Origin of the sequence: Novosphingobium sp., from assembly GCF_965228995.1 — a bacterium.
Taxonomy (GTDB): Bacteria; Pseudomonadota; Alphaproteobacteria; order Sphingomonadales; family Sphingomonadaceae; genus Novosphingobium.
This window is the reverse complement of sequence record NZ_OZ245852.1, coordinates 1,189,198-1,302,155: the sequence shown is the minus strand read 5'-3', so window position 1 is coordinate 1,302,155 and position 112,958 is coordinate 1,189,198. Positions and strand designations below refer to the sequence as shown.

The 112,958-nt window shown below is 63.8% G+C and carries 105 protein-coding genes, 2 tRNA genes and 2 pseudogenes (2 of these 109 only partly in view); 55 read left to right on the top strand and 54 right to left on the bottom strand.

The window, feature by feature from the left end; all coding sequences use genetic code 11:
• The 4 genes from ACO056_RS06055 to ACO056_RS06040 form a co-directional block, all read right to left on the bottom strand.
• Positions 1-300 carry the 5' portion of a hypothetical protein gene (locus ACO056_RS06055; RefSeq protein WP_421853306.1) on the bottom strand. Its footprint begins 87 nt before the window's first position, so only the first 300 of its 387 coding nucleotides appear in the window; the start codon lies at positions 298-300; the stop codon falls past the left edge of the window.
• A gap of 14 nt (positions 301-314) precedes the next feature.
• Complete coding sequence (gene fghA, locus ACO056_RS06050; protein ID WP_421853303.1) at positions 315-1,172, bottom strand: S-formylglutathione hydrolase; 858 nt, start codon at positions 1,170-1,172, stop codon at positions 315-317.
• A gap of 12 nt (positions 1,173-1,184) precedes the next feature.
• The gene (locus ACO056_RS06045; protein WP_421853300.1) at positions 1,185-1,559 is read right to left on the bottom strand and encodes a VOC family protein; all 375 of its coding nucleotides are present in this window, start codon (positions 1,557-1,559) and stop codon (positions 1,185-1,187) included.
• A 129-nt stretch (positions 1,560-1,688) separates the two neighbouring features.
• A complete protein-coding gene (locus tag ACO056_RS06040; protein ID WP_421853297.1) occupies positions 1,689-2,342 on the bottom strand; it encodes a TetR/AcrR family transcriptional regulator in 654 nt (217 codons plus the stop codon).
• 84 nt (positions 2,343-2,426) lie between these two features.
• Between ACO056_RS06040 and ACO056_RS06035 the strand changes: the two genes are divergently transcribed.
• The 13 genes from ACO056_RS06035 (at position 2,427) to ACO056_RS05975 (ending at position 16,546) form a co-directional block, all read left to right on the top strand.
• On the top strand, positions 2,427-3,878 hold the full coding sequence (locus tag ACO056_RS06035) for an efflux transporter outer membrane subunit (protein WP_421853294.1): 1,452 nt from the start codon (positions 2,427-2,429) through the stop codon (positions 3,876-3,878).
• Positions 3,879-3,892: 14 nt separating this feature from the next.
• Positions 3,893-5,065, top strand: coding sequence for an HlyD family efflux transporter periplasmic adaptor subunit (locus ACO056_RS06030; RefSeq protein ID WP_421853291.1), 1,173 nt, complete (start codon positions 3,893-3,895; stop codon positions 5,063-5,065).
• Position 5,066: 1 nt separating this feature from the next.
• Positions 5,067-6,590 carry a DHA2 family efflux MFS transporter permease subunit gene (locus tag ACO056_RS06025; protein ID WP_421853288.1) on the top strand — a complete coding sequence of 508 codons (1,524 nt, stop codon included), beginning with the start codon at positions 5,067-5,069 and terminating at the stop codon, positions 6,588-6,590.
• A 321-nt stretch (positions 6,591-6,911) separates the two neighbouring features.
• Positions 6,912-7,358: a hypothetical protein gene (locus tag ACO056_RS06020; RefSeq protein ID WP_421853285.1), complete on the top strand. Its 447-nt coding sequence runs from the start codon at positions 6,912-6,914 to the stop codon at positions 7,356-7,358.
• Between the two features lie 243 nt (positions 7,359-7,601).
• Positions 7,602-7,919, top strand: coding sequence for a UrcA family protein (locus tag ACO056_RS06015; protein WP_421853282.1), 318 nt, complete (start codon positions 7,602-7,604; stop codon positions 7,917-7,919).
• Between the two features lie 247 nt (positions 7,920-8,166).
• Positions 8,167-8,490 carry a UrcA family protein gene (locus ACO056_RS06010; RefSeq protein ID WP_421853279.1) on the top strand — a complete coding sequence of 108 codons (324 nt, stop codon included), beginning with the start codon at positions 8,167-8,169 and terminating at the stop codon, positions 8,488-8,490.
• A gap of 276 nt (positions 8,491-8,766) precedes the next feature.
• Positions 8,767-9,102 (top strand): UrcA family protein, encoded by a 336-nt coding sequence (locus ACO056_RS06005; RefSeq protein WP_421853276.1) that lies wholly within the window; start codon positions 8,767-8,769, stop codon positions 9,100-9,102.
• A gap of 196 nt (positions 9,103-9,298) precedes the next feature.
• Positions 9,299-11,452: an FAD-dependent oxidoreductase gene (locus ACO056_RS06000; RefSeq protein ID WP_421853273.1), complete on the top strand. Its 2,154-nt coding sequence runs from the start codon at positions 9,299-9,301 to the stop codon at positions 11,450-11,452.
• A complete protein-coding gene (locus tag ACO056_RS05995) occupies positions 11,439-12,254 on the top strand; it encodes a hypothetical protein (protein ID WP_421853270.1) in 816 nt (271 codons plus the stop codon). The genes ACO056_RS06000 and ACO056_RS05995 overlap by 14 nt, the downstream gene beginning before the upstream one ends.
• Positions 12,254-13,273, top strand: a complete 1,020-nt coding sequence (locus ACO056_RS05990; RefSeq protein WP_421853267.1) for a polyprenyl synthetase family protein — start codon at positions 12,254-12,256, stop codon at positions 13,271-13,273. Before ACO056_RS05995 ends, ACO056_RS05990 begins: the two co-directional genes overlap by 1 nt.
• Positions 13,270-14,334: a saccharopine dehydrogenase NADP-binding domain-containing protein gene (locus ACO056_RS05985; RefSeq protein ID WP_421853264.1), complete on the top strand. Its 1,065-nt coding sequence runs from the start codon at positions 13,270-13,272 to the stop codon at positions 14,332-14,334. Before ACO056_RS05990 ends, ACO056_RS05985 begins: the two co-directional genes overlap by 4 nt.
• Positions 14,331-15,482 carry a hypothetical protein gene (locus tag ACO056_RS05980; protein WP_421853261.1) on the top strand — a complete coding sequence of 384 codons (1,152 nt, stop codon included), beginning with the start codon at positions 14,331-14,333 and terminating at the stop codon, positions 15,480-15,482. Before ACO056_RS05985 ends, ACO056_RS05980 begins: the two co-directional genes overlap by 4 nt.
• Positions 15,479-16,546, top strand: a complete 1,068-nt coding sequence (locus ACO056_RS05975; RefSeq protein ID WP_421853258.1) for a hypothetical protein — start codon at positions 15,479-15,481, stop codon at positions 16,544-16,546. The genes ACO056_RS05980 and ACO056_RS05975 overlap by 4 nt, the downstream gene beginning before the upstream one ends.
• A gap of 7 nt (positions 16,547-16,553) precedes the next feature.
• On the opposite strand, the gene ACO056_RS05970 is transcribed toward ACO056_RS05975, so the two are convergent.
• The 3 genes from ACO056_RS05970 to ACO056_RS05960 all read right to left on the bottom strand — a co-directional run bounded on the left by ACO056_RS05970 (position 16,554) and on the right by ACO056_RS05960 (position 22,222).
• Entirely contained in the window at positions 16,554-18,914 is a 2,361-nt protein-coding gene (locus tag ACO056_RS05970) for a BTAD domain-containing putative transcriptional regulator (RefSeq protein WP_421853255.1), read from the bottom strand.
• Positions 18,915-19,046: 132 nt separating this feature from the next.
• On the bottom strand, positions 19,047-20,264 hold the full coding sequence (locus ACO056_RS05965) for a serine hydrolase domain-containing protein (protein ID WP_421853252.1): 1,218 nt from the start codon (positions 20,262-20,264) through the stop codon (positions 19,047-19,049).
• Positions 20,261-22,222: a flavin-containing monooxygenase gene (locus ACO056_RS05960; RefSeq protein ID WP_421853249.1), complete on the bottom strand. Its 1,962-nt coding sequence runs from the start codon at positions 22,220-22,222 to the stop codon at positions 20,261-20,263. Before ACO056_RS05960 ends, ACO056_RS05965 begins: the two co-directional genes overlap by 4 nt.
• Positions 22,223-22,333: 111 nt before the next feature.
• Here ACO056_RS05960 and ACO056_RS05955 point away from each other — a divergent pair, with 111 nt between their 5' ends.
• Positions 22,334-24,601, top strand: a complete 2,268-nt coding sequence (locus ACO056_RS05955; protein ID WP_421853246.1) for a TonB-dependent receptor — start codon at positions 22,334-22,336, stop codon at positions 24,599-24,601.
• A gap of 148 nt (positions 24,602-24,749) precedes the next feature.
• Here ACO056_RS05955 and ACO056_RS05950 read toward each other — a convergent pair whose 3' ends face one another.
• The 7 genes from ACO056_RS05950 to ACO056_RS05920 all read right to left on the bottom strand — a co-directional run bounded on the left by ACO056_RS05950 (position 24,750) and on the right by ACO056_RS05920 (position 31,959).
• Positions 24,750-26,366 (bottom strand): AMP-binding protein, encoded by a 1,617-nt coding sequence (locus ACO056_RS05950; protein WP_421853243.1) that lies wholly within the window; start codon positions 26,364-26,366, stop codon positions 24,750-24,752.
• Positions 26,359-27,033 (bottom strand): TetR/AcrR family transcriptional regulator, encoded by a 675-nt coding sequence (locus ACO056_RS05945; protein ID WP_421853240.1) that lies wholly within the window; start codon positions 27,031-27,033, stop codon positions 26,359-26,361. The genes ACO056_RS05950 and ACO056_RS05945 overlap by 8 nt, the downstream gene beginning before the upstream one ends.
• Positions 27,033-28,208 carry an iron-containing alcohol dehydrogenase gene (locus tag ACO056_RS05940; protein ID WP_421853237.1) on the bottom strand — a complete coding sequence of 392 codons (1,176 nt, stop codon included), beginning with the start codon at positions 28,206-28,208 and terminating at the stop codon, positions 27,033-27,035. Before ACO056_RS05940 ends, ACO056_RS05945 begins: the two co-directional genes overlap by 1 nt.
• Before the next feature lie 70 nt (positions 28,209-28,278).
• On the bottom strand, positions 28,279-28,866 hold the full coding sequence (gene bchJ, locus ACO056_RS05935; RefSeq protein ID WP_421853233.1) for a bacteriochlorophyll 4-vinyl reductase: 588 nt from the start codon (positions 28,864-28,866) through the stop codon (positions 28,279-28,281).
• Positions 28,863-30,545, bottom strand: coding sequence for a magnesium-protoporphyrin IX monomethyl ester anaerobic oxidative cyclase (gene bchE, locus ACO056_RS05930; RefSeq protein WP_421853230.1), 1,683 nt, complete (start codon positions 30,543-30,545; stop codon positions 28,863-28,865). Before bchE ends, bchJ begins: the two co-directional genes overlap by 4 nt.
• A gap of 77 nt (positions 30,546-30,622) precedes the next feature.
• The gene (locus tag ACO056_RS05925) at positions 30,623-31,249 is read right to left on the bottom strand and encodes a 2-hydroxychromene-2-carboxylate isomerase (protein WP_421853227.1); all 627 of its coding nucleotides are present in this window, start codon (positions 31,247-31,249) and stop codon (positions 30,623-30,625) included.
• Positions 31,246-31,959, bottom strand: a complete 714-nt coding sequence (locus ACO056_RS05920; protein ID WP_421855318.1) for a glutathione binding-like protein — start codon at positions 31,957-31,959, stop codon at positions 31,246-31,248. Before ACO056_RS05920 ends, ACO056_RS05925 begins: the two co-directional genes overlap by 4 nt.
• 235 nt (positions 31,960-32,194) lie before the next feature.
• Here ACO056_RS05920 and ACO056_RS05915 point away from each other — a divergent pair, with 235 nt between their 5' ends.
• Positions 32,195-32,677, top strand: coding sequence for a pyridoxamine 5'-phosphate oxidase family protein (locus tag ACO056_RS05915; RefSeq protein WP_421853224.1), 483 nt, complete (start codon positions 32,195-32,197; stop codon positions 32,675-32,677).
• Between the two features lie 99 nt (positions 32,678-32,776).
• On the opposite strand, the gene ACO056_RS05910 is transcribed toward ACO056_RS05915, so the two are convergent.
• Positions 32,777-33,319: a hemerythrin domain-containing protein gene (locus ACO056_RS05910; protein ID WP_421853221.1), complete on the bottom strand. Its 543-nt coding sequence runs from the start codon at positions 33,317-33,319 to the stop codon at positions 32,777-32,779.
• A gap of 227 nt (positions 33,320-33,546) precedes the next feature.
• Between ACO056_RS05910 and ACO056_RS05905 the strand changes: the two are divergent.
• A pseudogene (locus tag ACO056_RS05905) lies at positions 33,547-33,951 on the top strand (IS30 family transposase); the annotation flags it as partial.
• A 121-nt stretch (positions 33,952-34,072) separates the two neighbouring features.
• On the opposite strand, the gene ACO056_RS05900 reads toward ACO056_RS05905, so the two are convergent.
• Positions 34,073-34,774 (bottom strand): isochorismatase family protein, encoded by a 702-nt coding sequence (locus ACO056_RS05900; protein ID WP_421853218.1) that lies wholly within the window; start codon positions 34,772-34,774, stop codon positions 34,073-34,075.
• 119 nt (positions 34,775-34,893) lie between these two features.
• Between ACO056_RS05900 and ACO056_RS05895 the strand changes: the two genes are divergently transcribed.
• The 5 genes from ACO056_RS05895 (at position 34,894) to ACO056_RS05875 (ending at position 39,062) form a co-directional block, all read left to right on the top strand.
• Positions 34,894-35,811, top strand: a complete 918-nt coding sequence (locus ACO056_RS05895; RefSeq protein WP_421853215.1) for a LysR substrate-binding domain-containing protein — start codon at positions 34,894-34,896, stop codon at positions 35,809-35,811.
• 79 nt (positions 35,812-35,890) lie between these two features.
• Positions 35,891-36,769: a pirin family protein gene (locus ACO056_RS05890; RefSeq protein WP_421853212.1), complete on the top strand. Its 879-nt coding sequence runs from the start codon at positions 35,891-35,893 to the stop codon at positions 36,767-36,769.
• A 4-nt stretch (positions 36,770-36,773) separates the two neighbouring features.
• Positions 36,774-37,103, top strand: a complete 330-nt coding sequence (locus ACO056_RS05885) for an antibiotic biosynthesis monooxygenase family protein (RefSeq protein ID WP_421853209.1) — start codon at positions 36,774-36,776, stop codon at positions 37,101-37,103.
• 17 nt (positions 37,104-37,120) lie between these two features.
• Positions 37,121-38,461 carry an alginate export family protein gene (locus tag ACO056_RS05880; RefSeq protein WP_421853206.1) on the top strand — a complete coding sequence of 447 codons (1,341 nt, stop codon included), beginning with the start codon at positions 37,121-37,123 and terminating at the stop codon, positions 38,459-38,461.
• 19 nt (positions 38,462-38,480) lie between these two features.
• A complete protein-coding gene (locus ACO056_RS05875; RefSeq protein ID WP_421853203.1) occupies positions 38,481-39,062 on the top strand; it encodes a TMEM175 family protein in 582 nt (193 codons plus the stop codon).
• A gap of 402 nt (positions 39,063-39,464) precedes the next feature.
• Here ACO056_RS05875 and ACO056_RS05870 read toward each other — a convergent pair whose 3' ends face one another.
• Positions 39,465-40,451 carry an alpha/beta fold hydrolase gene (locus tag ACO056_RS05870; RefSeq protein ID WP_421853200.1) on the bottom strand — a complete coding sequence of 329 codons (987 nt, stop codon included), beginning with the start codon at positions 40,449-40,451 and terminating at the stop codon, positions 39,465-39,467.
• A 342-nt stretch (positions 40,452-40,793) separates the two neighbouring features.
• On the opposite strand from ACO056_RS05870, the gene ACO056_RS05865 reads away from it, so the two are divergent.
• Positions 40,794-42,017: a DUF3419 family protein gene (locus ACO056_RS05865; RefSeq protein ID WP_421853197.1), complete on the top strand. Its 1,224-nt coding sequence runs from the start codon at positions 40,794-40,796 to the stop codon at positions 42,015-42,017.
• Positions 42,014-42,667 (top strand): class I SAM-dependent methyltransferase, encoded by a 654-nt coding sequence (locus ACO056_RS05860; RefSeq protein ID WP_421853194.1) that lies wholly within the window; start codon positions 42,014-42,016, stop codon positions 42,665-42,667. Before ACO056_RS05865 ends, ACO056_RS05860 begins: the two co-directional genes overlap by 4 nt.
• 9 nt (positions 42,668-42,676) lie before the next feature.
• On the opposite strand, the gene ACO056_RS05855 is transcribed toward ACO056_RS05860, so the two are convergent.
• Positions 42,677-43,681, bottom strand: coding sequence for a S1/P1 nuclease (locus ACO056_RS05855; protein WP_421853191.1), 1,005 nt, complete (start codon positions 43,679-43,681; stop codon positions 42,677-42,679).
• A 535-nt stretch (positions 43,682-44,216) separates the two neighbouring features.
• On the opposite strand from ACO056_RS05855, the gene ACO056_RS05850 reads away from it, so the two are divergent.
• Positions 44,217-44,408 carry a hypothetical protein gene (locus ACO056_RS05850; RefSeq protein WP_421853188.1) on the top strand — a complete coding sequence of 64 codons (192 nt, stop codon included), beginning with the start codon at positions 44,217-44,219 and terminating at the stop codon, positions 44,406-44,408.
• Between the two features lie 40 nt (positions 44,409-44,448).
• Here the strand turns inward: ACO056_RS05850 and ACO056_RS05845 are convergent, their stop codons facing one another.
• The 7 genes from ACO056_RS05845 to ACO056_RS05815 all read right to left on the bottom strand — a co-directional run bounded on the left by ACO056_RS05845 (position 44,449) and on the right by ACO056_RS05815 (position 49,520).
• Complete coding sequence (locus ACO056_RS05845; protein WP_421853185.1) at positions 44,449-45,228, bottom strand: haloacid dehalogenase type II; 780 nt, start codon at positions 45,226-45,228, stop codon at positions 44,449-44,451.
• 116 nt (positions 45,229-45,344) lie between these two features.
• Entirely contained in the window at positions 45,345-46,226 is an 882-nt protein-coding gene (locus ACO056_RS05840) for an acetyltransferase (protein WP_421853182.1), read from the bottom strand.
• Positions 46,223-46,756, bottom strand: a complete 534-nt coding sequence (locus tag ACO056_RS05835) for a GNAT family N-acetyltransferase (protein ID WP_421853179.1) — start codon at positions 46,754-46,756, stop codon at positions 46,223-46,225. Before ACO056_RS05835 ends, ACO056_RS05840 begins: the two co-directional genes overlap by 4 nt.
• Positions 46,753-47,511 (bottom strand): anti-sigma factor family protein, encoded by a 759-nt coding sequence (locus tag ACO056_RS05830; protein WP_421853176.1) that lies wholly within the window; start codon positions 47,509-47,511, stop codon positions 46,753-46,755. The genes ACO056_RS05835 and ACO056_RS05830 overlap by 4 nt, the downstream gene beginning before the upstream one ends.
• Positions 47,508-48,089 carry a sigma-70 family RNA polymerase sigma factor gene (locus ACO056_RS05825; RefSeq protein WP_421853173.1) on the bottom strand — a complete coding sequence of 194 codons (582 nt, stop codon included), beginning with the start codon at positions 48,087-48,089 and terminating at the stop codon, positions 47,508-47,510. The genes ACO056_RS05830 and ACO056_RS05825 overlap by 4 nt, the downstream gene beginning before the upstream one ends.
• 15 nt (positions 48,090-48,104) lie before the next feature.
• Positions 48,105-48,554, bottom strand: coding sequence for a c-type cytochrome (locus tag ACO056_RS05820; protein ID WP_421853170.1), 450 nt, complete (start codon positions 48,552-48,554; stop codon positions 48,105-48,107).
• A gap of 15 nt (positions 48,555-48,569) precedes the next feature.
• A complete protein-coding gene (locus ACO056_RS05815) occupies positions 48,570-49,520 on the bottom strand; it encodes a metallophosphoesterase family protein (protein WP_421853167.1) in 951 nt (316 codons plus the stop codon).
• 520 nt (positions 49,521-50,040) lie between these two features.
• On the opposite strand from ACO056_RS05815, the gene ACO056_RS05810 reads away from it, so the two are divergent.
• On the top strand, positions 50,041-52,377 hold the full coding sequence (locus tag ACO056_RS05810; RefSeq protein ID WP_421853164.1) for a CHASE2 domain-containing protein: 2,337 nt from the start codon (positions 50,041-50,043) through the stop codon (positions 52,375-52,377).
• A gap of 21 nt (positions 52,378-52,398) precedes the next feature.
• Here the strand turns inward: ACO056_RS05810 and ACO056_RS05805 are convergent, their stop codons facing one another.
• Positions 52,399-53,244, bottom strand: coding sequence for a FecR family protein (locus ACO056_RS05805; RefSeq protein ID WP_421853161.1), 846 nt, complete (start codon positions 53,242-53,244; stop codon positions 52,399-52,401).
• Positions 53,245-53,290: 46 nt separating this feature from the next.
• Entirely contained in the window at positions 53,291-53,671 is a 381-nt protein-coding gene (locus tag ACO056_RS05800; protein ID WP_421853158.1) for a hypothetical protein, read from the bottom strand.
• Between the two features lie 268 nt (positions 53,672-53,939).
• Between ACO056_RS05800 and ACO056_RS05795 the strand changes: the two genes are divergently transcribed.
• Positions 53,940-54,365 (top strand): MarR family winged helix-turn-helix transcriptional regulator, encoded by a 426-nt coding sequence (locus tag ACO056_RS05795; protein ID WP_421853155.1) that lies wholly within the window; start codon positions 53,940-53,942, stop codon positions 54,363-54,365.
• 99 nt (positions 54,366-54,464) lie between these two features.
• On the top strand, positions 54,465-55,736 hold the full coding sequence (locus ACO056_RS05790; RefSeq protein WP_421853152.1) for an SMP-30/gluconolactonase/LRE family protein: 1,272 nt from the start codon (positions 54,465-54,467) through the stop codon (positions 55,734-55,736).
• 894 nt (positions 55,737-56,630) lie between these two features.
• Here ACO056_RS05790 and ACO056_RS05785 read toward each other — a convergent pair.
• The 5 genes and pseudogenes from ACO056_RS05785 to ACO056_RS05765 all read right to left on the bottom strand — a co-directional run bounded on the left by ACO056_RS05785 (position 56,631) and on the right by ACO056_RS05765 (position 58,856).
• Positions 56,631-56,819: an outer membrane protein gene (locus tag ACO056_RS05785; protein ID WP_421855315.1), complete on the bottom strand. Its 189-nt coding sequence runs from the start codon at positions 56,817-56,819 to the stop codon at positions 56,631-56,633.
• Between the two features lie 14 nt (positions 56,820-56,833).
• Positions 56,834-57,184 (bottom strand): annotated as a pseudogene (locus tag ACO056_RS05780) (type I restriction endonuclease); the annotation flags it as partial.
• Positions 57,185-57,737: 553 nt separating this feature from the next.
• On the bottom strand, positions 57,738-58,004 hold the full coding sequence (locus ACO056_RS05775) for a hypothetical protein (RefSeq protein WP_421853149.1): 267 nt from the start codon (positions 58,002-58,004) through the stop codon (positions 57,738-57,740).
• 65 nt (positions 58,005-58,069) lie between these two features.
• A complete protein-coding gene (locus ACO056_RS05770) occupies positions 58,070-58,267 on the bottom strand; it encodes a hypothetical protein (protein ID WP_421853146.1) in 198 nt (65 codons plus the stop codon).
• 4 nt (positions 58,268-58,271) lie between these two features.
• The gene (locus tag ACO056_RS05765; RefSeq protein ID WP_421853143.1) at positions 58,272-58,856 is read right to left on the bottom strand and encodes a recombinase family protein; all 585 of its coding nucleotides are present in this window, start codon (positions 58,854-58,856) and stop codon (positions 58,272-58,274) included.
• A gap of 194 nt (positions 58,857-59,050) precedes the next feature.
• Between ACO056_RS05765 and ACO056_RS05760 the strand changes: the two genes are divergently transcribed.
• On the top strand, positions 59,051-59,308 hold the full coding sequence (locus ACO056_RS05760; protein WP_421853140.1) for a hypothetical protein: 258 nt from the start codon (positions 59,051-59,053) through the stop codon (positions 59,306-59,308).
• Between the two features lie 81 nt (positions 59,309-59,389).
• Here ACO056_RS05760 and ACO056_RS05755 read toward each other — a convergent pair whose 3' ends face one another.
• Positions 59,390-59,713, bottom strand: coding sequence for a helix-turn-helix transcriptional regulator (locus ACO056_RS05755; RefSeq protein ID WP_421853137.1), 324 nt, complete (start codon positions 59,711-59,713; stop codon positions 59,390-59,392).
• Positions 59,714-59,872: 159 nt separating this feature from the next.
• A complete protein-coding gene (locus ACO056_RS05750) occupies positions 59,873-60,169 on the bottom strand; it encodes a hypothetical protein (RefSeq protein ID WP_421853134.1) in 297 nt (98 codons plus the stop codon).
• Positions 60,170-60,661: 492 nt separating this feature from the next.
• Between ACO056_RS05750 and ACO056_RS05745 the strand changes: the two genes are divergently transcribed.
• Complete coding sequence (locus tag ACO056_RS05745) at positions 60,662-61,549, top strand: DNA N-6-adenine-methyltransferase (protein WP_421853131.1); 888 nt, start codon at positions 60,662-60,664, stop codon at positions 61,547-61,549.
• A 103-nt stretch (positions 61,550-61,652) separates the two neighbouring features.
• On the opposite strand, the gene ACO056_RS05740 is transcribed toward ACO056_RS05745, so the two are convergent.
• The 3 genes from ACO056_RS05740 to ACO056_RS05730 all read right to left on the bottom strand — a co-directional run bounded on the left by ACO056_RS05740 (position 61,653) and on the right by ACO056_RS05730 (position 68,348).
• Positions 61,653-62,711 (bottom strand): ImmA/IrrE family metallo-endopeptidase, encoded by a 1,059-nt coding sequence (locus ACO056_RS05740; RefSeq protein WP_421853128.1) that lies wholly within the window; start codon positions 62,709-62,711, stop codon positions 61,653-61,655.
• A gap of 23 nt (positions 62,712-62,734) precedes the next feature.
• Entirely contained in the window at positions 62,735-63,355 is a 621-nt protein-coding gene (locus ACO056_RS05735) for a hypothetical protein (RefSeq protein ID WP_421853125.1), read from the bottom strand.
• A 73-nt stretch (positions 63,356-63,428) separates the two neighbouring features.
• Positions 63,429-68,348, bottom strand: a complete 4,920-nt coding sequence (locus ACO056_RS05730) for a DEAD/DEAH box helicase (protein WP_421853122.1) — start codon at positions 68,346-68,348, stop codon at positions 63,429-63,431.
• 981 nt (positions 68,349-69,329) lie between these two features.
• Here ACO056_RS05730 and ACO056_RS05725 point away from each other — a divergent pair.
• Entirely contained in the window at positions 69,330-69,680 is a 351-nt protein-coding gene (locus tag ACO056_RS05725) for a hypothetical protein (protein ID WP_421853119.1), read from the top strand.
• Positions 69,681-69,752: 72 nt separating this feature from the next.
• Here the strand turns inward: ACO056_RS05725 and ACO056_RS05720 are convergent, their stop codons facing one another.
• From ACO056_RS05720 to ACO056_RS05710, 3 genes are all read right to left on the bottom strand, one after another.
• Positions 69,753-69,905, bottom strand: coding sequence for a hypothetical protein (locus tag ACO056_RS05720; protein ID WP_421853116.1), 153 nt, complete (start codon positions 69,903-69,905; stop codon positions 69,753-69,755).
• Between the two features lie 443 nt (positions 69,906-70,348).
• On the bottom strand, positions 70,349-71,584 hold the full coding sequence (locus ACO056_RS05715) for a tyrosine-type recombinase/integrase (protein WP_421853113.1): 1,236 nt from the start codon (positions 71,582-71,584) through the stop codon (positions 70,349-70,351).
• 255 nt (positions 71,585-71,839) lie between these two features.
• Positions 71,840-71,915: transfer RNA gene (locus ACO056_RS05710), tRNA-Thr, on the bottom strand.
• A gap of 189 nt (positions 71,916-72,104) precedes the next feature.
• Between ACO056_RS05710 and ACO056_RS05705 the strand changes: the two genes are divergently transcribed.
• A tRNA-Gly gene (locus ACO056_RS05705) sits at positions 72,105-72,178 on the top strand.
• A 31-nt stretch (positions 72,179-72,209) separates the two neighbouring features.
• On the opposite strand, the gene ACO056_RS05700 is transcribed toward ACO056_RS05705, so the two are convergent.
• A complete protein-coding gene (locus ACO056_RS05700; RefSeq protein WP_421853110.1) occupies positions 72,210-75,470 on the bottom strand; it encodes a PAS domain S-box protein in 3,261 nt (1,086 codons plus the stop codon).
• Positions 75,467-76,894 carry a sigma-54-dependent transcriptional regulator gene (locus ACO056_RS05695; protein WP_421853108.1) on the bottom strand — a complete coding sequence of 476 codons (1,428 nt, stop codon included), beginning with the start codon at positions 76,892-76,894 and terminating at the stop codon, positions 75,467-75,469. Before ACO056_RS05695 ends, ACO056_RS05700 begins: the two co-directional genes overlap by 4 nt.
• A gap of 281 nt (positions 76,895-77,175) precedes the next feature.
• Here ACO056_RS05695 and ACO056_RS05690 point away from each other — a divergent pair, with 281 nt between their 5' ends.
• From ACO056_RS05690 to ACO056_RS05665, 6 genes are all read left to right on the top strand, one after another.
• Entirely contained in the window at positions 77,176-78,423 is a 1,248-nt protein-coding gene (locus tag ACO056_RS05690; RefSeq protein WP_421853105.1) for a polysaccharide biosynthesis/export family protein, read from the top strand.
• The gene (locus ACO056_RS05685) at positions 78,420-79,835 is read left to right on the top strand and encodes a hypothetical protein (protein WP_421853101.1); all 1,416 of its coding nucleotides are present in this window, start codon (positions 78,420-78,422) and stop codon (positions 79,833-79,835) included. Before ACO056_RS05690 ends, ACO056_RS05685 begins: the two co-directional genes overlap by 4 nt.
• A complete protein-coding gene (locus ACO056_RS05680; RefSeq protein ID WP_421853098.1) occupies positions 79,790-81,082 on the top strand; it encodes an O-antigen ligase domain-containing protein in 1,293 nt (430 codons plus the stop codon). The genes ACO056_RS05685 and ACO056_RS05680 overlap by 46 nt, the downstream gene beginning before the upstream one ends.
• Before the next feature lie 172 nt (positions 81,083-81,254).
• Complete coding sequence (locus ACO056_RS05675) at positions 81,255-81,809, top strand: heme NO-binding domain-containing protein (protein ID WP_421853095.1); 555 nt, start codon at positions 81,255-81,257, stop codon at positions 81,807-81,809.
• Positions 81,810-81,819: 10 nt separating this feature from the next.
• The gene (locus ACO056_RS05670) at positions 81,820-83,742 is read left to right on the top strand and encodes an ATP-binding protein (protein ID WP_421853092.1); all 1,923 of its coding nucleotides are present in this window, start codon (positions 81,820-81,822) and stop codon (positions 83,740-83,742) included.
• A gap of 59 nt (positions 83,743-83,801) precedes the next feature.
• The gene (locus ACO056_RS05665; RefSeq protein ID WP_421853089.1) at positions 83,802-84,128 is read left to right on the top strand and encodes an Hpt domain-containing protein; all 327 of its coding nucleotides are present in this window, start codon (positions 83,802-83,804) and stop codon (positions 84,126-84,128) included.
• Here ACO056_RS05665 and ACO056_RS05660 read toward each other — a convergent pair.
• Positions 84,122-85,570 (bottom strand): WecB/TagA/CpsF family glycosyltransferase, encoded by a 1,449-nt coding sequence (locus ACO056_RS05660; protein ID WP_421853086.1) that lies wholly within the window; start codon positions 85,568-85,570, stop codon positions 84,122-84,124. The two genes, ACO056_RS05665 and ACO056_RS05660, sit on opposite strands and share 7 nt — an antisense overlap.
• Positions 85,571-85,891: 321 nt before the next feature.
• Positions 85,892-87,061 (bottom strand): hypothetical protein, encoded by a 1,170-nt coding sequence (locus tag ACO056_RS05655; RefSeq protein ID WP_421853083.1) that lies wholly within the window; start codon positions 87,059-87,061, stop codon positions 85,892-85,894.
• Positions 87,062-87,359: 298 nt separating this feature from the next.
• Here ACO056_RS05655 and ACO056_RS05650 point away from each other — a divergent pair, with 298 nt between their 5' ends.
• The 5 genes from ACO056_RS05650 to ACO056_RS05630 all read left to right on the top strand — a co-directional run bounded on the left by ACO056_RS05650 (position 87,360) and on the right by ACO056_RS05630 (position 93,952).
• Positions 87,360-88,658 carry an oligosaccharide flippase family protein gene (locus ACO056_RS05650; RefSeq protein WP_421853080.1) on the top strand — a complete coding sequence of 433 codons (1,299 nt, stop codon included), beginning with the start codon at positions 87,360-87,362 and terminating at the stop codon, positions 88,656-88,658.
• Positions 88,655-89,635 (top strand): glycosyltransferase family 2 protein, encoded by a 981-nt coding sequence (locus tag ACO056_RS05645; RefSeq protein WP_421853077.1) that lies wholly within the window; start codon positions 88,655-88,657, stop codon positions 89,633-89,635. The genes ACO056_RS05650 and ACO056_RS05645 overlap by 4 nt, the downstream gene beginning before the upstream one ends.
• A gap of 31 nt (positions 89,636-89,666) precedes the next feature.
• Positions 89,667-90,683, top strand: a complete 1,017-nt coding sequence (locus ACO056_RS05640; RefSeq protein ID WP_421853074.1) for a glycosyltransferase family 2 protein — start codon at positions 89,667-89,669, stop codon at positions 90,681-90,683.
• Positions 90,680-91,738 carry a glycosyltransferase family 4 protein gene (locus ACO056_RS05635; RefSeq protein WP_421853071.1) on the top strand — a complete coding sequence of 353 codons (1,059 nt, stop codon included), beginning with the start codon at positions 90,680-90,682 and terminating at the stop codon, positions 91,736-91,738. Before ACO056_RS05640 ends, ACO056_RS05635 begins: the two co-directional genes overlap by 4 nt.
• 87 nt (positions 91,739-91,825) lie before the next feature.
• Positions 91,826-93,952, top strand: a complete 2,127-nt coding sequence (locus tag ACO056_RS05630; protein WP_421853068.1) for a TonB-dependent receptor — start codon at positions 91,826-91,828, stop codon at positions 93,950-93,952.
• Between the two features lie 121 nt (positions 93,953-94,073).
• On the opposite strand, the gene ACO056_RS05625 is transcribed toward ACO056_RS05630, so the two are convergent.
• The 3 genes from ACO056_RS05625 to ACO056_RS05615 form a co-directional block, all read right to left on the bottom strand.
• Positions 94,074-94,319, bottom strand: a complete 246-nt coding sequence (locus ACO056_RS05625; RefSeq protein ID WP_421853065.1) for a hypothetical protein — start codon at positions 94,317-94,319, stop codon at positions 94,074-94,076.
• A 26-nt stretch (positions 94,320-94,345) separates the two neighbouring features.
• A complete protein-coding gene (locus ACO056_RS05620; RefSeq protein WP_421853062.1) occupies positions 94,346-95,905 on the bottom strand; it encodes a DUF4331 domain-containing protein in 1,560 nt (519 codons plus the stop codon).
• 182 nt (positions 95,906-96,087) lie between these two features.
• Positions 96,088-96,810: a hypothetical protein gene (locus ACO056_RS05615; RefSeq protein ID WP_421853059.1), complete on the bottom strand. Its 723-nt coding sequence runs from the start codon at positions 96,808-96,810 to the stop codon at positions 96,088-96,090.
• A gap of 194 nt (positions 96,811-97,004) precedes the next feature.
• Between ACO056_RS05615 and ACO056_RS05610 the strand changes: the two genes are divergently transcribed.
• Together ACO056_RS05610 and ACO056_RS05605 are read left to right on the top strand one after the other, a co-directional pair.
• The gene (locus ACO056_RS05610) at positions 97,005-97,463 is read left to right on the top strand and encodes a cupin domain-containing protein (RefSeq protein ID WP_421853056.1); all 459 of its coding nucleotides are present in this window, start codon (positions 97,005-97,007) and stop codon (positions 97,461-97,463) included.
• 177 nt (positions 97,464-97,640) lie between these two features.
• Entirely contained in the window at positions 97,641-98,183 is a 543-nt protein-coding gene (locus ACO056_RS05605) for an RNA polymerase sigma factor (RefSeq protein ID WP_421853053.1), read from the top strand.
• A 14-nt stretch (positions 98,184-98,197) separates the two neighbouring features.
• Here the strand turns inward: ACO056_RS05605 and ACO056_RS05600 are convergent, their stop codons facing one another.
• Together ACO056_RS05600 and ACO056_RS05595 are read right to left on the bottom strand one after the other, a co-directional pair.
• Complete coding sequence (locus tag ACO056_RS05600) at positions 98,198-98,680, bottom strand: hypothetical protein (RefSeq protein WP_421853051.1); 483 nt, start codon at positions 98,678-98,680, stop codon at positions 98,198-98,200.
• Positions 98,680-99,327 carry a HupE/UreJ family protein gene (locus ACO056_RS05595; protein WP_421853048.1) on the bottom strand — a complete coding sequence of 216 codons (648 nt, stop codon included), beginning with the start codon at positions 99,325-99,327 and terminating at the stop codon, positions 98,680-98,682. Before ACO056_RS05595 ends, ACO056_RS05600 begins: the two co-directional genes overlap by 1 nt.
• A 125-nt stretch (positions 99,328-99,452) precedes the next feature.
• On the opposite strand from ACO056_RS05595, the gene ACO056_RS05590 reads away from it, so the two are divergent.
• From ACO056_RS05590 to virB11, 10 genes are all read left to right on the top strand, one after another.
• Positions 99,453-100,274: a DUF4198 domain-containing protein gene (locus ACO056_RS05590; protein ID WP_421853045.1), complete on the top strand. Its 822-nt coding sequence runs from the start codon at positions 99,453-99,455 to the stop codon at positions 100,272-100,274.
• Positions 100,275-100,355: 81 nt separating this feature from the next.
• Positions 100,356-100,973, top strand: coding sequence for a lytic transglycosylase domain-containing protein (locus tag ACO056_RS05585; RefSeq protein ID WP_421853042.1), 618 nt, complete (start codon positions 100,356-100,358; stop codon positions 100,971-100,973).
• Complete coding sequence (locus tag ACO056_RS05580; RefSeq protein WP_421853039.1) at positions 100,970-101,305, top strand: TrbC/VirB2 family protein; 336 nt, start codon at positions 100,970-100,972, stop codon at positions 101,303-101,305. Before ACO056_RS05585 ends, ACO056_RS05580 begins: the two co-directional genes overlap by 4 nt.
• A 16-nt stretch (positions 101,306-101,321) precedes the next feature.
• Positions 101,322-101,606, top strand: a complete 285-nt coding sequence (locus tag ACO056_RS05575) for a type IV secretion system protein VirB3 (RefSeq protein WP_421855312.1) — start codon at positions 101,322-101,324, stop codon at positions 101,604-101,606.
• A gap of 3 nt (positions 101,607-101,609) precedes the next feature.
• A complete protein-coding gene (locus ACO056_RS05570) occupies positions 101,610-103,982 on the top strand; it encodes a VirB4 family type IV secretion/conjugal transfer ATPase (protein WP_421853036.1) in 2,373 nt (790 codons plus the stop codon).
• Positions 103,983-103,987: 5 nt separating this feature from the next.
• Positions 103,988-105,217 (top strand): type IV secretion system protein, encoded by a 1,230-nt coding sequence (locus tag ACO056_RS05565; RefSeq protein ID WP_421853033.1) that lies wholly within the window; start codon positions 103,988-103,990, stop codon positions 105,215-105,217.
• Between the two features lie 2 nt (positions 105,218-105,219).
• Positions 105,220-105,954, top strand: coding sequence for a virB8 family protein (locus ACO056_RS05560; protein ID WP_421853030.1), 735 nt, complete (start codon positions 105,220-105,222; stop codon positions 105,952-105,954).
• Positions 105,951-106,796, top strand: a complete 846-nt coding sequence (locus ACO056_RS05555; protein WP_421853027.1) for a TrbG/VirB9 family P-type conjugative transfer protein — start codon at positions 105,951-105,953, stop codon at positions 106,794-106,796. Before ACO056_RS05560 ends, ACO056_RS05555 begins: the two co-directional genes overlap by 4 nt.
• On the top strand, positions 106,793-107,953 hold the full coding sequence (locus ACO056_RS05550) for a TrbI/VirB10 family protein (RefSeq protein ID WP_421853024.1): 1,161 nt from the start codon (positions 106,793-106,795) through the stop codon (positions 107,951-107,953). The genes ACO056_RS05555 and ACO056_RS05550 overlap by 4 nt, the downstream gene beginning before the upstream one ends.
• A complete protein-coding gene (gene virB11 / locus ACO056_RS05545; protein WP_421853021.1) occupies positions 107,950-108,939 on the top strand; it encodes a P-type DNA transfer ATPase VirB11 in 990 nt (329 codons plus the stop codon). Before ACO056_RS05550 ends, virB11 begins: the two co-directional genes overlap by 4 nt.
• 13 nt (positions 108,940-108,952) lie before the next feature.
• Here virB11 and ACO056_RS05540 read toward each other — a convergent pair whose 3' ends face one another.
• The 3 genes from ACO056_RS05540 to ACO056_RS05530 all read right to left on the bottom strand — a co-directional run bounded on the left by ACO056_RS05540 (position 108,953) and on the right by ACO056_RS05530 (position 110,998).
• Positions 108,953-109,726 carry a molybdopterin-dependent oxidoreductase gene (locus ACO056_RS05540; protein WP_421853018.1) on the bottom strand — a complete coding sequence of 258 codons (774 nt, stop codon included), beginning with the start codon at positions 109,724-109,726 and terminating at the stop codon, positions 108,953-108,955.
• Positions 109,727-109,730: 4 nt separating this feature from the next.
• Positions 109,731-110,348: a cytochrome b/b6 domain-containing protein gene (locus ACO056_RS05535; RefSeq protein WP_421853015.1), complete on the bottom strand. Its 618-nt coding sequence runs from the start codon at positions 110,346-110,348 to the stop codon at positions 109,731-109,733.
• 95 nt (positions 110,349-110,443) lie between these two features.
• The gene (locus ACO056_RS05530) at positions 110,444-110,998 is read right to left on the bottom strand and encodes a fasciclin domain-containing protein (protein ID WP_421853012.1); all 555 of its coding nucleotides are present in this window, start codon (positions 110,996-110,998) and stop codon (positions 110,444-110,446) included.
• Positions 110,999-111,504: 506 nt separating this feature from the next.
• Here ACO056_RS05530 and ACO056_RS05525 point away from each other — a divergent pair.
• Positions 111,505-111,801 carry a hypothetical protein gene (locus tag ACO056_RS05525; protein WP_421853009.1) on the top strand — a complete coding sequence of 99 codons (297 nt, stop codon included), beginning with the start codon at positions 111,505-111,507 and terminating at the stop codon, positions 111,799-111,801.
• An 11-nt stretch (positions 111,802-111,812) separates the two neighbouring features.
• Here ACO056_RS05525 and ACO056_RS05520 read toward each other — a convergent pair whose 3' ends face one another.
• The gene (locus tag ACO056_RS05520) at positions 111,813-112,436 is read right to left on the bottom strand and encodes a TetR/AcrR family transcriptional regulator (protein ID WP_421853006.1); all 624 of its coding nucleotides are present in this window, start codon (positions 112,434-112,436) and stop codon (positions 111,813-111,815) included.
• 60 nt (positions 112,437-112,496) lie between these two features.
• Positions 112,497-112,958: the 3' portion of an RNA polymerase sigma factor gene (locus ACO056_RS05515; protein WP_421853003.1), read on the bottom strand. It continues 207 nt past the right edge of the window; only the last 462 of its 669 coding nucleotides appear in the window; its start codon lies beyond the right edge, outside the window; the stop codon is at positions 112,497-112,499.

The window sequence follows — 112,958 nt, the reverse complement described above, 5'->3', positions numbered from 1 at the left end:
CACGATCACATTGAGCATCGCTTCGAACAGCAGCCGGTTCGACGGCGGAATGATGACGCCGCCACCGATGATCACCATGTCGTGCCGCCCTTCCGCCAGCCGCGCGGATAACACCGCAATGGCATCTTCCTTCGCGGCCGGGATGAACAACTGGTCAACCGCGTGCCCCGCCGCAGCAAGTCCATCCACGGAGACCTGCACGCCGCGGCGGATCATCTCGGCAGTCATACCGGGCGGCAGCGCGGGATCGGCAAAATCCACCTGATCCGGGTCGATGCCCACGAGCAGAATCCTGGGCACCAGCAAACTCCCTGTCAAAGCCTCTCCGCGTGCCAGCGGATGTGATCGTCCATGAAGCTGGAGATGAAGTTGTAGCTGTGGTCGTAGCCCGGCTGCAGGCGCAGCGTGAGGTCCACGCCCGCCGCCTTGCACGCCGCCTCGAACAGTTCGGGCCGCAGCTGCTCGGCAAGGAAATTGTCCGCCGCGCCCTGGTCGACGAGAATGTCGCCGGCGGGGCGCTTGCCGTCTTCCACCAGCGCGGTGGCATCGTGGGCGCGCCACGCGGCGCGGTCCTGCCCGAGGTAGCCGCCGAGCGCCTTGTGGCCCCATGGCACCTGCCCCGGCGCGACGATCGGCGCGAAGGCGGAGAGCGACTTGAACTTGTCCGGGAAGGTCAGCCCCAGCGTCAGCGCGCCGTGGCCGCCCATCGAATGGCCGGTGATGCCCATGCGCGCGGGATCGATCGGGAAGTGATCCTCGATCAGCGCGGGCAGTTCGTGCGCCACATAATCCCACATGCGGTAATGCGCCGCGAAAGGTTCCTCGGTGGCGTTGACGTAGAAGCCAGCGCCGAGCCCGAAATCGTAGGCGCCTTCCGCGTCATCGGCCACGCCTTCGCCGCGCGGACTGGTATCGGGCGCGACGAAGATGATGCCGTGCTCTGCGCAGGCCCGCCGGTATTCGCCCTTGTCCGTGACGTTGGCGTGGGTGCAGGTAAGCCCGGAAAGGTAGAACAGAACCGGGAGCGTCGCCCCGGTTTCCGCCTGCGGGGGCAGGAAGACCGAAAAGGTCATTCCCGTCCCCGTCGCGGTAGACTGGTGCCGATAGACGCCGAGCGTGCCGCCATGGGCTTTGCTGGTCGAAACGGTCTCGAACGTGGAATCAGGCGCCATGGATTTACTGCCTCAGCTGCCGATCACGTGCAGCGCGCACAGCTTGTTGCCGTCCGGATCGCGCAGGTAGGCGAGGTAGAAGGGCGAACCTTCGCGCGGCCCCGGCGGATCTTCGCACGCGGTGCCGCCACTGGCGCAGCCGGCCGCATGCCAGGCATCCGCCTGCTCGGGCGTCATCGCGAAACCGATCGTGCCGCCATTGGCGCACGTGGCGGGTTCACCGTTGATCGGCGGGGTGAGCAGGAACATGGCGCCGTTGTGCGCGTAGATCAGCCGGCCCTTGGGATCGACCACCCCCGGGTTGCCGCCGAAGGCTGCAAACGTGGCATCATAGAACTTCTTCGAGCGCTCGATATCATTGCTGCCGAGCATGACGTGTGAAAACATGGCCTCTCCTTTTGTCGTCGGCCCCAATAACGGGTTCGTGCCCGGCCTCGGTGCGGGGCCGGTACGCGAGGGGGTGTGCCCGCGCGAAGGGGATGTGGTCAAGGGGCCAGCAGGCGGTTCCGCAAGATTTCAATCGGGCCGATCACGGCGCGAAATGCCGCGCACGAAAATGCCGACGGCGTGGGCCACCTGCCGCTCGATCTCGGCCTCGTCAGGCGGCGGCATGAGCCCGCAGATCACACGCATATGGATATCGCCGCGCACCATGGCGAGGAACTGCTCGACCGCAAGGCGGGGGTCGGGACAGTTTATCAGTCCTTCTGCGTGAAAACGCGTCATGGCCGGGACGAGCACGGAGTAGGCCGCTTCCGGGCCATACTGAAAGAAGGCCCGCGCCACTTCCGGAAAGCGCTGGCCTTCGCCGTGGACGGTACGGTTGATGATGATCGCATCATGCTGACACAGGCGCGCGAGGAACACCTTGCCGAAGGCCAGCAGCAGCTCGGCCGGATCGCGTGAGGTATCGGCCATCTCCTCAAGCGGCCCGATCACGGACTCGCACTTGCGCTGCATGACCGCCTGGAACAGCTCCTCCTTCGAGGTGAAGTATTTGTAGAGCGTGGCTTTGGAACCCCCGAGCCGCGCGGCGATCATCGACATCGAGGCAGTGCCATAGCCCTCATGGGCAAACACCTCCGCCGCCACGGAGAGGATGTTTTCCCGCCGTTCGTCAGGGCTTTGCCGGCCCAGCCTGACCTTGGCCAATGTCGCGTTAGTGACCATACTGTACACTTATTCGCTTGACTCGGCAGAAGCAAGCGTTCATCCCGTTAGTGACCGAACCGTACTGTCATTATGGTGTCATCAATGCAATTGGGTATTCCGCTGAAGCACATCTCCCGGGCGGTGCGCTCAGCTTTTCTGCTGACCGGCTGCGCCGCGCTCGCCGGCTGCGCCACCATGCCGAATCTGGGCCCGCGCCCCGCCTTGCGCGATGCTGCCACGCTGGGCGCCGTGGCGGCACCAGCCGATGCGGCTCCTGGCACCTGGCCGGGCGAAGGCTGGTGGAAGGACTATGGCGATCCGCAGCTTGCCGCCCTGATCGAGGAAGCCCTTGCAGGCTCCCCCACGCTTGCCGCGGCCGATGCCCGCGCACGCAAGGCATCCGCCTACGCGACAAGCGCCGGGGCCGCGCTGCTCCCCTCGCTCACCGCCAACGCGCAGGCGAACGAGGTCAAGCAGAGCTACAACAACGGCTTCCCCGCACAGTTCGTGCCCAAGGGGCTCAACGACACCGGCCGCGTCAGCCTCGATCTGAGCTATGAACTCGATTTCTTCGGCAAGAACCGCGCCGCCCTTCGCGCCGCCACTTCGGAGCGCGAGGCCGCTGCCATTGAAGCGCGCGCTGCGCGACTGGCGCTCGCAACTTCGGTTGCCGCCGCCTATGCCGATCTCGCCCGCCTTGCCGCCCAGCGCGAAGTGGACGTGGCTGCGGTGAAGCAGCGCGAGGAAGTCGCCGCGCTGGTCTCGCGCCGCGTGGCGAGCGGGCTCGATACACGCGGCGAACAGCGTCAGGCCGATGCGGGCGTGCCGCTTGCGCAAGGTGATCTTGCCGCGACCGACGAAGCTATCGCGCTCACCCGCAACCGGATTGCCGCGCTGCTCGGCGCCGGGCCGGAGCGGGGCGCCGCGATTGCCCTTCCCGCCCCGCGCGCTCTGCCCGCTGCCGCACTGCCCGCCAATCTCGCGCTCGATCTGATCGGGCGCCGCGCCGATATCGTCGCCGCGCGGCTGCGGGCAGAGGCGGCTGCTTCGCGGATCACGGTGGCCCGCGCCGGGTTCTACCCCAATGTCAACCTGCTCGCCTTCGCCGGCTTCCAGTCGCTGGGCCTCGGCAATCTACTCGCGAAGGGTTCGGATATCGCGCAGGGGGGCGCGGCGGTCAGCCTGCCGATCTTCTCGGGCGGCCGCATCGAAGGCCAGTACCGCGCCGCGCGCGCCGATTACGACGAGGCTGTCGCGCAATATGATGCTGTGCTCGTCCGCGCGCTCAATGAAGTGGCCGATGCCGCCGCCTCGCAGCGCGCGCTGGGCGAGCGGCAGACCGAAGCCCACGCCGCGCTGGCCGCTTCGGAAGAGGCCTACAGCATCGCGCGGCAGCGCTACGAAGGCGGGCTTTCGCCTTATCTTTCGGTGCTGACAGCGCAGGACGCGCTGCTCCGCAACCGCCAGCTTGTCGCCGCGCTTGATGCGCGCGCGCTAACCCTCAATGTCGAGCTGATCCGCGCGCTGGGCGGCGGATATGGCCCGCAGGCATGAGCAAGGATACCACGATGGCTGACCGCGACCCCCAGATCATGCTCGAAACCGCCGAGCCCCCCGCCGCTCCTGCCGCCACTCCCCCCCCAGCGGACGCTGCCGCCACGCGCAAACGCGGCTTTGCCCTGCTGGGCGGCGTCGTGCTCGCCGCAGGTGTGCTCTATGGCGGCTATGAATGGCTGTTTGCGGGCCGCTATGTCGAGACCGACAACGCCTATGTTGCGGCTGAAATCGCCCCGGTCACCCCGCTCGCAGCGGGGACCGTGGTGCGGGTTGCTGCCACCGACACGATGATGGTCAGGAAGGGCGATGTGCTGGCAGAACTTGATCCCGCCGACGCGAAAATTGCGGTTGCCGAGGCCGAGGCCGCCGTGGCGCAGGCGCTGCGACGGGTGAACCAGACTGTCGCAACCGGCACCGCGCTCGATGCGCAGGTTCAGGCCAGCGACGCCGACATCCGCCGCAAGCAGGCGCTGGTCGGGGTGGCCTCGGCCAATCTTGCCAGGGCCCGTATCGACCTCACCCGGCGCGAGGCGCTGGTTTCCGGCGGCGCGGTTTCAGGCGAAGAGCTTTCGAGCGCCCGCAATGCCTTTGCCGCGGCGCAGGGCCAGCTAGCCGTGGCCGAAGCGGATCTGGCGCAGGCACGCGCCGCGCGCGGTTCGGCGAATGGCCAGTCCAATGCCAATGCCGCGCTGGTCGGCGGTACTGCGCCTGCCGAGAATCCCGATGTGCTGGCCGCCAAGGCGCGGCTTGAGCGCGCGAAGCTCGATCTCGCCCGCACGGTGATCCGCGCGCCGGTCGATGGCGTTGTCACCCAGCGCTCGGTCCAGGTGGGCCAGCGCGTTTCGCCGGGCGCGGTGCTGATGACCGTGGTTCCGCTCGCCGAGGCGCATGTCGACGCCAACTTCAAGGAAGGCCAGCTGCGCCACGTGGCGCCCGGCCAGCCGGTCGAACTGACATCGGACCTCTATGGTTCGGGCGTGGTCTACCACGGCCGGGTCGTCGGCTTCTCGGGCAGCACCGGCTCGGCCCAGGCGCTGATCCCGGCGCAGAACGCGACCGGCAACTGGATCAAGGTGGTGCAGCGCTTGCCCGTGCGCGTGTCGCTCGAACCGAAGGAACTCAAGGACCACCCCTTGCGCGTCGGCCTCTCGATGACCGCGTCGATCGACACCGGAGCCCGATAAGATGAGCGGCGCGCCCGCGCAGGAAGCGCGGCCACAAGGCCTCAAGGGCTGGCAACTAGCGCTGGCCGGGCTCAGCCTGGCGCTCGCCAATTTCGTGGTGGTGCTCGATATCACCATCGCCAACGTATCGGTGCCGCACATCGCCGGGAGCCTCGCGGTCTCGCCCTCACAGGGGACCTGGGTGATCACCTCGTACTCGGTGGCCGAGGCGATCTGCGTGCCGCTCTCGGGATGGCTCGCCGCGCGCTTCGGTGCGGTGCGCGTGTTCCTCACGGCAATCCTGGGCTTTGCTTTTTTCTCGCTGCTCTGCGGTCTTTCCCGCAGCCTCGAGGCGCTGATCCTGTTCCGCATCTTCCAGGGGCTGAGCGGCGGCCCGATCATGCCGATGTCGCAAACGCTGATGGTGCGCATCTTCCCGCCTGAACGGGTGGGAATGGCGCTGGGTCTGTGGAGCATGACGGTGGTTGTCGCCCCGATCCTCGGCCCGATCTTCGGCGGCACGATTTCCGACGACTGGAGCTGGCACTGGATCTTCTTCATCAACCTGCCGGTCGTGGCGTTCTGCATGATCTTTGCCATGCGCTATGTGCGGCGCTTCGAGACCCCGACGGTGCGGCGCCCGATCGATTACATCGGCCTCGCGCTGCTGGTGATCTGGGTCGGCGCGCTGCAGATCATGCTTGATGAGGGCCGCAACGCCGATTGGTTCGCCAGTCCGTTCATTTGCACGCTCGCCGCAATCGCGGTCGTCGGCTTCGCCGCCTTCCTGATCTGGGAGCTGACCGACGCCAACCCGGTCGTGGATCTTTCGGTTTTCAAGCAGCGGGGGTTCACGGTGGCCGTCGTGGTGCAGAGCATCGCCTATGCCGGATTCTTCTCCGCGATCGTGGTGATCCCGCTCTTCCTCCAGACAAACCTGGGCTACACGGCGACCTATGCCGGCTATGCGACTGCCTTTGTCGGCGTGCTCGCGGTGATCATGTCGCCTGTGGCGGCAGCGCTGATGGCACGCTTCGATGTGCGCCGGCTGATCACTTTCGGCGTCGTGTGGCTGGGGCTGATGTCGGTGCTGCGCACCGGCTGGGTGAGCCAGATGGACTTCTTCACCATTTCGCTGCCGCAATTCCTGCAAGGTCTTGGCATGCCGTTCTTTTTCATCGGCACAACTTCGCTCGCGCTCGGCTCGGTACGGCCGGACCAGACCGCATCTGCGGCCGGATTGCAGAACTTCATGCGGACGCTCGCCGGCGCCTTCGCGACCTCGCTCGCAACAACGATGTGGGAAAACGAGACGAGGATGGCGCATGCCGATCTGGTCGGCATCCTGCACCCGCTGCCGCAAGGCCTTGGGTTAACAGCGGATCAGGGGCGGCTCATGCTGGAACGAATCGTCCAGACAGAAAGCGTAACTCTCGCAACCAACATGGTTTTCTGGGGCTGTACCGGGTTGTTCGCAGTTGCAGCGATTCTCGTTTGGCTCGCGCCGCGGCCGCGCTCCGATGTCGATCTGGGCGCCGCGCACTGATACCTCAAGACCATGAAATACCTAGATTAAATCGGGACCCAACTCGTCACAGTCCCGCATGACAGTTAACGCCGCGCCATCGGCGCAAAATCGTGACGTAACAGCGACAAAGCAAATTCTATTCGAGATTGAACATAAATTATTGATGTATTTTAGACTCTTGCTGCAAATGCGAGCCAAATTAACATTCGCACTTTGCGAACGCACATTAGCTGTGGTAGGTAACTTTCCTGAGGGTCCATACGTGGATCGGGGTCCAATAAAAACATTCGCTGATTAACTTCGCCATTGGCGAGGCGCCGCTTTATGTGGAGTAGAAACATGGCTAACCACCCCGCGGGCTTTATTGCCCGCACGATGTGCGCAATTGCTGCAGCGTCGCTGATTGCCGCCCCTGTGATGGTCTATGCCGATGCAGGCGCACCGGCCAAGCACAAGGTGCACAAGAAGCACGGGAAGAAGAAGGGTGTCGCCCGCAAGGGTAAGCACCTGCGCAAGCGTTCGGCAGGCGCTCTGTCGAAGACGAAGACGGTAACGACGACCACGACGACGCCGGCTCCGCCGCCGCCGCCTCCCCCGCCGCCGCCGCCGCCGCCGCCTCCTCCCCCGCCTCCGCCGCCGCCTCCTCCGCCGCCGTCTCCGCCGCCGCCGCCCCCCAAGGTCGGTTATCACCCCAATCTCGGCTTCATCCTTGGAGCCGGAGTTCTGGGTGGTGGTATCGGCGCGATCATCGGCACGAGCGAGGGCCGCGACAGCCCCGGCGGCTGATCACCTCGGTTCATTGCGAACACCGGAACAGCCCGGCCTTCTCGACGGCCGGGCTGTTCTCGTTTCTGCCTGACAGGTCTCCGTCCGCCGCACGGCCGGGCGCAGCCCACGCGGTATTTTCGCGTATCCGTAGTTTTACGCGCGATTGACGCGCGCCTCCTAGCACCAGTTCATCAGCACCGAACCAGAACTTCTCCTGGAGCCCCCCGGGGAAGCGGCGCCGAGACCGACAGGAGTGCAAGAATGACGAACAAGACCATCATCACCGCCTTCGTGCTTGCCTCGGCCCTTGCGCCGGCGCTGGCGACCGCAGCCCCGTCAAACGGCATGGAAACGAAAGTTGCCGTGGTCCGCACCGCGGATCTCAACCTCACCACACCGGAAGGCCGGTCGACGCTCGGCAACCGCATCACAGGCGCAGTCGACCGCGTTTGTGGTACCTCGATCGGCACGATCAGCCTCGAAGAGCACCGCGTCATCGCCGGGTGCCGCGCCAAGGCCCGCAGCATGGCACTGGCCCTCGCCAAGATCCGCCAGGATCAGGTGCTCGCCCAGCGTTGAGCGAACGCCGAGATCGCGGCAACAGTCAGCAGGGGCCGGGAGCATTACGCCCCCGGCCTTTCGCTTTTCTGGCTGCGGCGGGCGACGAGCTTTTTCTCGCCATCGATGCACTTTTGACGCTGGATTGACGCTCGGCTCGCGGCTCGATTGACGGACGCCTCCTAGAACCGGCTCATCGGCACCGAACGGGGACTTCCCCCGGCACCCACAGGGGGGAACGGCGCCGAAACGGACAGGAGAGCAAAAAATGACGAACAAGACCTTCCTCGCCGCAGCCTTCGTGCTTGCCTCGGCCCTTGCGCCGGCGCTGGCAGTAGCCGCCCCGAACTCGGGCGCCATGGAAACCAAGGTTGCGGTTGTCCGCACCGCGGATCTCAACCTCGCCTCGCCGCAAGGCAAGTCGACTCTCGGCACGCGCATTGCCTTCGCTGTGAACCAGGTCTGCGGCGCCGCCGCCAGCACGGTCAGCATCGAAGAGCGCGTTGCCATCACGAAGTGCCGGGCCAAGGCCCGCAACACAGCGCTGGCGGTTGCCAAGATCCGTCAGGATCAGGTGCTCGCCCAGCGCTAAGCACACCCCACATCGCCACAACGGTCAGCAAAGGCCGGGAGCATCACGCTCCCGGCCTTTCGCGTTGTGGCCCCGGCCAATGCGCGCCCTCGCGCAACCCCGGCCTCCAACTTGCGCCGGACACCCCCGGCACGGCGCGTTCGAAAGCCACTTTTTTCTGCGGCACTGCGCTTTTGACGCAGTTCTGACGCTCGCTTCGCACAGGCGCTGACGCAGCTTCCGTACAACCGGCTCATCGGCAGCACGAACCCGCCGAACCTTCAGAGGAGAGCCACGATGAACACCAAGACCTTCTTCGCCGCCACCTTCGCCGCCACCATTGCCCTGGCCGCGACTGCGATCCCCACCGTCGCGAGCGCCGCTCCCGCAACAATCGACACCGACATCAAGGTCGCGGTAGTGCGCACTGCAGACCTCAACCTCGCCAGCGACGAGGGCCAGGCAACGCTCAACACCCGTATCGTCGGCGCAGTCAATCGCGTCTGCGGCGCGCCCCTGGGCACGATCTCGCTCGAGGAACGCGTCGCCATCAACACCTGCCGCAACAATGCCCGGCGTGCCGCGCTCGCCGCAGCCAAGTCCCAGGAAGACCAGATGCTCGCCCAGCGCTGAGCATGACGTCAGCATCTTGCCACACCGGTCAGCACGGGCCGGGAGCACCACGCTCCCGGCCCGAATGCGCATTTTTTGAAGCTTCCGCACGCTGCGGGCGATGGACATTTTCCTACAAGCATGAATACTTAGGCTCGGGAGGCGCGGGAATGACACGACCAGACGCGGTCTGCATGCAGGTCACGCGGAAGCTTACTTGACCGGCACCGCATCTTTCGATTCGCCCATCAGGGTCGCCATTATCGGCGGGGGCTGCGCCTCGATGGCGGCGGCGTGGGAGCTGACCGCGCCGGAGCACCGTGGCCGCTACAAGGTCACGCTCTATCAGGAAGGCTGGCGGCTGGGCGGCAAGGGCGCTTCGGGCCGCGGCGAGAACGGGCGGATCGAGGAGCACGGTCTCCACATCTGGCTCGGCTTCTATGACAACGCCTTCCGCATGATGCGCGCCTGCCATGCCGAGCTCGAGGCCAAGGGTCTTGGTCACCTCTATGGCGACTGGCGCGATGCCTGGACGGCGGAGAACGACATCGCGCTCTGCTCCGCAAGCGAGACGGGTGGTTTCCAGCGCTGGCAGGTGCATATGCCGCCCCGAGCCGGTTATCCGGGCGATCCGCTTGCGCCCGATGCGGTGTTCAGCCTGCAATACTACATGGCGGGTGCGTTTGACCTGCTGCGTGCGCTGGTGCTCGATACCACGGTTGACGGGCACGGCCTCGTCACGCGCTTCGATGCCCCGCAGACAGCGGGCCTCGCCAGCCCTGCCGAGCTTGCCGCGCGGATTGCGGAACTCGCGCGCATGGGCCTGTTCGCCTCGGCCGCGGTGCTCGCCGAAGTGCTCGGCGTACTGGCGGCGCTGGTCCGTTCGGTCAGCCCGGCCACGACGGGGATCCTGATGAGCGCTGTGGATGCGGTGGCCGTGCCGCTGCGCCAGTGGATCGAGGACCGCTTCCTTGCCGATGATCGCCTGCGCTTCCTGTGGGAAATCGCCGATCTCACGCTCGCCACGGTGACCGGGTTCGTCCGCTACGGCGTGATGTTCGATCCGCGCGGGCTCGATGCGATCGACGATTACGAATGCCGCGAATGGATGCGGATGAACGGTGCATCGCTGCGATCATTGCAATCGCCGTTCCTGCGCGGGCTCTATGATCTTTCGATGGGCTACGAGGACGGCGATCCCGACAAGCCGAGCCTGTCCGCCGGGCAGGGCCTGCGCGGTACCTTGCGGACGTTCTTCGGATTTCGCGGCGCCTTCATGTGGCGGATGCGCGCCGGGATGGGCGATGTCGTGTTCGCACCGCTCTACACGGCGCTTAAGGAGCGCGGGGTGGATTTCCGCTTCTTCCACCGCCTGACGGATATCGAGCTTGATGATGCCGGCACCCACGCGGCGCGGCTGCGCTTCGACGTGCAGGCGCGGATTGCGGGCGGCGGGGAATACCAGCCGCTTGTCGATGTGCAGGGCCGGCCATGCTGGCCCTCCGCGCCCGATCATGCGCAGCTCGAACGCGGCGCGGAGCTGCTTGCCGAGGGCCGCAAGCTCGAATCGCACTGGGACCGCCGCCGCGAGGGTGAATGCGTGCTCGAAGTGAGCCGCGATTTCGACATGGTGGTGCTCGGCGTCGGTGTCGGTGCGGTGCCGCACTGCGCGAACGGGATCGTCTCGCGCGATCCGCGCTGGCAGGCGATGTGCCGCGATGTGAAGACTGTCGCCAGCCAGGCCTTCCAGCTCTGGCTCGAGGAGGACCTCGAATCGCTTGGCTGGCCGGGCCCAGCTTACATCACCGGTGCCTTTGCCAAGCCGTTCGATACCTGGTGCGACATGGCGCACGTCGTGCCCGAGGAAAGCTGGCAGCGCCCGCCCGCCACTTCGGTCTATTTCTGCGCCGTGCTGCCCGACCCGGCCGAACCCCCGGCCGATGGGGACATGACCTATCAGACCACGCGCGATGCCGAAGTGCGGGCCAATGCCGAAGGGTTCCTCGAAGGCCCGATTCGCGCGATCTGGCCCGGGGCTTATGACGCGGAAGGGCGCTTCCGCTGGGACGTGCTCAAGGCCGACGAGAGCGGAGGGCCCGAACCGCAGGGCCGCGCGCGCTTTGCCACGCAGTACTGGCGTGCCAACGTCAACCCCTCGGACCGCTATGTGATCCACACCCCCGGCAGCTGGCGCAGTCGCATCTCGCCGCTCGACCGGACTTATGACAATCTCACCATCGCCGGAGACTGGACCGACAGCGGCTTCCATTCCGGTTGCGTCGAAGGGGCGGTCATGTCGGGACTGCTGGCCGCCCATGCCATTTCCGGTACGCCGGACCTCAAGGATATCATCGCCTATGACCACCCCTGAGAACAGCGACCAGCCGGCCGATCAGCGCGTAACCCGGCCCGAACCGGCCCGGACGGCACCCCTGCGCAAGGGTGCCACCGGCGCGCCTGCGCAGCCCCCTCACGATGCCGCGACCCATGCGCATGGGGACGGGCACCCGGCCGGGGTGCGCGATCCCGATGTGCTGAAAGTGAACGAAGCGGTCGCGAGCACGGTGCGGTCTGCCTATGACGTGCTGAGCGAGACCGTTGCACAGGGCCGCAAGGCCGCCGAACAGTTCCGCGTCGGCGCCTACAACGTGCGCGATGTGCCCGAGGACGTGCGCCACATGGCGGGCAACCTGCTAGGCCTGGCGCGCCAGCTCAGCAGCGCGACGTTCGACATCTGCGAGGCGCTGCTGCGCCAGACCGATGGCGCGATGACCCCGCCTCCGCCGGGAACGACGCATGTTCCCCCGTTCCAGCCCCCCAAGGCCGAGTCGACCGCACCGAAGGCAGCTCCGGCAGCGGCACCCGCTCCTGCTAACGAGATCGAGCTGACCATGCGGATCGAGGGCCATGACAGCGCCCTTGCGCACAGCCACACGCTGGCCCGTCCGGCAACGCCGACCGCAGCCCACCAGTTCGCCTGCGATGGGCTTACCCTGCGGGGAGGGACCGCACCGGCGATTACCGGGGTGGCCTTCGATCCCCACCACAGCGGGCAAGGGCTGGTGGTCACCATCACGGTCCCGCCGGGGCGGCCTGCGGGGGTCTATGTTGGGGCGGTCTATTGCGCCACCCAGCCGCTTCCGCTCGGCCAGCTGGTGATCGAGCTGACGTAATGACCGTCGAGGGTGCCCTGCTCCAGCGCTATGGCGCCGCCACGCGGGCGGAAGTCATGCGCTATCTGGCGGCGGGTGCGCCTTCTCCGTTCCTTGACGAGATGCTGGCCGATTATCCCGCGCGCGGCGGCAAGATGCTGCGCCCGGCGATCTGCCTCGCCAATGCCGCGGTGTTCGGCAACGAGGCACCTGCGGCAGCGGTCCGCGCCGCGGCGGCGATCGAGATGCTCCACAACGCCCTGCTGATCCATGACGATGTGCAGGACGGCAGCGAACTCAGGCGCGGAAAGCCCACGCTTCATGCGCTCCACGGCGTGCCGCTCGCGATCAATGCCGGAGACGCACTGCTGTTTGCCGCGTTCGGCCCGCTGATCGATGCGGTGACCCCGCTGGGCAGCCACGTGATCCGGCAGGTCATGGACGTGACCTCGACGATGGCGCGCCAGACTGCCGAGGGCCAGGCGCTCGAACTCGGTTGGCGGGACCGCAACGTCAGCGGCCTCACCGAGGCGGACTACATGCGCATGGCGCTGAAGAAGACCGCATGGATGGGGATGATATGGCCCGCGCAGCTAGGCCTTATCATCGGCTCGCGCGGGCGGCTCGATCCCGAAATGGTGGTCCGCTTCGGCTATTTCCTCGGCCTCGCTTTCCAGATCGAAGACGACTTGCGCAACCTCTCGGAGGATCCGGGCTACGGCAAGGAGCAGAACGGCGACCTTGCCGAAGCCAAGCGCACGCTGATGCTGATCCATGTGCGCGCTGCCTGCGATCCGGCTGAATGCGCGCGGCTAGATGCGTTCCTTGGCCAGAAGCGCGAGGAGCGTGGGCCAGAGGACGTGCTCTGGCTCGCCCGCCTGATGCACGATCACGGGTCGATCGCCCACGCCCGCGCCGTGGCCGCCGCCATGGCGGGGGCCGCCGAGCACGAGTTTGCCGCAGTCTACGGCGCAATGCCGCCATCGGAGGAGCGCGCGTTCCTTGGCAGCCTTGTCCGCTGGGTGTTCGACCGGGCATGAGCCGCGCGCTGCTCTATGGGGCCTCGGGCTATACCGGCCGGGCCATCGCACAGGCGCTGGCCGGCACAGTCGATCTCGTCCTCGCTGGCCGCAACGCGCAGGCGGTGCGCGCCGTGGCAGAGCCGCTGGGCCTCGAATGGCGGGCTTTTCCGCTCGATGCGCCAAAGGCGCTAGAGGGCGCTCTCGCCGATGTCGACGCCGTGCTCCATGCCGCCGGACCCTTTGCCGCCACCGCCATGCCAATGCTCGATGCGTGCCTGGCGGCCCGAACGCACTACCTCGATCTGGGCGGCGAATGGCGCGTGATCGCGGCGCTGCTTGCCCGCGATGCCGAGGCGCGTGCGGCGGGGATCGCGGTGCTGCCCGGCGCGGCGCTGACCCCGGCGGCAACCGACTGCCTGCTGCTCGCGGCGGTGGAGCGCTGGCCCGATACGCGCGCGCTGCGGCTTGGCGTGTCGGCGGCGCAAGTGGTCTCGCGCGGGAGCGTCGCGACGATGGCGGGGCTTGCCGATCCCGGCACGGTAATCCGGCGGGGCGGCGCGCTGGAAATGATCCCGGCGGGCAGCATGACGCAGATGTTCGATTTTGGCGCGGGCCCGTCCGAGGCCGCCGCGACCGATTGGGCCAGCGTGGTCACCGCCGGGCCGCTCACCGGCGTGGGCGACATCGCGATATTCTCCGAGATGCACTGGTCGATGCGGGCAGGCTACCGCGCCGCCGGGATCGGCATGGCGCTGAGCGGCGCCGCGCCCTGGCACCTCGCCGGCGGAGCGATGGCGCGGCTTTGGCCCGCCACCCCGGACGAGCCGACGCGCGAAGCCGCGCGCTTCACCATGGTGGTGGAGGCGCTCGATCCGTGGCGGCGAGTGCGGCGCATGACGATGGAGACGCTCGACGGCTACGGCGCGAGCGTGCGGATCGCGGCGGAAGCGCTGCACCGCGTGCTTGCGGGCACAGCGCCAGTGGGGGTTTCAAGCCTCGCCGGTGCATTTGGAGCAAATTTTGCGGTGGAAGCGGGCGCTGCGCGCTTCCCCGCCGAGCACAGGAGCACGGCGGCATGAGCACACGCGTCCCCTATGTCCAGTCGGCAGCCAGCCAGCAGGTGCCGCCGCCCTACCACTTCCCCGGCGTGACGGTGAACACGTTCTACTTCAACGTGTCGATGGCGAAAGTGCAGGAATACTGCGACCGCTACCTCAACATCGGTGATGAGGCGGCGCGAGGCTATGTTTATCGGCCGCTTGCAGCGTGGCCTTACGCATCGGTACTGTTTCTCGATTACCCGACGATGATCAGCGCGGCCCCGCCGAGCCCGGGGCTCAACGAAGTGCCCTATGCCGATCGCGGCGCGATCAGCCAGACCGAGGTCTTCGTGGCGATCCCCCTGGTGCGCTACGGTGTAGGTCCGGCGCGGCTCATCACCGATACTACGGTCGAATGGGCGCTACCGTTCATTTGCGTGGGCAATCCGATGTCGAGCGTGTGCGGGCGCGAAATGCTGGGGCTGGGCAAGCTGCTTGCCGATATCGTCAACACCGAGGGCAGGTACCCCGACAGCTTCCACGGCTCGATCAGCCTTCCCGGCTGGCCCGACAACGAACCCGGCACCAGGCAGGCGATGCAGGAATTCCTGACCATCGATACCAAGCCCGTCCTGCCGACGACCGCTGGCACCCAGCCCCCGCGGCGCACCATGGCGAGCCTGCTGCAAAGCCGCGAGGCAATGAAGTTCATGGGCAGCGTTTCGAGCGCGGCCAACTTCATCGACAGCTTCTCGCTGGGGCTCATTCCCACTTCGATGCGCACGGTGGGCCTCAAGCAATACCGCGATGCGGCGCACCCGCACCGTGCGGTCTATCAGGCGCTCGTCACCTGCCGCGCGCAATATACCCGGGTGCGCGAAGTGCAGTTCTACAACGAGCTCGATGTCGACATGACCTTCAACAATTCGGGCAGCTTTCACCAGATCCTGAAGGTGTTTCTCGACGTGCCCGAGCACCCGACCGGCCTGCCGTTTTCAGTCAATACGGTTGCGGCCTGCCGGTTCATGGCGGACATCAATTTCGATACGATGCAGGTGATCCGCGAATTTCCCATCGATCGCGATGACGGCCTGCCGCCCACGCCGGGCTCCAGCGACCTCGCTTCGCGCTGGTATCGCCCGCTGCGCGGCTTTTTCGGCCCCCGGCAAGGAGTGGAGCAGCCATGACCACGTTCATCGAGTCTTTCTCGACCGATCAGCTGCTCCCGCCCTGGCACTCGGCCGACATGCGGATGTGGTCGTTCGTCATCGCGGTGGACCGCGAGCTGATCGCGGCGCACCTCAAGACCCGGTTCAACGACCCGGCCCCGGATCAGGCGCCCTATTTCTACACGCCGCTCCCGAACAAGACGTATGGCCTGCTCTGCGTGGCGAAGCACGACACTTTGTCGAGCATCTACGAGAAGAAGGTCGGTCCGGACACTGTCAGCCACACCGAGCTTTACTGGACCTTCCCGGTGCTGCGCTACAGCGTCAATGCCGATAACCTGATGCTCGATCCGCAGATGGTGTGGATCCAGCCCTTCGCCTTCGACAACAACAGCTACGTGATGTTTTCCGCGCGCGAGATCTGGGGCACGGAAATGGAAATGGCGGCCGTCAGCATGGAAGAGGGCCAGACGCCGGGCGAGCTCAGGATCGACATGGCCATCGAGGGGATGGCAAAGTTCGATCCCAAGGCGCGCAGCCAGAGCATCGGCTGCATGCGCATGGGCATGAAAGCCAGCACGACCAACGCAGACCTCGCCGCGCTGCTGACGGACGACGACGACCTCAATGCCTTCGTCGACATCCTGCTTGGTGCGGGCGTCTTTACCGGCGGGTTCGACACAGTGGGGCCGAACGGGGAAGCAGGCATGGAAGTGAACACGCTGCGCCAGTTCCGCGATGTCTTCGACATGGACCGCGCCGCCTATCGCGCCATCGTCTCGTCGCGCACGCAGCACGGCAATATCCGTGATCTCGCCTTCTATTCAGGCAAGGACACGCTCGTCGAATTCCTGTTGTCCGACAGCATGGAGGAAACGTTCCAGTCGATGTTTGGCCGGCGCACGCGGTATCCGCGGTCCCAGCTGACCACGCCGCCGCCCCGGCTCAACGCGCCCGGCTCCCCGGACACGAACTGGAACATGGAACACATGCCGGTCGAAGTGGCGATGGTCATTTCCTATACCGCCGACGCCCGCTTCAAGATCGAGCGGACCCTGCACACTTACGGGCAGACGCCCTGATTGCAGGTTATTCGCCCGGCGCCGGCCCCAATTCCGCAACGCGGCGGACGGCAGACTTGAAATCGAACGGCACCCACGCGGCGCAATCAGGCCACTGACCGGTTTCCTGCCAGTAGCGACACAGGCCGAGCCGGTGGCACACGCGGACAAAGCGCGGATGGCTGAGCAGGCAGCTCCACGGGCCGAGCGCCACACCGGGGTAGAACAGGCTCGGCGTCGGCCCGGCGGGGTCGAACACATGGCTGTAATCGGCCTGCTCCACCAACTCGAACGCTTCATCGGGCAGGCCGATGAAGCCCAGCCCTGTGGGCAGGCTCAGCGTGATCGTGCCGGTGCTTTCCAGCAGGCTCCGATAGCGCGCCGCACGGGCCTGCTTGACGTTCATGTCCCTCGTCAGCACCGCCTCGACATAAGCGCGCACCGCAGCCAGATCGCGCGCCTGCCAACCGCTGAAGCCGTCGATCGCGCCGACATTGCGATAGTAGACCTCGGGATAGCCAAGCGAGCCTGCCCAATTGAGCAAGGCCATGAGGATCCCTGCGTTCTGCGGCCAACGCAGATGCAGCTCCTCCAGCATGCTGATCGAGGTATCATAATCGCCGACATAGGCGCGCATCTGCGCCACGTGGAGCCGCGCGGCAGGCATCAGCGGGTTGAGCTCGCAGGCTGCTTCCGCATAAGCCAGCGCATCGCGGAATCGCCCGACGCCCCAGCAGAACTGGCTCATGTCGGTCAGCGCGGCGGGATCGCGCGGGGTCACATCAAGCGCCTGGCGCAGCAGCTTCTCACGCGCGGCGTGGTGCCCCCACGGCTCAAGCATGGCGAGTGCGCGGTAAGCACCGCCGCGGCGGGGATCGATCTTGAGCGCAGTCTCGGCTGCCGACAGCACCTCGCCCCGCGCCTGTGCAAAGGGCTGCACACCGCGCCCCGAGCGCAGCACCAGCGCGCGGGCCAGCGCGAGAAGTTCCCAGGCGGGCGCATGGTCCGGCGCATCGCGGGTGACGGCTTCGAGCAGCGGCACCGCATCGCTTGCGGTGTTGTCGAACTGCGCGTCACCATCCGCGAGCAGGCCGCGCGCACGCAGGAAGCGTTCGTAGGTTGCCGGCTCAAGCGTGGGGGTGGGCGTGCGCGGAAGAAGTGTGAGCTGGAGCGCCGAGGCGACCTGCTCCGCAATCGAATCCTGCAGCGCGAAGACGTCCTCGAGATCGCCGTCGAACCGCTCGCTCCACACTGCGCGCTGGCTGGTGCATTCGACCAGCTCCGCCGTGATGCGCAAGCGGTTGCCGCTACGCCGCACCGCGCCATCGAGCAGATGCGATGCGCCAAGAGCAGCCGAAACCTTGGCGATGGCCTTGTCCGCGCCGCGAAACTGGAAGCTCGACGCCCGGGCAACGACCGCGATCCCGGTGCCGCGCGCCACGGTCCGCTGGATCTCTTCGGAAACCCCATCGCAGAAATCGGCGAGATCGGCGGCGGAAGAGAGGTTGTCGAACGCAAGCACCGCGAGCACGAGCGAGCCGGTTGTGGACGGCGGCGCAGGAGCTGCGGCCGGCACTGGCTGATGCGCCGGGGCGAGCACCAGCGGCTCCGCCCCCGCTTCGCTGCGCAGCGCCGCATCGACCAGCGGGCCGGGGGCGACCCCGATTTCGGCGGCGAGCAGATCGCGGAAGGCCTGATAGCGGATATGCGCAGCCGCCCTGGCGCCGGTGGCGATTTCGGCCCGGATCAGTGCGGCGACGCCGGGTTCGCTCAGCGGATCGCGGCGAAGCCAGGCCGTGGCAAGTGCCTTGACCGCGGCCCAATCCCCGGCGCTTTCCCGCGCGGCCATATGGCGGGCGAGGCCGTCGGCTATGCGGGCATCGATTTCGGCGCGCGTGATATCGAGCCACTCGCCGTAAGCACCGCCGAATTCGAGATCCTGCAGCAGCGGGGCCGCACCGGCGGCATCGACGAGGCTGGCGGCTGTTTCCCAATCGTCTCCGCCCAGCGCGGTGCGCAGTGCGAGCACATCGCAAACGAAGGCCCCTTGCGCGAGCGCAACAGTCTCACGCGTGGCAAGCAGGTGGTCCTCATCGGGATGCGTGCCGCTCGCCGCCAGCACGCCGCGCAGTTCGAGAAGGCATTGGCGCAAGCTGGCCCGCGCCTGCGCATCGCTGCGATCGCCCCAGAACAGGCCGGCAAGGCGCTCGCGCCCCATGGTCTGTTGCGGGGCGAGAAGCAGAGTGGCCAGCAGAGCGCGTGTACGGCGCCCCTGGATCGGACACGCCGATCCGTCCGGTCCGGCGAGACGGAACGGCCCGATGAGCTGGACGCCGAAACGGGCACTAGTCGCCGCTTCACGCCCCAGGTCTGTGGTTACCGCATCCATGCGAATCTTGTGCCCGCCCCTGTGACCTGGGCAACATTAGCGCAAATCACGTCTTTCTGGCGACAACATATTGTTCGCCAAGGCTCTGAAACATTTGCCCGAACGGGAATTTGCCGCGCGCCGTACGCGCCGCTACCGCCACGCCCCGCTTGCGTCCGAGCTCATGCCAACCGCGCGGTAAGCCGCATCGATCAGCGACTGGCCGCGCGCATTGACGAGAATGCCCGCACCCATCCGGTTCATGGTGTAGCCCATGCTGAGCCCCTGCGCCGGATCGGCAAAACCCACACTCCCGCCCATGCCGACATGGCCAAACGCGCTTTCGCCAAGGATCAGGCTGTCGCCGCCCGAGGAGCGATTATCCGTGCTCACCATGTAGCCCATGGCAAAGCGCATCGGCTGGCACAGCACCGCATCGCTGTAAGTCGCGGCAGATACGCGGCCCATGCGGTGCACGCGGTCGGCCGAAAGCAGAGCGCCGCCGCCATTCGCCAGCGGGGCATACATGCCCGCCAGCCCGCGCGCATTGGTGATGCCGTTGGCGCTGCCGATTTCCGCGGCATGTATCTCGCGCGAGTTGAAGTCTGCGCCGCCGAGATTGGTCAGGAACAGGTTGGGCAGGCTCCCCGGCTGCGTCATCGCCTTGCGGAAGAAGTCCGAGGCGAAGTTCACTTCCGCCGGATCAGCCGCAATCATCGGCGCGACGCGGTGTTCCTCGCTTTCAGGCAGACCGATATGGAAATCGAGGCAGAGCGGCCCCGCCACGTTTTCGCGGAAGAACTGCCCCATCGGCATGCCGGAGATGAGCCGTACGAGTTGCCCCACCGTCCAGGCATACGTCACACCGTGATAGCCCTGCCGCGTACCCGGCTCCCAGTGCGCAGGCTCCGCTGCGACGCGCGCGGTCATATAGTCCCAATCGGCAAGCCCGCCTGGCCGGATCGGATCGGTGACATGCGGAACCGGCGAGGTATGCGCCAGCATCATACCTACAGTGGTCGCTTCCTTGCCGTGGGTCGCAAACTCCGGCCAGATGTCTCCCACGAGCGTATCGTAGGAAACCTTGCCCTGATCGGCCAGCATGTGGAGGCACAGCGCCGTCGCTGCCTTGGTGCAGGAATAGACGATCGAGACCGTGTCGCGGCCCCAGGCCTCACCGGTTGCAGGCTGCGCGAGCCCGCCCCACAGATCGACCACGGTGCGCCCACCGAGCGTGATCGCAACGCTGGCGCCCTGCTCCTTGCGCTCCTCGAAGTTGCGGCGGAACTCTGCCAGCACCCCGGTGAACTGGGCATCGCAGTGGCCGGCAATCGTGCGTCCGTCGGACAGTTCGAGGGCAATCGGGCTCATGTCAGGGTAAAATCCTCTGGCTTGAAGGTCTTGGTCATCTTCCAATAATCGACCAGCCGATAGGGCAAAAGTGCAAAGACCCGGCCCGCATCGTTGCGATACCAGTTGGTGAGGCCCTTGTGCGTCCAGACCATCCGGGCATGCCGTTCATCGACATCGGCGACATAGGCATCGTGTGCCGCGGGCTTCACGTCGATGGCCTTGGCCCCTTGCTCCAGCACTTCGCGCAGCGCGGTGAGGATCAGGCGCATCTGGCATTCGGTGATGAAGATGACATTGCCGCCATGCGCGAGGCCTGTGTTGGGGCCCATCAGCATGAAGAAATTGGGAAAGCCTGGGACCATCGTACCGATATAGGCCGTCGCGTCGTCCGGCCCCCACAGCTGGTGCAGATCGCGCCCGTCCTCGCCGGTGATCGTCATGGGGGCGAGCATCTTGCTGGCCTGGAACCCGGTCGCGTAGATGATCACGTCGGCTTCGATCAGCGTGCCATCGGCCATGACCACGCCTTCGGGCACGATCTTGGCAATCCCGCCCGTCACCAGATCGACATTGGGCCTGAGCAGCATGTCGTACCAGTTGTTGTCGACAAGGATGCGCTTGCCATAGGGCGGATAGCTCGGCGTGCACTTGGCGATCAGATCTTCGCGGCCCGCAAGCTTGGAACGGAGATACCGCTCCATGAACAGCCGGTGGCGCGCATTGACCTGGTTGATCGACTTGCCGCCATCATCCCACGCCGGATCGACTTGCAGCGAGGCGTGCAGCCCATCCGCAAAGGCCCAGAACAGCTGGAACCGGTACCACCGCGCGAAAAAGGGCACGTGGGCGAGCACCCACTTCATGCCCTCGGACACTTCGGCGAAGTAATTGGGATTGGGCACGACCCAGTGCGGCGAACGCTGCAGGATCGTGAGTTTCGCCACATCGGGCGCGATCGTCGGGCCGACTTGCTGGCCCGAAGCACCAGTGCCGATCATCACCACGCGCTTGCCTTTGAGGTCGAGCCCCTCCTGCCACTGCGCGGTGTGGAGCGCGGTGCCGGCGAACGTCTCGCGCCCCGCGATATCCGGCAGCTTGGGCCGGTTGAGCACGCCCACCGCCGAAATCACCGCACGCGCCTTGATGTGCGACACCGCGCCCGAGGCATCGCGGGTGGCCACGTCCCAGGTGCCGGTGGCGGCGTCATACGTTGCGGCACTGACTTCGGTTTCGAAGCGGATATGCTCGCGAATACCGTACTTGTCCGTCGCGCGCTCGAAATAGGTCCATAGCTCGTCGCGCTTGGCGAAGAAGTGCGACCATTCGTGGTTGAGCTCGAACGAGTAGGAATAGAAGTGGTTGGGGGTATCGACCCCGCAGCCGGGGTAGAAATTTTCGTACCAGCTGCCGCCGACCGCGGCATTCTTCTCGATCAGCGTAAAGGGAATGCCCGCCTGCCCCAGCCGGATCGCCGCGCAGACGCCAGACATCCCCGCGCCGATGATCACCACCGGGAAGCTTTCGAGCTCGGCAGGCTCCGGGCGCTCGCGCCAGATCAGCCCGCGCGGATCGGGCTGGGCCGCCTCGAGATCCTCGCGCATCATCGCGGTATAGTCTGCGCTGACATATTCGCCGACGGCGGTCGAGAGCATGTCCTGAAGGAAATCGCCTTCGGGCAGCGGCGGCAGGGGACGGCCAGTCCGCGCGTAATCGAGCAGCGTGTCTGCCAGCCGCTCGCGGATTTCCGCGCGCAGGTCCTCGGGCATCGTCTCGTGGTAGTTCATCGGCCCGGTGATGTGCGGCCGCGTGCGTTCCAGAAGGCCGTGATCGCCGGTGAGCTGCACCAGCACGAGCATCAGCGTGGCGGCATCCGCTTCGGCCAGCGCGGCGCGCAAAGCAGCAGGATCGGCGGCGAGCGCGGACAGATCGACAGGGTCACCAGCCGGCGCGAGGCTTTCCAATTTCAGCGTGGTCAAGCCACTCTCCCTGATTATCACTTGCCATCTACCTAGCGGAACAGGTATCTACGCACCAGTAGATAAAAAAGGTACGCAGTTTCAATACTGCGGGGGATGAGGGGATAGAAGATGGTTCGCAGCCAGTTTGCCGCACGTGTCGATTCGAATCTGCGCCGCACCGCGCTGGCCGTTCTGCTCGCGGGAAGCGCGCTGAGCGCCGCACCCGCCATGGCGCAGGAAGCCGCGCAGTCTGCTGCACCGCCAGCCGAAGGCCTTGCCGATATCGTCGTGACAGCGACGCGCAGTTCGGAATCGCTCTCGAAAGTCGCTGCTTCGGTCTCCGCCGTCTCGGCCGCCGATCTCGGCGTCGGCGGGGTCAAGGACGTCGCCTCGCTCGCGACCGCCATCCCCAACCTTTCGGTCGGCGATCAGTTCGGCGTGAACCGCATCTTCATTCGCGGCATCGGCCTCACCTCGATCGACCTCGGCGCAGATGGCGGCGTTGCCTTCCTGCAGGACGGCGCGCAGATTTCCCGCCCCGCTGCCCAGCTTTCGGGCTTCTACGACCTCGAACGCGTCGAAGTGCTGCGCGGGCCGCAGGGCACGCTCTATGGGCGCGGCGCAACCGCGGGCGCGATCAACCTCATCACCAAGCGCCCGACCGATCACCTCGATGGCTATCTGCGCGCCAGCTACGGCAACTACAATGCGGCCGCCATCGAAGGCGCGGTCAGCGGCCCGATCTCGGGCGACAAGCTGATGGTGCGCGTGGCCGGCAAGTATGATCGCCGCGACGGATACGGCAAGAACGAGTTCACCGGCAAGGACATCGACAACCGCGATGCCTATGCCTTCCGCGGCACGATCCTCGCCAAGCCCTCGGAGGATATCGAAGTCACTCTCTCGGGCGAATATTTCCACGAGAACGACAGCAACTACGCCTTCCACTACTTCGGCCCGACGGTAGCGCCGGAAAACCTGCTCGGCTCGATCCTCGGCGGCAAATCGCTGTTCACGGTCGCCGCTGCGGCTGGGCGCCCCGCGAACATCCGCAACATCTGGTCGGACCAGGAGCCGCTCAACCAGCGCAGCGGCTACAGCTTTACCGGCACGATCGACTGGAGCAAGGGCGATTGGGATGTGAAGTCGATCACCTCGTACCACAAGTTCAAGCGCTTCAACCGTGACGATCTCGACGCCTCGGACGCCAACATGTTCGGGCAGAATAACTACATCGAGAACAGCAAGACGTTCAGCGAGGAAGTGGTCGCCAATTACAAGAGCGAGAAGCTCGATGTGCTCCTCGGCGCGAACTATTTCCACGAAAGCCTCTACGGCGAAGTGCGCGTGCCGCTCACCAACCTTGCCGTGCTGCTGAAGATCGCCGGGCAGGTTCCCCCGGGGACGCCGAACAACGCCTTCGACAGCCTGAACTACCTGCAGAACGGCACCGTCACCATCGACGCGCTGGGCTTCTACGCGCAAGCGTCCTACGCCCTCACCGACAAGCTCAAGCTGACCGCCGGTGGCCGCTTCAGCCATGAAAAGCGCAATGGCGTCGGCACATTCGACTTCCTCGGCAGCGTCAACACCGACAAGGGCAAGAGCTGGAACGCCTTCACCCCCACGGTCACGCTCAACTATCAGGCAAACGACAGCACGCTGGTCTATGCCTCGGTCACGCGCGGCTTCAAATCGGGCGTGATCAACGTCGGCTCACGCAACGACGTGATCAACCCCGAATATGTCTGGAGCTACGAGCTCGGCCTCAAGACCGCGACGGCTGACCGCAAGCTGCAGGCCAATCTCGCCGCGTTCTACATGGACTACACCGATCTCCAGGTCGGCTTCGTCGATGCCAGCAGCGTGGTGACCACGGTCAACGCCGCTTCGGCGCGCAACTACGGGATCGAGGCCGAACTGCGCGCCAAGCCGCTGCCGGGGCTGACGCTCGAACTGTTCGGGACCTACCTCAACGCCAAGTACCGCAAGTTCACCACCGGCGATTACCGGCAGGGCTTCAAGCAGATCAGCGTTGCGGGCAACCGCCTCTCGAACGCGCCGGAATTCTCGTTCCGCGCAGGCGCCGATTACGATATCCCCATCGGCTCGGCCGGCAAGCTCAACGCGCGCGCCGAAGTGAATTGGCAGGACCGCGTCTACTTCACCGAGTTCAACAATGCCGACGCGACGCAGGCCGGCTACGCGCTACTCAACGCCGGGCTCAAGTTCACTTCGGCGAACGACAAGTGGTCGATCGACGTCTGGGGCCGCAACCTTGGCAACAAGCTTGTCATCACCAACAACATCATCACCGCGCCGCTGTTCAGCAGCGTCCGCGTCGGCTCGGTCGCCCCGCCGCGCACTTATGGCGTGACGTTCGGCGTGAATTTCTGATTTCCTGACAATTCCCCCAACCCGCTCATACTGATCTTGTCGAAGCATCTGGCGCTACGGTGGCGCCAGCACCCTTCGACAAGCTCAGGGTGAGCGGTGTGGGGATTCGGTAACGCGGGGGCCGGTGGAGTCTGCGCGGAAAGCCCGACTAAAGCCGCTCTTTCTTCAGCCGCATGCCTGCCTTCTCGCGGTCCCACGTATCGGGGGTGATGCCCTCTGCGCGCAGTTCGGCTTTCATCACTTTGGCGGTCGGTGTCTTGGGCAGTTCGGGCATGACGCGGATATAGCGCGGCACCATGAAGTAGGGCATCCGCGCGGCGAGGAATGCCGAGAGCTCTTGCAAGTCGATGCTCGCACCCGGCACCGGGGCGATCACGGCCATCACCTCGTCTTCCGAATATTCGCTCGGCACGCCGATCACCGCCGCCTCGCGCACGTCGGGGTGCGCGGTCACGTCGCTTTCGACTTCAAACGAGGAGATGTTCTCCCCGCGTCGGCGGATTGCGTCCTTCACCCGGTCAACAAAGTAGAAATACCCCTCCGCATCGCAGCGAAACGCATCGCCGGTGTGGAACCAGCCATTCCGCCAGGCACGCGCGGTCGCTTCCGGGTTCTTGTGGTAGCCGCTGTTCATCGCCCAGGGCCGATCCGTGCGCACAATCATCTCGCCCACCGTGCCCACGGGCACTTCGCAGTCGTTCGCATCCACCAGCCGCACATCGACGCCCGGGCGGACCTTGCCGCACGTGCCCAGCTTCACCGGATTGGGCTCCGAGACGACGGGCGAGGAAATCTCGGTCATGTTGAAGATGGTGTAGACGTCGATCCCGAAGCGCTCGTGGAATGGCCCTGCCGCTTCGGTCAGCGGCACCATGAAGGCCTTGCGCACGCCGTGATCCCGGTCTTCCGGCCCGGGCGGCCGCTTGATCAGGAACGTCGCCATCACACCGAGCAGGAAGATCGTGGTGCACCCGGTGCGCTTCACGAAATCCCAGAAGGTGTCGGTGGAGAAGTTCTCCATCAACGCGATGGAACCGCCGCGCGCGAGCATCACGAAGGGAATGCCAAGGCCGCCGATGTGGAACACCGGCATGTTGACGAGGTAGCGGTCCTCGCCCGTGACAAAGTGCCAGCTTTCCGGCCCGGCGTTGGTGTAGAGGTGGAGGTAGGACGAGAGCACGCCCTTTGAAGGCCCGGTTGTGCCCGAGGTGTAGATGATCGACTGCGTGTCCCACGGCTCGATCGGGCGGTCGAGCGGGACGAGATCGCTTTCCTCGCCAGTCACATCGTCGAAGGCATGGACGGCAAAACGCGTCGGAGCACTGCCTTCGCCCAGTTGCACGATGGTCGTCACCGCCGCCGTATCCGCGACGTCCAGCCGGTCGAGCAGCCCGCCATGGGCAACGAGCACGGTGGCATCGGAATTGGCGAGCACATGCTCGAGGATCGATCCGCGATAGGCCGTGTTGAACGGCACGAACACGCCGCCAAGGTAATTGATCGCGTAGAACACGATCAGCGCCTCGCGCCCGTTGGGCAGCCAGACCGCGACATGATCGCCGCGCTTCACGCCGAGCTTGTGCAGCCCCGCCGCCTTGCGCACGACGAGATCGCGCAAGGCCGCATATGTCCACTGCCCGCCATCTTCGAACACGGCATAGACCGCATCAGGCTGCGAGGCGGCGAAATCATCGATCAGATAGCGCAGCACGCAGCGGCGCCGATCCAGCACGCGCGGATCGCTATGACCCTTTCCCTCAGCCATGCAAAGCTCCCGCCGGCTGGACCATCTTCTGCACCATGGTGATCGCGTCCATCACCACTTCGGTGGCCGACCAGCGCCCACCTTCGTGGTACCACAGGGCTATCCAGCTCAGGAGGCCCGAGACCCAGATCGCGGTGCGCGAAGGGGCTGGTACATCGAACTCGCCGGTCTTGCGCCCCTTCTCCAGCAGTGCCGCCAGCTTGGTATCGAAGGTATGCCTCAGATCGCGGATGCGCCGCGCATCCTCGGGAAGCAGGCTCTTTTCCTCGCGCAAATACACCGTCACGTAGCGCTGGTTCTCGATGATGATCCGCGCAACCCGCTCGACCACGATCTTGAGCTGCTCGCTCGCCGTGCCTTCCACGCTCAGCGCCTCTTCCAGCGCGGTAAGCGAAAGCTGGATGCCCGTCTGGCAGATCTCGTAAAGCAGCTCGCCCTTGTTCTTGTAGTACGAGTAGATGAAGGGCTTCGTCACATTGAGCTGCTCGGCCACCGAATCCAGCGTCGTCGCCTCATAGCCGTTGGCGAAGAAGAAGTGGCTCGCCTCCTCCAGAATGCGCCGCCGCTTGTAGGCGGTGATTTCATCCTTGAGCTGGGAGGCGGCGCGTTTCTTCCTCGGCTTGTCCATGAGATCCGTGATGTCCGTGGCGAGTGCAGTGGTGTGCATCAGCCCATCGCGGTCCGCAAGATTTCCATCACGTCCGCCGCGGTCTTGATCGTACGCGGATTGGTGCGGCCCCAGATGTCCTCCAGCGTGTATTCCGAAACGAGCTGGAGCTGGTTCTCGCTGACGCCCACCTCGCGCAAACTACGCGGCATGCCGAGCCCGCGGATAAGCTTGTCGAGCAGTTCCGATGCAGGCCGCGAAGCATCGCCGAGGCACGCGCTGATGCGCTTCTGCCGCTCGCCGTTCACCGGCGCGTTGAACGCCTGGACATAAGGCGACATGACGCAGGAGGTATGGCCATGCGGCACATCGCAGGTGCCGCCCAGCACGTGGCCGATGGCATGGCTGGCCCCCATCGGCACGCCGCCGATAATCGGGATCATCGATTGCCACGCGCCGATCTGGCACTTCAGCCGCGCATCGAGATCGGCCGGATCCGCTTTCACCGCCGGCAGCCCTTCGGCAAGCAGCCGCAGGGCGCTATCGGCAATGCCGTCGCAGAAATCGTTGGAAAGGAACGAGGCCAGCGTCTCGGTCGCGTGATCGACCGCGCGCACGCCCGTGGAAAGCCACAGCCATTCGGGCGTGTGCACCGTGATCGCCGGATCGAGCACGACGCAGACCGGCACCATCTCGCGCTGGGTATAGGCCTGCTTGAGCTTGATCGCCTCATCCGTCGCGCCCGAAAGCGGGTTGAACTCGCCGCCCGAAAGCGTCGTCGGCACGCAGATGGCGCGCACGTCCGGCCCGGCGAAATCGGGAATCACCATCGCGCCGGAATCGTCCACGCGCACGCGGTAGTCATCGAACTGGTCGATGGTGGTGATGTTGTGCTTGAGGCAGATCAGCAGGATCTTGCCTGCGTCGGTCACCGATCCCCCGCCCACGGTTACGACCAGATCGGCCCCCGCTTCGCGCGCGCTGACGGCAGCTGCCAGCACATCGCTGCGCGGAGCGTGGGGCTGGATGCCATCATGCGTCGCGGCATGGCGTTCGCCCAGCGCGGCCTCGATGCGGCGGATCTCGTCGGTTTTGCGGTTGAGGTAGCTGCTGGCGAGAATGAACACGCGTTTCGCGCCGCGCGCTGCCGCTTCCTGCGCGACTGCTTCCGCCGCCGGAACGCCCAGCGTGACGCGCTCGGTTGCCGTGAGCATGACTTGTGAGGCTGTAACCATCGCCGCTCTCCCACCAATTGCTATGTTTATACTGCTTGGTAGCAATTATGGAATGTGGGTCAACTGGCGATTAGGTCCACCCAATGTGGAAGGTGCACGCCTCCTCCCCCCCTGCGCAGCAGCGTTCATGCCGCACCAGCACGCGCGGACTCACCAATTCCTCAAAGAGCCGCGTAAACACGCCGCGGTGCCAGGGGCAGCCGGGCATCGCGATCGGATTGGCGGCAATCGCAATGATCACCGCGCCGGGCTCAAGTCGCGCCGAGAATCCGCCCGAACCGGCAAAGGTCCACGCATGCGCGCGGATCGCCCGCAGCAGCAGCCGCGCGCCCCAAGCAGGCGGCAGGCGGCGAAGCACCCACTGCGCACCTTCCGGAATGCGGTGCTCGAGAAGGTATTCGGCCGTGCGCTCCCCCGCTTCCCACGAAAGCTCGTCCCAATCATGGGGTTGGCGTGCCTGGACCACCCGGTGAAGCGCCGCTGCCTCACGCTCGTCGGTCATCCGCTCCGGATCGCGCAGGAGATAATGCGCAAGGCCCGCTGCCCTGAGCGCTGCCGCGCGCTCCTCCAGCCCCAGCCGGTCGGCCAGCACATCGGCCAGCTGGATGATCGCGTTGGGGCCGACCTTGCCCGCCGCGATCATCACCGGGGCGCTCATATATGGGCCCCGCTCCGCCCCGGCGCATCACCGCGCATGGGGACCGGATCAAAGGCATCGGCTTCCTCGTCGGTCAGCTGCTCGGTGCCACCGCCGCAAGCCTTGATCGCGCCGGCTGCCTCATGGACGACCGCCCCGCGCTTCGCCGCCTTGCGGCTGGTCTCTGCCGCGGCCTTCCAGTCGCCTGTCTCCGCGCGGTGGTTGGTGCGCGTCCGGTCGAACTTGAAGTCCACATTCTTCTTCGATTGCGGCCCCCAGTAATTGACCCGCCCGAGATCATAGAACGTGCGCTGGAACCCGGCCTTGAGGAACGCCTTGAGGCATCCCAGCAGGTACTTGCGCCGGTATCCCGTGCCTTGCCACGGATACGAGAACAGCGCTTTGCGCATATAAAACCGGCGATAATTGTTCATCACCCGATCGAGCAGCTCGCCCCGGTCCATCGCCGCCGGCCTGATGATCGGCGTGACGAAATTGTACTTGTCGAAATCGTGGATCTCGACCTTGTCGCCCAGCTCCTCGAACAGGTTCGAAAATGGCCAGGGCGTGTACATCGACCAGTTGGCGAGGTCCGGCTTCCAGTCCATCGCCATGCGGTAGGTCTCTTCCAGCGTCTCCGCAGTCTCGTTCTCCAGCCCCACGATGAACTGCGCCTCGACGAGAATGTCCGCCTCGCGCAGCAGCCGGATCGCCTTCTTGTTCTGCTCGACCGTGGTTTCCTTGTTGAACAGATCGAGCTTCAGCTGCGCCGCCGCCTCGGTGCCGAGCGAGACATGGACGAGCCCAGCCTTGCGGTAGAGCGCGAGGTATTCCTCATCGCGCAGGATATCGGTGACGCGGGTATTGATGCCCCACTGGATTTTCTCGGGCAGCCCTCGCGCGATCAGCTCCTCGCAGAAGGCGATGAACTTCTTGCGGTTGATCGTCGGCTCCTCGTCGGCAAGGATGAAGAAGCCCACGTCGTGATCGTTCACCAACGTCTCGATCTCGTCGACCACCGCCTTGGGATCGCGGATGCGGTAATCGCGCCAGAACTTCCACTGCGAGCAGAACGAGCAGGTAAACGGACACCCGCGTGCCATGTTGGGAATGGCGACCCGCTTGCCCAGCGGGATGTAGATATACTTCCCCCACTCCAGGATGCCCCAGTCGGGCTTGATCTTTTCAAGGTCCTTGACCGTGGGCGCGGCTTTGGTGGCGATGATGTCCGCCCCGTCGAGGAATGCCAGCCCCTCGATCTCATGCCGCGCCAAAGGCAAGCGCCCGTCGTCGATCGCGCGCACCAGATCGAGCAGGATCTCCTCGCCCTCCCCGCGCACGATCACATCGATCCACGGCGCCTCGGTCAGCACCTGCTTGAACATGAAAGTCGCGTGGACCCCGCCCAGCATTGTGATGATCGCGGGTGAGACCTTCTTGGCGATCCGCAGCGTCTCTTCGGCCTTGTAGATCGACGGCGTGATCGCGGTGGTGCCGACAACATCGGGCTTCAGCTCGCGGATGCGCGCTTCCAGCGCCGCATCTTCGACATGGTCGGTCATCGCATCGATGAAGTGGACGTCATCATAGCCCGCCCCGCGCAAGGCTCCCGCGAGATAGGCCGCCCAGGCAGGCGGCCAGTTTCCCGCGATCTCCGCGCCGCCGGAATGGTAATTCGGATGAACGAGAAGAATGCGCATGATCTGTCACTCCCGCTGGACAGATCAAGGCTCCATGGTTTTGGACGCCGGATCATTGATCCAGCGCAACTGGCGCTTCAGCCCTCTTCTGCCTCCAGCATGGCGATGCGCTGCATCACCAGCGGCAACTGATCGTTGCCGAAATACATGAAGGCGCCGTCCACGAAGATCGTCGGCGAGCCGTAGGCCCCGCGCGCAATCGCCTCTTCGGTGTTTGTCCTGAGCCGCGCCTTCACCGCATCGCTGCCGGAAGCTGCCCGCAGTGCCGCGCCATCGAGCCCGCAGGCGTTGGCGATATCCTCCAGCACTTCGAGATCATCGATATTGCGCGCGTCGCCGAAATAGGCCTCGAACGCTGCCTCGCTGAAACGCAGCAAATCCTCAGGTCGCTCCTCCAGTGCGCAGCAAAGGCGCATCGCATTGACCGACTTCACCGGATGGAATTCGGAAGGAAAATTCATCCTGAGCCCGGCCAGCCGCGCCCATTCCTTCAGCCAGACAAAGCTCAGCCGGAACTTGGGATTGTCCGGATTGGCGCGGCTTTCATAAATGCTCTGGTTCACCGCATTGAACACGCCGCCGACCAGAAACGGCCGCCACGTGACGGCCACGTCATGCCCCTCGCTGGCGCTGCGAAAGTTGTGAAACGCCAGCCGTGTCCACGGCGAGGACAAATCATAGAAAAACTCGACACCCACGCTCATTCCACATCCCCTTGCCCCGGCCCGTCCTTGATCCCGAACAGCACCCGCCGCGCCTCAGCATCATCCTGCGGCCGCCGGTTGATCCGCTCGCGCCCCACGGCCATCCCGCGCCTTAGGCCGGGCCGCTCCTTCAACCGGTCGTACCACGCTTTCAGCGCCGCGAAGTCCTCCAGCGGAATGCCTTGTGCCTTCCACGTCTGGATCCACGGGAAACACGCCATATCCGCAATCGAATAGGCCTCGCCCGCAACATGGTCATGCTGCGCCAGCTGGCGATCGAGCACACCATAAAGCCGCAGCGCCTCCGCGCGGTACCGCTCGGTCGCATAGGCAATCCGCTCGGGTGCATAGAGCCGGAAATGCCCATGCTGCCCCAGCATCGGCCCGAGCCCGCCGACCTGCCAGAACAGCCACTCCAGCACCGCCTTGCGCCCGCGCAGATCGGCAGGGAGGAACTGCCCCGTCTTTTCCGCCAGATAAACGAGGATCGCCCCCGTCTCGAACACCGGCACCGGCTCCCCGCCATCCGCTGGCGCATGATCGATGATCGCGGGAATCCGGTTGTTTGGGCTCAGCGCAAGAAATTCGGGTGCAAACTGCTCGCCCTTGCCCAGATTGATCCACCGGACCGCATAAGGCAGCGCGCATTCCTCGAGCATGATGGAAATCTTCCACCCATTCGGGGTGGGCGCGGTCAGCAATTCGATCATCGCCGCTCCTGCCGTTGCCATGGTCCGCACGGCATCCCACGGCGGCGCCAGACATGCAACCGCGCTAGCCCCGCGCTCTTGCAGACTTCGCATCGCCGATGCCATCGACGCGCAAGCCGATGGCATCGGCTGCACTTGCTGATCAGGCCAGGCATGGATTGGTTCCGGCATGATCGTCGCGGAACCGCCGGGTCACTTGGCACGTTTGGCCTCAGAACAACACTGGAGCATCCCCATGGCCACACCTGATGAACTCAAAGCCAAATTCTGGAGCGCACTCGCGAGCGACCGCACGATGATGGTCGGTCTTGATGGCGCCGAAGGCGGCCATGCCCGCCCGATGACCGCGCAGTTCGAGGACAATCGCAGCCCGATATGGTTTTTCGGAGCGAAAGACAGCGAGCTGGTGCGTTTGCTCGGCAGGAGCAATGTTGCGGTCGCCACCTTTACGGCAAAAGGTCATGATCTCTTCGCGGCTGTGCGCGGAACCTTGGTTCTCGACAGCGACCCGGCGGTGATAGACCGTCTCTGGAACGCTCACGTTGCCGCCTGGTACGAAGGCAAGGATGATCCCAAGCTTGCCTTGCTGCGGCTGGAGGCCGACGAGGCTGAAATCTGGCTGGACGGATCGAGCCTGATCGCGAGCATCAAGGTCTTGCTTGGGCATGATCCGAAGCAAGACTATGCCGGCAATGTCGCCACAGTCCCGCTCGATTGAAATCTGCGCGTTATTGATATTTGCGCGACCTTCCGGAGCACTTGATCGGCGGCCGGCACCCAGTTGCAATGCCGGCCGCCGTTGTCAGCGCGATAGCTGTCAGTCGATCGCTCCGCTCATGTAGCGATCATATTCCTGGCCGTAGCGCTCGCTGATCATTTCCTGCTCGTCCGCAGGGGCGCTCTGCGCAAGATCGATAAACCAGGTGCCTTCCTCGGAATAGACGTGGTGCGCCACCGCGCCTTCGATGTGCTCAAGCTTGTCGCTGTAATCCTCGCTCATCGGATCGAGACGTTCGAGGAGGCCCAATTCCATTTTGGCAGCGGATTGTTCCTGATAGGCAAGTTCGGCATGTCCGACCTGCGCATGAGCCGCCATGGCGGGATAAATGGCCGCTTCTTCGGCAATCGAATGGGCGGTGAGCAACTCGGCCAGCTTTTCCTGCCCGGCACGCCGATCATCGGCTGACGTTGCACCCTTGAGCGCGGCGAAATGGGCTTCGATTTCGCGGTGATGCTCCAGGATCTGGAACAGCCAATCGCCCGGCTCTGCCATATTCTCGGCTTTGGCGCGCGCGGCGAGCCGATCTTCTTCGCTTTCAGGCGGTGTGATTGCCGCAATGGCCTTATCAAGAATGGACATGAACATTCTCCTTGTGCGCGGCGCAAGGGGAAGCGCCGCCTGAGCAATGCAGGGGCGATGGCGAGGTTCCCGGCCAATTGCGGCGAGGGCCAAAAGTCTCGTCTCGGCCTCTAAGCTGCAGTGCTCAGACGGCCGATGGCCTCCAGCATGTGGAACGGGTGCAGCTGTGCTTCAGTTCAAGGCAGCTCTGCTCTGCCGTGTCCGCCCGCAAGCGGATGGCGAGGATACTGGCCGAGCGGCAGTCGCGCTACGTGATCCTGGCGAAGGTCGCGAACAAGCAGACCGCGACCGTCGTCTCGGCGCTGATCGGGCAGGCGCGCAAGCTGCCCGGAGACCTCTGCCGGTTGCTGACTTGGGACCGCGGCAAAGAACTTGCGGACCACCGGCGCTTCACCCTGGCAACCGAAGTGGAGGTCTACTTCTGCGATCCGCACAGCCCGTGGTAGCGCGGTACCAACGAGAACACCAACCGCCTGCTGCGCCAATACCTGCCTCACGGCGTCGATCTATCGACCTTCAGCCAGGCCCAACTCAGCGCCATTGCCAGGCAGCTCAACGAGCGGCCGAGAAAAACCTTGATGTACCAAACGCCAGCTGAGAAGTTCGCCCAGAGCGTTGCATCGATCGGTTGAACCCACCGGACTTAGCCGCCATTGCGCTGCGATCCTGCGAACGGCGGGTCTGGCCAGCACCGGGCATCCGAAGCCTACCGATCGAAACCGCAGAACGACAGACATTGGTCGGCCAACTCAATCACAGCTTGGAGATGATTTCCTCGGCCATGATCTGCTGTGCCTTGGCTCCGTGAGGTACGCTGAAATCGTTGGCCAATTCGGTCACGACCTGATTCACTACGCTGATCTCGGCGCCGGCCTTGCGCAGGCGGGCATAGGTCATCTCATCGCCTTGGACGCTAGTAGTCCCACAAGCATCGGCAACGATCAAAACCTCGTAACCCAGGGTGAGCGCGCTGGTGGCTGCCCAGTACATGCAGATATCGGTCGTCAGTCCTGCCAGGATGATCTTCTTTCGGCCGAGTGCCGCGACGCCGGTACGCAGCTTGGGATCGTCCCAAGCGTCGAGCTGGCCGCCCCGGGCGTAGCGCTTCGCAAAGGCGGCAGGTGCGATGTCTTGCAGGTCCTTGATTGTCAGGCCAACCTGCTGCTCGACCGTGGTCGTCAGGATCAGCGGCATGTCATAGGCCATCGCCATCCTGGCCAGTACCCTGCAGCTGGTGACGACCGTGGCCGCGGGAATGCTTTTGACCCAGCCCACGGTCCCGACCTGGTGGTCGACCAGCATGACGATGCTGTTTTCCGTCGTGTATGCCTTGTTCGTCATCGCCACATCCTTTGCCTTGATCGCCTTGCGAACCGTGGCCGACGCGACGAGCGGAGTGGCGGCCAGCAAGGCCCCGGCCGCTCCGACAAACGTTCGACGATCCAGCTCGCTCATCTTACCTAACGATTTCCGGCGGCCCTTGACCGCGCTGCGTGTTCGCGTGGTACATCGCTTCTGTGGCAGGATGAACGGGGCGAGTAGCATTTCACCGTTCCATGTGCGGGACAATTGCGATGGATTATTTGCGCGAGATGGCGCTCTTCGTGGAGGTCGCGAAAGTGAAGAGCTTTCGCAAGGCGGCCGAAGCCAGCGGGGTGCCGAGTTCGACCTTGTCCCGCCGAATTGCGCAACTGGAGAGCGCCGTTGGTCTCCGACTGTTCAACCGCACCACCAGGTCCGTAGAACTCACCGAAGCGGGCGCAGCCTATTACGCGCGATGCCGGGACATTGTGGAGGCAGCCCGCGTTGCGCACGACCAGCTTCACGATCTTGCGGAACGGCCACGTGGGCTATTGCGCGTGTCGGCCACCCCGGATTTTGCGCGGTTATTTCTGACCGACCTGGCGGTGGACTTTGTGGCGCAGTATCCTGACGTAACCATAGAATTCGATCTCAGTCCGAATCGAGTCGATCTGGTCGCGCAGAATTTCGACCTAGCGCTGCGGATCGGGTCCATGCCCGATTCAGGACTTATCTCGCGGCGGATCGGGACAATCCGGACGGCGCTGTTTGCCGCGCCGTCCTACCTGAAGCGCGCAGGCGTGCCCCGGCACCCCGACGATCTCGTGCAGCACAGCGTGATTCCAAACCAGAACGTGCTCGACCCGGGTGTCTGGACTTTGACGGACGGTACGCAATCGAAGGTCGTGCCGGTGAACGGTGCCGTTCGCTGCAACAACTTTGGTTTCATGCGGCAACTGGCGATCATCGGTCACGGGATTGCCACGCTGCACAAACCAATGGTCGGACCCGACATCACCGCCGGCCGCCTGATCCGGGTACTTCCTGGCTGGTGGACCCAGGACACGCCGGCGGTGGCGTTGACCTCGACGAGACTGCTGCCGGCCAAGACCCGCCTCTTCCTCGACATGGTGTATGAGCGCGTCGGGCCGGAGCTTAGCCGCCTGTCAGGCGTCAATAATATCCCGTAAACGGCGCAGTGAATTCCAAACGGACTGATTATTGCTTTGGTGGTCGGGTGCTATCCTCCGCATAAATTGGAGGTCAGCCATGGCAACTACCATAATCGCAGCACGATCCAGCGGTCACGCCGTTCCCCTCGGGCGGGAACTGACCGTGCTCCGCGCCTTGCCGCTCAACGGAATTGACGCGATCGGGCCGTTCGTGTTTCTGGATCACGGGGGGCCGATGGCGCCGCCGGCCAACGGGATCGGCGCGCATCCGCATGCCGGCATCGAAGTGATCACCTATCTGCTGCAGGGCAGCAACAAGCACCGCGATTCATTTGGCCATGTCGGGGAGGTCTCGAGCGGCGGAGTACAGTGGATCACATCTGGACGCGGCATGCTGCACGCGGAGATACCGAGCGGCGACGGTGAACCCGTCATGGAGGCTGTGCAGCTTTGGGCGCGGCACCCTGAGGCGCTTGATCGTACAGCGCCGCGCTATCAGGCGGTCCAGTCGCACGAGATCGTCGAAGTCGAGACACCCGGTTACTTTGCCCGCCTGATCAGTGGCACGCTGCCGGGCGTCTTTCCGTCACCCGGCCCGGTTCAACTGTCTCAGCCCTCCACGTTGGCACATTTTACCCTGGTCCCGGGCGCGTCTGTGCAGATCCCGTTGCCGCCCGGCCAGGAACTCGGGATCTTCGTCATGCGCGGCGCCGGACTGGTTGAGGAGGCGAACGCGGCAAAGGCCGACATCCTGCTGCTCGCAGCCACCGATTCGATCGCACTTTCAGCTCGGCCTGACTCGGCGTTCGAAGTCCTGCTGCTGGGGGGCGAGCGTGCCAGACGCCCGCTGGTGTTTGCCGGATCGTTCGTGTTCAATTCCCAAGCCGACGTGGACCGGGCCAATAGCGACCTGATCGAGGGCTACATGGGCGTGCTCGACGGCGTTCCGCGGGGCGTCACCCCGCGCGAAGCGTAGGCCCATGGAGCTTCGTATTTCGGTAGAAGGTGATGTTTTCACCTTCATCAACACCTTCCATTGCCCTCAACCCCGACAGGCCGCGCTGATCACGTCGTTGCGCGATTTCACGACCAACGTGACGCGGCACATGCCCGGATTTCTGGGCGTCGCCATTCACGCGAGCGCGGTTGGCGACCGGGTGATCAACTATGTCCAGTGGCGCAGCGCTGCCGACATGGACGCCATGCGGGCAGATCCACGAGCCCAGGCGCACATGCACGAGGTTGCGGCGCTGGCGGACCGGATCGAACCCGCCGTGTTCACGGTGGCGTTCGTCGAACGTGCCGGATGAGGTATGCGCTCGGAGTTGTGGCCTTGCTCGCCACGGGCAAGGCAACGGTCGCTTATGCCGGTGATGCGCCGCCGGTCGAAACGTCACCGTTCCGGTACGATGACGATGTAGCGGCATATGCTGATCGCGAAGATATCTATGGACAGCTGAAATACATTCGGGTCGGTGCCGGGTATGTTTCGTTTGGCGCAGACTTGCGCGAACGTGCTGAACTCAGCCACAACATCGGATTGGGAGCCCGCGGCAGAACGTCTGATGCCTACCTCCTGCACCGGCTGCTGGCATTCGGTGACCTGCATCTGAACAATGTCGTGCGCGTGTTCGTTCAAGTCGGCAACCACCTGGAAACGGGGCGGCGCGCCGCCGCGGCGCCGACCGACATTGACCGTTTCGATCTGACCCAAGGTTTTGTCGACCTTGCCCACCCGCTTGCTGGCGGGCAATTGACTTTGCGGGTTGGCCGCGCTGAAATGAGCTTCGACGACGGGATACTCATCGGTTTGCGCGATGGACCCAACGTACGCCAGGTCTGGGACGGAGTGCGCGTCAGTTACGCAAAGCCCCGCCTCAGGCTGGACGCGTTCGCGGTGCGGCCAGTCGCCGTCAGCCCGGGTGCATTCGACGATGGCGCAGCAACCGGCGCGGCGCTGCAAGGTGTCCATGCCAGTCTGACATTCAGCAAAACGACCGGTGCTGATGTGTTCTGGTATCGCAGCATCAAGCCGTCGGTAGCCATTTTGCGTACGAACGGGCGCGCGCGAACCAACACGCTGGGCGTGCGTTTGCACCGTGCGAGCCAAACGCTTGACGGCACCATGACGCTTATTGTGCAGACCGGTCAGGTCGGGAGCCGACCCGTGCGCGCCTTTGCCGGCCACATCGATGTTGGAGGCTACCTTGGCCACCGCACATGGATGCCGCATCTTGGGCTGCGCGCCGATGTACTTAGCGGCGGCGATCCAAACGGCCGGACCGTCAATACCTTCGACGCGCTCTACCCTAACGTCTCCTATTCCACCGAGGCCGCGATCGAGGCGCCAGCGAACCTGATCGAGGTTGGGCTGGTCGGGAAAGTATCGCCGGCCCGCACGATCGACGTCCAATATACTTTCGAACGGCTATGGCGATATTCATCGCGCGATGCGTACTATGCGGCCCCTCTGATGCCGCTCGTCGGGCCGAATGCTTCGGGCCGGCGTGCTCTCGGCCTGCTGCAGCAACTGGCTCTGACATGGCGCGCCAATCCCTTTGTCACAGTCCGCGCAGCTGCAGTGCGGTTCGATCACGGCCGCTGGCTATCGGAACAAGGCGCGCGCAACGAGACCTTTGGCACCCTGATCTTTTCAGTCCGGCTTTAGGCTAAGCACGCGGTGCCACATGGCTAACCCCGAAACTTTCAAGGCAGAGCGGCTGTCGGCCTTTAGCGACGGTGTGATCGCCATCATCGTCACGATCATGGTCCTCGAATTACACGCGCCGGAATCGGGTGATCCGCACGATCTTCTGCGCCTCTGGCCGGTGATCGGAGCCTATGCCCTCAGCTTCGTATTCGTGGCGATTTACTGGGTGAACCACCATCACCTGCTCCATGCCAATCCCCAGGTGAACCAGACCAGCCTGTGGCTGAACATTCACTGGTTGTTCTGGCTATCGTTGGTGCCATTCGCGACCTCGTACCTCAACGCCTCCCATGCATCGCCGTTTTCGTTGGCGTGCTATGCAGGTATGAGCATCATTACCGCGATCGCGTATCGGTTGCTCGGAACGGCACTCAGCCAAAGCAACCCAAGTGACAGGAACCTCATTGTCGCTCCAGCCCGGCGCCGGCTGAATTCGATGGCGGTTGCATCGAACGTTTTGGCGATTCCTGCGGCCTATGTCTCTCCGGCGCTAGCCATCCTGTTGCTGGTCATTCCAGCAGGGCTCTATTTTCTGCCTGATATGCAGCATCGGGGCTAAGCCTCCAAATCCCGCGCAAATTTTCTGGTAGAGCCACCGCAGTGGAGACCATGCAGCAATCACGGCGCGCCCGATATGGGTGATCCCACTGCAAGATCTTGAACATAGAACTGCTTTCGAGATTGAAAATTCGGGCGGCAGACATCTGCTTTGTCACCGCTACCCAGATCTCCTGGCACATGCCAACGACAAGTTTTGGCGCTAGCGGACATTCCAGTGCCCGCTGCGGAACGGCGTGAATTGGTCGGCTGCCGCCGCTTTCGACCGCAACATGTGCGTCGCAATCCCCGCGAGAGGTGCCAACGTTCACAGCGCTTTGGGCGGCCATCGAAGCGGGCCGCTAATTCATACAAGTGCCAATGATCGTCGGCACTGCCCGTTGGGTTCTGCGGAGACGCAAGGTCAGGCGTTGGCGCGTTCCATGATCCAGTCAGCAGTGACCTGAGGTTGCGTGAGCGGAAACATGTGTCCGCCGTCGATCATCTTGAGCTCAGCGCCCTTTATCGCGGCAACGGTCGGCTGGCCATGTACCGAGGGATCCAGCAGAAGATCGCCTGCTGCGAACATGATCCCGACCGGAATGGACAGCTCGCCATATCGTGCGGCAATGCCCGCCATCTCCTTGCGCGCCGCCTCGACATCCTCGCAAGCCGCCACGAACGCTTCGGGACGAAGGGTCAGCGCCGCGCCGCCCCGCGTTTCGAAATCGGCAGGGACGGGTTCGGGGCCGAAAACTTGCGAATTCGCCGCCTCTGCTCCGAGGCGCCCTGCTGGTGCCGCCAGCGTCCATGCAAGGATTGTGCGGGCAATCGGCGAAGTCAGATCGAGTGCCTTGAAAACTTGCGGGACGGCCTCGATGGGCTGGGTGAGCGGCGCAAGCAGTGCAAGTCCGCCAATCTTGCCGGGATGGCCGAGCGCCATCGCCAGGGCCACAGCACCGCCAAGCGAATGGCCCACCACCAACGGCCGGTCCAGCCCAAGCTGGTCAATCAGCTCGACAATCATCGCCGCTTGCGCGGCAAGACCGCAAGGGCCGTCACCTCGGTAGGTCGAATATCCCGACCCCGGCCGGTCGACCAGGATCAGCCGATGGTGCGGCGAGAGAAGCTCGCTCAAGGCATACGTGAAGTTGCGCAACTGCCCGCCAAGTCCGTGCACCAGAACGATCGGCGCTCCTTCACCAAGGGCGCGGTAGTGCAACCGGCCATCCTTCACATCGGCGAATTGCCCTTCGGGCGGCACCAGCTGTTCGGCGCGCTTGCGGTTCCATGCGGTGAACGCAGCCAGTCCCGCGGTTGTGGCAAGTACGGTGGCGCCACTGCCAACAATGGTCTTGAGAAACCTCGCCATTGATTCGCCATCCTTCCAGTTGCCGAGGGCAACCTTCATCTCATGCCCATATCATTTCGGCAATTTAGCTAACCGCACAGCGGACCGCGGCTGGCTGTCCGCCAACGCTCGTTCGAGTGCGTAATATTGGCAGTTCGGTCTTCGCTGGCAGCGACTTCGCGGCTCCGGAACCGCAACGGGCCACACCGGCCCATCGGGATCAGGGGCAGTCAGGATATATCCAGCATCCGACGCAAAGTGGCTGCGCCGCCCGCCTATCCGCCTGATCTCGCTGCGCAATCAGACCTGAATATCTTCAGCTGACCGCGGCTGCCTTAAATCTGAAACTTGCTGACGGCAGGAGGTCCATATCAAAAAAGCATATGCCAAAAAGGAAATGTCATGGCTCTCCCGGCACGCCGCGCGCATCCGCTTACCCGCTCGGTCGTGCGCAAGGGCACGGGCGTGGCCAACAAGCTGCTCGACCATGCCTTCGCGCTGGCATTCCGCGGACTGGTCTACGCGCAGATCTGGGAAGACCCGGACATCGACATGGAAGCGCTTCAAATACGGCAGGACAGCCGCATGATTGCGATCGCTAGCGGCGGGTGCAACGTGCTGTCCTACCTCGTTGGGGATCCGGCTGCGATCACGGCGGTCGATCTCAACACGGCGCATGTCGCGCTCGGCAAGCTCAAGATTGCGTCGGCGCAGCACTTGCCCGGCTACGCCGAATTTCGCCGCTTCTTCGCCGATGCTGATCAACAAGCGAACATCGCCGCCTACCGCGACCATGTTGCCCCGCATCTCGACGAGACTACGCGCCGCTACTGGGAAGGCCGCGACCTCACGTTCCGGCGGCGGATCGGCGGCTTTCGCAAGGGTATCTACAAGCGCGGTCTGCTCGGCGGTTTCATCGGCATCGCGCATTTTGCAGCAAAGCTCTATCGGATCGATCTCCAGGCGATCCTTGCCGCCACGAGCACCGAGGAGCAGCGGGCCATCTTCGAACGCGAGCTTGCCCCGGTTTTCGACAAGAAGTTCGTGCGCTGGCTCACCGACCAGCCTGCCTCGCTGTTTGGTCTGGGCATTCCGCCCGCACAGTTCGAGGCCCTTGCGGGCGACCAGCGCATGGCCGAAGTGCTGCGCCGTCGCCTCGAGAAGCTGGCCTGCGACTTCTCCGTCGATGACAACTACTTTGCCTGGCAGGCCTTCTCGCGCAGCTACGGCAAGTCACCGGCGCGGGCGCTGCCGCCCTATCTGCAGGAGGCCAACTGGGATGCCGTGCGCAGCCGTGTCGGCCGGATCGAGGTGCGCCACGCCAACCTGACCGAGCACCTGCGGACACTGCCTGGCGAATCGCTCGATCGCTACGTCCTGCTCGATGCCCAGGACTGGATGACCAATGCGCAGCTGTGCGACCTCTGGCGCGAAATCACCCGCACGGCTCGCCCCGGCGCGCGGGTCCTGTTTCGCACTGCCGCGGAGCCCAGCCTGCTGCCGGGCCGGGTCGAGCCTGCGGTGCTTGCGCAATGGACCTATCATGAGGAACTCAGCCGCGACTACACCCGGCGCGACCGCTCCTCGATCTATGGCGGCGTGCATCTCTACGAGCTGCGGCGATGAGCCGCGCAGCAGCGCGGCCCTCCGGGCATGGCGCGCTGATGGATGCGGTCTACCGCAGGCAGAAGCACATCTACGACCTGACCCGCAAATTCTATCTGTTCGGCCGCGACACGATGATTGCCGGCCTGACCTGCGCGCCGGGCATGAGCGTGCTCGAAATCGGGTGCGGCACGGGGCGGAACCTCGCGCTGATCGAGCGCCGCTGGCCGGGCACCCGGCTGTACGGGATCGATATCTCGCGCGAGATGCTCGAGCAGGCCGGCCGGCGGTTGGGCGCAGGCGCGCGTCTGGCGCTGGGGGATGCAGGCGGATTTGATGCCGGGGAGCTGCTCGGCAGATCCCGTTTCGAGCGCATTACGATTTCCTACGCGCTTTCGATGATACCATGCTGGGAGGACGCGCTCGCCCACGCAGCAAGCCTGCTCGCGCCGGGGGGATCGCTGCATGTCGTCGATTTCGGAGACCTCGAAGGGTTACCCCGCCCCGTGCGCAGCATTCTGCGACTCTGGCTCGGAGCGTTCCACGTCACCGTGAGGGAAGACTTGCCGCTCCAGGCGACCGCGGTCGCACAAGCGGCCGGTCTCGATTGCTCCTGCAAGCGGGGGCCGCTGGGCTATTACAGGATCATTGTTCTGCGGCGCAGCACCTGACCGGCAGGGTCAGGGAGCAAAGGCACGGTCGAGCAGGCGGGCAAGGCGTTCGCCCGCGATCAGGATCTGCTGCGACGCGATTGATCCCATGTTCACCTTGTAGGCCGCATCGGGAAAATGCGGACCTTTCCCATCGCCGATCGGCGGGACGTAGACATACTTTCGGGCGAGCTGGAAGCTTTCCGCCATCCAGGCGGCGGGCGGTGCATCGAGGTTGGTGCGTCTCATGACCTGTGCCATGAACCCTCGCCGCCGGTCCGCTTCCGAAACAAGCCTTGCGGCCTTTGCGATGGCTGCCGCCGGGCTGCTGTTCGTGCCGATGGCATTGTCCCAGAGCCCATGGAGCTTCTCGGCAAACTTGCCAGAGGTCTGGCACCGGGCAGGAGCCGGCTCGCAGACAACCTCTCCGTTGCCGCCCTTGTCACCGTCGGGAAACTGCTGGCTGAACCTGGCGGTGGCATGGAGCGGCTGGTGGACGTCGCCGACGAGATGGAGCAGCCAGGTCAGGTTATAGGACTTCGCGTCTTCGGTCAGTTGCGGGCTCGCCAGCGAAGCGCTGAAAGCCTCGATCTGGGTCTGCGCATTGGGGGCGAACGGCGGCTTGAGCGGTGTTCCATCTGCCGAGAAGGGCAGATCCTTGAAATGCCAGTAACGTCGCAGGCGGTGATCCGCATAACCGATATTGAGACCGCTGCCGGCGTCTGCGGGGGTATAACCGTCATCCTGATAGCAATCGGGTCCTGACGCGCAGACCATGCCGCGGATCTCATCCGGCCAGGTGGCCGCTTTGACAAAAGCGATCTGTGCCTTCCGGCGCGCCGGTACACCCTTCGTCCAGGCCGCAAAGCGCGGATTGCGCTTGATGAGGTCCGCCGCCCGCGCGCGCGATTTGGCTGACATCTTCGACCAGGCGACGGCCGCGACGGTCATGTGCCCCCGCGCGTTCCATGCCTGAACAGGAGCGGCCTGCAAGAGCAGGAGACCCGAGGTTACGATTACTAACAAGCGGCGCATCAGAACCTCCGGGTTGGTTTCTATCCCGAATAGCCATTGACCTGTCCGCAGGTCGGGATCCTGCCTTCGGCAATCCCCAAACAGGCCCTACCGCAACGGCTCCAGCCGATTCGAACGAAAACAAGACTTTGCACGTTTGAAGCAAGGCCAGGTTTGGGCATTTTAATGTCAGTTTCGCGTCAGTACGCTCGGCTACGTCTAGCCCCCGCCTGCCGCCAAAGACGTGTCCTATCCGCGCGCGGGGTTCACAATGCGCGCGCGCACGCCGGCCACGCCAGGGTCTGTCGACACAGATCACACGTTGAAGATGGAGTGCCCGGGTGCGGACTGCGATCGTTGCCGAATTGCTCTCCATCATTCCGCCCGCCCCCTTCAGGGGCACTGGCCCTTCCAATTCCCCGATCTTGAAGGGATATAGCGGCGAGGCCGAAACGAACCGCTCAGCCTATTCGCGCCGCAGCCAGGAATGACCTCACTGCGCGCCGTTACCGCCATGCACGGGTCGATGCCGGCTGCTTCGCTTCGGATTGCCCGGATGGCATCGTATCCGGCCGCCGAAGCGCTGCGCGACGGGCAGCTCGCGGAGATACTGAAGCCGTTTATCGGCGGCCCGATCCCGGGCCGCCTCGCCCATACCGGGCCGCTGCTCGTGCCGCCCAAACGACGCGCTTTCCTTGATGTTGCAGCACCGCGGCTCAGGGCATCGCTCGGCGCCCTGCCCCGCTAGATGCAAACACTTGTCCTGGTCGGCGCCCGGCGGCTTTGCGCTAGAGCTGACGCAGGGCCGCAATCGCAGAAAGATCGCGCGCAGTCGCATCCGGGCGGGGCGTCAGTGTCTCCCCGGTCACGCCCAGACGGTTGATCCATGCGGTGCGGTAACCATACCACTTGGCGCCCAGCGCATCCCAGCCGCCGAAGGCGACAAACCCGATTTCGTCGCGCGGTAGCCCGAAATGCCCTTCCGCCATGGCATAGGCCCGCGGCGAGGGCTTGAATGCACGGACCTGATCCGTGCTCAGTGGTGCGTCCATCCACCGGTCAAGCCCGTTTGCGCGCATGTTGGTCTGAAGCATGTCAGCGCCAAGGTTCGACAGGAAGGCAAGGCGCACGCCGGCCTTGTGCAGCGCCTCTAGCGTCCCTGCCGTGTCCGGCCAGACCGGAAGCCTGCCATAGACCGCGACAAGTGCCTGCCTTTGCGGCGGTGACAGATCGATGCCCATGGCCTGCGCACTGAAGTCCAGCGCCGCGTCTGCGACCGCTGCAAAGCCGCTATAGCGCCCGGCCGAGGTTTCCAACCACGACAAAGCGAACAGCTTGTTGGCCCAGGCGGTCGCCAATTGCGCACCTTTTTCCGGCAGGAGCGTAACCACGGCAGCGCTGACCGGGCGAGGATCAAGCAAGGTGAAACCGTCGAAGGCCAGCGCCTTGACGGGCGGACGTCTGCCTGCCGCTGCGCTCATCCCTTGTGCAGCTGCGCCGCTGCCTAGCGCCGTTACATCGAGGATGGAAAGCAGCGCGCCGCGCCGCGCGAGGGAGGGGAATATCATGGGCAAGGTTCCGGCCAATAAGGGGGTCGCACCCTTTTTCGTGCGAACTTCACCAGAGGTTTCAGCTAGTTGGCGAATTAGCGCGTTTCACTCCGCGCGACGCTCTGCGCGGTGTCTTATGGCAAGAGCGCCTTGCGCAGCAGGATATTGGCGTGGCCGGGAGGCCAGTCCGCGATCTCGGCCACCCGCTCGAAGCCGGCGCGCTCATAGAATTCCGGCGCCTGAAAGCTGTAACTCGCGACAAAGACCTGCCCCACGCCGCGACGCTTCGCTTCGTCCGTGAACGCGGCCAGCAGCTTGCGGCCAAGCCCCCGCCCGCGCAGGTGCTCGTCGACCCACAACTGCTTCAGTTCCGCGCTTCCCGCCCAGCTATAGCCGGCGCAGGCAGCGAGCAAGCGGTGGTCGCTGTCACGGATGACATAGGCGAGGCCGCGCGCATCGTCCTGCCCGGTCATCCTCAGGTTGTGCGCGTATAGGCGATCCTCGATCACATCGATGTCCGCCAGGGCAAGATCATGTTCAGCCCTTGGCGGCGTTTCGAGATGCGACCGGCCCTCTGCGCAAAGACGGAGAAAGAGCACAGGATAGTTGCGCCCCTGTTCGTCCAGTTCAGATCGCCCGGTTTGCCGAAACCCGAGCCGCTCATAGAAGCCGACGGCCTGGATGTTCTGTTCGTTCACGGTGGTCGTCAGGTCCGCACCAGGCGAAAGCGCGAGCGCAAGGTTCACCAGCGCCCGGCCGATGCCAAGTCCGTGATGCGCGGGATGCACGAACAGGGCCTCCATCGCCGCATCGACGATCTGCATGAAGGCGACCGGCGTGCCGCGCTCGTCCACCGCAAGCCACAGAGGCGGGTCGGGCAGCCAGCGTTGTACCTCCTCGTCGATTGCATTGCGGTCGGCCGCGGAAAGGAAATCATGAGTTGCATCGACCGCTGCGCGCCAGATCTCGACGACACTGGCGCCGTCAGCGGGACCAGCGCGGCGGACGGTGATCACGCTGCCGCCGTGAGCGCGAGATGCATCCGCATCGCGCAGCGCCGTTCACCGGGCAATCCCGCAGCAATCTCGTTCCGCAGAACGCCGAGCAGACGCTCGTCGCAATCCTCGGGCGAGAGCACCGTGAAGCCAAGGCGCAGATACATCGGCTCATTCCACGCCACACCGCGGAAAGTGGAGAGCGTGAGGGCCCGCAGATCTTGTTCGCGTGCGAATGCAATGGCCTCGGCCATTAGCGCTCGTCCGATGCCCTTGCGCTGCTGGTCCTGCAGGACCGCCAGTTCCCAGATGTGCAGCACGTCGCCCGCCTGCTCTGCCGCAAGAAAGCCGGCCAACGATCCGCCCTGCGTTTGCGCGACCCAGCAGGCGCCGCCTGCGATCAGTTCGAGATGGCGCTGCGGCGGGATATTGTCACCATCGGCGATCCAGGCAAGTTCGGGAACGGTGCGAAAGAGCTCACCCGCCGATTGCTCGATGGCGGGAAGCAGCGGGGCATCGGCAGGCACGGTCGGCCGGATCGAGATCGTCATTTCCTCGACTCTTCGGCAAAGATGCGATGAAAGTTACTGAGCTCGCTGGCGGGAATGTCGGACACGGCCCAGTATTCGAGCCCCCCCGCACTCCACTTCTCGATCGCGTAACCCTGCCGGGCGATCGCCGCATCACGTGCACCGGCCGGTTGGGGCCGGATGAAGAGATTGATGGTGTGGAGCCGCCGCTTGAACACCAGCGTGGCGACGGTCCGGCCTTCGAGGACATCGAGCCTGCCCCCGACCAGCGGAAACCCTTGCGGGGCGAGATCCACGACCGGCGGCGAGAAATCGATCCGGCCATTGAACCACGGCTTGACCGTGTGCCGGTCCGATGTCGCAACATCGACCAGATGGCCGCTCTGGAGCGAGCGGATCTGGCTGCTGATCACTTCGTCGGCAAGGATCGGCGCGGTTGCCGTGGGCACCGCCAGCAAAAGCGCAAGACTCGCCGCAAGCGCACCGACCGCACCTCCGCCCAGCCACGGCCTGACACCGGGGCGCGGCCGCTGCCGTGCAGGCGATGCCGCTTCACCCGCCAGTGCCTCGATCCGTGCACGCAAGTGGGCTGGCGCAGTGCTGTGCAGCCCCGATCCGCGCAGGGCGAGGCGCAATTGCTGGGATTTGGCATAGGCCTTGCGGCATCCCGCGCAGCCTCTCAGGTGGTCTTCGAGCGCGGCGGTGGCCAGCGGGTCGAGTTCATCATCGAGCATCGCCTGCAGGGCAAGCTCACGGTCCTGGCAAGGCTGTGTCATGCCTCTCCTCGCTTTCTGTCGGGCGTATCCCCATCGCGCAGCAGCACGCTGAGCATCTGCCGTGCGCGCGCCAGCCGCGACATGACCGTGCCGATCGGCGCCCCGGTCACTGCGGCGATGTCGCGATAAGGCAGTTCCTCGAGCTCGCGCAGCACCAGGGCTTCGCGAAACGGCTCCGGAAGGGCTTCGATCATCTGCCTCAGATCGGCCATCTCCGCGAGCTTGTGCTGATCATCTGGTGCTGCGAGTTCGGCCAGTTCGTCATCCGAGCCGGTCGATGTCACCCGCGCGTGCGCCCGCGCCCAGTCATGATGGCAATTGCGCAGAATGGCGAAAAGCCACGCCCGGGGATCGCCGCGGCACTGATCGATTGCCTTGAGCGCGCGCTCGAACGCATCCTGAACGATGTCTTCAGCGGCACCATCATCGCGGCACAGAAACCGGGCATAGCGCCACGCGCTGTCGAGATGGGGCAAGATCAGCGACGCGAACCGGGCCGCCTGACCGTGCCCCGCATCGCGCGGCCGGTCGCGGCTGAAAGTCAGCGTTAGTAAGGGGGATCGTCGCCAGCGGGTCATCGCTCTACCTTGTGCTCACTTCTGCTGCGCGAGATAGGCAATGATATCTGCCCGATCCTGCGGCTTGACGACCGAGAAGTACATTTTCGTGCCGGGCACCAGTTTTTGCGGGTTGGTCAGCCATTTGTCGAGATTGGCGGGCGTCCACACCAGACCGGACTTCCGCAGCGCCGCGGAATAGGCGTAGTCGGGCACGGACCCTGCCGCCCTCCCGACCACACCGCGATGGCGCGGGCCGACATCGTTTTCGCCGAGCGAGTGGCAGCCCATGCAGGACTGATAGAGCCGTGCCCCGTTGGCAGCATTGTCGCCCGGAACTGCGGCGGCCGGCTTCCCGCCCAGCATGGCTTGGTGGCGCGCAGGGCGGGCAGGTCCGGCTCCGGCCGAAGCGCTGCCTGCCAGCACTGCAAGTGCGGTGACAAGAAGCAGGGAATGCGGCCTTGGCGCACAGCGTTGCATAAACATGATCGCGGTTCCGGGTCAGGCCAGCGCGGCATCGAGAATGGCGATGGGGGTGTCGCTCGCGGCAAAGCGCAGCGTGGAAACGCCGATCTGCGAGCGCAATTGTTCTGGCGCGACGACCAGCGGCCCCGGCCCGGGTCCGACACCGGGCGCAGGCTGCGGATAGGCAGTCGAGCGGGCGGCGTGAAAGCTCATGTGTCCTTCGAGCTTGCGCTGGACCTGATGCACATGGCCATTGAGCGCGGTGACCGAACCGAAGCGCCCGAGCATTCCGAGAGCGATTGCCGCATCCTCGGTGCCCCACCCCCAATCGGGATAAAGCGCCCACAGCGGAAAGTGCGAGAGCACAACAATGGGGGTTGAGGATGAGAGACCTGCAAGGTCCGCCTTGAGCCACGCGAGCTGGTCCGCGCCCAGAGTACCCATGCCCTTACTGCCGAGCTGGACCACGTTCACCAGAGCGACGAAATGCACGCCTTTGACATCGAAGCTGTACCAGCCGTTGCCTTGTGCCTCCGGCGCAAAACGCGCGATGTAGGGCCGTGGATCGTTGCCATCGACCAGATCGTGTTCGCCCGGCACGAAATGGATCGGCAGCCCGATCTCTCCCAGCACCTGCTGCGCGAGATCGAACTGGTCGGGCTTCGCGAGGTGGCTGATGTCGCCTGTGTGCACCACGAAATCAGGCTGGACGGGCAGCGCCCGGATCTTCGCCACGGTTTCACGCAGCGTTGCCACAGGATCGGGATTGGCAGCCTTGGCAAAGCCGATGTGGGTATCGCTGATCTGCAGGAACGTGAAGGGCGCGGGCGCCGCGCCGGGCGCCTTCCCCAAGGGCACTGCGGCAATGGCTTGATCGAGCGTCAGCGATGCGGCGATCCCGCCGCTCAGCGCGTAGAGCGCGCCGGTCCCGGACCAACCCAGACATTTCAGGGCCTGGCGTCTTCCCAGCAGCGAGTTATCGGTCACCACGTGCAATCTCCTTCAAGGGTTTTCAAAGGAGAGACTGGCGATGAAAGGCCTTTATTCCCCGAGGTACGGGAAAATTGTTCGCCATCGGGTCAGAAGCAGTCATTTCTGCCTCAATGCTCGAGCCCGGATCGATGCCATTGGAACGAACCTCATGGCAGCTCTTTCCAGACACGGACGTACATCTTAGCGTGAGGGAACGACTGGCTCCGGGTCGATACCCTACACCTAGCGGTTGTCGGACCAACCTCGCAAAGCGACTGCAATTGGGCAGGCTCCGGAAAGGCGGCTTCCAGAATCTAGTCATGAAAAGCGGCCCTTCCTGAGCAGCTTGCGGGCCGGTCAGCTACTGGCCAGAGTGCGATCATCCCTGAACTTGTGCTCTCACACCGGTAGCGGCCGTTCATTCAGCAACTCACGGCGTCCTCTTGGGCCGGCTTTTTGCTTCTCGGCCAGCAATTCGGCTTCGAATTGTGATCGTTGCTCGCAACCAGTTAGATTGCGCATTTTTTCTAGCGCGATGGCAGCTCGCTCACTTGCCAATTTTAGCCCGCAAGCGCAGTCCATAAGTTCGCACTCGGATTTCCCGGTTCATCGAAAGGCTGTTCCCGTCGTGGCGAGGGCGTGGATGCGATGGCTGCTCTCCAATGGCGGACCGGTTCTTGCGGGCTTAGCCGTAGTCGTCTTTGGCGCGTTTCTGCAGTTTGCCCATCTGCCAGCGCTCGACCGGATCGGGCTGCTCCTGTTTGACGGGTATCAGCGCGCCGCCCCCAGGCCCTATGAAGAAGCCCCGGTGCGCATCGTCGATATCGACGACGAGAGCATTCGCCGGCTGGGCCAATGGCCATGGCCGCGCACCGATATCGCTCGCCTGACCGATCGACTCGCGGCGAGCGGTGCAGCTGTCATCGCGTATGATATCGTCTTTTCCGAAGCCGACCGCACGTCCCCGCCGCGTATAGCCGAACACATGATCCGCGCGGGCGAGTTCGGCCCGGCCATCACCGCGCTCCGCAAGCTTCCAGACAACGACGCGGTCCTCGCCCGTGCCTTCCGGCAGGCACCGGTCGTAGCGGGCTACTTCCTGATGCGCGAACGGGGCAGGGACACCGTCATCCCCAAAGTCGGATTTGCCGTAGCCGGCTCTGCTCCCGAGCAGTCCATCACGCACTATGGCAGCGCCATTCAGTCGATCGGTCAGTTGCGGGATGCTGCAGCGGGCAGTGGTTTCATTAGCATTTCCGGGGATCAGGACAGTATTGTCCGTAGCGCCCCGCTGATCGCGGAGCAGAACGGCCAGCTCCTGCCTTCGCTCGCCCTTGATGCGGTTCGGCTGGCACAGGGCGCGGGATCAATCACCGTGAAAACCAGCGATGCCAGCGGCGAAACCCGCAGCATGCCCGGGCAAGTGGTTTCGATCAAAGTCGGCCAGTTCGAAGTGCCCACAACCGCATCCGGTGCGCTTTGGCTGCACTACACCGCGCCGCATCCGCAACGGGCGATCCCCGCGTGGAAGGTCCTTTCTGGTGCGATGAGCGCAAAGGAGCTCGAAGAGGCCTTTGCCGGGCAGATTGTCTTTGTCGGCACGGGTGCCATCGGGCTGCGTGATCTGGTCTCGACGCCGCTGCGTGACCATGAGCTTGGCGTTACCGTGCATGCGAACGCGGCTGAGCAGATCATTCTGGGCCGGTTTCTTGTCCGACCCGATTGGGCAACCGGGCTGGAGCGCACGCTGCTCCTCGTGCTCGGCACCCTCATGGTTCTCCTCTTGCCCCGCCTCGGCGCGATCCGGGGCGCAGCGCTGGGTGCGGCGCTGGTTGCGGCGATGGTCTGGGGCAGTTGGTACGCGTTTACGGCGCGCCACTATCTGCTCGATCCGACTTATCCGGTGCTCGCGCTCACACTCGCCTATGTGACTGAGACCGGGCTGATCTTCTACCGCGAGGAGCGGCGCCGATCCTATATCCACAACGCCTTTGACCGCTATCTTTCGCCCGAGCTGGTGAAGCGCATAGCGGCGGATCCCGGGCGGCTGGAACTGGGCGGAGAAGAGCGCGAAATGACCGTGCTGTTCTGCGACATCCGCGGCTTTTCGCGCATATCGGAAAGCATGGGCCCCAAAGCCATCATTGCCTTCCTGATCGCTTTCCTCACCCCGATGTGCGACATTTTGCTCGCGCGGAAGGCCACGATCGACAAGTTCATCGGCGATGCGATCCTCGCCTTCTGGAACGCTCCGCTCGACGATGCCGACCAGCACGAGAACGCCGCCCGCAGCGCACTGGCCATGGTCGCGCGGCTCGCTGCTCTCAACCTTGAAAAGCAGGCCCAGGCCAGTGCCCCCTGGCCCGGCGACGTGAAAATCGGCATCGGCCTCAACACCGGCCTGTGCTGCGTCGGCAACATGGGCTCGGCGCAGCGCTTGTCATATTCGCTTATCGGCGACACCGTGAACCTTGCCTCGCGGATCGAAGGTCTCACCAAATTCTACGGTGTGCCGATTGCCATCGGCAGCTCGCTTGCGGCCCGGTTGCCGGGTTTCGCCACGCTGGAGCTCGACCGGGTGCGGGTGGTCGGGCGCGATATGCCAGAAACGCTGTTCGTGCTGCTTGGCGATGAAGCGATGGCCTGCACAGACCAGTTCACCCACTTTTTCGCCCTGCATTCCGCGATGCTGGCCAGCTACCGTAAGCAAGATTGGACAACTGCCGGCCGCGCGCTGGATGCGATCGAGCCGCTCTGCGCTGAATTTGGCTTGCAACGTCTGTATGCGCGCTATCGCGGGCGCATTGCAGAGCTGCGCCATGCCTCGCTCCCGCACGATTGGGACGGGGTCTATCAGGCCTTGGAGAAATAGCCTGACCCTGGACGAGCGATCTTACGGGCCGTTTCCGCGATGCGGCGGTGTATCTGTTTGACCATTCCCGTTACCGCCGCCGCCAAATCCGGGTACCGGCAAGCCGATACTGAACCGGAATTTGGGCGCCTTGGGCTTATCTCTCTCGGCGCGCATCGCGGCCAGCGACGGGAAGATCAGCGCATTGATCCGTGCCAGACCTTGCCGCGAAATCATGAACGGCCCGATGGGGGCCGCGCCGGGGGCCGGCACATAGGCTGCCAGCATCGGGCGATCGAGCATGACGGTTCCGGGCCCGGCCGTGACCGAAATCGCGCCGGGCACCACGCCGCCCTGGGTCAGCGGGCCCGGCCCGCGCAGCACGACCAGCGAGGCGGTGTCGGCATCGCTTTTGGTCGAGCGATCGATCCCACCCTCCTGTTTTGCGATAGCCACGGCATCAGCGCCGATAACCGCGTCGACCACCGTGCCTCGGATGCCGATCGTGGCAATCGGCGTGCGGAGCGAGGCGTCGCTCACTCGGTCGGGCTTGCCCGACATGAAGCGGAACGCTCCCTTGGCCATCGAGGCTGTAAAAGAGCGGCCAGTAGCGGGTGCATAAACATAGCGGTCGATCGTCAACCGGGCGTTCGCTCCGACCGTGAATACCGATTTGTCGAGCAGAAGGACCTGAAGCTGGCTCCTCTTGCCGGTCTGGACAGTGTCCGCCAGCGCCACCCGTTCGCGCGGCACCGCGCGATGGGCCTTCGGGAGACCTGCCGGAGTGATCGAAACCTCATTGAGGATGGCCGAGGCTATCCCGACAATCTGTCCCCCATCAGCGCCCCGAGCGAAAGGCGCGAAAGGCGCGGCGAACGCCGTCAGCACAATGCATAGTACCCCTATGGGCCTCGATCGGCCTTGAGCCTTGGCGTCACGCTCCACCGGGTGTGCCCGAGCAGGGTGCCATGGCCTCGTTCCAGTCCTGATCCTTGAAATCCTTGCGGCGCAGCGCTTCGAATTCCACGGCGGCCCCGGTCCGATCATCGAGGCGGCAGAGCAGGCTGGCATGGAGCAGTTGCGCCGGCAGCGCTTCGGGATGCACGATCATCAGCCGCTGCAGTGTCGCTGCAGCGTCCAACAGCTGGCCGTGCCCGATCTGGTCCCGCGCGAGTACCATGCCTTGATCAACCTTGTCGGTTGCGCTGGAAAGTTGGTCGAGCTCAGACAGCTCGTCTGCCCGGGCCGGGGCCATGGCGATCAGGACTGCGCAGCCAAGCATCGCGGCTGGTCGCGTCATCGTACGGATGCTCATGATCTGGCACCTCCCGCCGAGACAATGCGCCCGTTTTCGGGAACCGCCAACGCCCAATTTCCGGCCTGTTGCGCTCTGCTGTCGGCTTATGCGGTAGTGCGCTTTGTGCGCGCTGCGATCTCATGGCCTGATCGGTAGGTGCGTGTGGACGGCGGCGTCGTGCACGTCGTCTCATAGACAAGGCGCGATTTCGACGGACCGCGCGGTGATGACAGCTGTAACCAACTTTTGGATTGACAGTCGCCGAGTTCAGTAGCATCCTACCTACATGTCACATCCCACCCTCGAACTCAAGAAAGCCTATCTGGCGCTGCGGCATGCGCTGGATCACACTGTGCGCCGGTTCAACCTCACCAGCGCGCAATTCGATGTACTGCAATTGCTCATGCACAATGACGGGCTGCCGCATCGCGAGTTGCAGCAACGGCTGGCAATCGCGTCCCCAACGCTGACCAACATCATCGACGTGCTCGAACGCGAAGGGCATGTCGAACGGCGGTCGGATGGGGCGGATGCCCGAACCAAAACGATCCATATGTCGTCCCAGGCCCGGGCTTTGTGCGCCTCGGATGATTTCTGTTCGGCTGGCGAAGCGCTGGTCGGACAGATGTTCAAGGGCTTTTCCGAAGACGAGCGCGCCCAGTTCATGCGCGCGCTCAAACGCGTCGAAGTCAATCTCGAAGCACTGACCTGACCTGCCCCTTTTTTTGACTGAAACGGTAGCTTCCTATGAAGCTGCCGCTTGTGCGTAATCCCTAGCCTTAATTGTTAGCTTCCTATCGGAGTATCGATGATGACCTATCTGACCATCCTGCTCGAAGCGCTGGTTGGCGCTGTCTTTCTGGTTACGACGCTTGGCCTCGCGCTGCGCTTGCCCCGCGCCGCCATGCTGCTGCGACCACTCCCGCCATCGCGGTTCATGCGCATGCTGTTGGCAGCGCTGACTGCGCTGCCAGGGATCGGCATGATCATCGCGGCAACCGTCCCCATTATTGCCTTCTTCGCTGCTCTGCTATCGGTGATCGTGACCGGTGCACTCGCCGCAGCCAGCAAACGGCGCGGTGGAAAGCCTACCTGGGCCCTCTCGATCATGCTGGTGCTGGTCTCCACGGGGATCGCCATCCTGCAGCCGCTCGGGCTGAAAGTCATGAGCTTGCCCAAGGCCGATGCGCTCGCCTATCAGCCAGTGCCAGCCCGCGTGATCAAGACCTACGGCGAGGGCGTCGGGTTTGAAGGCGTCAGCGCCGGCCCCGACGGCACGCTGTACCTTGCTGCCAGTATCGGCCTTGATTTCAATGCGAGCGACTATTTCCACGCGGCGCATGGCGAGATCATCGCACGCCGACCCGATGGCAAGGAGCGCGTGCTGTTCACGACTCCGGTCGGAGCGACCGCCGGCGTCATCGCGGTTGCCGACGACGGCACGCTCTACATGACGAGCAACGGGCGGCAGCCGGGCCTCTGGCGCATCACGCCAAACGGTGCAGCAACCAGGATCACAACGCTGCCGACAGGCGCTTGGCCCAATGGCCTCGACTTTGGACCGGACGGCAAGCTCTACACCCCCGACAGCAGTCTCGCGCAGGTCTGGCGTATCGATCCCGCGACTGGCCGCGCCGAAGTGGTGCTCCGCGACCAAAGGCTTGCAGCGCGCCCGTTTATTGCGCTGGCGCCAGGTGCCAACGGCCTGCACTTTGCCGGGCGCGACATGATCGTCACAGTCTCGGATTCGACCGAGGTGTTGAAATACGTGCTCGGGAAGGATGGCCATTTTGGCGCCCCGGCCCTGCTCGCACACGGCATTCCCGGCGACGACTTTGCAATCGGCAAGGACGGATCGCTGTTCGTGACAACCCACCCCTACAACACGCTGGTCCGGATCGCCCCCGATGGCCACCGGACGATCGTTGCCGATGCGCGGCTGCGGATCATCGGCGCGACCGATGCCAGCTTCGGCCGCGGCCTCGATGATCACGACACCTTGTATGTTGTGACCGATGGCGGCGCGTTCACCGCCGGACCAAAGGCGCGAGGGCAATTGATCGCCCTGGAGCCCTATCGGTGACGTCTTAGCGGCCTCACTGGCGCAATAGACCGAAGCAGGGCTGGCCTGACGGCATTTGTGGAGGAGTCAGATCCCCGACCGAGCCGTCAGAATTTTCCCGCATTTTACTGGCGGGAAAATTCTGGCCTCTGAGCGGCGGGTTTCAGATTGAGCCGCATCTGAGATGCGGGCCATGCCAATGGCGATCCACTAGCTTTGAGAGACGATCGACGCCAAACGCGCGAATCAGCGCGCCCATAGCGGAGAGTTGATTCCACTCGTTCGCGGCGTCTGCGTCAATCAGAACACCTACGCCGAGGCGGCTATCCTGGGCCACGCCGTCCGGATTGCAGATCCCGTTCCGGACCTTCGCGAATGCGGAACTGCAATCCTAAGATGGCAGGATTTAGCGCAACTGGTCGAAGCCTTGGACGGCGACAATCGGATGCGTTGCTGACTGTCCGCTTTTAAACGACAGATTGGTAGCTTCTGCCAGGACCTGACGTTCGCCGTCTCAGATGGGAATAGCCGAACCTGGTCAGCGGCTGCCGCCTGAGCCGGTCTTCTGCACATGGTCGATTGCCGAAACTCAGAGGGTGTCCGACCAGTCTCGCGCCGTGACAGGAACTGTGCCGTTTGCCGACGGGTGGCTTGGTTGAAGTCGCCCTGTGAAGCTGCCACTAGCCCGCCTCGTCGTCGGGGCTTGGCAGACCGGCTCATGGAGCCCTGCAACGCATCGCTGCAGCTCAACTGCATGTGTTCGCAGTTGCAAAGCCCCCTGCAAGTTACATGTGCCCAGGCTGCAGCAAGGGCGATTCCACTCGTTCGAGACAATGTTTGCTCTGCGCTGCCGCCCAGATCTGGGGGCGTGGGCCGGACGACCGGTGCTACGAAGCGCACCAGCCGTCCGACACTTCAGAACCGGTAGGCGATGCCAAGCAAGGTTTGATGGCGATCGAACTTACCATCGCCTTTGCTGAAATCGCTGTAGCGATATTCCAGGCGTGCCGAGAGATGCGGCAGGATGGCGCGTTCGATGCCGGCGCCGACAAGCAAGCCGTCACGGTTTTCCGCCGCCTGGGCTGCGTTGGCACCCGTGGTCAGCGTGGTGCGGATGCGGCTGTTGGCATACGGTCATGAAAAACGAAGCCCTCACCAATGGATGAGAACACGAAGGGGATATTGAGCGGCTCGGCGTAGTTCAGTGCCTGCTGCATCCCGTCGCCAACGCTATGCGTGTTGTCCTTAGCCTCGATCAGCGCGATCGGGATGTTGTGCTTAAAATAGAGGATGTAGTCTGCACGCTTGCCCTGACCGCGTGTAACCAGCTTGCCGCGCACGATAATGCGCCCCTTGGTGAAGCTGACGTCCTCGCGAATCTGGAGCATCTCGTCCCAGCCCGCATTCCGCAGCGCAGGCGTGATGAACTTCGTGCAGATGTCACGCTCCGAAAGGCCGCGCTTGCCCAGACTCGTCTCCCTCCGAGCACAGCAACTCTGCCAATCCAGAGCTTATGCGGGGCTATCTAAAGCCCCAACGAGCAATCCGTAAATGCCAGCATTGGCAATTTCGCTGCATTGAGCAGGGGAACTCAAATCCTGACATCCGCGCTACAGCCAAGTACGGCCTTCAGGCTAGCAGTTCAGGGCGAAACATGATGCCCATCGGACGTCCAGCTTCATAGGTCGGCAGCGGCTTCAGGGAGATGTCGACATCGACTTCCCCATTGTATGTCGCGTCAACCGCCCCGGTGACGGATCTTGCATACGCTGAACATGACACGAGTGCCCCAACGCTGCGCGCCTGATGCCTATCTGATGCCTACAAGCGAGTGGCAGCCAGGCAAGTTGGGCAAAAATACGCCTAAGTCTGTGAAAAAATGGTGCCGCTTAGGTGATTCGAACACCTGACCCCATCATTACGAAAACCATGAATCACAAGTATTTAGAGTGATCTCGAACGGAATCGACCGGAACGAAACGGGCTCAAACGAACCTTCTGGTCCAACCTTGGTCCAACAGTTTACACCGGATTCGTCTGACCACTTCCTTCTTGTCTGCCATTGACCGTCCGTTGGATCGTGAGGCTGAACATGGCGAAGTCTTCCTCGATGTCCGCATTGCGGACCAGCTTGACTTCGCAATCGGGCATTACCGGCACATTGAGCGACCAGTAGGGCTCTCGCGCAAGCCGGTTGATGTCGATCACCACTTTCTCACCGTTGATTTCCAGCGTCAACCAGACGGCGGCGGTGATGACCAGCAAGGGGGGCTCGGCGGTGTCGTCCATCGGTTCGAGTGAGTGCGGCAACATCGTCCTCAAGGCTTAGGGGAACGGGATCACATTTGCCCCGGCTAAAGCTTGCTGAGCCACACGGCAAACTCGTCGGCGGTCATCGTGATGCAGGGGCCTTCGGCGGCGGCGACGATCTCGGCCAACCATTCTTCCGAGTAATCGCCCCTGCACAACGGACAGTTATGATCGTAGGCGTCGAAGTCGTTGTTGTCGTTGCTTGGCTTGGGCCGCCCAGCTTCCTCATCCGGATCAGTCATGATTTCAGGCTGCCATCTTGTGCTTGATTCTATGGACGGTGGCGACACCGACTTTGAGCATGCGGGCGGTGGCATTGATGGAAGTGCCCCGGCTTAGTTCGCGCCGGATGCGGTCGGCTTTGGCGATATCGAGGGCAGGACGACCGGGCTTCTTTTGCGATCGAGCCAGCCCAGCCATGATCCTACTGCGGATCATCTCGCGCTCGAAGTCGGCGAACACGGAAAGCATGCCGAACATCGCCCGCCCGCTCGGCGTGCTGGTGTCCAACGCCTGCTGATGGAGGTAAAGATCGACGCTCTTCGCATTGATCTCGGTGAGGAACGAGACGAGGTTTTGCAGCGAGCGCCCCAGTCGATCGACGGCCCATGTTGCGACCAGATCGATCTCCCGACGCGCTACTGCTTTCATCAGGGCATCATAGCCGGGACGCTGATCGCGACTTTTCGCGCCCGATATTCCCTGATCCGTGAACTCGGCAACAATCTCCCAACCATTCCGCTCAGCGACGGCGACAAGCTCGCGATGCTGATTTTCAGTGGTCTGACTGTCGGTCGAAACCCGGGTGTAAAAGCAAACGCGTTTGGTCATTCCGACCATCTCTCACACTTCTGGAATGCGTCAAGTTATTCTTTTCGGACTCTTTTTTGGTAATCTCTGCGTTTAAGTAGGGGATGATTTGGAAAAAGTATGATGGCCGCCGCTCTGGTGAGTGCCGGATCGATTTCAGCGGTAAGCAGCGGGCTCGGTATGAGGTCGGCGTCGTTGAGACGGGGCGGCAGCGCGTGTATGCCGCAATCTTCCTCAAGGTCTCGATGTCAGATGGGCGCGCGTGGATCGGTGAGGATCGCTGGTCGCCGCTCGCGGCCCTGCATGATGTCGCGCGTCAGATTGAGGCAGAGCGCGGGACGATGATGTGTGCGGGCCTCGATCCACGTTTCTACGAGAGCGGGCTGTCGTCATGCACCGGCTATGGCTACCTCGATCGGCACAGCGAGGCGTGCTACATGATGGACCCGTTTCCATTCAAAAGCAGACTGTGAAGTAGGCGTTCGCAACCGTGATCAGGGCGACTCATGCAAAAAGAGCGGCACGATGCCGCTCTTTTCGTTTCAATATCGTCGTTAGGCCAGTTCAGGCATCCTTTCGATATGAGTCGCGCTCGCTTTCGCAACAGCCAACTCATGGTTGGCCATAAGAGCCATGAGCAACTCGCTCGGATAGCCAATAGCGTCTTCAATCTTGACCGCCAAAGGCGCAGTAATGGCCCGCTTAGCATTGAGCATGTTAGCAAAACCCGGACGAGCCACGCCGAGATAATCGGCCACCTTGGCCGCTGGCATATGACGCTCAGAAAGATACATCTTGAGAATGGTTCCCGGATGCTCGGCAATATTCTCAATGATTTCTTCGTGATCGTCCCAATAGGGGTTAGTGTCGATCGCCATAGTTGTCCTCGCTAATGTGCATAAGTTTGAATATATTGATAAAATATTTTGCGTGGATTATTTAATATATCATTGGCGGTTCTAAAATATTCATATCTGCTTTAATGCACTACGCTTAGTCTGTGATATCAGTATTTATTTAAGGTTTGTCGATTACCCTCAGTGAGGATCATCGTATACCATTCGACCGATGGCCTTGGCCTCTTTGTCGTAATCAAACAGCAACCGTGTGGAGCCGGACACATCGATCGACCAATGGGCATTCTTGCCGCTCCATTGATGCAAACGCCACTCCGGATGGGCGTTTCCAGCGGCGGGAAGATCAACAGCGGCTCGAAGCACGGAGATGATCACCCGAATCTTGACCACGACACCGGGTTGCATGCCCGGCACCGATGTTGGCGGCGGCATCTTATCGAGAGCCTTGAGCCGCTTATCCCTCACAGAAACTTGCACGCTTACACCTCACTATCCTAAGCGACACCCATGTAGCGATTATCGCGAAGCGATACAAGCACTATTATCGCTTCGCGATAATCGGTCATCGCTCTCTACGGTCCAGCGGATTGACCGCTCACGTCGTTCATTTTCCAACTGGTTTGCGAACATCCGATTCCGACCATCCCGAACGACAGTTTTCTGCGCATTTCAGAGCCCCGAAAACGGCGGTGTTATTGGAATGGCGGCGGAATCACGACCGTGGAGGGCGAATGCCGTTGAAAATCGATCAGAACGAAATCCCGCCCGCACAACGATAGCCAGAAATACCCTGCGGTAGATGTGCCGCCTCACCCCCCACCGGCTCCAAATCACCACTGTCAGGTCGCTGGCTAATCCACGGGCTCAATGATGCCCACGTTGTCCTGATGGTATCGTCGATCAGGGAAGCAAGTGGGACGGCTGTGGTTGGAGACATGGCAGCAAAATCTGATACAGGATCGTATGAACTTGTGGGATGAGATCGCCGCCGCACGTCGAGAAGCAGGACTTTCGCAGCAGCGACTTGCAGATCAGATTGGGAGCAGCCGAGAAGCTATTGCTCGGCTTGAGGCCGGAAGTGGCAGTGTCTCTTTGGTGCTGCGTGCGATGTCTGCGATACCCATTCGGATGCGCGATGTGGCCCGTGGGGCGACGATTGTCGATCAGGTCGTCAACGCAAGAAACAGACGCAAATGGAGTTCTGAAAAGCTCGCCTCTTTGGCCCAAATCGATGCTCGCACGGTCAAGGCCGTCGAACAAGGTGATGGAACGCTGGCAAGTTTGAATACCATGCTGCGTTGCCTTGCGCCCCATTCGACCCGACAGCCAATCGCAAAAATATACTGGGATTATGACAGACGGAAGATGGCTCACGCTGATTGCCGCTTCACGCCATCTGACTTTCTGACGGCAATCGAAGATGTGTTCGGCCCCATCGACCTCGATCCCTGCTGGCACCCGCAATCGAAGGTGGTCGCGTCGCGCACTGTATCGCTGCCGGATTGCGGGTTGGCTTCGGAATGGTCCGGATTGCTTGTTTACGTCAATCCACCGTTTGGCGATCTTGCGAGTTGGATCGGCAAGGCGAACCGCGAGTGGCAGCGCGGCGGGATCACAAAGTTGCTACTGCTGCTGCCAGCAGCCCGGCTCGACATTCGCGAGTTTTTCGATCGAACTGCTCGGTCGGCTACAACCCTCATTTTGCGAGAACGACTGCGTTTCTCTCGGATCGATGAGCGTGGATATCCATCACCATTCGCGTTGGCCCTTGCGTGTTTTGGCTGCTCGCCCACCGAGATTGCAGATTTCTGCCGACGATACCCGAGCCTGATTATTTTGCCGTCGCATGCGGCGTAAAGCGCCGAAGCTGCCATTCCAGAGCCACGCTCGCAATGCCCGGGGCGTTGTCCCCGACGTCGAACAACGAGGATTGACCGTAGCTGGCCTATTCTGCTGGCAGTCAGATCACCAATCGCAGCCGAGGCTTCGCGGGAGCATCCTCGGCAAGATCATACATCTTCACGAACTCGTGTTCATGCAACGGCACGAGGTGCGTCATATCCGACATCGTGAATCCCAAGTCGGACAGGTGAGCCTTGATGATCGCGCTGAGCACAGTTGGTCGCTCGTGCGGGAAGTCCAACTCGGCGGGTTCCCTCGTTCGCCAACCTCGTGAACTGATTTGCTGCCAAAGGTATCGGTTCTGGTTGTCGCTGAGATAGCCGAGCGATTTCGCGCGCATGAGCAGCGACTGCATCGCGACACGCCATTCGGGCTTGAGTGCGGCGAGAAGCTCAAGTGTGATACGACGACCGGCGAATGCTTCTCGCATCTCTCGCTCCGGCAATAGGAAGGCGGACGCAAAAGCATTCGCTTCGTTTTCCATCTCGGGCGTCGGAAAGCGGTGCATCACGAGATGACCGAGTTCGTGAGCAAGCGTGAACCGCATCCGATCAGCCGGATGGTTTCTGTTCAGCAACACCAGCGGCGGCTGCCCCGGCACCCGGAAAGTCATGCCGCTGATCGACGCTCCGCTGAAATCAGAGGTGCCGACTATGACACCCGAGCGCTCGACCAACGCTATAAGGTTTTTGACCGGTCCAGAAGGCATACCCCAGTGCGCCCTGACGACGCTCGCAATCCGTTCGGGGGATTCGTATTGATCCACCCTCAATAAAGGAAGTTCGGTGGTCGGGGCATAATCAACGGCGTCCAAGAAACGGCGCACGTGCATGACCCGGAGGTTCATCTCAGATACCACCATGTCGAGATCACGAGCCGAAATGTCGGCTTTCGCGCGCAGCATTGGATGAACGCTCACGGGTGGACCGTATACTGGATCGCGGAGGTCGAAAAACGCGCGCGGAAGATCGTAGACCGTCGCCGCCTTACACAGAAAGCCATCATCCGGCTCCGCAGGGCCGTTCTCGAATCGCGATAGGACTGGCTGCGCGACGCCAAGTTGAGACGCAGCGGCCTTTTGCGTGAATCCCAATCGTTGCCGCGCCAAGCGCAGCATGTCTCCGACTGTTGACATGACGCCTACTTCGTTTCGGGCTTAGCCTGCGGTTTCACCTTCGGCTTGACCAGATCGCTCCCATCGAGATCGTCGCCGGATTGGTCGTTGGGGCCAGTCAGAGCCAGCGGGGTGATTACCCCTTCGCCAGCGCTCGCGATGATCTCATATTCCCAAAGAAGGCGGTCCCCGTCGCGTGCGACTACCAGCACGCGCTCTACCTGCGTCCAGATCGCGTTGGGCACCCAGATCAGTTCGATCTTGGCAGCCTCAGGGGGAATACCCGGCAGCATTCCGTCAGCGTCCATGAACGCCATCGCGGCCTGCGTCGGGATATTGCAGCCGAGGCCGTCGTCGCCCGCTTTTTTGATGCGCGCGACCACGCCGCCCATGATGAACTTGCAGGTCTGAGCCTCAGGTTTCACAAACACCTTGTCCTCGGCTCCGAGCAAGGGGATCGCTCGCCGGATGATGGCGTCGAAGATGTCGTTCGAGTTGGTCCGCGAATAGAGGTTGGGGGCGTAGCCCTTGGTTGCACGATAGCTTTGCATGTCGCGCCATTCAGCGAAGCCGCCGAGCACGCACCCGTGGATTTTGTCGTGATAGGGCGTCAGCGCTTTGCGAACGGCATTGATGTCAGCGATCACGCAGACCTCCCGATTTCAGTCGAGCCGACGATATACACCGCAATCTGCAAAAGCAACTCAGAATATACAGAACCTATGCAGACGCGCTGACAGGGGGGCGCTCGACGGGCATGATGTCGAGCGACGGAAGGGCACGGACGATTTTCATCGTCTCCAAGCTGACGGTGATCATGCGCTGAAACAGCAGCAGCGGATACGCGGGGTCGCCGACTGTCTCGATGGCGTAGCGGTTTGCGTCGTTGACGATGCCGCTCGCCTTGTCGGTTTTCACGCACTGGCGCTCCATCACCCATTCGAGGGCTGGCTTTCCGTTGACGACATACTCGTAAGCTTCGAGCGGGATGCCGGTCATGGTGATGTTGGCGTTGTAGAGCACGCAAGTCTTGTCGAGCTTGGGGCGCTTGCCCGCGAACCGCATCTGATCGACGCGGTAGAATGCCTCGGGGTCGCTGATCTGGGCGAGCCGCAGGTCGCCCTGCGCAATGGTGATCGGATAGGGCTCGACGCTTTCGTAGCCGACATGAAGATTGCCCAGCTTTCGACCTGCATCGACAAAGGCGCGGAAGTTTTCGATGCCCTTCACCACGGGGAGGCGCGGCAACTCCTTGGACAGATTGTCGGCGTAGCGCTCCCGGTAATCCTCGGAATGCAGAATGCCGTAGGTGTAGTAGAACAGGTCGTCTTTGGTGATCGCTTCGCCGGGGTAGGCGGCTTGGAAATGAGCGAGGCCAACGTCGGTAATGGCATCATGTCGTTCTCGGGCGGCCCGTGGGCTTTGTCCGCCCGTCAGCAGATCACCCTGACGATCGTCAGGAAAATCTTGGTCGTAAATGAAGCGAGGGAAGCACTGGCCTGTATCCAGCATGTGAAGGTTGGGAGTTTCGTTAACCATAAGCGCAGAAAACCCACTTCTCGCGCCGACACCTGAAACGCAAATAAGCTTGTTGCCACAGGTTTGATCTGGAAAGTAGCTCGGCATCAGGTGGCGAGTCCAGTTCCACAAAGGACTGTTAAACCACCGGCATTTGGAGAAGGGGCGATAAATGGAGTTGGTCGTGGACGCGTTATCCCCTCTTGGATTTCTTCCTTTTTGAAGGGCTGAAACTATATCGGTCGTCCACTTAATCTTGGATTCATCCCTAACGATACCGGCCTCGATTTCTGAAATATCCCTTCCAGCAAATGATTCCATCGCCAAGTTGTATTCCAAGATCATTGATTTAACGGATAAGTTCAGGCCCATGTCGGAAAAGTTGTATACCCAACTATCCCGATTGGATTTTACTCCCATCGAATAGCTTTCAAAAAGCCGCGATTCAGATTTATCGCGCTTGCCTCCGATCTTGATGTAATCTTCAAAGTCGGCAGCGCGTTGATCAATCCAGTCATTATGCGAATCCGGCGCAATGGCGCGCCATAAACCTTCGCGCTCGATTCCCGATATATCACTATAGCGCTGTATGCTTCGAAGTTTTTCTTGCGTGGTTAGGTCATCGCCAATGTCGAAAAAATGAATATTCCCTGATGATTTTGCTTTAGGATTCTTTACGAGGATAGATATGGCTGAACCAGTCATGCTGCCCGACTCAAATATATTGCCGCCTTCTCGCGCCTTACCTTTGCTCAAAATATTTTTTCTGATGTCTCCCCGCAAATGGAAAACATATAAGTCGGAAAACTCCTCGAACAGACACTTTCTCATACCATCGGCGAAGGGTCTTTCAATCCATGCACTTCCGGTAATAAATCCAATAATCCCGCCATCTTTCCCAATACGATCACTTGCCCATCGAATAGCTCTTATGTAAGAGTCATAGCTCTTACTTTTTCCCATAGAGTTTAACGACGCGCCGACATAGGAGGTAGATATTTTGTCATCAAGTATTGGATAAGAAATGTTTTTGTTATTGTCCGTTTCGTTTTGTTGACCGGATGAATATGGTGGATTTCCAAATATTACCCGAATATCTAACTTTTTCTGGCGTGTTCTCCGATTACTGTTCTCCGGCATCAAATCGCTGATGAGGTCGCGTTCCTGCTCATGAAGCTGGAAGGTGTCGGTCAGGCAGATGCCCTCGAATGGCTGATAATCGCCACCCGAAAGGGTGTGATACGCTGCCTCGATGTTGATCGCTGCGATGTAGTAGGCGAGCAAAACGATCTCGTTGGCATGGATTTCTTGGGTGTATTTGTGGGCCAGTTCCTCGGGTTTGATCAGCCCTGATTGGAGAAGCCGCGTAATGAACGTGCCCGTGCCGGTAAACGGATCGAGGATGTGGACGCCCTTGCTGCCAAGGGTCTGGCCGAACTCAGACTTGAGCACCTCGTTCACCGAATGGATGATGAAATCCACCACCTCGACCGGGGTGTAGACGATGCCGAGCCGTTCGGTCATGCGGGGGAAGGCGTTGCGGAAGAACTTGTCGTATAGCTCGACGACGATCTTTTGCTTGCCTGCTGCGTTGTCGATCCCCGCTGCCCGGACCCGCACGCTTTCGTAGAACCGTTGCAGTGATTCTGCTTCCTTCCCGAGATTCTGCTCTTGCAGCACATCGAGCACCGTCTCCATCGCCACGGAAACAGGGTTGTTCTTGGTGAAGCTGTAGCCCTCGAACAGGGCTTCGAATACCGGGCGCGTGATGAGATGCTGGGCCAGCATCTCGATCGCGTCGGACTCGCTGATGCTTTCGTTCAGGTCGTCCCTGATCTCGGCGACGAAGCGTTCGAAGGCTTCGCGCTCCTTCGATCCCGGCTGTTCGACGATGGCGGTGATGCGAGTGATGTGCGTCTGGGCGATCTTGGCGATGTCGCCTGCCCAGTCCTCCCAATAATCGCGCCGCCCGCACTTCTTTACGATCTTGGCCCGGATCGCAGAAGTGAACTCGTCAAGCGTGAAGGCAAGCTGCTCGACGCCCTCGACGGGCTGGCTGCTGCCATCGCGGTCGTGATCATCGCTCGTCGCGCTACCATGACCGAGCCCGAGCTTCTTCGCCCCTTTGGTCGATTTGGTAGGCAGCTTGTCGGATACGGCGATCACCTCGATCTGGCCGCTCACATCGACACCGAGGTCCATCTTGTTGATCGTGGCATCGAACCGCTCGTCATGCGCACGCAAGGCGTTCAGAATCTGCCAGACGACCTTGTATTTCTCGTTGTTGTTGAGCGCCTCCTCGGGCGCGACACCAGCGGGGATGCCGACCGGCAGGATGACGTATCCCATCTTCTTGCCGGGTGCCCGGCGCATGACGCGACCCACGGACTGCACGACATCGATCTGCGATTTGCGAGGGTGAAGGAACATGATCGCGTCGAGCGCGGGCACATCAACGCCCTCGGACAAGCAGCGCGCGTTGGTCAGGATGCGGCAGCTATGGTCCTCGTGCTCAGCCTTGAGCCATTCGAGTTCCCGGGTGCGTGTCTTGGCGTTGAAGGTGCCATCGACGTGATGGACCTCGCATCCCAGTTGCGGTTCCTCATCGGTGCTCGGGGACGATGACAGATATTCCTCGACCACCGCCGCGAACTCGTCGCGCACCAGTTTCGACGAGGCGATGTCGCGGCAAAATGCGAGCGCCCGGCGCATGTGGCCGGTGTCAGTCGCAACGTCGGCGGTCAGGTCCGCCTTGGTCAGCGCCTTGTAGCAGCCGACGATCTTAGTTGCGTCGTCGAGCTTGAGCGCGTTGTCCTCGTCCTTGAGCCGGTTCTGGATGCTGGTGCTGACCATCGCCTCATCGACGGCAAGGACGATCACCTTGTAGTCGGTGAGCAGGTCGTTTTCCACGGCCCAACCAAACCCGCGCTGGAAAAGGGTTTCGCCATAGAGCGCGGGATCGTCCATCGAGCATAGCTCGGCGGATACCTCCCTCGCCTTCGATCGCACGGCGTCGCCGTAGATTCGGGGCGTGGCGGTCATGTAGACCCGCTTCCTGCCCGCGATAAAATCCTGATTATGGATTTTGACGAAGTTGCTCTCGTCCTCGCCTTCGAGCGTCGCACCGGTAGTGCGATGTGCCTCGTCGCAGACGATGAGATCGAACTCAGGGAAGCCGTGATCCTTCTGGGCGTTCGAAATCACCTGAATCGATTGGTAGGTGGAAAATACCACGGTCATCTCATCCGGTGCCGGGGCATTTGCCTTGGCAGCGAGCTTGGCCGGATCGGTGGTCGCTGGATGGGCGAGATCGTGGACATCGATGTCGCCGATGTCGTCTTTGCCCTTGTTGTGCTTACCCACCTGCGCATCCGAGCATACCGCGAATGCGCGCAGCGGAGTGGCGGTATCGATCGACCACTCCCGCACCGTCTGGCTCATCAGGGCGAGCGATGGGACGAGGAACAGGACATATTTGCCGGGACCGGCAAGGTCTTCGGCGATCTTGAGCGCGGTGAACGTCTTGCCGGTGCCGCACGCCATGATGAGCTTGCCACGATCCGCCGTCGCGAGCCCACTGCGAACTGCGTCCATTGCGTCCCGCTGGTGGGGCCGCACATCCTTCTTTGGCGCAAGAACGATCCGATCGTCGGCGAGGTATATCCGCCAGTCGATCGGGCTCTGTTCGAGCCGTTCCATGCTAATCCGGGTCGTCGAGATATTTTGCCCATCAAGGGCATCCTCGGCGTTGCGGCTCCACGCAACATCGGTCGTGTCGATTATCAGTCGGCGAGTGAAGGGAGCCTTGCCCGAGGCGGTGAAGAACGAATCGATGTCCGACTTCTGGATGTGGTGATCGGCGGCGTAGAACTTGCACTGGATCGCGCAGAAGCCACCATCATCCCGAAGCTTGGCAACGAGATCGATGCCGGTGTCGGTTTGCTTGATGCCGCGCGCCTCTGCCCACTCGCGGAAGGACCACGCATCCTCATATTGCTGGGCCATTTCGGGGTCGTGCTTGAGAAACTCAACGCAGAGCCGCTCGAAGTATGTGCCCTTCTCCCGCTGGCTTTTGGCACCATCGCGGTAGCGGGCGAGCAGATCACGAATGGAACCGGACAAAGGCACTTCCCCCCAAACTCAGGGGGATGGATGTAGCCAAGAACCTTGCTCGTGTCAGTGTGGGCGTGATCTCCATCCCCATCATTCGGCAAGGAACCCGATCGGCCCATGTCGGACATAAGCTTTAGCCATTTCTTGCACTTAGCCCATTTGGAATGCCGATTGCCGTTGATACATCTTGAGCGCTGCCGATTGTAAGAAGCAAGTCATTCATGCATCCACTCGATGAGTGCATTGCATGCACTATCTCGTGCCTGCAATCATGACTGCTGACATTTCAAGTTTCAATCGTTAATCTTAACCCGCACATATGCGGGCAAAGATTAACACCCGAAACTCTCATGTCGATTTGAGAAATAGGTATTATATAGTATTCGATATCATCATCCTTTGAGAAAGACACAACTCTATCTCCCCCCTCGAATCCAAAAGAAAGTTTTTCATTTAGACCCGAGGGGGGATAGAGAGATCATCATCCTTTGGAGGTTCGACGACTGTTGTGTCGGGCTTTACGCTTCTTAAGGCGGACAGGTGGTTTCCCGAGACCCTGCCATTAGGCCCGTCTATCAGGCTTCCATCACTCCTTCGCCAGTATATTTCATCCTCGCTCGGTTGAGCGCTGGGTAATCCCCTCTTCCAAGGGGGTGATGTGAGAGACCTAAACGGTTGCAGCATATAGCTGCGCACCCGTGCCGATATACAGTTGACGCTGATCGAACACGAGCCGGGAGTAGACAGCGCATGTCTGGGCTCCCGTCTTTTCGTTGACTCTTTTTTCCGCTCAAAGGCGAACCGGCACCAACTTCCCGGTCGAGCTATCCCCTCTCGCACCTTCCCGGAACATGGCAGATCGATTATTCAGCGACCACCTACAAAGTCCATCGAGCACATCAACAATCAGGCTTACGCCTTTGGATAGTATTTGATCTATTTATAACCGGATTCGATCGATTTTGCAATAATATTTTCGATAAATATCTTATGATTATTTCAATAAATCTCAAATATTACTTCGGACTATCTGAACTCATGATAGCATCAGAGCAGAACAAGGGCAATATCTGCTTGAATGGGCTGGCGTGTTTGAGCCGCAAAGATGCGGAGTTCTCTGCTGGCATCTTCGAAGCCGTCTCTGCCGATTTCCACTTCGCGGCAGTCTTCCCGGGATGGTATTCCTGCAACTGTTCGACGAGCCCAGTTTCGGTTTTTGCCGATGGCGAACTCGGTATGCTGTTTCACTGGCTCCCGATTGCGCAAGCCAACAAGGTTGCGATTATCCAGCATTTGCCAGTCAGCGAAGACGACAAGGTGCTCCTCCGGCTTGCCGTGTAGACCCGACGATGTTTGGTCCTGCCTCTTGACGTGCAGCGGCAAACTGATCCCATAAGGCCATACGAACCTGCATCAGATTTTGCGGCCATGTCCTCGCCGGACGCGACGATACCATCGAGGCATCTGCGGCATCTGCGGCATCTGCGGCATCTGCGGCATCTGCGGCATCTGCGGCATCTGCGGCATCTGCGGCATCTGCGGCATCTGCGGCATCTGCGGCATCATCGTCCCGAGCGATCCCGAGCGATCCCGAGGATCGCCCGGCAATCAGACCATGGAGATGGTCGATCCGGTGGAGGCAGGCTGGTGGTCTGCATTGAAGGAAGCGCAATCTCCAAAGCTTTAGGCAGGATCACAAATCACTTGGCGTTATCCTCAGCCCCACTTCACGCCTGTTGAATGCTTGCTCGATCAAAGTCTAATATGGCGCTCGACAGTTGCTGACCAGAAATGCGTCAACTTCATCGATTGACCAGAGCGGTGTTCCACCAACGATCATCGGTGCGGGCAACAACCTCTTGCGTCGTAGTTCGTTCACCTTGGTAATACCGCACCGGATATACTTAGCCAACTCACTTCTGTTTAGATACTTAGATTCCATCATGACCTTCATTGACTGTGATGAACCTATTATGCCTGAGTCGAGGAGATGTTGCAGTATCTTTCTCTCATGATGCCTCGACTTTGCCGACTGACGGTCGATCTCGTTCGGATTTGGCGCGAGCAACGGCTAAGCAATCATCCAAATGAGCAGACCAATGGATAGCCAGTTCTTTGCAATCCTGATAATATCTATACTTGTTGTCATGGACGTTCGAAACTCCGCGTAGCTTGTGCTGCAAAAATACCTCGCAGGCATTATCGCTATATTTGATCCGATTGTGCCCCTGTTCATATTCGAGATAGGTCTTCGCTGAGGCACGAAAATCATGGATCACGAACGGATCGATGGCCCGCTTGTCCGTTTTTGCATGTTTCCCGGTGAGCTTTCGCAGCTTGTTCTGCGTGTTGCTGCCACAGGTGCGCACCGCGAACACAGGATCGGTATCGAGGGCATTCTCTGGCCGTGGTGGGATGCAGCGTTGCGCCGATGTCGTGAGCCACCGGATCACCGGAATACCCGCCTTGCTATCAGCGAGCCGGATTTCCATGCCTTCACCGGTCTCCACCACTTGGCCCCATTGCAGCGATATGAGGTTGTCCTTGCGCAACACGGTATGGAGCGCGAGCATCAACGGATCACGGTATGCGCCCATCTCTTCGATGGCGAGTTGCAGATAGCCAAGCTCGCGACCTTCAAGCGCTCGATCCCGCGCCTTGGTGGGGCGAAGCGGTTTGATCTTCGCAGCGGGTGAGAAATCGATCTCATCCTTCGCCACGCACCAGTTCAAAAACCCCTTGGTGAAGATCAGCACCTTGTTGATCCCCGCTCCCGGGTAATCGTCCAACATCGCTTCGAAGTGCGCGTTCAGTTCCCGGCTCGTGATGCTCTTGAGATCGCGCTTGCCGTAGGTGGGCAGAATGCGCTTTTCCATGATGCCCCTGATGTTGTCCGCAGAGGCGAGATTGACCGCGTGAACCTTCATATAGCGATCGAAGGCATCGTTGACCGTGGTGCGCCGCAGCAGTTCCGGCACGATAGAAGCGCGAGGCACGGGCTTAAACTCTGCCTTCTTCGCATCGGATTTCATCGCCTGCGCAATCGACCGGGCTTCGATCACGGACATCTCAGGAAAGGTGCCGATCTGCACCTTGGTGCGAACGCCTTCGCGCAGGCCGCGCCAAATGAACAGCACGTCGCCATTCGATTTGATTCGCGCGGTGATGCCGGTCCCCTCGTCGGCAAAATCGCGATAGCGAACCTGTGGCTTCGTCCTTTTCAAAATCGTGTCTGTGAGCTTCATCGTTGCCACCATAATCGGGCTCGATGAGTCGCGCATTATTGATCTGCGTTGGACCAGATCAGAGCCGTTGGACCACTTTTGACGCGTTCAGAAAGTGGTCCAATGCACTGGTCCAACTAACGCGGCGCGCCGCGCTGTCCCGCTCTGCTGGCAAAAATCCGACAGAAAGTGGTCCAATCGCCAGCACGTCATGAATCTGGTCCAACTCCACCATCAAAAGCGAAGTGATAAATGACTGATTTTCAAGGGAAAAGGTGGTGCCGCTTAGAGGATTCGAACCTCTGACCCCATCATTACGAATGATGTGCTCTACCGACTGAGCTAAAGCGGCGTGCCTTGTGGGCAGGCGGGCGCTTTAGCTATGGGGCGGGCGCTAGGCAATGGGATTTATCGCGAGAATTCGTGCGCCATGTGGTTGTGGGCCCCGTTAAAGGGGCTTGATGCGCGCCAGCGATGCCGCCATACGCGGCTCCGGCGTTCGCCACAGGCAATGGTCCGTTCTAACCGCGGCTGGCCGAGCGCGGGTGTAGCTCAATGGTAGAGCAGCAGCTTCCCAAGCTGAATACGAGGGTTCGATTCCCTTCACCCGCTCCAATCTTGCCCGTGCCTGGCCCGGATTGCAGCGTTACTGCAGGGAAGGCAGGCTGATCCTCTCAGGGCTTGCGACCTTTGCCAGTTCGGCAGCGATTTCCGCGCTGCGGACGGGTTTGACGAGGTGCCCTTGCATCCCGGCGGCGAGGCAGGCGTCGACGCTTTCCTGATAGCCGTTCGCGGTGAGCGCAACGATCGGGAGCATGTCCGCGGTGATCCCGCTTTGCCGCAGCAGGCGGGTGGCGGTCATGCCGTCCATCCCCGGCATCTGGATATCCATCAGCACCGCAGCGAAAGGCTGGTTCGCGTCAATCGCCTCGTGAACCTTTGCAATCGCCTCCTCGCCGGTCTGCGCCAGTTCGACATGATGCCCCAGCTTCTCCAGCATGGCGGTCACGATCATCTGATTGGTGCGGCCATCCTCGGCCACCAGCAGGCGCATGGGCGGCAGCGCGGGCAGGGCTGGCGCGGGAGGGGGCGAGCGAGTGGCAACGGTTGCAGCGTCCGGCAGGTTCAGTTTGATCCGCAGCACCAGCGTCGTACCGACGCCGGGCGTGCTGCTCAGAGTGAGGGTACCGCCCATGGCCTCTGCGATCCGGCGCGAGATCGGCAAGCCCAATCCGGTGCCGCCGTACCCGCTGGAGGTGTTCTCCTCAGCCTGCACAAAGTCTTCGAAGACCTTGGCCTGCGCCGCTTCCGAAATGCCGATCCCGGTATCATCCACCGAGATGAGCAGTTCGTCTCCGTCGGTCCTGGCGGAAAGCCGGACTTGCCCCGTTTCGGTGAACTTGACTGCATTTCCGATCAGGTTGGCCAGGATCTGGCGCAGCCGCAGGCTGTCCCCGTTGAAGCATCGCGGCACTTCGGGGGCGATATCGAGGTTCAGTGCCAGCCGTTTGCCGACCGCGCTTGCGGTCATCAGGCTCATGCAATCGGCAAGGCAATCGTGCAGGTCGAACGGCTCGGCCGACAGTTGCAGCCGCCCTGAATCGATCTTGGCGATGTCCAGAATGTCGTTGAGCAGCTTCATCATGGTCGCGCCGGATTCGGAGATCAGCCGGACGTAATTGCGGCTGGCCTCGTCCAGCGGATGATCCAGCAACAGTTCCGAGAGGCCGATCACGCCGTTCATCGGCGTGCGGATCTCATGGCTCAGGTTGGCCAGAAACGCGCTCTTCGTTGCAGCCGCCTGTTCGGCGCGGCGGCGCGCCTCGATGAGATCGGTTTCGAGCAGCTTGCGCGCGGTGATGTCGCGTACCGAGGCCACGATCTCGTGCGGCTTGCCCTTCCGGTTGCGCAGCAGCCGGCAGTTGGCCTCAAGCCACCGGTATCCCATGTCCTTCGATGCATGCCAGACCCGGTAGGCCACGCTGAGATTATCGACTTTCCCGTGGAGGAGCTGGTCGAACCGGGCGCGGACATCCTCGATATCTTCGGGATGAATGCGGATCAGCGCCGGCATGCCCACGAGCATGGCAGGATCGTAGCCAAGCACCTGACGCACCGAGGGCGTCACGTAGAGGCACTGGCCGTCAAGCCCGATGCGGAACACCATGTCGTTGATGTTCTCGGTCACCAGGCGCAGCTCGCGGGTGCGGTTGGCCAGTTCAAGGTCGCTCGCCTTGCGCTGGGTCACGTCCGTCACCGCCGCGATATAGCCGCTCAGCCGGGAGCCATTCTCGAACTCGCCCGTCGCGGTGAAAGTCAGCCACCGCTTGAGCCCGGCGCGATCGACGTAGTTGATCTCGTTCTCGAACACGGCGCCCGGAGTCATCAGTGAGCGATTGATCTGTTCGATCGCCTGGGTCTGGTCGAGGCCGAGTACTTCGACCCACGGCTTGCCGATGATCGATGCGGCCGGCGCCATGACAAGCAGTTCGATGCGCTGGTTGACGTAAGTGATCAGGCCGTTGCGGTCGCCGCGCAGAATACCGATCGGCGATGTGTCGCACAGCTGGCGGAAGCGCTGCTCGCTGGCCTCGAGCGCGACGACGTAGCGCATCTGGTCGGACACGTCGCGAATGCTGCCCGCGATGCCTTCAAACCGTCCGTCCGGCGTGTTGATCTTGCGGATGCTGATGTCGGCGTCGCGCACCTCGCCATCGCGCCGGACAAAGCTGCGATGCGTGCGCAGTTCATCGCCTTCGCCCTCATGCGATTGCGGCGCGCGGACCAGTTCGTCGACGATATCGGCGAGGTCGAGCACCGCCGGGCCTGATCCCTCCAGCGTTTCCGCCACTGCAAAGCCGGTCATCGCTTCCCAGGCCGGGTTCAGGAACGTCCAGCGCCCTGTGGCATCGGTGCGGAACACGACCTCCTGCATGTTGTGGAGGATCTCTGACGTGAAGGCCAGGGTCTGCGCCAGTTCCTGCTCCAGCCGGCGGCGGGCTTCCATCGAGGCTGCGATTGGCAGGAGGCAGCCGTAGCAGCACAGATAGGCCGTCTCGATGAACAGGTACCGGCCCGCAGGCGCGATCGCCAGAACGTCGGCCGGGCCATTTCCGCTCGCCACCGCCACCGTTGCGATCAGGATCGAAAGCAGATGGGCGGCTGCAGTATCACGGATGCCCAGCGAGACGCTGACCCAGACCAGGGCGGGGCACACAAAGAATATGTAGGCGTGCCCTCCGCTCAGAAAGACCACAACGGTGAGCGCGGCAACAGCAGCGTAGCCCGCGATCCGCCGGCGCGTCAGCAGCCCCGAGACGCGCAATGACCGCTCCCCCAGCAGCCCGAGAAAGATGGGCGTGGCGATCACGATGCCGATGGCATTCGGCAGGACCCAGCGGAAGGCATGGGCGTTCGCGAGGTCCAAAAGCTGGGCGGGCGGGTGGAGGGTGGCAGACGCCGGGCCGCTTCCCCCCAGCGACAGCATGAAGACGGTGAAAACCAGGCTGAACAAGGGCGCAATCAGCGTGGCCACGATGCCAAGCTTCAGCACCGCATCGGGCCGCGTCAGATCGAGACCGTCGGGCGCGAGTTGCTTGAGAGCGGTGCCGCCGATCACGGCCTGCAAGCCGGCCAGCACCGCCGCGACAGCCGAAGTTGCGAGGGGGACACCGCCCAGCATGAGACCGATCAGCGAGGCGAGCAGCATGCGCGGAAGCTGCCGCCACTGCCTCGGCCACTCGAGGGCAAACACCGCCGCCAGCATGATCGACGGCACGAGCATGACGGTCAGCGCATTGGGATGAGGGAGGACGAACTTCGCTTCGAGCAGGGAGATGAGCACAATGAACCCGTCACGGGCCCATTGCGCCTTGTTCATCGAGGTTTCGCCCGCAGCGAGGGTCATGCAGCCTCGCCGGCCGACGCCCACCTCTCACGCTTGCGGTAGAGTGTCGATGCGCTCACCCCCAGCATCCTCGCGGCGGTGGGCAAGCTGCCGGCGGCGTCTTCGATCGCGCGGGTGATGACAAGCCGCTCGATCTCGTCGAGCGTCATGCCGCGAAAGGCCGCGGCAAGGTCAGGCTGCGGCGGAGCAGCACCTTGCGCGGTCGCGGCGGACAAGGGCGCGGGAGCAGGCGGCGCCGGTGGCGCGCCCGGTTCGGACGGAAGCGCCGCGAGTGGCAGGTCCGGGCCGTCCAACAGCACAGCCGCCCGCCGCAGGACGTTCTGCAGTTCGCGCACGTTGCCAGGCCAGCGATAGGCCTTGAGCGCCGCCAGTTGCGCCGGTCCCAGCGGACCGAAGTGCTTTCCTTCCTCGCGCGAGAAACGCTGGAGAAACGTCTCGGCCAGTTCGGTGATGTCGTCGCCGCGATCGCGCAAGGGGGGCATGTGAACCGGCACCACCGCGAGGCGATAGTAGAGATCCTCGCGGAAACGCCCTTCGGCCACTTCGCGCAGCGGATCGCGGTTGGTGGCGCAAACGATGCGCACGTCCACTTCATCCACCCTGCTGGTGCCGACCCGCTGGACCGTGCCGGTCTGCAGGAAGCGCAGCAGCTTCACCTGCAGCGGCAGCGCCATTTCGCACACTTCGTCGAGGAACAGGGTGCCCTTGTGCGCGGCCTGGACGGCACCGATGCGATCGCTGACCGCGCCGGTGAACGAGCCCTTCACGTGGCCGAACAGTTCGGATTCGAGCAGGTTCTCGGGGATCGCACCGCAGTTGATGGCAATGAATGCCCCGCCGCTGCGCCCGGATTCGCGGTGGATCGTATCGGCACAGACTTCCTTGCCGGTCCCGCTCTCCCCGGTGATGAGCACCGTCGCGCGGCTGCGGGCGATGCAGCTGATCTGCCGGTAGATCTCGCGCATGACACCCGAACTGCCGACGAAGCCGCCCGGCGTGGCGACCGGCAAGCGGGGATCGGCCGATTGCGCGGGGGCAACGTCCACAATCGTCGGACCGGCCTCGATCGCGCTGGCGACAACGGCAAGCAGGCGCTTGGCAGCCAGGGGCTTGACCAGAAAATCATAGGCGCCGAGCCGCATGGCCTCGATCGCGCGTGATAGCGAACCGTCTGCGGTCACCACGATCACCGGTTGCTTCGCGAGCAGATCGACATTGCTGCGCAGCAGTTCCAGACCGTCGATATCGGGCAGCTGGAGATCGAGCAGCAGGGCGCTGAACGCCTCCCCGTTCGCCAGCGCACGCAGGACCGCGGCGCCCGTATCGACTACGACCGCCTCATAGCCAGCCTTCTCCAGATGACCTGCGTACATCAGAGCGAGGGCGGGAATGTCTTCGACGATCAGGATGCGCTTGCGTGTCATGGACGGTACCAGAGTTTGAAGGTTTCCGGCGCAACTAAGCAGGATGCGTGCCAAGTCTCGAAAGGCATGAACGGCAGCATACGGGCTTATCCTTAGCACTTCGTTCGCATTTCGCGAATATTAATCTTTGCAAAATGCGAATCCGTGCCTTTGCAAAATGCGAACGAAGCGCGGTTGCAAAACGGGAATCGGCGCGCATTCGGCCAAATGAGCGGATTTCTGCCAGTTTCCGGGAACTGGCACAGGGATTGCCATGGTGAGGCAAACCCCCGGAGATTCCCATGTCCCTGATGCTTCGTCCTTCACTCACCCGCACGGCGCGCTCCCCGCGAATTGCCGCGATGCTGGTGCTCGCCCTGACCAGCGGGTGCGCCACCATGCCGACGCCCCGCAATGTGGCCGGTGCCCAGTATCAGCCCACCCAGCGCCTGCAGGAAACCGCCAGCACGGATCGCTGCCTGACCCCGCTGCTGCCTGCCGCACTCGGCACGTTGACGGCTGAGCCGGCCGAGTCCCTCGCCGCGCTTCCCGATGTTCTGGGCTCCGGCGATCGTCTGCGGCTCGATGTCAGCGGCGACAAGGATGTGCTCTCGCACGACTATGTGATCGCGGCGAACGGCAGTCTGACGATCAACGGGATCGGCGCAATCATGGCGGCCGGACGCAGCAGCGCCGCCGTTTCGGATGAAGTGCGCGGCAGGCTCGTCGCGGCGGGCCTGATCCGCGACATCGTCAACAACATCCGCCTTGTTGCCACCGAGCGCGCCGGCGTTGCGGTTTCGGTCGAAGGCGCGGTGTTCGAGCCGGGCGTGATCACCGCGGGCGACCGTTCCAACGATGCGCGCGCCACGACTGTTGCCAACCCTGCGCTGGGCGATTTCAACAATGGCCGATCGCTGGCGACCGCCATCCGGGCTGCGGGCGGACTGCGGCCGGATGCGGCGCTCGATGCCGTCTACCTCGTGCGCGGCGACCGCTATGCCCGGATCGACCTCAGCCCGGTGCTGGGCGGCGTGGAAGGCAGCGACGGCACCGGCGGTCTGCCGGTCGATCCGCAGCTCGCCCGCGGGGACCGGATCATCATTCCCTCGAAGGGCTGCTTCCAGCAGAAGCTGGTCCGCCCGAGCCCGGTCACAGCACCCGGCATCCGCGTCTACATGTCGAACCTCTCGCGCCCCGCGGCCAGCAATGCTTCGTCCGCTATCGGCAAGGATGCGACCAGCCTGCCATATGGCACGCGCTTTCTGCAGGGCCTGATCGCAGCCAACTGCATCGGCGGCTCGGCGCTCAACGCCGGGCGCAGCGCAGTGCTGATCTCGCGCAATCCCGTGAGCGGCCATTCCGTGGTGATCGCCCGGAAAGTCGAAGCCCTTGTCCGCGATGCCGATCGCGACGAAGTCGATCCCTACCTGATGCCCGGCGATGCGATCGCCTGCTATGACAGCACGGCGATGACAATCGTCGATGCAGTGGGCGTCGCCGGCAATCTGCTCGGTCCGGCGGTTCTGGCGAAGAACCTCAAGCCATGAACATCGCCCGGAAAATCCATGCCGACCGGCGCCTTGTCCGGATCTGGGGCATTGTCCGCGACGGATTGCCTTCGGTGGGCCGCTATCGCCGCTACTTCACGATCATCGGCCCCGTAATCGCTTCCATCTGGATCCTGACGGCCGTTTATCTGATCGCCGTTCCGCGCAGCTATACGAGCCAGTTCAGCCTGATCCTGCCCGGATCGGGCTCCGGCAGCTCGATCAACGTGGAATCGATCGGACAGGCGCAGGGCACAAGCGCGTCCGCCTTTTCCAGCCCGACACTGAGCCCGACCGAGAACTACAAGCAGCTGCTGACGGCCGACGTCACCCTGCGGGCCGCCGCGCGCATTGCGCACGAGAACGAGGACACCTTCCCGGTGCCGACCATCAAACTGGTCGACCAGACCAACCTCATCTCGATCAGCATCACGGCGCGCAGTGCCGAGGGCGCGCATCGCCGCGCGATGGCGTTGCAGCAGGCCTTCGTCGAGGAGCTCTCCGCGCTGCGTGCGGACGAGGCCAAGAAGCGCGAGGAGAGCGATCTGGCGCATCTGAGCGAGCTTTCCGACAAAGTGAAAGCGGCGCAGCGCAAGCTGATCGAGTTCCAGGCCAGCCATGGCCTGGCCACGCTCGAGCAGTTCAACAGCCGGATTGCCTCGGTCGATACGCTGCGTGACAAGGAACGCGATCTGCGCGTGCAGATGCGCATCCAGGGCGGCACAGCCTCGCGCCTGTCGGGTACGCTCGGCGCCAGCCCCGGCGGCGCCAACGTGATCATGCGCCTGAAGGGCGATCCGATCTTTGCCGAACTCGCTCAGCGTTATGCCGCTGCCAACGCGGATGCACAGCTCAAGGCCGGTACGCTTGGCCCCCAGCACAGCGCGCGGGCCCAGGCCGATGCGGAAAGTGCACAGCTGCGCGCCGCGCTGGTGCGTCGCGGGCAGGAACTGACCGGCCTTTCCGAACAGGCACTGCTGCGCCAGACCGATCTGCAGCTTGGCGATGGCCGCTCGACGCTGATGCAGGCAATGAGCGCCAGCGACGCGCAGGCCGCAGGTTCGCGCAGTGCGCTTGCCGAGCTCCATGGCGATCTGGCGCGGGCGCGTGCCGATGCGCCGCAATGGATCCTGCTGGCGCAGCAACTGGCCGATCTCCAGCGCGACCAGCGCGTGACCGAAGCGGTTTTCTCCTCTGCACTGGCCCGGCTCGATACCAACAAGCAGGACCCCTTCGCGTCCTACCCGCTGGTGCAGGTGCTGGCCGCGCCTTCGCTGCCCAAGGCGCCTTCAAGCCCTTCGGCGATCATTGCTCTGGCCGGCGCGCTCGCGGCGACCATCATGACCCTCCTTGCCTTTGGACTCCTATGGCTCCGCCAACCGATCCTGCGCCGAATGCTGCAGAACGCCTGATCGCCTTCACGATCGGCGGGAGCTATTGGCTCTGGCTGGTCGGCGGGCTCTACATGGCCGGCCCCCTGCTGGGCTGGGCGCTGGCCATCATGGCGGCGCGTGCCTGCTATCTGGCCCCTGCCCTGCCCGAGGCCGAGCGGCCCGGTCCCCTGCCGATCCAGGTATGGGCCTGGCTGCTCGGCATGGCAGCGATGCTGGTGATCCTGCTTGTCGCGCATGCCGAGTTCAGCCTTGGCGGTGCGCAGACGGTCAAGTCGGCAGTCGGCTGGGCGAAGGGCTGGGCCTTGCTCGGGCTCTTCCCGTTCGCGGGCTACGCTTTGCCGATCCGGCTGAGCGTGCTGGCGCGCGCGGTCTGCCGTCTGGGCCTCCAGACGATGGTCCTGATGCCGCTGTTCCTGGCCGCGCCTTTCATCCATCTGCCGTCGATCCTGTGGGTTTCGCCCCTCAAGGTCCTCGGCGGCGCCAGCGACGAATTCTTCGCCGTGGTGCTCTATACGATCGACCCCGAGATCGGTACTCCGCGCTGGCAGTTCTTCGCCCCCTGGTCTCCGGCAGCAGGGATGGTCGCGATGATCCACTTCCTGATTGCGCGGGAGGAACGCTCTGCGCCGTGGCGCTGGACCGGCTATTCGGCGAGCGTGCTGATGGCGCTCCTTTCGCAATCGCGCATGGCGCTGGTCGCGCTGGCGATCATCATCCCCCTCGCCGCGCTGGCCGGAAAGCTCGGGAGAGCGCACACCTGGTTTGCGCTGGCCCCGGTTACGCTGGTGGCGAGCTGGCTCCTGCCGCAGCTTGCGGCGCTCAGCGAGCAGGCCTCGAGCAGCTTCAACGGCGCGCGTGCATCCTCATCTCGTGTACGCGCAACCCTCGGCCGCATCGCGGTGGAGCGGTGGCAGCACGAAGCCTACTGGTTCGGCCACGGGATTGTCGAACGCGGCCCCCATCTGGTCGAATACATGCCGATCGGCAGCCATCACAGCTGGTACGGCCTGCTCTACGTCAAGGGCCTGCTGGGCGTCATTGCTCTGGGCATTCCCATGGTCTCCTCGCTGATCGGCTGCGTCTCGGCCGCGGCACGGGGGCGCTACGGGCGGCTCGCGCTGTCGATGAGCCTCACGTACTGGCTCTACAGCTTCGGCGAGAACCTTGAGGTTCTGGTCTATATCTCATGGCCGGCGCTGTTGGCGCTGGGCATCGCCCTGCGCCTCCAGAGCACCCACGGCGCGCCCGGCGAGGCCGCGTCGTGATTTGCAAAATGCATAGTTCATTGCATTTTGCAAAGACCGCTCTCCCAAAATGCAACGATCGCGCCCGAAAACTCGCCCATTCCCGCTACATTAGCCCGGCCCGCCATATGGCATGTGATTTGCTTAACCAGTTTGGGATGTGCCGTTTGGCCTCGAGAACCGGGAATTCGGAATGAAGGGTGTTATCATTGCCGAACTGGTCCGCTGGATCGAACAGGCGTTCTCGCCCGCCGTCGCGGATGCGGTGATCGTGCGCTCCAACCTTCCCGGCGACGGGGTCTACACGACCGTCGGCAATTACCCGCACACTGACGCGCTGGCGATGATGGGCGCGCTTGCCGAGATCTCGGGCGAACCGGTTGCCGTCCTTGCCGATAGCTATGGCTACTGGCTGGCGAGCCGGTTCATGCAACTCTATCCTGAGATGTTCGAAGGCTACACCGACGCGGTGACGTTCCTGCGCGATGTCGACGGGCAGCACCACCGCGAAGTGACCAAGCTCTATCCCGACGCGCGCACTCCCAGCATCGTGGTGGTGATCGACGGCGAGGAGCTCACCGTCAGCTACGGCTCGCACCGGCCGCTTGCCGATGTCGCCCACGGCCTGGTCCGCGGCTATATCGACTACTACGGCGATGACCTCGAAGTCGTGCGCGATCCGGGTTCGCCCGGACCGCATGCGGCCCGGTTCCTTGTGCGCAAGCCTGCGCGCCAGCCGTCCGGGTGAAGGGTTAGCGATGCCCGGAACTCCGCTCACCCGTTTCGCCGTGCCGCGCGATATCGCGGCCGCGATCGAGCCGGTCAGCCCCGCAGCGCAGATTGCCCTGCTGGAGCGGCGACTGGCGCGCGCGGAAGCGGCGCGGGCGGCGGCGGAACATTTGCTCGAACAGAAAAGCCGCGTGCTGGCAGCGGCCAACACCGAACTGACCGCGCGTCAGGACAGCCTGAGCACCAGCCTCGAGCGCCGCACCCGTCAGTTGCTGGATGCGCAGCGCGTGGCGGGCTTCGGCACGATGCTGTGGGACATCAAGCGCCAGCAGCTCGAACTCTCGCCGCAGGTTCAGGTGATGATCGGGCTTGAACCGGGGTCTCCGGTCAAGACCTATCGCTCGCTCGTGCGCGGCCTCCTGCGCGAGGACCGCCGGCGCATGCTGGACTGGATGCATGGCGAACTGCTGGCGCGGCTCGATCGTGACAACTGCGCCAGATACGATGGGCAGCCCTGCCAGGGTTCGCCGGGTCCCTGCGAAGAGGCCATGCGCGAATATCGCATCGAAGTCCGTTGCCCCGCCGAAAAGAGCGGCACCGACGGGGAAGGCGTGCGCTCGCTTTGCGTGATGGCGCAGTTCCAGGTCGACAGTCAGTGCCGGCCGGCAATGATCTTCGTGACCGTGCAGGACATCACCCGGCAGGTGCGTGCCGACAACGAGGCCGCCGCCCTGCGCGCCCGCGAATTGCAGCGGCTTGAAGATCTCGAGCGGCTCAACGAGGCGCTGCTGGTCGCGCGTGAGCAGGCGGACCTCGCCAACGATGCGAAATCGCGGTTCCTTGCGATGATGAGCCACGATATCCGCACGCCGCTCAATGGCGTGATCGGGATGCTCAGCCTGTTCGATGAAAGCACGTTGACCGCAGAGCAGCGGCGCACGCTGGCGCTCGTGCGCTCGAGCGGGGATCAGCTGCGCGTCCTGCTCAACGATATCATCGATCTCGCCCGGGCCGAGGCCGGAAAGCTGGCGCTCAATCCCGGGCCCACGAATCTTGTCGAAGTGCTGACCGACGGCGCCGATTTCTGGCGGCACCTGGCGCATGAGAAGAGCCTTTCGCTCGATATCGTGCTGGCCCCCGATATGCCCGGCTGGGTCGAGGCGGATAGCGTGCGGCTGCGCCAGCTGATCGACAACATGCTGAGCAACGCCATCAAGTATACCAGCGAAGGCGGCGTGATGCTCAAGACCCGCGTGCTGCCCAGCGGCTGGCTGCGGACCGAAGTCATCGACACGGGCATCGGCATTCCGGCCCACCGCCGCACCGAGCTGTTCAGCGAGTTCAGCCAGCTCAATCTGCTGGGCAGCGAACCGGGCGGTGCCGGCCTTGGCCTCGCGATCTGCCAGCGCATCATCGAAGTGATGGGCGGGCGCCTCGGCGTGGACGATGCCGCGCGCGGAAGCTGCTTCTGGTTCGAAATTCCCGTCACCCGCATCCCCGTGCCCAAACGGGTCGCCAACCCGGCCGTCCGGTCCTTCGCGGGACCTGGCGGCCGGGTACCGCGCGTGCTCGTGGCCGAAGATCTGGCGACCAACCGCATCGTCGTCGAAGGCTGCCTGCGCAAGCTGGGCTGCGAGGTCCACGTCGTGGCAGACGGGCAGCAGGCACTCGATGTCGTGGAATCGGGTGAGCCATTCGATCTGGTGCTGATGGATATGGCCATGCCGGTTATGGACGGGCCCGAGGCCACCCGCCGGATCAGGGCGCTGCCAGGCACACTTGCCGAACTTCCGATCATCGCACTCACCGCCTTCACGCGGCCCGAGGAACTGGAGCCGATGATGGCAGCCGGGGCCAACGACAGCGTGGCAAAGCCGATCGTGATCGAGGATCTCTACCGGGCGATGAGCCGGGTGCTGGCCATTCCCGCCGCAAATGGTAACGCGCGCTAGACCCCGGGCGGTCTGGCACGGCGGACGCCCTCACTGCAATCACACGAAGCAAGGCGTGCATGGACCTGATTGATCGCGAACTGACCCTCAGCCAGTTTGAGGCGCTGCCACCCGAAATCGTAGCGCCCCTGTGCGAGGCGACCGCGTCGGACTTGCGCGAATGGAGCACGCGGCTGCTCGACGCGGCGGCAGCGGAGGATCCCGAGGCGATCCGGCGCGCTCGCCATTCGCTGAAGGGCCTGTGCGGCAACTTCGGCGCAGGCGCGGTCATGCAGCATGCGGACGGCGAGCTGCAGTCTGCCGAAGCCCGCGCCCGTCTTCACGAATGCATCGAAGCGACAATCGCCGCCGTTGTGGCGATTGCCGCTCCGCTCATCCCTCAATAAGCGCCGCGCGCGGTAATCACTGCCGGCACGGTGCGCAGGATCAGCGCCAGATCCGCCAGCAGCGAACGTGAGCGCAAGTAGGACACGTCCAGTTCGACCTGCTGTTCGAAAGGCACTTCGGCGCGCCCGCTGACCTGCCAGGTGCAAGTGAGACCCGGCTTGCCGAGCAAGCGCGCACGCGCATCGGGCTGATAGCCGATGACTTCGCGCGGCAGGGCCGGGCGCGGCCCGACAACCGACATCTCGCCGGCAAAGATGTTGATCAGCTGCGGCAGTTCATCCAGCGAAAGGCGCCGCAGAAGCGCACCAACGCGCGTGACCCGCGGATCCCGCTTCATCTTGAAGCAAGTGCTGTCGCGTTCGGACTGCGCGCGGATCGCGGCCAGCCGGCTTTCGGCATCGATCACCATCGAGCGGAATTTCCACATCCGGAAGGGCTGCCCATTGGCGCCGATCCGGGTCTGGCGGAAGAATACCGGCCCGCCATCCTCAAGACGGATCGCGGCGCCCACCAGCAGGAACAGCGGTGCCAGCACCAGCAGCGCCACAGCCGCGGTGATGCGGTCGACCGCGTGCTTCACAGCCAGCGACACCGCGCCGGACAGGTCGCGCGCCTGCCAGGCATGTGCCGCAGCGGCGGCGAGAAAGCGCGGATTGCCAAGCACATAGCGCGCGAACAGGCGGCGCGGCTCTTGCGCCAGACGCCAGACCCATTCGCAGCCGATCTGGCGCATCGCACCCGGCGCACGCGGAACCCGTCCGGAGTAGTAATCAAACAAGCCGCCGACACCCATCACCACGCGCGCCATGAGGCGGTCGCGGATGCGGTCGATCCAGATTTCCTGCGTCGGCACGCCCAGCCCGACCAGCACAATCGCTGCGCCAGAGGCATTGATTTGCGCCACCACGGCGTCTTCCTCGCTGGCGCTCCAGTAGCCGTGGCGGGTTCCGGCGATGGTGAGCGCCGGGTAGCGCTTCCGCATGGCCTGCCCGGCCGCTTCAGCAACGCCGTTCTTGCCGCCGAGCAGAAAGATCGCCTGGCCGCGCTGCGCCGCGCTGCGGCAGAGTTCGGGGAAGAGATCGGTGCCATTGAGGTTCTCGCCAAGCTCGGTGCCTGCGAGGCGCGCGGCGATCGCCATGCCGCTGCCATCGGGCAGCAGGAAGTCGGCCCGGTTCAGCGCCTCGCGGTAGGCACCGTTGGTCTGCGCGACATTGACGCAGTGTGCGTTGATGAACTGCACAGTGGCGCACTCGCCGGACTTGGCCATGGCGACCAGTTCTTCGGCAACATGGGCGCGGGTCGAGACCATGAGATCGAGATCGAACAGCCGCGCGCGCGGGGTCTGGCGAAGCGTATCGCGCAGCGGCGTGAAGCGTGCACCGGGGTAGGAGCGGGCTTCGGCCAGTTCGAACTGGGCTTCGGAATCAAATCGCTTGAGCATCGGGGGAATCCTGCATTGTGATGCAGGTTCCAACGCAGAAACTGTGCCAATTTGGATATTTTAATGATTTCAGAAGCTTGGACGACATGCCATCGATTGCAGAAGCCAATTCTTCGCGAGCTGCAAAGACAGACTTTTTGCATTGTGCAGTGGGATTTGCAAAAAGAACATTATAACAATAGTTTGTTGCGCATTTTTGCTCGACGCATGAACGCCGAAAAGCGCGCCAGGCCATGCAACTGGCCTGACGCGCTCACCATGTGGGGCACGGCGCAAGGTTTAAATCTGGAACCGTATCGGCACTTTTTGAATTAGGCCCGTTCAGGCGGCTCTGGACTGGTTTTCCCCCATGGCCCGGCTCTGGACGTGCCGGATCAGACCGGGCTCGCTTTGGGGGACATCCAGCATGCGGCCGTTGTCCCGCTTCTGCTCACTGAGCGCGTAAGGGAACAGCACAACGTCGAGTTCCCCGATTGCCGCCAAGACGTGATCATCAGGCGCCTTTCCGGAGAGGAGCCGCGCCAGCGCTGCAGCGAGGTCGACACCGATATGCTGCCCGAGATGATGCACCGGCACCGGCCGCGGATTGCATTCGATCAGGAGGGGCTCGCCCGTGTCCGCCGGGATCATGAAGTCGAACGAAACGAAGCCGGTAAAGCCCATCGCTTCCACCATCTTCCTGGCCACATCCTCCATTTGGACATTGGCTTGCAGCTTCACGACCTTGCTTGGTCCGTTGCTGAACACCGGCTCGACCTTGATCCCGGAGAAGCCGCCCACAAGCTGCCCGCGCCAGGCAAGGCCGCTATACATTGCACATTTTCCAGCGATGCCGCTCTGCACATCCATCGGCTTGCCGACCGGATACCAGTCGCGGCCGAACAGCTTCCGGACCAGTGCCTTGGGCTGCGCCATGGCCGGACGAGCCTGCCTGAACGCCTGGCTCAGGGCTGCTTCATCAGCGCATGCGCTCACGCCAAGGCCGGCCCAGCTGAATGACTGCTTGAGATAGACGGGATAGCCCAGCGAGTTCGCGGCCAGCACGGCATCCTCAAGCCTATCGACCGTCCGGCCTTCCGGCACCGCAATCCCGAGGCTGCGGGCGAGCGCCATTGTGTCGGACTTGAACAGGCTCGCGTCGAACCCGGCAGGGCTGCCGAGCGATGCGGTGATGATGGCCCGGACGTAAGGCCCGATCAGCGATTTGCAGCGTCCGCCCGCTAGTGCCTGCAACACGATGACAGCCTGCTCATCAGCCGGAATGATCAGCTTGGGCGGCGAATCCGTGATCGCCTCAACCAGCGCCGCCGCGATCGAGCGGATATTGCGCGAGGCTGGCAGCGCATGAAGCGCGCGCAGGAAAGCGCTCTGTGCGAGGAGATGATCGCTGGGGCACAGCGCCGCCACCGACAGGCCTGCCTCATGCAGCATCTGCGGGAAGCGCGCCGGGCCGTAGCGGCCGTCTTCGATCGAGAAAATCAGGATGTCCATGCGGGGACCTTTATGGAGAGAACGTGTGGTGATGCTCTCTTCAAAGCAGGTGCCGTGCCAGATAGAATTATCTTATAGATTCATTGTGATAGGGAAACTGGCCGCGCAACGGCGTTGCATATTGCGAAGGCAGTGCAAGCGGTCTGTGCATTTTGCGGATTCACCCTGCAAAATCGATTGCAATCTGCGCAGGATGGAACCGGCATGACCGCTCCATGACTGCAAAATAAGGACTTTCCCCTAACTGGCACGCTTTTTGAAACTGCACCGGAAACGCCCCCTTTTCGGAGTCCATCTCGTGCCATTGCGCCTCATCCAGAAAGCCGAGCACCGTATCGGTCCGCACTTCGCGCAGCTCGCGCGGGGTCTGGGCAGCTATGGCAGCGCGGAAGTGGCCACGCGCATGGTGCGGCTCCTGACGACCGTGGTCATCGCGCGCAGCCTGGCCCCCGCGATTGTCGGCGAAGCCGCGCTGGCGTTGACCGTGTTCGAACTGGTGCGCGTGCTCGAACGGATCGGCACCGGCCAGCAGATCGTGCAGGCCGAGGCCAGCGAGCTCGCGGCAACCTGCAATTCGGTCCAGCGCTTCTACGCCGGCTGGACCGGTGCGCTGATGATCGTGCAGCTGCTCGTGGCAGCGCTTCTGGCGCTCGTGTTCGACCGGACCACCGCAGCCGCGATGCTGGCGGTGCTGACGCTGGTCTATCCCTTCATGGCGGGCGGCCATGTGCAGTTCTATCTCGCCATGCGCGCGGGGCTGGTATCGCGGCTGGCACGGATCGGGGCGAGCCAGTCCATCGCCGACCAGCTGCTTACCGCTGCGCTGCTGCTGATCTGGCCGAGCCCCTGGTCTATCGTGCTCCCCAAGCTGCTGACGGCGCCGCTCTGGCTGATCCTTGCGCGCCGTGCCGCGCCCTGGCAGCCGGATCGCGCTGCCGGCCGGATCCCGGCTGCGCGGATGCTGCGGTATGCCGGGCCGATCATGCTGGCCGACGGGATGACCGCACTGCGCACGCAAGGCGATAACCTGATCATCGCCGCCGTGCTGGGCACTTCCGCGCTGGGGACATACTACTTCGCATTCAACGCGGGCGTCGGGATCATCAGCTCGCTGGTCACCGCCTTCGGCAGCGTCGCATTCCCGATGCTCTGCGGGGCCAAGGCCGGTCCTGCCCGCATCAGCATGCTGCGCCGCATCGCGCTTGGCGGCGCCGCCGTGTTCGTGCCCATCGTCGCGCTGCAGGCGCTGGCCGCGCCGCTTTATGTGCCGCTGGTGTTCGGCGCGCACTGGGCCTTTGCCGCCCCGCTCATTGCCATCCTCTGCCTTGCCGGCGTGCCGCTGCTGGTGGCCCAGATCACCGGCTGCTGGCTGCGCGCTGAAGGCAAGGTCGGCACCGATGCCGCTAACAGCACGCTCACCTGTGTGCTGGCGCTGGGCGGACTGTGGCTCGGCGCGCACTTTGGCGAGCTCAGGTTCGCAGTCCTCGGCCTGATCGCAGGTCAGACCCTGGGCGCTCTCTGGAACGGTGCCCGCGTCCTGCTTCCGGCGCTTGACCTGCCGCGTTTTCACATCCTTCGTTCGGAGTCCCGCTCATGATCGCCTCCCCTTGCCTGCCCGCCACCCCGGCCGACGCATTTGCCGGCATTCGCCCCGAGATTTCGGTTGTCGTGCCCGTCTACAACGCAGCCGCCACCATTGCCGAGACGATCGGCTCCGTCCTTTCCCAGACGTTTCCCTGCTTCGAGATCATCGCCGTCGATGACGGGTCGTCAGACACGAGCCTGGAAATCCTGCTCGCCATCGCGGCGCAGGAACCGCGCCTCCGTGTGATATCGCAGCGCAACGGCGGCGTTTCCTCGGCCCGCAATCTTGGCGTCGAGATCGCGGCAGCACCGCTTGTCGCATTCCTCGATGCAGACGATCTGTGGGCGCCGGGAAAGCTGGCCCACCACATCGCCCTGCACCGCGATGAGCCGGTGCTTGCCGCGAGCTACGCCCGCATCGCCTTCATCGCGCGCGATGCCGATACGCTCGAGGGCGCACGGACCATCTCGACGCTGTGCCCCCACGCGCCGCGACTTGCCGACGTGCTGGGCGAAAACCCGGTCTGCACCGCTTCCAATCTTGTCGTGCGCCGCGACTGGTTCATCACGCTGGGCGGGTTCGACCAGCGCCTCAAGTTTGCCGAGGACCAGGAATTCGTCGCCCGGCTGGTTTCGCGCGGCGGCAAGGTCGATGGCATCGACGGGGTGCTGACCGGCTACCGTTTCAGCCCGGACGGCCTCTCGATGGATCATGCGCAAATGCATGCGGGATGGCGCGTTCTGGTCGATCGCTACATCGATGATGCCGCGATCCGCGCCTCGCTCGAAGCGCTCTATTGCCGCTACCTTGCGCGCCGCCTCCTGCGCTCGGGCGGCAACCCGCTGCGGGCGCTGAAGTTCGTCGTGCGCGGGCTGCGCCTCGATGCGCGCAGCTTCATGGCCGAGCGGCAGCGCGGGATTGCCACGGTGCTTGCCGCCTGTGTCGCCCCCCTCATCCCGGCCGCGATGCGCCGCCGCATCTTCGCCTGAACATTCGCCCGTCAGCCAGAAAGTCACAGCCATGAACGCCCTTCAGATCAACGCCGATGCCGCCCCCCGCGTCTCGGTCGTCATGCCCGTCTACAATGTCGAGGCCTACGTCGCCGAAGCGATCCGCTCGGTGCTGGCGCAGACCTTCACCGATTTCGAGCTGAACATTGTCGATGATGGCGGCTCCGATGCTTCGATGGAGATCTGCCGGTCGTTTTCCGATCCCCGCATCACCATCGTGTCGCAGCGCAACCGCGGCCTTGCCGGCGCGCGCAACACGGGCATCGCCGCTTCGCGCGGCGAATTCGTCGCGCTGCTTGATTCCGATGACCGCTGGCTGCCCGAAAAGCTGATGCTGCACGTCATCCACCTCGACAATGCGCCGAAGATCGGCGTCAGCTTTGCGCCCTCGCGCTTCATCGACGCCGCAGGCCAGCCGCTGCGCATCGTCCAGCGGCCCAAGCTCAAGGGCATCGCCGCCAAGGACATCTTCTGCCGCAATCCGGTGGGCAACGGCTCGGCACCGGTGCTGCGGCGATCGGCGCTCGATACGGTTGCCTTTGCGCATCCGGACGAGCGGAGCCGCACGTGCTGGTTCGATGAAACGCTCCGCCAGTCCGAAGACATCGAGATGTGGCTCAGGCTTTCGCTGACGGGCGGTGTACGCTTCGAAGGCATTGCTGCGGTGCTGACCGAGTACCGCATCGGCGGTAGCGGCCTCTCCGCGCAGATCCTGCGCCAATACGAATCGTGGCAGGGCGTGGTCGCGCGGATGGAACGCTATGCGCCCGAATTCGCCGCCCGCCATGTCGCCCGGGCCCGCGCCTATCAGCTGCGCTACCTCGCGCGCCGCGCGATCCAGCTCGGCGATGCCGGGATGGCAATGGCGCTGCTGCGCGGTGCCGCCATGAGCAGCCTCCGGCCGCTGCTGGAGGAACCGGCCAAATCGCTGACCACTCTCGCCGCCGCACTGGTGGGCCGCATGATCGGGCCTGACCACTTTGCCCGCCTCGCCGGGCGCGCCGCCGGTGGGCAGCTCGTCGCATGACTTCCGCCCTTGCGCCCACCACGCGTCTGCGTGTCGCCAATCTGCTCGACGATTGTTCGCTGGGCGGCGTCACGCGCGCGCTCGGCGTGTTCGAAGCGGAAGCCTTGTGTCAGATCGCCGAGGCATCGACGATCGTCGTGCCTCCCGCCACGATGGTCGCACCGCGCATTGCCGCCGACGTGATCATTACGCACTTCCCGCCCAACTGGCGCCGGCTGGCGCTCCTGGCGAGCCTGAAGCTGCGCAATCCCAAAGCGCGCATCATCCATGTCGAGCATAGCTACACCCGCGCGTGGGAAGCCATCCATGTCGCCAGCAAGTCGCGCTTCCGCGCCATGTTGTGGCTGGCGATGCGGCTGGTCGACCAGATCGTCTGCGTCTCGCACGCGCAAGCCGAGTGGCTGCAGGAAGCAGCCGGGATCAGCGCCGATCGGATCACGGTGATCCACCCCCATGCAGAGAACCCCGGCCTTGCCGATCTGCCTTTGCCCGAACCGGGCGAGCGCTTGCAGATCGGTGCCTATGGCCGCTTTTGCGAACAGAAGGGCTTCGACATCCTGATCGCCGCCTTCCGCAAAGGCTGGTTTCCCGATTGCGATCTCGTCCTCGGCGGCTTCGGCGAGGACAAGATGAAGCTGCGGGCGCTGGCGGGCAATTGCCCGGCGATCCGCTTCACCGGCAAGGTCGATGACGTGGCGACGTTCCTGCAAGCTTGCGATGTCGTTGCGGTGCCCTCACGCTGGGAAGCTTACGGTATGGTCGCCAACGAAGCGCGTGAAGCCGGGCGCCCCATCTTGGTCGCGCCGGTCGATGGCCTCATCGAACAAGCGGCAGGCGCGGGCGAAGTGGTTGATTTCACCGATGGAGAATCGATCGAAGCGGCGCTTGGCGCGCTGTGGCCCGCAAACTTGCGCGAACTTGCCAGACAAGCGCGTGCCTCGGTGCGCAACTGCCACGAGGTGCGCCTGATGCAATGGTCTGCGCTCCTGCGATCAGCTCCGGCCAAGTCGCAAAGCGAGAAGCGTCCCGCCGTGATGCGAACGGCGCCGCACTAGAAAGGACTTTGTCGACCGCGAGGCATCTTCCCCCGCCCTGGCGACGTATTCTTCATGTGTGATGGCGGCCGGGAGTTCGGCCGCCCCATGGAGACTGCAATGCCGCCCGAGCCGTCCGGCCCCTGCACACGCGATGCCCGGCAGCGCCCGGGCCGCGCACGATGGCGTTACCTCGGCGCTGGCGCTGTCATCCTGCTTGCCGCAGAGGCGATCATGCCCGCACCCGCCCGCGCGCAAGACAGCGGTTTCCCGCCGCAGACCGATCCCAGGCAGCCGGATGAAATCGTGGTCTATGGCCGCGCGATAGCGCAGATCGGCATCGCCACTTCGGGATCGCAAGGCATCGTGGGGTACAAGGATTTCGCCGACAGGCCGCTCTCGCGGGTCGGCGAACTGGTCGAGAACGTGCCGGGCGTGATCGCGACCCAGCATTCGGGCACGGGCAAAGCCAATCAGTATTTCCTGCGCGGATTCAATCTCGATCACGGCACCGATTTTGCGGGGTTTGTCGATGGTGTGCCGATCAACCTGCGCACGCACGGCCACGGCCAGGGCTATCTCGATCTCAATTTCCTGATCCCCGAACTGGTCAAGCGGATCGACTATCGCAAGGGCCCGTACTTTGCCGATGTCGGGGATTTCTCCGCCGCGGGGACCGTCAGGTTCACCACCGCCGATCGTATCGAGCCGATGGCCCAGGTCACCGCCGGGAGCTTCGGCTATTACCGCGCGCTGGCAGCGGGCAGCACCGCCTTTGCCGGGGGCGATCTGTTGCTGGGTCTGGACGGCACGGTATCTGACGGCCCGTGGGTGCTGGACGAGCGGCTACGCAAGGTGAACGCGCTCGTGAAGTATTCCCGCGCCGGGTTCAGCCTCGGCTTGACCGCCTATCGCGCCACGTGGAACTCGACCGATCAGGTGCCGCTCCGCGCGATCACCAGCGGCTTGATCAGCCGGTTCGGAAATATCGACCCCTACCTTGGCGGCGAGACGACGCGGATCGGGCTGACCGGCAACGGCCGCTTCGGCAATACCGAGGTCAATCTCTATGGCCTCTATTACCGCTTCCGGCTGACGTCCAACTTCACCTATTTCCTCGACGATCCGGTCAACGGCGACGAGTTCCAGCAGCGCGACCAGCGCGGCGTGTTCGGGGGTTCGATCCGGCACACGCTCTCATCAAGGCTCGCTGGCGTTCCCGTTACCTACACCTTCGGCGGCGATGCGCGGTATGATCATATCGGCAAGATCGGGCTCTATCACACGCAGAAGGGCGTGGTGATCGGCACGGTCCGGCAGGACCGGGTGGAGGAATACAGCGCAGCCCTCTACGGCGAGATGACCGCAGCGCTGACCAGCCGGCTGCGTCTGGTCCTTGGCCTGCGCGGCGATCTTTATGGCTATACCATTCAGGCCGAGACGCAGGCCGCCAATTCGGGGCGCGGTTCGGACGCGATCCTCGGGCCGAAGGCAGCGCTGGCGTGGCGCGCGGCCAATCACTTCGAACTCTATGCCAACTACGGCGAGAGCTTCCATTCGAATGACGTGCGCGGCGCCACGATCACGGTCGACCCCAGAAGCGGCGATCCAGCCAGCCGGGTTCCAGTGCTGGTGAAGGCGCGCGGCGGGGAATTGGGCGCGCGCGCCGAATATCCGCGCTTCAACGCCTCGATCGTCGGCTATTACCTCACGCTGGGCTCCGAACTGGTCTTCTCCGGCGATGGCGGAACGACCGAGCCGAACGATGCGACTCGCCGCTACGGTGCCGAAGCCACGCTGTTCTGGCGCCCCGCCGCGTGGCTGGCGCTTGATGGCTCTGCGGCGATTACCCACGCACGGTTTCATGGCGTCGCGCCCGGGCAGGACCGGATCCCCAATTCGGCAAGCACCGTTCTTGCTGGCGGCGCCACGCTCGATCTTGGCCACGGGATCAGCGGATCGGTGCGGCTGCGCCACTTCGGCAGCGCGCCGCTGGTCGAAGACGGCAGCGCGCGCTCCCGTCCGACAACCTTGGTCAATCTTGGTGGATACGCCGCGCTGGGGCGGCTGAAGCTGGGGATCGATGTCCTCAATGCCTTCGATGCGAAGTCTGCCGACATCACCTATTTCTACACCTCGCGCTTGCAGGGCGAACCCGCCGGCGGCGTGGATGACTATCACCTCCACCCGGTGGAGCCGCGCCAGGTGCGGGTCAGCCTTCACTACGCATTCTGAGCTCCCGAGAGCAAAACGGCCGCTGCGGAATAACCCCGCAGCGGCCGCTTCTGTCTGGAGTGGGACCGGGCCACGTGGGCCCGGTCCACCCAGTCACTTTGGCCCGGTCACTTTGGCCCGGTCACTTCGTCGGCAGAGCCTTCGGCGTTGCCGCCGGATCGACCGGCACAACGTCGTCGGCCTTCACATCGGCCGGAACCGAATCCGGCGATGCGTTGTAGGCCTTGCTGAACCCGGTCCCGAACTGCTCCTCGAACGCCGGGGTCGGCGTCGGGGTGGGCGTCGGCGTCGGGACGGTGTTGCCCGAACAACCAGCGAGCCCCGCCACCAGGCCGGAGACCACCAAGATCAACGCGATCTTTCCCATGATGCTATTCCTTTCGGAGACGGCGCTCACTGACCAACCCGGTGCGCGGAAAGCGGCGTGCCGGGCAGCGGGGCGTTGAGGTAAGGGAAGCTGCCTTGCACGTCATTGGCGCTGATCGGCGCGCCATCGGTGTAGGCAACCGTCCCGGTCGGCGCATCGGCAGGCTTGCACAGGCCAAGGTCGGTCGGCGCACCGTTCGCGCCAATCGGCACGGGATGGCACAGCGCACCCATCGCCACGCGCAGGGTGATGTCGACCGTGTCATCGCCCGGACGACGACCGTTCGGGTAACCTGCAAGGTCGCCCGCGGCGACACCGAGGTTGGCCTGCTTGGCCTGCGGCGTGGGCGCGACACCGGTGTTCAGGCGCATCATTTCCGAAGGCGTGACGGTGCCGAGCTGGTTCAGGCCCTTGAACCCGGTGAGGAACGTGGTGACGAGGTCGTTGCGCGGGAAGTTGGTCGGCGCCAGCGTCTTGAAGTTCGCCCCGGCGAGCTTGTTCACCGGCGCGAGGAACAGCTGGTTGAGCACTTCCGGATAAGTCGGGTTGGTGACGTACGTCGCGAACTGTCCGTCATCCTTGGGTTCCGAAGCGTTGAACTTGTCCTTGTCGGGCAAACCGATGACGAGTTCGTTCACCAGCGGCATGCCAAGACGCGAGACCTGCGTATAGGCACCGCCCGAACGGGTCGGCGCGGCATAGCTCGCCTTGGGATCGACCAGACGCGCCTGCGGCAGGCTGGCCGTCTGCCATCCGCCGATCACGCCGTTGCCACCCTGCGCCGCGAGGCACTTGATCGGCACTTCCATCGCGACGCTGGTGACGTTCTTCTTGCCGACCAGTTCGTCATTCGCGCGGTTCTGGGTGATACCGAACGGGAAGCCGCCCTTGTCGCCCGCGCCGGCAGAGGAATCGCCTTCGATCGGCACGAAGTTGACCATGTCGAAGATGCCGCCAAGGTTCACCGCAAAGGCTTCGGCCCGCTGGCCGACAAACACGCGGCCGGGCATCGCGCAGCCGGGGATGTTCACGTTGTAGATGAACTGGTTGGCGTACTTGTTGTAGTCGGGGAAGGTCTTCACGCCGGTGTTGTCGAGCGGCTTGATGAAGGTGGCGCCGCCGCCCGAGGCATTGGTGATCGCCTCACGCTTGCCGGAGTGGCGATCGCCCGTGATCAGGGTGACGGTGTAGGATTCGACTTCGGCGGTATTCGGGTCGGTCGTCTTGGTGACCGGGCCGCTCTGGCGCAGCGCGGTCGGCACGTTGGTGCCGCCAATGTTGAGCATCAGGCCGCCGTTCTGGAGCGTGTTGCTGAACTTGAACTGATAGGTGAGATGTTCCTTGGCATCGCCGACATTGTCGATGTGGATTTCATAGACTGCGTCAGGGTCCATGGTGAAGTAGTTGGGACCGCCGCCCGGATCCTGGAGCGGCTGATAGTTTGCGATCAGCGTGACATAGTCTTCCCGGCCCGGCTCGTAGCTTCTGAACATGTAGAAGTCGGTCGAGTCCGTCTTGGGCGACTTGGTGATGCCGGGGGCTTCACGGTGGCTGGAAGCAAAGCTGGTTGAGGGATTGGCGACCATGAAGGTTGACGCCAGGATGAGCCCAACGAGTTTTCGTGTTTGCGCTTTCACTGTAATCTCCGGGGATGTGGGTCGATCCCCTCGTGGGACCGCATCCCTGATACGCAGCGGCTCGAAATCCGGATCACATGCGGAAAAGATGGCGCGAAAATAAATCGGGGGTGGGGCAATCGCCCGCCAGCTTACTGGCTCGACGCCAGATCTCCCCAGCGCCATTGGCCCGAGCCGATCACGATCGTCACAGTCTTGGAGCCGCCATTGACGAACAGGAATTGCGGGCCCGGATTCAGCTCGGCGAGGCATTCGGGTTTCGCCGCGGCAATCTCGCGCAGAACAATGGTCCGCAGCATCGCCGAACCGGGATCGGCCGCATCCGGGGCAACCCAGTGGCCGTCCCACAGCAGCAGCGCCCCCGCGACGGACAGCGATTGTTCCGGAACGCTGCCCACCGCCACTTGCGCAAAGGGGTTGGTCTGGAGATCAGTCGCCAGATCCTGCGCCAGAGTGCAGGGATCGCCCGCTCCGTGCCGCCCCGATAGCGGCTCGAAGGTTTGCGCGCTCGCCTGATCCGGCAAGGTGCCGGGATCCGGAGCGATTACAGGCTGTGCCGCTGCGGGCGGGCCATGCGTGATGAACTTCGGCTTCGGGGTATGCGATGCCTTGGCCTTTGCGGGGCGGTGCGATGCCTGGGCCGCGGTGGCGGACTGCAGCGCAATGACCGAAAGCCCCAAAGCGTTGCCGCTGACGCCCCTGCCGCCGGAGCCGCCCGTCGCCGCGCCCAGAAACAGCACCCAGAACAGCAGCATCAGCTCGAGCGCCAGCACGCCCAGCGAAAGCGCGAACGACACGAGCCGCCGCCGCCGCGCTGCCGGCTGCGCGGACCGGAACATCATTGATCGCTGCATGCCTGCCGCACCCCTTTCCTGGACCGAATGGGAACCTGAAAGGTCTACGAAAGGATCTTGCGAACGGATGCTTTGGCCGTCCGGCGGCTTCAAGGGTCAGCACTAGCAAGCTCTCGTAAATCCGGGCAGCGTATCGTAATTCTGAAATGCCACGTAAGACCCTCTGCACATGGGGGGAGGAGCGAGGTTCGGACATGACAACGACACAAGGCTCCGTGCCCGAAAGCGGGCCATCCAGTTCCGGCGCGGGCGATGCCCGCTGGCAAGCAGTTGAAGCGCGCATCAGCGCGATGGCGGCTGCACGTCCGCGAATGACGGTGACCAGAGACGCGGAAGTCTGGTTCAGCATCGCGCCGGGGGTGCAGAAGCGCCAACTTTACGTCGATGCCGATGCCGGGTGGGAATCGTTTTTCCTGAAGCTCGAACCCGGTGCCGAGCTCGCACCGCATCGGCACACTGCAACCGAGGAAGGTCTGGTCCTTTCCGGCGAAGTCATGATCGACGGCGAGGTCTTGCGCGAAGGTGATCTGCATATCGCCTTCGCCGGGCATGATCATGGCCTGCTGCGCAGCGAGATCGGCGCGCTCCTCTATATTCGCGGCCCGCTGGCGCCGCTCGAAGACCTTGATCTGAGCGATCCGCTCATCCCCTGAGGTACAATCCTGCCCGCCCAAGTCGGGCCGCAAAAAAACCGCACACGCCCCGCTGCATCCCATCGCAATGCCTCTGCGTATTGAAGGTGTTGGCCCCGCCGGGTCGGCGGACACAAGTTTGTGACGGGTGCCGAAAACATGCCGAATACGTCAGGAACAGCGGCTCAGGCTGCAGCCATGGACCGGTTCGACTACGCCCTGGCCCGCTTGCTCTGCGCTGCCGCCGCCGGCGATAAGCGGGCGTTCCGGGCGCTTTATGAAGCGACCAACCGGCGCCTGCACACCATCGCACTGCGGATCGTCGGCAATCCCTTGCTCGCCGAAGACGTGACGCAGGAGACTTACGTCCGCGTCTGGACTCAGGCCCGGCAGTTCGATCCGGCCAAAGGCGCCGCCATGGCGTGGCTCTCTCGCATTACCCGCAATGCCGCGATCGATCTGATGCGTCGCAACCGCAGGCCGATGGAGGATATTGCCGATCACGCCGATCATCTCGCATCGCTGCCCGATCCGGTGATCGAGCGGCTCGACATGTTCAGCGGGTTTTCGCGGTTGCCCGAAAAGCAGCGCGAAGTCCTGACGCTCGCGCTGATCTATGGCTACACGCACGAGGAACTGGCCGCGGTGCTGCGCGTGCCGATCGGCACGACCAAGGCGCGGATGCGGCGCGGCGTGCGGCAGCTGCGGGTCTTCTTCGACGAGGCGGCGCTGACGTCCTGACCGCCCGCACCCGGTCAGTCCATGTGATCGGGCATGTACCCCGGGGTCGGGATCAGCGTCAGCACCATCTCCATCCCGGCAATCGCCATCAACCAGCTGGCGACGACTTTCAGCGCGATGCCCCGCTCGGCCTGCACCAGCCAGCGTGCCGGCACGCAGAGCAGTACCAATGGCAGGGCGATCAGCAGGTTGGACGCATGTCCGTCCGTCTGCACCACTTGTCCGGCCCACAAGCCCGCATTAGCGCCCAGCGCAAGCGCGCCCGCGCGGGCCAGGCCCCTTGGCAGATGGACGCAGGCGGTCAGGATCAGGGTGCTGAACCAGCAGCCAGAAAAGATCACGTCTTCATGCCCAGGCGGGATCGGCAGCAGCAGGGCCAAGCCCGCACCGGCCAGCGAGGCCGCTACCGCAGCTGCCGCCGTGCGCGCCGTTGCAAAGCCCAGCGGCAGGGCGAGCGAAACGCACAGCATCGCAGCAGGGAGCAGACTATCGCGCATCACAGCACCGCGCTGGTCAGAAAGTAGAGCCCCGCCGCGCCGATTGCCGCGCCAAGCCCCTTGACCAGCATCCGGCCGCGCGCCGTCTCATGCAGCGCGCCAAGCGCGATCCCCGCGATATGCAGCATCCCGGTGCTGAGCACGAAGCCGGCGCTGTAGCCGATCGGATCGGCGGCCGAGGGCAGTTCGCGGCCATGCGCATAGCCGTGAAACAGCGCAAACACGCCCACCATCACGCAGGCCAGCCACACCGGCGGGCGCAGCCCCAGCGCAATCGCGGTGCCGAGCATGAGCACGGAAACCGCGATGCCAAGCTCGACCGGCGGCACCGGCACGCCGAACATCCCCAGCATCGCTCCACCCGCCATCATGGCCGGGAAGATCACCGGCAAGGCCACCAGCAGCGGCCGCCCGAGCACTGCGCCCCACAGCCCGACCGAAACCATCGCCAGCAAGTGATCCGGGCCGCTGAGCGGATGGAGCACACCGGCAACGAACCCGCCCGCAAGGCCCGTGCCCGAGTGCGCGCTGGCAGGCGTCGCCCACGCGCCCGCGAGCAGCACGGCACAAGCCAAGCGCCACTGCAGCGCCGGGACAGACTTTTTTGCCCTGACCTGCACCTGAAACGCATCCGGCTGCGTATCCATGGCATCGCTTGGGAGGTTTCGAGACCGTGTCATTGTCAAACCTTGTCGCTGCAGAGAATGCCAGCCTTACGCACCGGCTCGCGAAAACGATGCCTTCGGCCCGCAGGTCCTTGCGGCGTGGGCTGGTGGCAACACTCGCCGCGCTGGCGCTCCCCGGTTTGGCGCTGGCGCACGATTTCTGGATCCAGCCGAACGCCTTCTGGCTTGCGCCCGGCGGCACCACTTCAATGTCGATCCTTGTCGGCCATGGCAGCTTCCGCTCGAAGTCGCTGATCGAGGCAAACCGCATCACCCGGTTCGACCGCTTCGGACCCGATGGCCGCAGCGACCGCCGCGCCGAACTGAAGCTGGGGTCCGCGACAACCGACACCACGCTGCATTTCGGGCCGGCAGGCGAATATATGTTTGCGCTGGCGACCAATGCGACGCCCAGCGAACTGCCGGGCCTGCGCTTTACCGATTATCTCAAGGCCGAAGGGCTCACTCCCGCGCTGACCCTGCGCGCGCAGACCGGCACGAACGACGCCCCCGGGCGCGAGCTTTATTCGCGGCGGGCCAAGGCGCTGATCCAGGTGGGAAGCGGCGGCAAGGCCAGCGCCATCGCAACGCAGCGCCTCGGCCTCAGCCTCGAACTGGTGCTCGAACGCGATCCCTATGCCCTGCCCCCCGGTGCCGATCTGCCGGTGCGCGTGTTCTTCGAGGGCAGGCCGCTCACGGGTGGCACGGTGAAACTCAACAACCTCGATTTCGACGAGCGCCCGCTTGCCACGCGGGTGACCGACGGTGCCGGACGGGCAATATTTCGCGTGCCGCGCATCGGAAACTGGCAGCTCAACGTAGTCTGGACGAAGCCGATCAAGGGCAATCCCAAAGCCGATTTCGAAACCACGTTTTCGAGCCTGACCTTCGGATACCCTCGGCCCCAGACGCCTCGCCGCGCGTCTTGAGGCTGCCGGGGGGCCTGGCTTGCGGATGAAGGGAACAGCGGAAGGGCGATCGAGGTCGCGCCGCAGGAAAGGGATCGTGCGATGGTGGTGCGGGTCGGCGTTTGGAGTGTGGGAGCAGGCGCATTTGCCGCCTTCGCGCTTGCTGCGCCCGCGGCGGCGCAAGTGATCGAAATCGGCAGCGATGGCCAGACCAGCGTCTATGCCGGGCCAACCCAGTTCAGCGCGGAAGGCAGCCGCGCCATCGCGCTGCCGGCCCCGGTTCAGGAGACCAGCCTGACACCTGCCCCGCACGCCGAGGCCGCCGCGCGCGCCGGGCTGGCGGCCGGTGTCAGCCCCGCTCTTGTCGAAGCCGTGGCCTGGCAGGAATCGCGGTTCCGGCCCGGGCTGATCTCTCGCGCAGGCGCCATCGGCGAAATGCAGCTGATGCCCGCCACCGCGCGCGCGCTGGGCGTCGATCCCTACGACACCGCCCAGAACTATCAGGGCGGCTCGCGCTATCTCGCGCAATTGATGCGGCGCTATCGCGGCGATCTCGTGCTCAGCCTCGCCGCCTACAACGCTGGCCCCGGCGCGGTCGATCGCTGGCATGGTGTCCCGCCCTTTCGCGAGACACGCGCCTACGTCGGCGCCGTGCTGGGCCGGCTCAGCCGCACCGTCGCAGGCAGCAACACCAGATACAAACGGAGGACCAATCGATGAAACCGCTTCGGCGCCCGCGCCAGCTTGCCCGCATACTGCCCGCCGCCCTTGGCCTGCTGTGGAGCACCATGGCTCACGCCCAGTCCGCCTCGCTCGATCCGGCGGGATCGGGGGTGATCGTCTCCGCTGTCGATTGGGTTCAAGGCACGCTGCTCGGCGCGGTGGCAACCTCGCTGGCGGTGATTGCCGTCGGCGCGACGGGGCTCGGCATGCTGTCCGGCCGCATTGACTGGAGGCGCGGCGCGACCGTGATCCTGGGGTGCTTCATCGTGTTCGGTGCCGCCGCAATCGTCGCCGGCATCAAGTCCGCCGCGTCCGGCCCCGGGATTTGATGGAGCCCTTGCGGTGATCACACAGCTCGCCCGCGATCCGGTGTTCGGCGCACTCACGCGCCCGCAGATGTTTGCGGGCGTCACCTACAGCTTCTTCGTGCTCAACGCCGTCATCACAATGGAGGCGTTCCTCATCACCAAGTCGTTCATGGTGCTGCTGCTGTCGCTGATGATCCACCTCGGCGGCTATCTCGCTTGCCTGCGCGAGCCGCGCTTCTTCGATCTGTGGCTGACCAAACTGGCGCAATGTTCGCGTGGGCGCAATCACGCCTACTGGCGCTGCAATTCGTACTGTCCCTGAGCGATGCTGGCCCGCACATCACACATCGACCAGACCCCCCAGTTCGCGCGGGAGCGATCGGCCGGGGCCAACCTGCCCTATGCCCGCGCGCTCGACGATGCCACGATCGAGCTGCGTGATGGGCGGATGATGCAGGTCGTCCGGCTCACCGGGTTCCCGTTCGAAACGGCGGATTCGGACGAGCTGAACTACCGCAAGACACTGCGCGAGACGATGCTGCGCGGCATCGCCGATGCTCGCTTCGCGCTCTATCACCATGTCGTGCGCCGCGAAGTGCAGCCGGAGTTCGAAGGAACGTTTGCCGATCCCTTCAGCCAGTCACTCGATGCCGCCTGGCGCGCCAAGCTTTCCAGCCGCAAGCTCTACGTCAACGACCTCTTCATCACGCTCGTGCGGCGTCCGCTGCCGGGCCGGATCGGGTTCCTCCAGAACCTGCTCCGGGGCAGCAGCCGCGCCGAAGCCGATGCGCGCCGGATGCGCGATCTGGTCGCGCTTAATGCAGCGCGCGACATTCTGCTCTCCTCGCTCGAATCCTACGGCGCGCGGCTGCTCACCAGCTATGACGGGCCCGCCGGGCGCTGTTCGGAACCGCTCGAGTTTCTCGCCCTGCTCTATGGCGGCGATCTGCGCCGGGTGATCGAGCCGGGCGGCGATTTCGGCCACTATCTCCCCGATCGCCGGATCAGCTTCGGAGCAGACGCACTGGAGCTGTCGGCCACCGCAGATGCGCCGCGCCGCTTTGCCGCGATGGTCTCGATCAAGGACTATCCCGCGCAGACCGTGCCCGGCATGTTCGATGACCTCCTGCGCCTTCCCGCCGAAATGGTGCTGAGCGAGAGCTTCGCCTTCGTCGACCGGCAAGCGACGCTCGACCGGATGAACCTTGCGCTGCGCCGGATGAAAGCCGCCGATGACGAGGCACTGAGCCAGCGCCACGAACTGGCGCTCGCCAAGGACGATGTCGCGGCGGGCCGCTCCGGCTATGGCGAGCATCACATGACTGTCATGGTCAAGGCAGACAGCCTTGAAACACTCAATTTCGCTGCTGCCGATGTGCAGACTGCCTTCACCGAACTGGGCGTGATCGCGGTGCGCGAGGACGTCAATCTCGAGGCCGCATACTGGGCGCAGTTTCCCGGCAATTTCAAATTCATTGCCCGCCGGGCACTGGTGTCGAGCGGCAATTTCGCCAGTCTCGCCAGTGGCCATTGCTTCCCTTCGGGCTCGGCGCGAGGCAACCACTGGGGCTCGGCGATTACCGTGCTCGAGACGACTTCGGCGGGGCCTTACTACTTCAATTTCCACAAGGGCGATCTCGGCAACTTCACCGTGATCGGCCCCTCGGGCGCGGGCAAGACCGTGGTGATGGGCTTCCTACTCGCGCAGGCGCAGAAGCTTTCGCCGCGCACCATCTACTTCGACAAGGATCGCGGCGCGGAGATTTTCCTGCGCGCCATTGGCGGGCGCTACGATCTGCTGCGCCCCGGCATCGCGACCGGGCTCAACCCGCTGCTGCTCGATGAAAATCCCACCAACCGGCGCTTCCTGTGCGATTGGGTGGCCAAGCTGGTGACCGGCACCGGCCCGGCGCTCGACGCGGATGATCTGGCGCGCATCGCCGATGCGGTCGATGCCAATTTCAGCCAGCCGCGCGCGCTCAGGCGGCTGCGCTACTTTGTCGAGCTGTTCCGCGGACGCGGGCGCCCGACCACGCTCGATCTCGCGGCGCGCCTGGCACCGTGGTGCGGCCAGGGCGATTATGCCTGGCTGTTCGACAACGAGGAAGACGCGCTCGATCTCGATGTCGCGACGCTTGGCTTCGACATGACGCAGATCCTCGACGATCCCGCCGCCCGCACGCCGGTGATGATGTATCTGTTCCACCGGGTCGAGCAGCGGCTCGATGGCACGCCGAGCATCATCGTGATCGATGAAGGCTGGAAGGCGCTCGACGATCCGGCCTTCGTGATGCGGATCAAGGATTGGGAAAAGACCATCCGCAAGCGCAACGGCATTGTCGGCTTCTGCACGCAAAGCGCGTCGGACGCGCTGACCAGCAAGATATCCAGCGCGATCATCGAACAGGCCGCAACGCAGATCTTCATGGTCAATCCCAAGGCGCAGGCGGTCGATTATTGCGACGGCTTCGGCCTGACCGCGCATGAGTTCGATCTCATCCGCACCTTGCCCGATACCGCGCGCTGCTTCCTCATCAAGCATGGCAACGACAGTGTGATTGCCCGGCTCAACCTGGGCGGCATGCCCGATCTCCTGACCGTGCTGTCTGGCCGCGAAAGCACCGTGCGCCGCCTCGACGCGATCCGCGCCGAAGTGGGCGACGATCCGGCGCAGTGGCTGCCCCGGCTCCTGGCCTAACCGCCATGCCCAGCGCCTGCCCCGCCGCCCCGGCCAATGTCCATCTCGTCCACGCACTGCTGGATGCGACCGACTGCCATGTGCGCGAGCTCGTCCACACCGGCTACGAGGGGCTGTTTCAGGGCGGCGGCGCCTTTGCCGCGGTGCTGACCACGCTGATGACGCTCTATGTCGCACTGATCGGCTATCAGCTGATGCTCGGCCGGGGCGGCTTGCGGGTTGGCGATGTGACGCTCTCCGTGGTGAAGCTTGCCGCGATCCTCTCGTTTGCCACGCAATGGGAAGCCTATCAGGCGATCGTGGTGCGCGTGCTGTTTGATGGCACCGCGCAGATCGCTACCGCGATGCTGCATCTCGATGTCAGTGCCGGGAGCGGGGGCGATATCTTCGACCGCCTGCAGCGCGCGTTCGACATTCTGAGCATTGCGCCGCCCCCTCCTCCACCGCCCAAGGCTGCAGGCCCGTTCGGCGCGCTGGCCCCGCTCACCGCGCTGCAATCGCTGCCGCTGGTGGGGGGCGGGATGAAGGTGCTGGCCTTGAAGGCATCGGCCGCCATGCTGCTGTTCTTCAGCCTAGGCATCCTGCTCGCGACGAAAGTCGTGCTCGGTGTGCTGCTCGCGCTCGGCCCGATCTTCATTGCGTTGTTGCTGTTCGATGTGACGCGCGGCTTGTTCGAGGGATGGCTGCGCGCGGCGCTTGCCTTCGCCTTCGCCCCGGCGACCACCATCTTCCTGCTCGCGGTCATGCTCGAAATCCTCGAGCCGTCGCTGGCGGCGATGGTCAAGGAGCGCGCCACCGGCGCAGTGAGCAGCGAGACCGCCTATGGCGTGGTGCTGCTGGTGATGGTCTTCGCCGCTGTCTCGACCGGCCTGCTGATTGCCTCGGCCAGCGTGTTTCGCGGCTTCCGCCTGCCCGATCGCAAGCCTGCCGCGCCTCCGCCGGTACCCTTGTCGGCACCGCCCCAGCTCACCCCGGCGGCGGACCGCGTGATCACGCCCGCCGCGCAGACCAGTGCTGCCGTGGCCGCGATGGCGCGGCGGGAGGAGCGGCTGGCGCCTGCCTATGGGAGCGAAAGCACCGTGCGCATTCTGGGCAACCTGGGCGGCGGCGGTGCTGCCGCTGCCAACCGCGATTCCGGCGGTCCTTCACGGGACCAGACCCGCCTCGGCGACGGCGCACGGCGGATCGCTGCCGGACGTACCGTTTCCGGCGCCGCTGCAAGAAGGCCTGATTGATCATGGACGAGCCCCGCACCGAACCGGCCTACAAGCGGTTCCTCCAGCAACGCCCCGATAGCTGGGGCGAGGATCTCATCGAACGCGCCCACACCGAGCGGCGGCGCGCAATGATGCTGGCCGGCATCGCCGCACTGATCGCGGTGCTGGAAGCGGTCGCTCTGGCAGCGCTCGCGCCGATGAAGACGGTGGTGCCCTATACCATCCTCGTCGACCGGCAGAGCGGCTATGCCGAGACGATCAAGGGCCTCGCCCCCGGCCCCCTCACGCAGGACAGCGCCATCGCCCAGTCGGCGATTGTCCAGTATGTCATCGCGCGCGAAACCTTCGACGCCGCCGATTTGCGCACGAATTACGAAAAGACCGCCTTGTGGTCGGATGGCCCGGTGCGGGGCGAATATCGCCGCCTCTACCAGCGCGACAACCCCGATAGCCCGCTCAAGCTCTACCCGGCGACCACGGTTGTCTCGGCTGTGGTCAAAAGCGTCTCCATGCTGCGCCCTGGCAGCGCGACAGTGCGCTTCGATACGATCCGCCACGATCAGGGTGCCAGCGGCGGCGAGCGGCGCAGCTATACCGCAGTGATCGAATTCCGCTTTTCCGGCGCGCCGATGCGCATGGAAGACCGCTTCATCAATCCGCTCGGTTTTCAGGTGACGCATTATCGGCGCGATGCCGAAGATGCGGTCCCCACCCCGGTCCAGTTCGACAGCGCCCTGGGGGTGCCGACCCAATGACCGGGACCCGCCTCCGCCTCTTTACCGCGCTGGCCGCGACATGGCTGTCGTGCGTCGCGGCGACCGCGCCGGATCTGGTGCCCCCATCCGATCCGCACATTCGCAACATCGCCTATGATCCCGATCGTCTGGTGACGCTGCACGGCCAGCTCGGTTTCCAGATCATGATCGAGTTCGCCCCGGACGAGCATATCGAAAACGTCTCGATCGGCGATGCGCTGGCCTGGCAAGTGGTGCCCAACAAGCGCGCCAATATCCTGTTCCTGAAGCCGCTCGACGCCGATATCCTCACCAACATGTCGGTCGTGACCGACCAGCGTCGCTACATCTTCGATCTCGATGCCAGCCCCGGCAAACCGGCACATGCCGCGCACGCCAGCAGCGCCCTGCACACCAGCGCGCGCACCTATGTCGTGCGCTTCATCTATCCCGCCGTCCCGGTCGAGGCCGCCGCCGCACCTGCCGCGCCGCCGCCGCCGGTGCGCAGCAACACGCGCTACAGCTATACCGGGGCGCGGTCGCTGCTGCCGACGCTGGTCTTCGACGATGGCCACTTCACTTACTTCAAGTGGTCCGAACAGACCCCGACGCCTGCGATCTTCGCGCTCTCCAGCACGGGCGAGGGCAGCAAGGGCGAGGAAAGCCTCGTCAACTATGGCGTCCGCCAGGGCTACACGATCGTCGAACAGACCGCCCCGCGCTTCATCCTGCGCAACGGCACCGAAACGACCACGCTGATCAACGAAGGCTGGCAGGAGCCCGATCCCGGCCCGGATGCACCGCCGCCGTTCGACGCCAAAGCCGAGAAAGCCGCCAAATCCAGATTGCGAGCCCAGCCATGAGCGACCCCCTCTATCACCGCCCCCTTGCCGAGAGTGCTGCCGATGGCCCGCCGCTTCCTGCGGTCGCGCCGCAGCACGCACCGCGCGGCGGCTGGTGGATCGGCGGGGGAGCCACCGCACTCGGCGTGCTGTGCTTCGCGTGGCTCTACGGCGCGCAACCGCCCACCAGCGACAGCCTCGTCACACCGGGGAAGCGCCCGGCCGATCTGGTCGCCCCGCTCGCACCGCCTGCAGAATTCGCCGCCGTGGAAGCCGCCGCGCGCGGCGCCGCGCCGCAGCCTGCGCCGAGCCAGTCTCCGGTGTCAGCGGTCCTGCCCGACGCTGGATCGCTGGCGCCCGTCAGCGTCACAAGCGCCGGCTTCACGAGCCCGCTGCCGACAGGGCCGGATCCGTCCCAACGGCTGAAGGCACCGGCGCTGATCGTCGATCTCTCGGTCGCCCCGCCAGCCCCGGCAAGCGAACCAGCCAGAGCCGCTGCCAGCGAAGCGGCGAAATCCGCCAGCGGCAGGAACGGCAATGCTGCCCGCCTCGATAGCGACGAGCAGTTCGCCGAGCGCGTCTCCGCTGCCGAACCGGAGAAAGCGCGCGCCACCCAGCTGCACAATCTGGCGACGGTTGTGCCGCAGGGCGCGATCATCCCTGCCGTCCTGGAAACCGCGCTCAATTCGGACTTGCCCGGTTTCGCCCGCGCCGTCGTCAGCCGCGACGTGCGCGGTTTCGATGGCAGCACCGCGGTGATCCCGCGCGGCAGCCGCCTTGTCGGCCAATACAAGAGCGCCGTCGCGCAAGGCCAGTCGCGCGCCTTCGTGATCTGGACAAGGGTCATCCGGCCGGATGGCGTTTCAATCCAGATCGGCTCGCCCGCTGCCGATACCCTTGGCCGTGCCGGGCTGGCCGGCAAGGTCAACCGGCACTTCTTCCAGCGCTTCACCAATTCGGTGCTGCTCTCGGTCGTCAATGCATCGATCGCCTCGGTGGCGCGCGGTTCGGGCACGCAGATCCTCATCGGATCGAGCCAGGAAGCGACCGGCCTGGCCGCAGCGCTCCTGCCCACCGAAGCCATCCCGCCGACGATCAAGATCGCGCAAGGCACGCCGGTGCGCGTGTTCGTTGCGCGCGATCTCGATTTCAGCGGCGTGGGCGGAGCCGAGGAATGAACGCGATTGCCCCGCCCGGCACCTATCTCGATGCCTATCTGCGGCCGCTCATGCCGTGGCTGGACCGCGCCGATGTCACCGACATCTACATCAATGCGCCCGGCGAGGTCTGGGTCGAAACGCTCGATGGCCAGAGCCTGTGCCACCCGGCGCCCGAACTGACCGAGCCCAATCTGTGGCGGCTCGCCACCCAGATTGCCGCGATCACCCATCAGGGGATCAGCCGCGAACATCCGCTGGTCTCCGCCACCCTGCCCGGCGGCGCGCGCGTGCAGATTGTCGCGCCGCCTGCCACCCGGGGCCCGCTCGTGATGGCAATCCGGCGGCAGGTCGTGCGCGCACTGTCGCTCGCCGATTATGAGGCGGACGATGCCTTTTCCGCCACCGCGATCGGCGAAAGCCATGAGGGAACCGCCGAGGATGCCGTGCTCGCGGCGTTGCTGGAGAAGCGGCAGATCGGCGAATTCCTCCGCCGCGCGGTGGAAGCGCGCAAGAACATCCTCATCTCGGGCGGCACTTCCACCGGCAAGACCACGTTCCTCAACGCCCTGCTCAAGGCCGTGCCGACACGCGAGCGGCTGGTGCTGATCGAAGACACGCCCGAAGTGGAGATGACACACCCCAACAGCATTGGCCTCATCGCAGTTCGCGGCGGTCAGGGCGAAGCGCAAGTGGAGGCAGAGGATTTGCTCAAGGCCTCGCTGCGCCTGCGGCCCGACCGCATCATTCTGGGCGAACTGCGCGGCGGCGAGGCGTTCAGCTTCCTGCGCGCGGTCAATTCGGGCCATCCCGGCTCGATCACCACGGTCCATGCCGATAGCCCTGCCGGTGCCATCGACCAGATCGCGCTGATGGTCATGCAAAACGGCACCAGCCTCGCGCGCGCCGAGATCGTTCGCTATGTCGAGAGCGTGATCGACGTCTCGGTCCAGCTGGTGCGCAGCCACGGGCGGCGCAAGATCGGGCGGGTCGTGCTGCGGCGATGACGGGCGTTGCCGGTCAGAGCCCGCTGAACCAGTTGTAGCCCGAGGTTTCCCAGGTCCCGCCGGTATAGTCGTTGCCGACCTCGATCTCGCCGATATGCTTGGGGTTCTTGAAGCCAAGCTTGGTCGGCACGCGCAGTTTCATGGGAAAGCCGTGCGCGCGCGGCAGGATCTGGTCATCCATCCAGAAGCACAGCTGCGTCTGCGGATGCAGCGCGGTCGCCATGTCGATGGAGGTCGTATAATCATCGTCGCAGCGGAACGTGACGTACCTGGCATGCAGGTCCGCGCCGACACGGGTCAGGAACTCCGAGAAGCGCACCCCGGTCCACTTGCCGATCGCGCTCCAGCCTTCGATGCAGATGTGCCGTGTGATCTGGGCGAAACGCGGCAGCGCATGGAGCTGCGGCAGCGTCCAGTCATCCTTGCGCTCGACCCGGCCGGTCACGTTGAGCACAAAGTCCGCAGGGTCGATCACCGGCGCGAGATCGGGCGAGTTGGGCGTATAGAACGAATTGAACGGAAATGGCCGCGTGATCATGCTGGCAGGATATTCGCGGGCGAGCCGGGCAGGATTGAACAGCCAGGCCTGCGCGCGGTCGTTGAAATCCGACATCGCCCCCAACGCGCGTTCGGCGCCGAAGCCATCGGTCACATCGCAGCCGCTGAGCATGGCAATCGTGCCAAAGCCCAGCGCGTTTCTGAGGAACAGCCGCCGGGTCGGCAGGTCGAGCCTGCGGGCGGCGTCCTGCAGGATATAGCGGACTTCATCGTCCCCACGTTCGGGCATGGGTTCAGGCTCCTCGGATCATCGCCAGCAGGCTGCGGGGAACGAGCACCGCCATCACGACATGGATCAGCGTGAACAGGACTATCCCGGCCATGGCGGTAAAATGGATGATGCGCGCGGAGGCGAAATCGCCCAGCAGCCAGCAGAGCCAGCCGAACTGCACCGGCTTCCAGATCGCCAGCCCGCTGGCGGCGACCAGCACGCCCAGCCCGATCACGCCGGCATAGAGCAACCGCTGGACGCCATTGTAGGCCGAGATATCCGCATGCGAGAGCGTACCGCGCAGCGCGGCGAGGCTGTCGGCAAGCGCATCGCGCAGGCTCACCGGGCGCAGCTTGCGCGCGAAACGGCCGCTGGCGAGGCCATAGGCGAGATAGATCAGGCCATTGCCCGCAAGCACCCACATCGCGGCAAAATGCCACTGCAGCGCACCGATCAGCCCGCCGCCGAGCAACATGCTATCGGGAAACCGAAAGGGGGCGATCGGGTAGGCATTGTGGATGGCCCAGCCGCTCATGATCATCACGGTCATCGCCGCCGCATTGAGCCAATGGCACAGCCGCACGACAAGCGGATGGAGCGTCGCAGTGCGCTGGCGGTCAGGGAGCATGGAAGTCGCCATGATCGGCTTTCGCGCTGGACGGATGGGGGTGGTGGATAGGAGGGCGGCCCCGGGGGAGTGGCCAGGAAACCACTCCACCCGGAACCCGGTGCAGCTCAGGGCAGCAGCACCGTATCGACAACGTGGATCACGCCGTTGCTCTGGTTGACGTCGGGGATCGTCACGAGCGACTTGCCACCCTTGGCATCGGTGATCTGGATCCGGCGGCCAAGCTGGCTGAAGGTCAGTTCTTCACCCTGCACGGTCTTGATCATGGCCTTGCCGTGACCGGCCTTGATCATCATGCGCAGCACGGTGGCCGAAAGCTTGCCGGGCAGGACGTGGTAGGTCAGGACCGTGGTGAGCTGGCCCTTGTTCTCGGGCTTCAGCAGTGTCGCAACCGTGCCGGCCGGGAGCTTGGCGAACGCGGCGTTGGTCGGCGCGAACACCGTGAACGGGCCCGGGCCCGACAGCGTATCGACCAGACCGGCGGCCTTCACCGCGGCGACCAGCGTGGTGTGATCCTTCGAGTTCACCGCATTCTGGATGATGTTCTTGGTGGCATACATCGGGGCGCCGCCCACCGTGACCGGGGCCGGAGCCGCAATCGCGGAGACACCGGCGACGCTGGCAGTCGCAAGAATGACGGCCGCGAGGAAAGAGTTCTTCATGGGAAAGTCCTTTTGTTTCATGAATATAGACAGCTGGAACAATTCGCGCAGCGATTGCGCGATCGGAGGAACCGAAGATTCCATCGAAACCTGTCCACCGATGCCCCTACTACGGGAGGGGAAACTGGCCGGATGCACGCGGGCCGCAATTTTTGTGATGGGGCCCCGCCCAGACAGGCGATTTTTTTGGCTCGCGATGCATCCCGGGCATTGCCCTCGGGCGTATAGGCTATGTCAGCCAACTGGGCATGACACGGTCGATGCGCTTTTTGCCCCCGAAGCGATCGGCACTCGTGGCGGGGGCACACTTACCCGCAGATGCTGCCGGCGCTCCCCCCTCCCGCACAGGGCGCTTCCAGCAAGGTGTGCATCCGTCCGGAATATGGGGGGCCAACGCCCCCCATATTTTATCGCAAGGCGCGGCTCACCCGGCGCGGATGGCAGGCACGTGCCGGCACGGCGAGAATCTTCTTGAAATCCGAAACTAACCAACGGCGTATGGCACAATGACGAACAATGATCTGCCGACGCCAGCGTCCGGAGCCAGTGCGCCGATCGCGCCGGACCTGTCACCGGATCAGGCTCTGGCGCTGGACTTTGCGCTGGGCATTCTGGTCGAGCCGCTGCTTGGCGAGGCTAACCGGCGCTGCCGCGATGAAGCGGCGTTCAGCCAGCTGGTGGAGGAGTACCGCGCGATGATCGCCGGCCTTGCGGACAGCAGCGCGGAAGAGACACCCGTGCCACCGTCACCGAAGACCTGGGCGGCCATTGCGGCGCGCACCGGGGCAGACGGCTCGCACTGAACACTGCGGGCCTAGCCGCCCGCCGCTTCGCTTTCGCCCGCCAGCCCGCGCCGCATCGCGTTGATCGCGGTCACCACGCTGCGGTGGACCGTCCTGGCATCGTATCCAAGATTGCGCTGCAGAAAGACGAAGTTCTCGGTGCTCATCAGCGTCAGCATCGCGGAGGCCGCCGATGTTCGCAGCTCTTCGCTGAGGCCGGGATACTCATTGCCCAGCATGCGCAGGAGATTCTGGTAGCCAAGCTCGTAAAGCGGCTTGCGCAATTCCCGTCCGACCGCCGACAGATAGGTTTCGCTGACGATCTGCCGGTCGATTTCCCAGGCACTATAGCGGGCCTCTACCCACACCAGCAGTTCGTCGATCGTCTGCGGCAGCTTGATGTCCGGGCCGCCGACAGCCTGCTCGAGATGCCATTTGACAAAGGCGCGGATCAGTTCGTCGCGCGAGCGATAATGGCGATAGACGGTCTGTTCGGTCACTTCCGCAACGCGGGCCACTTCGGCGACACTGACCGCCGCAAGATCCCCGTTGCGGATCACCGTCCCGACCGCATCGAGGATGATCTGCGAGGTCTGCTCCTTCAAACGCGCACGCAGCGGGCTTTGATAGGTTGCCTTGGGGCCGTCAGACGTCACGCTACAAGAATTCCTGCGAGGGCCAGCAAGTCTGCACAAGGCTGAGGCGGCTGCCCCTGATCATGCGACAGCCTTTGTCCATGCACTGGCCATCTTGCTGTCACCGTCCGGATCCGTCAACACGGACCGCAGCCGCATCAGCCCGCGCCGAGCCCGCGCCTTGGCGGTCGGCGTCGGAACCTGATCAGCCAGCCCGACTTCATCATGCGTCCAGCCCTGAACGATCACGCGGCAGATCGTCGTGCGCTGCTCCGGCGTCAGCTGCGCAAGCGACCGCTCAAGATCCAGCCGGTCCAGCACCGGCTCGGGCGCGATGGGCGTTTCGGGCAAGTCCTCGCCGCACTGGTAGCGCGCGATGTGCCGGTCCTGACGCAACCGGTCGATCGCCGCATTGCGGAGCACGCGCATGATCCACGCCGAGGCGGTGCCGCGCGCGGGATCGAACTGGCGGGCATTGTTCCAGATGCGGACAAAGGCCTCCTGCAGCGCATCCTCGGCGGCATCGCGGCTGCCCAGCACCGA

Excerpts from the sequence above, each read along its gene's own strand:
- fghA (WP_421853303.1), bottom strand. The coding sequence starts at position 1,172 with ATGGCGCCTGATTCCACGTTCGAGACCGTTTCGACCAGCAAAGCCCAT.
- ACO056_RS06045 (WP_421853300.1), bottom strand. The coding sequence starts at position 1,559 with ATGTTTTCACACGTCATGCTCGGCAGCAATGATATCGAGCGCTCGAAG.
- ACO056_RS06040 (WP_421853297.1), bottom strand. The coding sequence starts at position 2,342 with ATGGTCACTAACGCGACATTGGCCAAGGTCAGGCTGGGCCGGCAAAGC.
- ACO056_RS06035 (WP_421853294.1), top strand. The coding sequence starts at position 2,427 with ATGCAATTGGGTATTCCGCTGAAGCACATCTCCCGGGCGGTGCGCTCA.
- ACO056_RS06030 (WP_421853291.1), top strand. The coding sequence starts at position 3,893 with ATGGCTGACCGCGACCCCCAGATCATGCTCGAAACCGCCGAGCCCCCC.
- ACO056_RS06025 (WP_421853288.1), top strand. The coding sequence starts at position 5,067 with ATGAGCGGCGCGCCCGCGCAGGAAGCGCGGCCACAAGGCCTCAAGGGC.
- ACO056_RS06020 (WP_421853285.1), top strand. The coding sequence starts at position 6,912 with ATGGCTAACCACCCCGCGGGCTTTATTGCCCGCACGATGTGCGCAATT.
- ACO056_RS06015 (WP_421853282.1), top strand. The coding sequence starts at position 7,602 with ATGACGAACAAGACCATCATCACCGCCTTCGTGCTTGCCTCGGCCCTT.
- ACO056_RS06010 (WP_421853279.1), top strand. The coding sequence starts at position 8,167 with ATGACGAACAAGACCTTCCTCGCCGCAGCCTTCGTGCTTGCCTCGGCC.
- ACO056_RS06005 (WP_421853276.1), top strand. The coding sequence starts at position 8,767 with ATGAACACCAAGACCTTCTTCGCCGCCACCTTCGCCGCCACCATTGCC.
- ACO056_RS05995 (WP_421853270.1), top strand. The coding sequence starts at position 11,439 with ATGACCACCCCTGAGAACAGCGACCAGCCGGCCGATCAGCGCGTAACC.
- ACO056_RS05990 (WP_421853267.1), top strand. The coding sequence starts at position 12,254 with ATGACCGTCGAGGGTGCCCTGCTCCAGCGCTATGGCGCCGCCACGCGG.
- ACO056_RS05985 (WP_421853264.1), top strand. The coding sequence starts at position 13,270 with ATGAGCCGCGCGCTGCTCTATGGGGCCTCGGGCTATACCGGCCGGGCC.
- ACO056_RS05980 (WP_421853261.1), top strand. The coding sequence starts at position 14,331 with ATGAGCACACGCGTCCCCTATGTCCAGTCGGCAGCCAGCCAGCAGGTG.
- ACO056_RS05975 (WP_421853258.1), top strand. The coding sequence starts at position 15,479 with ATGACCACGTTCATCGAGTCTTTCTCGACCGATCAGCTGCTCCCGCCC.
- ACO056_RS05970 (WP_421853255.1), bottom strand. The coding sequence starts at position 18,914 with ATGGATGCGGTAACCACAGACCTGGGGCGTGAAGCGGCGACTAGTGCC.
- ACO056_RS05965 (WP_421853252.1), bottom strand. The coding sequence starts at position 20,264 with ATGAGCCCGATTGCCCTCGAACTGTCCGACGGACGCACGATTGCCGGC.
- ACO056_RS05955 (WP_421853246.1), top strand. The coding sequence starts at position 22,334 with ATGGTTCGCAGCCAGTTTGCCGCACGTGTCGATTCGAATCTGCGCCGC.
- ACO056_RS05950 (WP_421853243.1), bottom strand. The coding sequence starts at position 26,366 with ATGGCTGAGGGAAAGGGTCATAGCGATCCGCGCGTGCTGGATCGGCGC.
- ACO056_RS05945 (WP_421853240.1), bottom strand. The coding sequence starts at position 27,033 with ATGCACACCACTGCACTCGCCACGGACATCACGGATCTCATGGACAAG.
- ACO056_RS05940 (WP_421853237.1), bottom strand. The coding sequence starts at position 28,208 with ATGGTTACAGCCTCACAAGTCATGCTCACGGCAACCGAGCGCGTCACG.
- bchJ (WP_421853233.1), bottom strand. The coding sequence starts at position 28,866 with ATGAGCGCCCCGGTGATGATCGCGGCGGGCAAGGTCGGCCCCAACGCG.
- bchE (WP_421853230.1), bottom strand. The coding sequence starts at position 30,545 with ATGCGCATTCTTCTCGTTCATCCGAATTACCATTCCGGCGGCGCGGAG.
- ACO056_RS05925 (WP_421853227.1), bottom strand. The coding sequence starts at position 31,249 with ATGAGCGTGGGTGTCGAGTTTTTCTATGATTTGTCCTCGCCGTGGACA.
- ACO056_RS05920 (WP_421855318.1), bottom strand. The coding sequence starts at position 31,959 with ATGATCGAATTGCTGACCGCGCCCACCCCGAATGGGTGGAAGATTTCC.
- ACO056_RS05915 (WP_421853224.1), top strand. The coding sequence starts at position 32,195 with ATGGCCACACCTGATGAACTCAAAGCCAAATTCTGGAGCGCACTCGCG.
- ACO056_RS05910 (WP_421853221.1), bottom strand. The coding sequence starts at position 33,319 with ATGTCCATTCTTGATAAGGCCATTGCGGCAATCACACCGCCTGAAAGC.
- ACO056_RS05900 (WP_421853218.1), bottom strand. The coding sequence starts at position 34,774 with ATGAGCGAGCTGGATCGTCGAACGTTTGTCGGAGCGGCCGGGGCCTTG.
- ACO056_RS05895 (WP_421853215.1), top strand. The coding sequence starts at position 34,894 with ATGGATTATTTGCGCGAGATGGCGCTCTTCGTGGAGGTCGCGAAAGTG.
- ACO056_RS05890 (WP_421853212.1), top strand. The coding sequence starts at position 35,891 with ATGGCAACTACCATAATCGCAGCACGATCCAGCGGTCACGCCGTTCCC.
- ACO056_RS05885 (WP_421853209.1), top strand. The coding sequence starts at position 36,774 with ATGGAGCTTCGTATTTCGGTAGAAGGTGATGTTTTCACCTTCATCAAC.
- ACO056_RS05875 (WP_421853203.1), top strand. The coding sequence starts at position 38,481 with ATGGCTAACCCCGAAACTTTCAAGGCAGAGCGGCTGTCGGCCTTTAGC.
- ACO056_RS05870 (WP_421853200.1), bottom strand. The coding sequence starts at position 40,451 with ATGAAGGTTGCCCTCGGCAACTGGAAGGATGGCGAATCAATGGCGAGG.
- ACO056_RS05865 (WP_421853197.1), top strand. The coding sequence starts at position 40,794 with ATGGCTCTCCCGGCACGCCGCGCGCATCCGCTTACCCGCTCGGTCGTG.
- ACO056_RS05860 (WP_421853194.1), top strand. The coding sequence starts at position 42,014 with ATGAGCCGCGCAGCAGCGCGGCCCTCCGGGCATGGCGCGCTGATGGAT.
- ACO056_RS05855 (WP_421853191.1), bottom strand. The coding sequence starts at position 43,681 with ATGCGCCGCTTGTTAGTAATCGTAACCTCGGGTCTCCTGCTCTTGCAG.
- ACO056_RS05850 (WP_421853188.1), top strand. The coding sequence starts at position 44,217 with ATGGCATCGTATCCGGCCGCCGAAGCGCTGCGCGACGGGCAGCTCGCG.
- ACO056_RS05845 (WP_421853185.1), bottom strand. The coding sequence starts at position 45,228 with ATGATATTCCCCTCCCTCGCGCGGCGCGGCGCGCTGCTTTCCATCCTC.
- ACO056_RS05835 (WP_421853179.1), bottom strand. The coding sequence starts at position 46,756 with ATGACGATCTCGATCCGGCCGACCGTGCCTGCCGATGCCCCGCTGCTT.
- ACO056_RS05830 (WP_421853176.1), bottom strand. The coding sequence starts at position 47,511 with ATGACACAGCCTTGCCAGGACCGTGAGCTTGCCCTGCAGGCGATGCTC.
- ACO056_RS05825 (WP_421853173.1), bottom strand. The coding sequence starts at position 48,089 with ATGACCCGCTGGCGACGATCCCCCTTACTAACGCTGACTTTCAGCCGC.
- ACO056_RS05820 (WP_421853170.1), bottom strand. The coding sequence starts at position 48,554 with ATGTTTATGCAACGCTGTGCGCCAAGGCCGCATTCCCTGCTTCTTGTC.
- ACO056_RS05810 (WP_421853164.1), top strand. The coding sequence starts at position 50,041 with ATGGCAGCTCGCTCACTTGCCAATTTTAGCCCGCAAGCGCAGTCCATA.
- ACO056_RS05800 (WP_421853158.1), bottom strand. The coding sequence starts at position 53,671 with ATGAGCATCCGTACGATGACGCGACCAGCCGCGATGCTTGGCTGCGCA.
- ACO056_RS05795 (WP_421853155.1), top strand. The coding sequence starts at position 53,940 with ATGTCACATCCCACCCTCGAACTCAAGAAAGCCTATCTGGCGCTGCGG.
- ACO056_RS05790 (WP_421853152.1), top strand. The coding sequence starts at position 54,465 with ATGACCTATCTGACCATCCTGCTCGAAGCGCTGGTTGGCGCTGTCTTT.
- ACO056_RS05775 (WP_421853149.1), bottom strand. The coding sequence starts at position 58,004 with ATGGACGACACCGCCGAGCCCCCCTTGCTGGTCATCACCGCCGCCGTC.
- ACO056_RS05770 (WP_421853146.1), bottom strand. The coding sequence starts at position 58,267 with ATGACTGATCCGGATGAGGAAGCTGGGCGGCCCAAGCCAAGCAACGAC.
- ACO056_RS05765 (WP_421853143.1), bottom strand. The coding sequence starts at position 58,856 with ATGACCAAACGCGTTTGCTTTTACACCCGGGTTTCGACCGACAGTCAG.
- ACO056_RS05755 (WP_421853137.1), bottom strand. The coding sequence starts at position 59,713 with ATGGCGATCGACACTAACCCCTATTGGGACGATCACGAAGAAATCATT.
- ACO056_RS05740 (WP_421853128.1), bottom strand. The coding sequence starts at position 62,711 with ATGCTGCGCTTGGCGCGGCAACGATTGGGATTCACGCAAAAGGCCGCT.
- ACO056_RS05725 (WP_421853119.1), top strand. The coding sequence starts at position 69,330 with ATGATTATTTCAATAAATCTCAAATATTACTTCGGACTATCTGAACTC.
- ACO056_RS05720 (WP_421853116.1), bottom strand. The coding sequence starts at position 69,905 with ATGATGCCGCAGATGCCGCAGATGCCGCAGATGCCGCAGATGCCGCAG.
- ACO056_RS05715 (WP_421853113.1), bottom strand. The coding sequence starts at position 71,584 with ATGAAGCTCACAGACACGATTTTGAAAAGGACGAAGCCACAGGTTCGC.
- ACO056_RS05700 (WP_421853110.1), bottom strand. The coding sequence starts at position 75,470 with ATGACCCTCGCTGCGGGCGAAACCTCGATGAACAAGGCGCAATGGGCC.
- ACO056_RS05695 (WP_421853108.1), bottom strand. The coding sequence starts at position 76,894 with ATGACACGCAAGCGCATCCTGATCGTCGAAGACATTCCCGCCCTCGCT.
- ACO056_RS05690 (WP_421853105.1), top strand. The coding sequence starts at position 77,176 with ATGTCCCTGATGCTTCGTCCTTCACTCACCCGCACGGCGCGCTCCCCG.
- ACO056_RS05685 (WP_421853101.1), top strand. The coding sequence starts at position 78,420 with ATGAACATCGCCCGGAAAATCCATGCCGACCGGCGCCTTGTCCGGATC.
- ACO056_RS05680 (WP_421853098.1), top strand. The coding sequence starts at position 79,790 with ATGGCTCCGCCAACCGATCCTGCGCCGAATGCTGCAGAACGCCTGATC.
- ACO056_RS05675 (WP_421853095.1), top strand. The coding sequence starts at position 81,255 with ATGAAGGGTGTTATCATTGCCGAACTGGTCCGCTGGATCGAACAGGCG.
- ACO056_RS05670 (WP_421853092.1), top strand. The coding sequence starts at position 81,820 with ATGCCCGGAACTCCGCTCACCCGTTTCGCCGTGCCGCGCGATATCGCG.
- ACO056_RS05665 (WP_421853089.1), top strand. The coding sequence starts at position 83,802 with ATGGACCTGATTGATCGCGAACTGACCCTCAGCCAGTTTGAGGCGCTG.
- ACO056_RS05660 (WP_421853086.1), bottom strand. The coding sequence starts at position 85,570 with ATGCTCAAGCGATTTGATTCCGAAGCCCAGTTCGAACTGGCCGAAGCC.
- ACO056_RS05655 (WP_421853083.1), bottom strand. The coding sequence starts at position 87,061 with ATGGACATCCTGATTTTCTCGATCGAAGACGGCCGCTACGGCCCGGCG.
- ACO056_RS05645 (WP_421853077.1), top strand. The coding sequence starts at position 88,655 with ATGATCGCCTCCCCTTGCCTGCCCGCCACCCCGGCCGACGCATTTGCC.
- ACO056_RS05640 (WP_421853074.1), top strand. The coding sequence starts at position 89,667 with ATGAACGCCCTTCAGATCAACGCCGATGCCGCCCCCCGCGTCTCGGTC.
- ACO056_RS05635 (WP_421853071.1), top strand. The coding sequence starts at position 90,680 with ATGACTTCCGCCCTTGCGCCCACCACGCGTCTGCGTGTCGCCAATCTG.
- ACO056_RS05630 (WP_421853068.1), top strand. The coding sequence starts at position 91,826 with ATGGAGACTGCAATGCCGCCCGAGCCGTCCGGCCCCTGCACACGCGAT.
- ACO056_RS05625 (WP_421853065.1), bottom strand. The coding sequence starts at position 94,319 with ATGGGAAAGATCGCGTTGATCTTGGTGGTCTCCGGCCTGGTGGCGGGG.
- ACO056_RS05620 (WP_421853062.1), bottom strand. The coding sequence starts at position 95,905 with ATGGTCGCCAATCCCTCAACCAGCTTTGCTTCCAGCCACCGTGAAGCC.
- ACO056_RS05615 (WP_421853059.1), bottom strand. The coding sequence starts at position 96,810 with ATGCAGCGATCAATGATGTTCCGGTCCGCGCAGCCGGCAGCGCGGCGG.
- ACO056_RS05610 (WP_421853056.1), top strand. The coding sequence starts at position 97,005 with ATGACAACGACACAAGGCTCCGTGCCCGAAAGCGGGCCATCCAGTTCC.
- ACO056_RS05605 (WP_421853053.1), top strand. The coding sequence starts at position 97,641 with ATGGACCGGTTCGACTACGCCCTGGCCCGCTTGCTCTGCGCTGCCGCC.
- ACO056_RS05600 (WP_421853051.1), bottom strand. The coding sequence starts at position 98,680 with ATGCGCGATAGTCTGCTCCCTGCTGCGATGCTGTGCGTTTCGCTCGCC.
- ACO056_RS05595 (WP_421853048.1), bottom strand. The coding sequence starts at position 99,327 with ATGGATACGCAGCCGGATGCGTTTCAGGTGCAGGTCAGGGCAAAAAAG.
- ACO056_RS05585 (WP_421853042.1), top strand. The coding sequence starts at position 100,356 with ATGGTGGTGCGGGTCGGCGTTTGGAGTGTGGGAGCAGGCGCATTTGCC.
- ACO056_RS05580 (WP_421853039.1), top strand. The coding sequence starts at position 100,970 with ATGAAACCGCTTCGGCGCCCGCGCCAGCTTGCCCGCATACTGCCCGCC.
- ACO056_RS05570 (WP_421853036.1), top strand. The coding sequence starts at position 101,610 with ATGCTGGCCCGCACATCACACATCGACCAGACCCCCCAGTTCGCGCGG.
- ACO056_RS05565 (WP_421853033.1), top strand. The coding sequence starts at position 103,988 with ATGCCCAGCGCCTGCCCCGCCGCCCCGGCCAATGTCCATCTCGTCCAC.
- ACO056_RS05560 (WP_421853030.1), top strand. The coding sequence starts at position 105,220 with ATGGACGAGCCCCGCACCGAACCGGCCTACAAGCGGTTCCTCCAGCAA.
- ACO056_RS05555 (WP_421853027.1), top strand. The coding sequence starts at position 105,951 with ATGACCGGGACCCGCCTCCGCCTCTTTACCGCGCTGGCCGCGACATGG.
- ACO056_RS05550 (WP_421853024.1), top strand. The coding sequence starts at position 106,793 with ATGAGCGACCCCCTCTATCACCGCCCCCTTGCCGAGAGTGCTGCCGAT.
- virB11 (WP_421853021.1), top strand. The coding sequence starts at position 107,950 with ATGAACGCGATTGCCCCGCCCGGCACCTATCTCGATGCCTATCTGCGG.
- ACO056_RS05540 (WP_421853018.1), bottom strand. The coding sequence starts at position 109,726 with ATGCCCGAACGTGGGGACGATGAAGTCCGCTATATCCTGCAGGACGCC.
- ACO056_RS05535 (WP_421853015.1), bottom strand. The coding sequence starts at position 110,348 with ATGGCGACTTCCATGCTCCCTGACCGCCAGCGCACTGCGACGCTCCAT.
- ACO056_RS05530 (WP_421853012.1), bottom strand. The coding sequence starts at position 110,998 with ATGAAGAACTCTTTCCTCGCGGCCGTCATTCTTGCGACTGCCAGCGTC.
- ACO056_RS05525 (WP_421853009.1), top strand. The coding sequence starts at position 111,505 with ATGACGAACAATGATCTGCCGACGCCAGCGTCCGGAGCCAGTGCGCCG.